Source organism: Novipirellula aureliae, assembly GCF_007860185.1.
GTDB lineage: Bacteria > Planctomycetota > Planctomycetia > Pirellulales > Pirellulaceae > Novipirellula_A > Novipirellula_A aureliae.
The window spans coordinates 468,713-584,055 of the sequence record NZ_SJPY01000005.1 but is presented as its reverse complement, the minus strand read 5'-3'; the positions used below and the strand labels follow the sequence as shown (position 1 = coordinate 584,055).

80 protein-coding genes and 3 tRNA genes (1 of these 83 cut by a window edge) are annotated in these 115,343 nt (G+C 52.9%); 38 read left to right on the top strand and 45 right to left on the bottom strand.

Going from position 1 to position 115,343, the window contains the following annotated elements:
* Nucleotides 1-2,886, bottom strand: the 5' portion of a protein-coding gene (locus tag Q31b_RS17455) for a RecQ family ATP-dependent DNA helicase (protein WP_146600917.1). Its footprint begins 9 nt before the window's first position; only the first 2,886 of its 2,895 coding nucleotides appear in the window; the start codon lies at nt 2,884-2,886; its stop codon lies beyond the left edge, outside the window.
* A 148-nt stretch (nt 2,887-3,034) separates the two neighbouring features.
* Between Q31b_RS17455 and Q31b_RS17450 the strand changes: the two genes are divergently transcribed.
* Together Q31b_RS17450 and Q31b_RS17445 are read left to right on the top strand one after the other, a co-directional pair.
* Complete coding sequence (locus Q31b_RS17450; RefSeq protein WP_146600916.1) at nt 3,035-3,226, top strand: CPXCG motif-containing cysteine-rich protein; 192 nt, start codon at nt 3,035-3,037, stop codon at nt 3,224-3,226.
* A gap of 11 nt (nt 3,227-3,237) precedes the next feature.
* Nucleotides 3,238-3,978 (top strand): 2-phosphosulfolactate phosphatase, encoded by a 741-nt coding sequence (locus Q31b_RS17445; protein WP_197171722.1) that lies wholly within the window; start codon nt 3,238-3,240, stop codon nt 3,976-3,978.
* 190 nt (nt 3,979-4,168) lie between these two features.
* Here the strand turns inward: Q31b_RS17445 and Q31b_RS17440 are convergent, their stop codons facing one another.
* From Q31b_RS17440 to Q31b_RS17415, 6 genes are all read right to left on the bottom strand, one after another.
* Nucleotides 4,169-5,191, bottom strand: a complete 1,023-nt coding sequence (locus Q31b_RS17440) for an AAA family ATPase (RefSeq protein WP_231617647.1) — start codon at nt 5,189-5,191, stop codon at nt 4,169-4,171.
* A 113-nt stretch (nt 5,192-5,304) separates the two neighbouring features.
* Complete coding sequence (locus Q31b_RS17435) at nt 5,305-6,660, bottom strand: hypothetical protein (RefSeq protein ID WP_146600914.1); 1,356 nt, start codon at nt 6,658-6,660, stop codon at nt 5,305-5,307.
* The gene (locus Q31b_RS17430; RefSeq protein ID WP_146600913.1) at nt 6,657-8,444 is read right to left on the bottom strand and encodes a hypothetical protein; all 1,788 of its coding nucleotides are present in this window, start codon (nt 8,442-8,444) and stop codon (nt 6,657-6,659) included. The genes Q31b_RS17435 and Q31b_RS17430 overlap by 4 nt, the downstream gene beginning before the upstream one ends.
* A complete protein-coding gene (locus Q31b_RS17425; protein ID WP_146600912.1) occupies nt 8,434-9,576 on the bottom strand; it encodes a stage II sporulation protein M in 1,143 nt (380 codons plus the stop codon). The genes Q31b_RS17430 and Q31b_RS17425 overlap by 11 nt, the downstream gene beginning before the upstream one ends.
* Nucleotides 9,573-10,562, bottom strand: a complete 990-nt coding sequence (locus tag Q31b_RS17420) for an RDD family protein (RefSeq protein ID WP_146600911.1) — start codon at nt 10,560-10,562, stop codon at nt 9,573-9,575. Before Q31b_RS17420 ends, Q31b_RS17425 begins: the two co-directional genes overlap by 4 nt.
* 222 nt (nt 10,563-10,784) lie before the next feature.
* A complete protein-coding gene (locus tag Q31b_RS17415; RefSeq protein ID WP_146600910.1) occupies nt 10,785-13,772 on the bottom strand; it encodes a serine/threonine-protein kinase in 2,988 nt (995 codons plus the stop codon).
* Nucleotides 13,773-13,904: 132 nt separating this feature from the next.
* On the opposite strand from Q31b_RS17415, the gene Q31b_RS17410 reads away from it, so the two are divergent.
* Entirely contained in the window at nt 13,905-18,668 is a 4,764-nt protein-coding gene (locus Q31b_RS17410; protein ID WP_146600909.1) for a WD40 repeat domain-containing protein, read from the top strand.
* Nucleotides 18,669-19,102: 434 nt separating this feature from the next.
* Here the strand turns inward: Q31b_RS17410 and Q31b_RS28395 are convergent, their stop codons facing one another.
* Nucleotides 19,103-20,467, bottom strand: coding sequence for a hypothetical protein (locus tag Q31b_RS28395; protein WP_197171720.1), 1,365 nt, complete (start codon nt 20,465-20,467; stop codon nt 19,103-19,105).
* 312 nt (nt 20,468-20,779) lie between these two features.
* Here Q31b_RS28395 and Q31b_RS17400 point away from each other — a divergent pair, with 312 nt between their 5' ends.
* The 9 genes from Q31b_RS17400 (at nt 20,780) to Q31b_RS17360 (ending at nt 34,209) form a co-directional block, all read left to right on the top strand.
* Nucleotides 20,780-22,039, top strand: coding sequence for a hypothetical protein (locus Q31b_RS17400; protein WP_146600908.1), 1,260 nt, complete (start codon nt 20,780-20,782; stop codon nt 22,037-22,039).
* A gap of 164 nt (nt 22,040-22,203) precedes the next feature.
* Nucleotides 22,204-23,394 (top strand): Gfo/Idh/MocA family protein, encoded by a 1,191-nt coding sequence (locus tag Q31b_RS17395; RefSeq protein ID WP_146600907.1) that lies wholly within the window; start codon nt 22,204-22,206, stop codon nt 23,392-23,394.
* A gap of 109 nt (nt 23,395-23,503) precedes the next feature.
* A complete protein-coding gene (locus Q31b_RS17390; protein ID WP_146600906.1) occupies nt 23,504-25,198 on the top strand; it encodes an alpha/beta hydrolase in 1,695 nt (564 codons plus the stop codon).
* A gap of 395 nt (nt 25,199-25,593) precedes the next feature.
* Nucleotides 25,594-26,568: an AAA family ATPase gene (locus Q31b_RS17385; protein WP_146600905.1), complete on the top strand. Its 975-nt coding sequence runs from the start codon at nt 25,594-25,596 to the stop codon at nt 26,566-26,568.
* Complete coding sequence (locus Q31b_RS17380; RefSeq protein ID WP_231617646.1) at nt 26,565-27,434, top strand: DUF58 domain-containing protein; 870 nt, start codon at nt 26,565-26,567, stop codon at nt 27,432-27,434. Before Q31b_RS17385 ends, Q31b_RS17380 begins: the two co-directional genes overlap by 4 nt.
* Before the next feature lie 229 nt (nt 27,435-27,663).
* The gene (locus tag Q31b_RS17375; RefSeq protein ID WP_146600903.1) at nt 27,664-28,512 is read left to right on the top strand and encodes a hypothetical protein; all 849 of its coding nucleotides are present in this window, start codon (nt 27,664-27,666) and stop codon (nt 28,510-28,512) included.
* On the top strand, nt 28,509-29,540 hold the full coding sequence (locus Q31b_RS17370) for a vWA domain-containing protein (protein ID WP_146600902.1): 1,032 nt from the start codon (nt 28,509-28,511) through the stop codon (nt 29,538-29,540). The genes Q31b_RS17375 and Q31b_RS17370 overlap by 4 nt, the downstream gene beginning before the upstream one ends.
* Nucleotides 29,537-31,660, top strand: a complete 2,124-nt coding sequence (locus Q31b_RS17365) for a vWA domain-containing protein (RefSeq protein WP_146600901.1) — start codon at nt 29,537-29,539, stop codon at nt 31,658-31,660. Before Q31b_RS17370 ends, Q31b_RS17365 begins: the two co-directional genes overlap by 4 nt.
* A complete protein-coding gene (locus Q31b_RS17360; RefSeq protein WP_146600900.1) occupies nt 31,657-34,209 on the top strand; it encodes a BatD family protein in 2,553 nt (850 codons plus the stop codon). The genes Q31b_RS17365 and Q31b_RS17360 overlap by 4 nt, the downstream gene beginning before the upstream one ends.
* A 1,648-nt stretch (nt 34,210-35,857) precedes the next feature.
* On the opposite strand, the gene Q31b_RS17355 is transcribed toward Q31b_RS17360, so the two are convergent.
* Nucleotides 35,858-37,057 carry a hypothetical protein gene (locus tag Q31b_RS17355; RefSeq protein WP_146600899.1) on the bottom strand — a complete coding sequence of 400 codons (1,200 nt, stop codon included), beginning with the start codon at nt 37,055-37,057 and terminating at the stop codon, nt 35,858-35,860.
* A gap of 200 nt (nt 37,058-37,257) precedes the next feature.
* Between Q31b_RS17355 and Q31b_RS17350 the strand changes: the two genes are divergently transcribed.
* The 5 genes from Q31b_RS17350 (at nt 37,258) to Q31b_RS17330 (ending at nt 43,976) form a co-directional block, all read left to right on the top strand.
* Nucleotides 37,258-38,130: a WecB/TagA/CpsF family glycosyltransferase gene (locus Q31b_RS17350; RefSeq protein WP_146600898.1), complete on the top strand. Its 873-nt coding sequence runs from the start codon at nt 37,258-37,260 to the stop codon at nt 38,128-38,130.
* Nucleotides 38,131-38,461: 331 nt separating this feature from the next.
* Nucleotides 38,462-38,908 carry a GntR family transcriptional regulator gene (locus Q31b_RS17345; RefSeq protein ID WP_146600897.1) on the top strand — a complete coding sequence of 149 codons (447 nt, stop codon included), beginning with the start codon at nt 38,462-38,464 and terminating at the stop codon, nt 38,906-38,908.
* Nucleotides 38,909-38,958: 50 nt separating this feature from the next.
* Nucleotides 38,959-39,879, top strand: coding sequence for an ABC transporter ATP-binding protein (locus Q31b_RS17340; protein ID WP_146600998.1), 921 nt, complete (start codon nt 38,959-38,961; stop codon nt 39,877-39,879).
* Nucleotides 39,798-42,293, top strand: coding sequence for a UbiA family prenyltransferase (locus Q31b_RS17335; RefSeq protein WP_197171718.1), 2,496 nt, complete (start codon nt 39,798-39,800; stop codon nt 42,291-42,293). Before Q31b_RS17340 ends, Q31b_RS17335 begins: the two co-directional genes overlap by 82 nt.
* Nucleotides 42,294-42,515: 222 nt before the next feature.
* The gene (locus Q31b_RS17330; RefSeq protein ID WP_146600895.1) at nt 42,516-43,976 is read left to right on the top strand and encodes a hypothetical protein; all 1,461 of its coding nucleotides are present in this window, start codon (nt 42,516-42,518) and stop codon (nt 43,974-43,976) included.
* Nucleotides 43,977-44,063: 87 nt separating this feature from the next.
* On the opposite strand, the gene Q31b_RS17325 is transcribed toward Q31b_RS17330, so the two are convergent.
* Nucleotides 44,064-44,654, bottom strand: coding sequence for a HupE/UreJ family protein (locus Q31b_RS17325; protein ID WP_197171716.1), 591 nt, complete (start codon nt 44,652-44,654; stop codon nt 44,064-44,066).
* A 447-nt stretch (nt 44,655-45,101) separates the two neighbouring features.
* On the opposite strand from Q31b_RS17325, the gene Q31b_RS17320 reads away from it, so the two are divergent.
* Nucleotides 45,102-46,742 (top strand): GGDEF domain-containing protein, encoded by a 1,641-nt coding sequence (locus Q31b_RS17320; RefSeq protein ID WP_146600893.1) that lies wholly within the window; start codon nt 45,102-45,104, stop codon nt 46,740-46,742.
* A gap of 1,312 nt (nt 46,743-48,054) precedes the next feature.
* On the opposite strand, the gene Q31b_RS17315 is transcribed toward Q31b_RS17320, so the two are convergent.
* Nucleotides 48,055-48,999 (bottom strand): L-lactate dehydrogenase, encoded by a 945-nt coding sequence (locus tag Q31b_RS17315; RefSeq protein WP_146600892.1) that lies wholly within the window; start codon nt 48,997-48,999, stop codon nt 48,055-48,057.
* A 167-nt stretch (nt 49,000-49,166) separates the two neighbouring features.
* Here Q31b_RS17315 and Q31b_RS17310 point away from each other — a divergent pair, with 167 nt between their 5' ends.
* The 3 genes from Q31b_RS17310 to Q31b_RS17300 are packed head-to-tail and all read left to right on the top strand — an operon-like array spanning nt 49,167 to nt 55,147.
* Nucleotides 49,167-49,925 (top strand): ABC transporter ATP-binding protein, encoded by a 759-nt coding sequence (locus Q31b_RS17310; RefSeq protein WP_146600891.1) that lies wholly within the window; start codon nt 49,167-49,169, stop codon nt 49,923-49,925.
* Between the two features lie 56 nt (nt 49,926-49,981).
* The gene (locus Q31b_RS17305) at nt 49,982-52,909 is read left to right on the top strand and encodes a Gldg family protein (protein ID WP_146600890.1); all 2,928 of its coding nucleotides are present in this window, start codon (nt 49,982-49,984) and stop codon (nt 52,907-52,909) included.
* A gap of 18 nt (nt 52,910-52,927) precedes the next feature.
* Nucleotides 52,928-55,147 carry a DUF4340 domain-containing protein gene (locus Q31b_RS17300; RefSeq protein ID WP_146600889.1) on the top strand — a complete coding sequence of 740 codons (2,220 nt, stop codon included), beginning with the start codon at nt 52,928-52,930 and terminating at the stop codon, nt 55,145-55,147.
* Nucleotides 55,148-55,157: 10 nt separating this feature from the next.
* Here the strand turns inward: Q31b_RS17300 and surE are convergent, their stop codons facing one another.
* Nucleotides 55,158-55,919 carry a 5'/3'-nucleotidase SurE gene (surE, locus tag Q31b_RS17295; RefSeq protein WP_146600888.1) on the bottom strand — a complete coding sequence of 254 codons (762 nt, stop codon included), beginning with the start codon at nt 55,917-55,919 and terminating at the stop codon, nt 55,158-55,160.
* Between the two features lie 206 nt (nt 55,920-56,125).
* On the opposite strand from surE, the gene guaA reads away from it, so the two are divergent.
* Together guaA and ettA are read left to right on the top strand one after the other, a co-directional pair.
* Entirely contained in the window at nt 56,126-57,694 is a 1,569-nt protein-coding gene (gene guaA, locus Q31b_RS17290) for a glutamine-hydrolyzing GMP synthase (protein WP_146600887.1), read from the top strand.
* 86 nt (nt 57,695-57,780) lie between these two features.
* On the top strand, nt 57,781-59,454 hold the full coding sequence (gene ettA, locus Q31b_RS17285) for an energy-dependent translational throttle protein EttA (protein ID WP_146600886.1): 1,674 nt from the start codon (nt 57,781-57,783) through the stop codon (nt 59,452-59,454).
* Between the two features lie 26 nt (nt 59,455-59,480).
* Here the strand turns inward: ettA and Q31b_RS28390 are convergent, their stop codons facing one another.
* Nucleotides 59,481-59,825, bottom strand: a complete 345-nt coding sequence (locus Q31b_RS28390; protein ID WP_197171713.1) for a hypothetical protein — start codon at nt 59,823-59,825, stop codon at nt 59,481-59,483.
* 190 nt (nt 59,826-60,015) lie between these two features.
* Here Q31b_RS28390 and Q31b_RS17275 point away from each other — a divergent pair, with 190 nt between their 5' ends.
* Entirely contained in the window at nt 60,016-64,128 is a 4,113-nt protein-coding gene (locus Q31b_RS17275) for a hypothetical protein (RefSeq protein ID WP_146600884.1), read from the top strand.
* Nucleotides 64,129-64,463: 335 nt separating this feature from the next.
* Here the strand turns inward: Q31b_RS17275 and lpdA are convergent, their stop codons facing one another.
* The 3 genes from lpdA to Q31b_RS17260 all read right to left on the bottom strand — a co-directional run bounded on the left by lpdA (nt 64,464) and on the right by Q31b_RS17260 (nt 68,631).
* The gene (lpdA, locus tag Q31b_RS17270) at nt 64,464-65,906 is read right to left on the bottom strand and encodes a dihydrolipoyl dehydrogenase (protein ID WP_146600883.1); all 1,443 of its coding nucleotides are present in this window, start codon (nt 65,904-65,906) and stop codon (nt 64,464-64,466) included.
* 222 nt (nt 65,907-66,128) lie between these two features.
* The gene (gene rpsD / locus Q31b_RS17265) at nt 66,129-66,737 is read right to left on the bottom strand and encodes a 30S ribosomal protein S4 (RefSeq protein ID WP_146600882.1); all 609 of its coding nucleotides are present in this window, start codon (nt 66,735-66,737) and stop codon (nt 66,129-66,131) included.
* A 700-nt stretch (nt 66,738-67,437) separates the two neighbouring features.
* Nucleotides 67,438-68,631, bottom strand: a complete 1,194-nt coding sequence (locus Q31b_RS17260) for a DUF1559 domain-containing protein (RefSeq protein ID WP_146600881.1) — start codon at nt 68,629-68,631, stop codon at nt 67,438-67,440.
* 447 nt (nt 68,632-69,078) lie between these two features.
* Here Q31b_RS17260 and Q31b_RS17255 point away from each other — a divergent pair, with 447 nt between their 5' ends.
* Nucleotides 69,079-72,474 carry a protein kinase domain-containing protein gene (locus Q31b_RS17255; RefSeq protein WP_146600880.1) on the top strand — a complete coding sequence of 1,132 codons (3,396 nt, stop codon included), beginning with the start codon at nt 69,079-69,081 and terminating at the stop codon, nt 72,472-72,474.
* A complete protein-coding gene (locus Q31b_RS17250; protein ID WP_146600879.1) occupies nt 72,446-73,489 on the top strand; it encodes a DUF1559 domain-containing protein in 1,044 nt (347 codons plus the stop codon). Before Q31b_RS17255 ends, Q31b_RS17250 begins: the two co-directional genes overlap by 29 nt.
* Nucleotides 73,490-73,627: 138 nt before the next feature.
* On the opposite strand, the gene Q31b_RS17245 is transcribed toward Q31b_RS17250, so the two are convergent.
* A complete protein-coding gene (locus Q31b_RS17245; protein WP_146600878.1) occupies nt 73,628-74,278 on the bottom strand; it encodes a hypothetical protein in 651 nt (216 codons plus the stop codon).
* Nucleotides 74,279-74,557: 279 nt separating this feature from the next.
* On the opposite strand from Q31b_RS17245, the gene Q31b_RS17240 reads away from it, so the two are divergent.
* Nucleotides 74,558-76,069: an oxaloacetate decarboxylase subunit alpha gene (locus Q31b_RS17240; protein WP_146600877.1), complete on the top strand. Its 1,512-nt coding sequence runs from the start codon at nt 74,558-74,560 to the stop codon at nt 76,067-76,069.
* Nucleotides 76,070-76,397: 328 nt separating this feature from the next.
* A tRNA-His gene (locus Q31b_RS17235) sits at nt 76,398-76,471 on the top strand.
* Between the two features lie 716 nt (nt 76,472-77,187).
* Here Q31b_RS17235 and Q31b_RS17230 read toward each other — a convergent pair.
* From Q31b_RS17230 to Q31b_RS17210, 5 genes are all read right to left on the bottom strand, one after another.
* The gene (locus Q31b_RS17230; RefSeq protein WP_197171711.1) at nt 77,188-77,487 is read right to left on the bottom strand and encodes a hypothetical protein; all 300 of its coding nucleotides are present in this window, start codon (nt 77,485-77,487) and stop codon (nt 77,188-77,190) included.
* Nucleotides 77,488-78,635: 1,148 nt separating this feature from the next.
* Complete coding sequence (locus Q31b_RS17225) at nt 78,636-79,352, bottom strand: TlpA family protein disulfide reductase (protein ID WP_146600875.1); 717 nt, start codon at nt 79,350-79,352, stop codon at nt 78,636-78,638.
* Nucleotides 79,353-79,391: 39 nt separating this feature from the next.
* On the bottom strand, nt 79,392-80,171 hold the full coding sequence (locus tag Q31b_RS17220) for a hypothetical protein (RefSeq protein WP_146600874.1): 780 nt from the start codon (nt 80,169-80,171) through the stop codon (nt 79,392-79,394).
* A gap of 117 nt (nt 80,172-80,288) precedes the next feature.
* A complete protein-coding gene (locus tag Q31b_RS17215; protein WP_146600873.1) occupies nt 80,289-80,876 on the bottom strand; it encodes a hypothetical protein in 588 nt (195 codons plus the stop codon).
* A 236-nt stretch (nt 80,877-81,112) separates the two neighbouring features.
* On the bottom strand, nt 81,113-81,658 hold the full coding sequence (locus Q31b_RS17210; protein WP_146600872.1) for a DUF4303 domain-containing protein: 546 nt from the start codon (nt 81,656-81,658) through the stop codon (nt 81,113-81,115).
* A gap of 321 nt (nt 81,659-81,979) precedes the next feature.
* On the opposite strand from Q31b_RS17210, the gene Q31b_RS17205 reads away from it, so the two are divergent.
* Nucleotides 81,980-83,026 (top strand): transposase, encoded by a 1,047-nt coding sequence (locus Q31b_RS17205; protein WP_146600871.1) that lies wholly within the window; start codon nt 81,980-81,982, stop codon nt 83,024-83,026.
* Nucleotides 83,027-83,470: 444 nt separating this feature from the next.
* Here the strand turns inward: Q31b_RS17205 and Q31b_RS17200 are convergent, their stop codons facing one another.
* Nucleotides 83,471-83,860, bottom strand: coding sequence for a hypothetical protein (locus tag Q31b_RS17200; protein ID WP_146600870.1), 390 nt, complete (start codon nt 83,858-83,860; stop codon nt 83,471-83,473).
* A gap of 105 nt (nt 83,861-83,965) precedes the next feature.
* Nucleotides 83,966-84,352 (bottom strand): hypothetical protein, encoded by a 387-nt coding sequence (locus Q31b_RS17195; protein WP_146600869.1) that lies wholly within the window; start codon nt 84,350-84,352, stop codon nt 83,966-83,968.
* Between the two features lie 16 nt (nt 84,353-84,368).
* Here Q31b_RS17195 and Q31b_RS17190 point away from each other — a divergent pair, with 16 nt between their 5' ends.
* Nucleotides 84,369-84,584, top strand: a complete 216-nt coding sequence (locus Q31b_RS17190) for a hypothetical protein (protein ID WP_146600868.1) — start codon at nt 84,369-84,371, stop codon at nt 84,582-84,584.
* Between the two features lies 1 nt (nt 84,585).
* On the opposite strand, the gene Q31b_RS17185 is transcribed toward Q31b_RS17190, so the two are convergent.
* The 6 genes from Q31b_RS17185 to Q31b_RS17155 all read right to left on the bottom strand — a co-directional run bounded on the left by Q31b_RS17185 (nt 84,586) and on the right by Q31b_RS17155 (nt 88,775).
* The gene (locus tag Q31b_RS17185; RefSeq protein WP_146600867.1) at nt 84,586-84,906 is read right to left on the bottom strand and encodes a hypothetical protein; all 321 of its coding nucleotides are present in this window, start codon (nt 84,904-84,906) and stop codon (nt 84,586-84,588) included.
* 900 nt (nt 84,907-85,806) lie between these two features.
* Nucleotides 85,807-86,340 carry a hypothetical protein gene (locus Q31b_RS17175; protein ID WP_146600865.1) on the bottom strand — a complete coding sequence of 178 codons (534 nt, stop codon included), beginning with the start codon at nt 86,338-86,340 and terminating at the stop codon, nt 85,807-85,809.
* A gap of 405 nt (nt 86,341-86,745) precedes the next feature.
* Nucleotides 86,746-87,000 carry a translation initiation factor IF-1 gene (locus tag Q31b_RS17170; protein WP_146600864.1) on the bottom strand — a complete coding sequence of 85 codons (255 nt, stop codon included), beginning with the start codon at nt 86,998-87,000 and terminating at the stop codon, nt 86,746-86,748.
* A 139-nt stretch (nt 87,001-87,139) separates the two neighbouring features.
* On the bottom strand, nt 87,140-87,625 hold the full coding sequence (locus Q31b_RS17165) for a hypothetical protein (protein WP_146600863.1): 486 nt from the start codon (nt 87,623-87,625) through the stop codon (nt 87,140-87,142).
* Complete coding sequence (locus tag Q31b_RS17160) at nt 87,603-88,151, bottom strand: HEAT repeat domain-containing protein (protein WP_146600862.1); 549 nt, start codon at nt 88,149-88,151, stop codon at nt 87,603-87,605. The genes Q31b_RS17165 and Q31b_RS17160 overlap by 23 nt, the downstream gene beginning before the upstream one ends.
* 120 nt (nt 88,152-88,271) lie before the next feature.
* The gene (locus Q31b_RS17155; RefSeq protein WP_146600861.1) at nt 88,272-88,775 is read right to left on the bottom strand and encodes a hypothetical protein; all 504 of its coding nucleotides are present in this window, start codon (nt 88,773-88,775) and stop codon (nt 88,272-88,274) included.
* A gap of 572 nt (nt 88,776-89,347) precedes the next feature.
* Here Q31b_RS17155 and Q31b_RS29085 point away from each other — a divergent pair.
* Both Q31b_RS29085 and Q31b_RS17145 read left to right on the top strand, forming a co-directional pair.
* The gene (locus Q31b_RS29085; protein ID WP_146600997.1) at nt 89,348-89,989 is read left to right on the top strand and encodes a tyrosine-type recombinase/integrase; all 642 of its coding nucleotides are present in this window, start codon (nt 89,348-89,350) and stop codon (nt 89,987-89,989) included.
* Complete coding sequence (locus Q31b_RS17145) at nt 89,896-91,407, top strand: IS91 family transposase (protein WP_261343867.1); 1,512 nt, start codon at nt 89,896-89,898, stop codon at nt 91,405-91,407. Before Q31b_RS29085 ends, Q31b_RS17145 begins: the two co-directional genes overlap by 94 nt.
* A gap of 1,295 nt (nt 91,408-92,702) precedes the next feature.
* On the opposite strand, the gene Q31b_RS17140 is transcribed toward Q31b_RS17145, so the two are convergent.
* On the bottom strand, nt 92,703-93,701 hold the full coding sequence (locus Q31b_RS17140; protein WP_231617643.1) for an IS110 family transposase: 999 nt from the start codon (nt 93,699-93,701) through the stop codon (nt 92,703-92,705).
* Nucleotides 93,702-94,098: 397 nt separating this feature from the next.
* Between Q31b_RS17140 and Q31b_RS17135 the strand changes: the two genes are divergently transcribed.
* Nucleotides 94,099-94,437 (top strand): hypothetical protein, encoded by a 339-nt coding sequence (locus tag Q31b_RS17135; RefSeq protein WP_146600859.1) that lies wholly within the window; start codon nt 94,099-94,101, stop codon nt 94,435-94,437.
* 90 nt (nt 94,438-94,527) lie between these two features.
* Here Q31b_RS17135 and Q31b_RS17130 read toward each other — a convergent pair whose 3' ends face one another.
* From Q31b_RS17130 to Q31b_RS17110, 5 genes are all read right to left on the bottom strand, one after another.
* Complete coding sequence (locus Q31b_RS17130) at nt 94,528-94,854, bottom strand: type II toxin-antitoxin system RelE/ParE family toxin (RefSeq protein WP_197171708.1); 327 nt, start codon at nt 94,852-94,854, stop codon at nt 94,528-94,530.
* On the bottom strand, nt 94,851-95,099 hold the full coding sequence (locus tag Q31b_RS17125) for a hypothetical protein (RefSeq protein WP_146600857.1): 249 nt from the start codon (nt 95,097-95,099) through the stop codon (nt 94,851-94,853). The genes Q31b_RS17130 and Q31b_RS17125 overlap by 4 nt, the downstream gene beginning before the upstream one ends.
* 986 nt (nt 95,100-96,085) lie before the next feature.
* Nucleotides 96,086-96,712 (bottom strand): transposase, encoded by a 627-nt coding sequence (locus tag Q31b_RS17120; RefSeq protein ID WP_146600996.1) that lies wholly within the window; start codon nt 96,710-96,712, stop codon nt 96,086-96,088.
* A gap of 218 nt (nt 96,713-96,930) precedes the next feature.
* On the bottom strand, nt 96,931-97,347 hold the full coding sequence (locus Q31b_RS17115; RefSeq protein ID WP_197171706.1) for an HNH endonuclease: 417 nt from the start codon (nt 97,345-97,347) through the stop codon (nt 96,931-96,933).
* 66 nt (nt 97,348-97,413) lie between these two features.
* Nucleotides 97,414-97,758 carry a hypothetical protein gene (locus tag Q31b_RS17110; RefSeq protein ID WP_146600855.1) on the bottom strand — a complete coding sequence of 115 codons (345 nt, stop codon included), beginning with the start codon at nt 97,756-97,758 and terminating at the stop codon, nt 97,414-97,416.
* Nucleotides 97,759-98,189: 431 nt separating this feature from the next.
* Here Q31b_RS17110 and Q31b_RS17105 point away from each other — a divergent pair, with 431 nt between their 5' ends.
* Entirely contained in the window at nt 98,190-98,483 is a 294-nt protein-coding gene (locus tag Q31b_RS17105; protein ID WP_231617642.1) for a hypothetical protein, read from the top strand.
* Between the two features lie 108 nt (nt 98,484-98,591).
* On the opposite strand, the gene Q31b_RS17100 is transcribed toward Q31b_RS17105, so the two are convergent.
* The 5 genes from Q31b_RS17100 to Q31b_RS17080 form a co-directional block, all read right to left on the bottom strand.
* Nucleotides 98,592-98,665: transfer RNA gene (locus Q31b_RS17100), tRNA-Asp, on the bottom strand.
* Nucleotides 98,666-99,245: 580 nt separating this feature from the next.
* Nucleotides 99,246-100,685: a transcription termination factor NusA gene (gene nusA, locus Q31b_RS17095; protein WP_146600853.1), complete on the bottom strand. Its 1,440-nt coding sequence runs from the start codon at nt 100,683-100,685 to the stop codon at nt 99,246-99,248.
* Nucleotides 100,686-100,951: 266 nt separating this feature from the next.
* The gene (locus tag Q31b_RS17090) at nt 100,952-101,212 is read right to left on the bottom strand and encodes a hypothetical protein (protein ID WP_146600852.1); all 261 of its coding nucleotides are present in this window, start codon (nt 101,210-101,212) and stop codon (nt 100,952-100,954) included.
* Between the two features lie 111 nt (nt 101,213-101,323).
* On the bottom strand, nt 101,324-101,659 hold the full coding sequence (locus Q31b_RS17085) for a hypothetical protein (RefSeq protein WP_146600851.1): 336 nt from the start codon (nt 101,657-101,659) through the stop codon (nt 101,324-101,326).
* Nucleotides 101,660-101,844: 185 nt separating this feature from the next.
* Nucleotides 101,845-102,432: an NUDIX hydrolase gene (locus Q31b_RS17080; protein WP_146600850.1), complete on the bottom strand. Its 588-nt coding sequence runs from the start codon at nt 102,430-102,432 to the stop codon at nt 101,845-101,847.
* A 585-nt stretch (nt 102,433-103,017) separates the two neighbouring features.
* Here Q31b_RS17080 and csrA point away from each other — a divergent pair.
* Together csrA and Q31b_RS17070 are read left to right on the top strand one after the other, a co-directional pair.
* A complete protein-coding gene (csrA, locus tag Q31b_RS17075) occupies nt 103,018-103,221 on the top strand; it encodes a carbon storage regulator CsrA (RefSeq protein ID WP_146600849.1) in 204 nt (67 codons plus the stop codon).
* A gap of 312 nt (nt 103,222-103,533) precedes the next feature.
* Nucleotides 103,534-103,606: transfer RNA gene (locus tag Q31b_RS17070), tRNA-Glu, on the top strand.
* Between the two features lie 392 nt (nt 103,607-103,998).
* Here Q31b_RS17070 and Q31b_RS17065 read toward each other — a convergent pair.
* Genes Q31b_RS17065 through Q31b_RS17055 form a run of 3 tightly spaced genes read right to left on the bottom strand, consistent with a single transcriptional unit; the run spans nt 103,999 to nt 107,422 of the window.
* Entirely contained in the window at nt 103,999-105,627 is a 1,629-nt protein-coding gene (locus Q31b_RS17065) for a glycoside hydrolase family 5 protein (protein ID WP_146600848.1), read from the bottom strand.
* 29 nt (nt 105,628-105,656) lie between these two features.
* Nucleotides 105,657-106,076 (bottom strand): gamma-glutamylcyclotransferase family protein, encoded by a 420-nt coding sequence (locus tag Q31b_RS17060; RefSeq protein WP_146600847.1) that lies wholly within the window; start codon nt 106,074-106,076, stop codon nt 105,657-105,659.
* The gene (locus tag Q31b_RS17055) at nt 106,073-107,422 is read right to left on the bottom strand and encodes an asparagine synthase-related protein (protein ID WP_146600846.1); all 1,350 of its coding nucleotides are present in this window, start codon (nt 107,420-107,422) and stop codon (nt 106,073-106,075) included. Before Q31b_RS17055 ends, Q31b_RS17060 begins: the two co-directional genes overlap by 4 nt.
* A 247-nt stretch (nt 107,423-107,669) precedes the next feature.
* On the opposite strand from Q31b_RS17055, the gene Q31b_RS17050 reads away from it, so the two are divergent.
* Nucleotides 107,670-109,109 (top strand): DEAD/DEAH box helicase, encoded by a 1,440-nt coding sequence (locus tag Q31b_RS17050; RefSeq protein ID WP_146600845.1) that lies wholly within the window; start codon nt 107,670-107,672, stop codon nt 109,107-109,109.
* Nucleotides 109,103-110,308 (top strand): DUF790 family protein, encoded by a 1,206-nt coding sequence (locus tag Q31b_RS17045; protein ID WP_146600844.1) that lies wholly within the window; start codon nt 109,103-109,105, stop codon nt 110,306-110,308. The genes Q31b_RS17050 and Q31b_RS17045 overlap by 7 nt, the downstream gene beginning before the upstream one ends.
* Nucleotides 110,309-110,328: 20 nt before the next feature.
* Here Q31b_RS17045 and Q31b_RS17040 read toward each other — a convergent pair whose 3' ends face one another.
* Nucleotides 110,329-115,290 (bottom strand): beta strand repeat-containing protein, encoded by a 4,962-nt coding sequence (locus Q31b_RS17040; protein WP_146600843.1) that lies wholly within the window; start codon nt 115,288-115,290, stop codon nt 110,329-110,331.
* Nucleotides 115,291-115,343: the final 53 nt, after the last annotated feature.

The following is a 115,343-nucleotide window of genomic DNA, read 5'->3' as shown; positions in this document are numbered from 1 at the left end:
CCACTTCGCATCGATTGGATGCCCCGCTTCGGCCGCTACTTTCAGCTCTTCCTTCAACCGCTTTGGATGACATCGACGAATAAGGGCAATCTGGCTCATCGTGTAGCCATCGCGAAAGAGTCGCCACGTCCAATAAGCGGACTCCGCTTGGTTCGGTTCTGCTTCGCTCGTTGGTGTGTCGATTGCCGGAATCTCGGCAACCGTTTTCTCGACTGGCAACGTAGGCTCGGGCGCCCTCGCCGCCTTCGTTGGTTCCGGATCCGGATCCGGTTCCAGAGTTGGCGTTGGCGTCAGAACGGGTTCGAGTTCGATGGGCGTCTCCTCTCCCGACTCACGCAAGAACGATTTGACGAGCTCGGTTAAGTCGTAGCCAAACTGTTCGATCGTCGCCGTACCGACACCAGGGATCGCTTCGAGTTCGGTTGTCGTTTGCGGAGCTGCTTCGGCAATTCGAATCAATGTTGCGTTGGTTAACACACGATAGGCAGGGATGCCGAGTGCTGCGGAGTACTTTTGACGCCAACGTTTCAGTACCGATGTCAATTCTTCCTGATTATGTTCGGTCGTCGAAGCCGGTAATTCGACGTCCTGAGTCGCAGGCTTGGCATCATTGGCGGCATTTCTATCGGTTGATTCGCTTGCTGACACTGGATCCGGTGCATTGGGGTTTGACTTTGCTTCATCATTCACGTCGCCCGATTCAATATTTTTCGCAGCCGCAGCGAGCCGTTTGATGAGTGGAAATTTCAAGCCAAGTGCATCTTCGAGCGGATCGATTGCGTGCATCACGCGGCTGCCCGGATCACTCAGATGAATGGTTGGCCTTCGTTCTTCGACCTCCTTTTGCACCAACAACCCACGCTCGATTAATGCATCCATCACGGCAACGACTTCACTTTGCTTCAATAGCGACAACATGCCGTAGGTGCTCAACCGGTTCAGTTTCCACTGCGATAGTTTTTTGCTTTTGGATCCACACAGCATCTGGGCTACCAAAATCTTGCCAAATCGACCATGCATACGCGTGACACCACTGAGAACAACCCGAACGCCGCGAATGAAGCTATCTCTGTCCACGCCTTTAAATGGATCACCGATCCGCTTTGGTTTGACGACGGTCGTCGATCGGGCGCCGGTCGGATCACAGCGGTCACATCGATCACAGTTCTTACTTTGCGGGTCGCCAAAGTAATCCAGGATGACTCGTTGCCGACAACCATTTGCGCGAGCAAAATTGATCACAGCATCTAGCTTGAGGAATTCGGCATCACGCCGCCGAGCAAGTTCGTCGAAATCGATATTCAAACTGTCGAAGGGGATGTCATGCTCCACCAAATGGACCGCGCGGCCACGAAATGGCGGTATGTAATCGAACGTCTTTAGCCGTCTCAATTCTCGAAGGGTGCGTGATAATTGTTCGCGATCGACCTTTGCGAGTTCGCACAATCGACGCGGGGTCACATACACATCTTCACCCCTTTGGCGGCCAACGATTTTTTCCACAGCCATCATCACTCGCCGCCGCACCTTTGCTTCTTTGGGCAAGAAATCGAGCAAGGTTGGCGCATCGCTATCGATACGAACGATGGCGCTGTTCATCGAATTATCCAGTCGTTTTAGGACGCCTGCTTTGGCCAGCAAAGTTTCGGACGTTCCAATCGATTCGGCACCCTCCTTCACATTAATCGCTTGTCGCACTTGTTCGAGTGTAAGTTCAATTGGGTCTTCTTCACGCCGCAACAGAAACTCGTAAACCTTTTGAACGGTTTCGCGTGACGGGTAGCGGTTTTCGATAAAGAACTCTTGAATGTAACGATCGCTGTAGGAGAACAGCAGCAAGCACTCACTGTCTTTTCCGTCTCGCCCGGCGCGTCCGGCTTCTTGATAGTAAGCTTCCAAACTACCAGGCATATTGTAGTGAACGACAAAGCGAATATCGGCCTTATCGATTCCCATTCCAAATGCATTGGTGGCGACGATTGCTGATAATTTCCCAGACATAAAGTCGTCTTGCACTTTGCGTCGCTGTGCCGGTTCGAGTCCAGCATGATAGACGCCGATAGGACGTCTGGTTTTCTCCGGCAACCAACTCGCCAACTCTTCGCATCGTTTTCGAGTCGCCGCATAGATGATTCCCGCTCCTTCGCGACCTGTTAAATAGTCTTGCAGCTGCTCGTTCTTTTCTTTTTCGCTTTTGGAATGCTGAACACAAAACCTCAAGTTTTCTCGGGTAAATCCGGTGACAAACGTTCGCGGATTTCGTAGTCTTAACAAATCCACAATGTCTTGGCGAACCGTCGGTGTGGCGGTTGCCGTTAACGCAATGGTTTGCACATTCTTCAAATAGCGGTCGCGAAATCGTCCCAAACGGGAATAGTCGGGGCGAAAATCGTGACCCCATTCACTCACACAGTGTGCTTCATCGACCGCCAATAGACTGACGTTCGCGGTGGAAACCGCCTCTAAAAACCGAGCATTGCGAAGTCGCTCTGGGGCGACGTAGACCAAATCCAAAATCCCCTGCGACATCTCTTGCATCACGCTCGTTTGCTCGGCTTGACTCAGACTACTATTGAGCAACTTCGCGTTGATGCCGAGTGCCTTCATCGAATCGACTTGATCTTTCATTAACGCGATCAGGGGGGATACGACGATAGTCGTTCCAGCCCGTCCGAGACTTGGCAATTGATAGCACAAGCTTTTTCCCCCGCCGGTGGGCATCACGCACATCACGTCGGCCCCCGCATCGACTGCATCGACAACATCGCGTTGACCAGCCCGAAACTCAGATAAACCGAACCGAGCCAGCAGGATGGTCGGATCAACGGTGCTGGAAACGCCAGCCTTTTGCGCAAGTGGCGTTCCTGGATTTGCGGTTCCGGACATGGATGTTCTAGACGTTTAGGTTGGCGAGATGTGCTAATATTGAGCTGATTATAGGGTATTGGTCTGATTGCATCGAGAACGAATCGCGACCAAAATAACAACATGCAAAGAACTTAGAGTCGCTAAATACATTCAAGGAAATAATGCAATGGACACCGAAGCGAGCTATGTTTGTGACAGTTGTGGGGAAGAGATTGTGATTCCACTCGATCCATCGGCTGGAAGCCATCAACAATATGTAGAAGATTGTCCCGTTTGCTGTAACCCCAGCGTTATCCATGTCGATTGGGTCGACGACGAAGCTCGCACTTGGGCAGAACCGGAACAGGATCGGTTTTAGTTACAATGCAAATGGATACTTCCTTTCTATCCGCTTCCGCGAGCACCGATGCGGATGTGGCCATCGTGATCGATGTTCTACGTGCTTCTTCGGTGATGGTAGCGGCGTTGGCCGCCGGTGCTCGTCGAGTGATCACGACTCGCGAAGTCGACGACGCTCGTGATCTGGCGGAAGAATATACATCGGATCGCGACTTAACACCGCTGCTTTGCGGAGAACGACAATGCACTCGAATCGAAGGCTTCGATCTCGGTAACTCGCCTGCATCTTATACAGCGAGTCGAGTGAAAAACCGTGACCTGATTTTAACGACAACCAACGGCACCCAAGCGATCGCGGCTGCAGCCTCGGCAAAAGAGGTTTGGATTGGCTGCTTTTTAAACCTGTCCGCAATCGCTAGATCGTTGCCGGCCGATTCAAACGTTGATTTGATCTGCGCTGGGACCAATGGATCGATCACAATGGAAGACGTCTTATTCGCCGGTGCCGTCCTATCGATCTGCGATCAGCGGTTCGAGCTGGAATTGAATGATGAATCGATCATTGCTCGACAATTATGGAGATCGTCGTTTGGACGAGAGACAATGCCTTCACCAGAGGAACTAAGCGAAGTTCTGAAACGATCCCAGGGAGGCCGAAACTTGGTTCGTGTTGGCTACGAATCGGATATTGGTTTGTGTGCGAATGTGGATGCTTATTGCCTGATCCCAAAGCGGGTACACGAAGAACCGGCTGTGTTTGCAGTGGAATAGATTTTCGAAGAGACGATCGTTGCGATTGCGACGGCCGGATGGGAGTGGAACTTGTTAAAGATCCTGCCGCAATGGGATCTTTAACAAGATCCACTACGGCTGTGGGTGCTCGAAGAACCGGCTGTGTTTGCTGCAATGGGATCTTTAACAAGATCCACTACGGCTGTGGGTGCTCGTTTTGGGATCGGCTTCAATCTCTTGGGACCTCGATGCCGCGGATGAGCGACTCGAGCTCTTCGTCAGCGGTGCGGCCTTCAATTTCTGCTTCCGCTGTCAATTGTACGCGGTGCCGCAGCGCTGGCAGAGCGATTTCGACGACATCGTCGGGAACCGCATAGTCGCGGCCTGAAAATGCAGCCAGCGCCCGAGCGGCCTGCATCAATGCTAACCCCGCTCGCGGTGATGCACCAATATGAAACGCAGGCCAAGTCCGTGTTGCCCGGACAATCTTGTTGATGTAATCCACCAAGCTGTCTTCGACAAGTACCTGACCACACATCCTCATCGCCTTTTGAAGCTGTTCTGGTGTTGTGACCTTTTGGACCTCCTCACGAAGTCGTTGGTTCAAGTCGATTTGTAGGCTGTGCATTTTTAGAATTTCGGCTTCTTGATCGGATGTCGGATAATCGACTCGCAGTTTAAACATAAACCGGTCAAGTTGTGCTTCCGGTAAATTGTAAGTACCTTCGCTCTCGAGCGGGTTTTGCGTCGCCAAGACCAGGAATGGACGCGGCACCCGGTGGCTCGTTCCATCCACCGTAACTCGGTATTCTTGCATGATTTCCAACAATGCTGCATGCGTTTTCGCGGGCGATCGATTGATTTCATCGGCCAAAAGAAGCTGGGTAAAAACGGGCCCAGGCCGAAAACGAAATTCACTCTTTTGCATATCGAATACTGGTGCACCGGTGATGTCCGATGGCATCAGGTCGGCAGTAAATTGGATTCGCCCAAATTCACATCCCAACGTTTGGCCGAGCGCTCTAACGAATAGTGTCTTGCCCAGGCCTGGTACCGATTCGATCAGCACATGGCCGCCTGCGAAAAGCGCGGTTAACGTGCCCAGCACTAACTCGTCTTGACCGACAAACAGTTTGCCCACTTCCGTCGATATGCGGGCAAACAGTTTTTGAATAGGGACCATCTTTGTCGATGCAACGGGTGTTGGTTGAGCTGTTGTCGGTTCGGTTGGCTCGGTATCAGAAGGATTCAAAGGTATCGCCCGGTGGTAAGTTAAATTTCAGTATGTGGAGTTGCCACGTTGGAGTCCAGGCTTCAGCCGATTCACGCGGATCGGAAATCGCTTAAGGGTATGACTCCAGCTGTTCATTGTGGTGACTCGTTCGCTTCTTGTTCTTTCGGTTCGACCTCTTGGGATGTCGGCTCTTCGATGATCCATTGGCCAGTCGTTTCACCGTGGACGCGGCGGAAATAATCGCTGATTCGGCTTCTCGCGAATGTCTCACCTTTCGCACGATTCATCAACTCAGCTACCGCATCCAAATGGGCGCCAAAGTGACTCGTTGCATGGTAACGAACTCGTTTGGGTCGACCAAGTGAGGGAATCAGCATCAGGCAAACGACGATTCCAAGTAAGACGGCATGAATCGTGATCAAACTGACCGGCCAAACCGTCAATAATTCCATCCCGGTCGCCTTTGGTACCCCCGGTTTTGATGAACTGACCGACATATACGCGGGCGGAATGCTTGTAAATCCGACCTTGGGTGGGGAGGTATCGGCTAACAGCGATTCATGAACAATCTTGTCGGCCAATCTAACCGAGGTTGGATGGGTGAAGGCGTAGTTGGTCAGTAGTGAACCGCCACCGACAACGATGATTTGTGAATCACGCCATTTTTTTGAGGTGATGCGAGCGATCACTGTTTTGCCAGCATCATCCATTAGTACTGGCATAAACATCACTTCGGTACCGGTCGGCGTTGCCGTCCCCGTGTTATTCCAATTGGGTGACCCAGGAGCGGTGGGGCCGACGGGTCCGATTGGTGTTGCCGAGCCTTGGTTCGCGGCGTTGGCCGGCTGATTCTGCGGTACGGAACGATCGGTATCGCGGTAGGGCTCGATTCCGTATTCCGATTGAAGTGGGGTCGCTCTCGGATCATCGGTTTCGTCCACAGCCTCTAACTGCTTGGCCCAGCGACCTCGGAACGTGTCGAATTGTCGTCGTTCGACCAACGGTTCCAATTCAAACCATCCGTTACTAGCGATGGGTACCCGGTTGAGCCGCCACTGAATCCGCTCGTTGGTACTGCGGGCTGCCCGGCGACGGTATTCCAAACGCTGGTCGGGCAATGCAAACTCGATTGCCTGCGACCAATAATCCGCTTCGCTTCCCGAGTCGGGAACGATGTACACTAACGTTCGTTTGTCACGGCGAAGCCAAGAATCAAACCAAAAGGTCACTTCGGTTCCGATCGCAGTCGAATACGTCGGCGTCCAGACGATCGTATCGAGCCGCTGTACTCGATCGGTTAATCGTCGCACGTCGAGATCATCCGCACCGGCATTGATGTAGGTCTGCCGCAAGGCTCCGAACCCATTCAAGCTTTGCGAGGCCATGTAGCCAGCGGATTGTCCGTAGTCGGTCGACAACCGGTTGCAACCGACGAGACCAACGCAACACAGGATCACGATAAAATAACGATGTCGTCGCCGAATCATGCCGCCACCTCACTTCGCTGGTGCACAATCTTTTCTAACTTCGCATTGTCTGCCCAAAGCGGAGCGAAGGATTCAACGGAAAGCGAATGCCGTCCAAAGTAGGAGCTCTCGAAGGCATCGGTTGTCTGGCGAAGGATACGCCCCAATTCAAAATCGGCTGACTTTGTCTCGCGAACGTATCGGCCATTGGTCTTGCCGCGGTTGAGCCGCAAAATGGCTGCTCGATCGAGTAGCAATAGTTGGTGAGCAAACAGTAGGATGACCGCTTGATCGAGTTGTCCCGCGGTCATCAATCGTTCCGCCTCGCTCCTCAGATTGACATCGCTGCGACGAAGTTCGGCTGGTAAATGCTTCATCCGCTCCACCGTTTGCTGATCGGGCAAGTCCGATTCACGGGTCGTCTTTTTGGAGGTCGCAGAACCAAGATCGAGTTCCGTTTTGGACAGCGCGTAAAGCAACAATGAGACGGCGCCGACAATGATTCCGACAAGTAACAGCCACCCGAACAAGTTGCCAAGTGTCAGATCGGTGCCGAGCCATCCGCCCCAACCACCACCGCCTGTGCCCGTCGTAGCAGGTGCTGCGGCAGCCGGCTTTTGTTTCTTAGGTGTTGGCGGTTTGGGAAGCCATCGACTCGAACGGTTCGCCGAGTCATCGACGGTCGTTTCGACTTGAACGGGCACAATCGTTCCAGTCGATTTGTCGAACCAACTCGTATTGCCAAGTGCATCACTCGCCGGAGACAGAGGTTCCGAAGATTCGGCCGCCGAGACGCTCGTGCACGACAGGACGATGCCCATTAGAACGGTCGAAACGATCGTCGCCGCTGCTTTTTTCTGCTGCCTCGTTACCGATGTCTTCTTCGGTTTTATGAGTCCAGCTTCTTCACCGAATTGACGCATCGTTTCTGCTCGGATCGCCAACTCGACCTCCCATCCTTCGAGCCGAATTCGGGTATCGAGGTAATTCAATAGCCTCACGATGACGCTAACGCCAGCGATGGTCCAAATGGCTGCGGGAAAAAGGAATAGCAGGAAAAACAGGTCCCAATCCCAAACACCTGTCGTGAATCCGCGCAGGGCGACCAGTGTGTAAAGGATACTTAAAAACAACCAAAGCAACATAAATCCAATCGCCAAAAAACGCCCCCCCAAATCACTGACCATCGGTTGGTGTAGCGATTTACTCCGTCGGCCTGCGGTGATGACGGCATCGGAGGAACTTCGTAGCGGACATTGTTCGAGGACTAGAATCTCGGGCAGAAACGGTCGATTGCTACGGAAAACGGCCATGGCAATCAGGATGCCAATGGGGATAACGATATCGAAAAAGCCATGTGCGGGTTGGCCGATGCGAAACGACAGAAAAACCAGTGTGGGTATAGCCAAGCGGACGACACCCAACTTCCAAAACCAACGCCAAAAATGCCGACGCGTTTCCGCAAACACGCTTGCCCACGTCGGTTGGCTCTCGAAAACCGCCTGACCCAAAAACAAGGTCGTCGCGATTCCTGCGGCAGGTGTTTCCAAGATTACCAACAGTGTCATCCATGCCAGATAACGCCAGATTTCGGCCAACGCTTGTTCATCGGATAGGTCGTGCTGCCATTCCAAGATCGGAATCCAATACAAAACCGCCGCGTTGGCAATGATCCATGGAACCGCGCCCGCGAAAAAGCCGATCAGAATCGCTGACGGGTAACGCCGCATCATGACCAATGACAAATCACCAATCTCGCTCAACGCGCGCCGGCGGATGACAACATGAGTTCGATCAAGTTGCATCGATCACTCCCTTTGTCGGGCCGGTAGCGAGTGGTCCGGTAGCGAGTGGGTCGGTGGCGAGCGGGTCGGTAGCGAGTGGGTCGGGGACGCCCTCCGTATCGGAATCCCAATCAATCGTCTGTTTCGAGAAGTAACCGACCGATCGAGTTTGCGATGGGAAGCCCAGCACCACAAAGTAAAAACTGATCATCCCCGACGACATGATCGCCCATCCCGCTTTGAAAAGATAAGGAGCAGGGCTCGGGGATAAAAATCCTTCCGTAAAGGCAGCCAGGACGAACAAGACAACGGATGCTGCCATGATCGGTATCGCCTTCTGCGCACTCAGACGTATCGAATCGGAACGAGTCAAACCACCCGTTCGAAACAAGCCGATGCCAAGACGCAGGCCAGCGGCAGCCGATAGTGCGATGGCGGTCAATTCGAACGGGCCGTGAGCAGTCACAAAATGAAAGAAATTGTCGCTGCCGGTCACGTCTTCGCGAGCCATGTAACCAAAGATCGTTCCGAGTGAAATCGCATTGTAAGCCAAAATGAAAACACACGGCAAAATCAGAATGCCGTAGGCGAAACACTTTAGTCCAATCCCGGTATTGTGATTGATGTAGAACCCTGCCATTTGTACGTAATGATCCAGCGATCCTGACAACGGCTCCTCATACATTTCTTCGACCGCATCCAATTGTTCGCTGCCGACCATCGCCGACGCGAACCCGGGAAACATCGTTTCGTTGTACCCCAAATACATCGATAGGGAGAACAGCCCAAAGAAGATCAACGTAGCAACACGGACACAGGGGTCCGCAAAAATCTGTTGAGGTGCTTCTCGAAAGACGACATCGACCCAACTCGATGGATTGAATTTCTTTGCTCGATAAAGTTGGTTGTGCGCGCGAGCGACCAATTGGTGTAGGTAGGCAACGGTGGCCGGAGGCAATTGATAGGCATCCGCCAATGCCAAATCAGCACACGCCGATCGATACAGACTCGAAAATCTGGCAATCCCCCGCGCACCGCGATGCTCGGGCGGTCCCGACCCGTCGGTCCGACCGCGATTTTCCATCGCGCCGCAAAGCCGTTCCAGCTCATTCCACTGGGCACGTCGTCTATCGAGAAGGGAAGCAACTTTCATATTTGCGGTTCAGCGGCGACGGTTGTGGAGGGGGTGGTCGGGTCGATGTTCGTTGTCTCGTTCGTGGGAGTGAAACCTGTCGGTTTATTGGCATCTTTAGCCAAGGGGCTGTAGCCGGCCAAAGGCCCCATATCGGGCAACTCCGCGGATGGCTCGGCAAGGAACGCTTGATAGTATAAAGCGTACATCAACAGATCGGGGTCCACATCGCGGCGAAATTCGAAGCGATCCAATAATGGATTGGTCAAATGCTTGGCGACTTCGCGTCGACGAGCGGGCGTCAAAAAGTGCCGTCGTTCGGTATAGATTGCCAATGTCCGTGCCATACTGCGAGAAATCCGATAATCACCGGGAATGAACGAAGCGAGGGCGGGAACCCGTGGATCGTCCACTTTGGCGACCGGCAATTGCCAACCTCGCTCATCGACGATCACCATCGTCCCCGCGGCTAAGTCACCGAGACGTTGCATTCGCCGCGTAAACAAAATGGTCGTAAGTCCAATCATGGCGGTTGGAATGAACAGCATCGGTGGAACGTCATCCGCCCCAAACGTGCTCGGGGCAGCCATCGGAGCTAAGTCGGCGACTCGAAGCAGATTGCGGATCAGTGCCCTTTTCCCATCAATCGGTCGGCCATCGACATCGATGACGCGAATGCCTGTGGCCCATTTGCCGATCGTTCGGCCATTGAAATAGGTCTCAAACAGCGTTCCGTAAAACCAACTGACGACAAAATTCAAGATGAATCCGGCCGCCACAATGAACGGTGACATGAAACGAATGTCGACCATCGAGCCAGTGAACATCATGACGACAATAAACAGGATCATGACGATCCAACGAACGGCAACATCGATCAAGTAGGCTGGTAAACGACGAAATGGACCAGCCAATTGGTACTTGAAGGCAATGTTTTCAGGCGTCACTACCGCGATCGTCGTATCGAGTGGCTCGTTGGATGTTGCAGGAGGCGACGATGAAGACATGACGTAACGGTTGTCTTATTGGTGAGGCGGATGAATATCGAGGGAGTCGCAACGACGTCTACTCCGTAGATCTTAGCAAAATTTGTTAGCCGTACCCACGAGGTTAGGTTATTCGCCGTTTCACTGCGCAGCCGACGCCCCGCGTGATTCGCAGGGCTTAGCGTGCAGCCGACGCCCCGCGTGATTCGCAGGGCTCAGCGCTCGGCCCGCTGGGCACGTGGTTTAACGAGGTTGCAACACGACTCGGAAACTGACTTCTTCAGACGGTTCGTTGACAGGTCGTGATCCGAAAAATAAATTATCGGGCAATCCCGACTCTTCCCAACTTTTTAAACGAAGCGGTCCCTCTTCGCTAAACTGGGACCAGCCACGCAGTTGTAGCGAATCGGTAGGTTCCGAGTGAGGCACGATTCTACGCCAACGTGTGTCGTAACGCGTCAACTCGAGACCTCCACTTCCCATCTCCAGACACCCCCACGGATTCTGGCCGGTCGATTCCTGTGTCTGTTTCGCCGACCGTCGATACGACTCGGGTGCAACAATCGAATCCTCCAACTTTTGCAAATCAAGGCCTCGTCCAAACGCAACATCCCATTGCTCAGGAGTCGGTAACATGCCACCGCACACTAAATCGGCGAACTCGATCGCCTCGATGCCGGTTACATGATAGATAGGTGACTGCGGATCAGCATCCCGTTCGTCGCTCGCTCGAACGTCCAAAGCGTCTGGATTCAACCGTTCAGGGTACGCCTTTTCAAAACGCTTGAACAGCGATAGCGGCACTTTCGTTTGCATCATGTAGAAGCTTGGTGGACTTTGGCTATCGGTTTGTGGGATCAATACAAACGGTATCATGGGAGTCGATCCGTTCCCGTTCGGATCGTCATCGCCTGTGCCGTCACCCTCCCCAAAGTTCGGTTGCAAAAGAACTTTCGAATACAAGCGTTGGGGTATTCCAAACACCTCGATCGTCACCAGCGTGGCATCGGGCGCAGCTTGGCAACGCGGCGGAATCCAAGTGGGTTCATCGGGGGAAGGCGATTCTGTCAGCAAAGGTTCGGGGAGAATTTTATCGGTGGTTTTGATAGCAACGTTTTTTGCATCCGATGTCTTGTCCCAAGATCCATCGCCCCAAAATCCTTCGCCCCAAAATCCATCGCCCCAAAATCCATGAGCAACGATCAATAGAATCGACAAACAGCCTACGCCGCTCAGGCGATTGAGAAACGTGGTTTTGATGAGCCACGAAGCTCCATAGCGTGACAATTCTTCTTCATCGCGAGCGTTGCCGCTACGGGTAATCGATCGGCGGGTTATTTCAAATCCGCACACGAAGACGAACAAGATCAGAGCGATCATCACCAACAGCGATGCGGCGATTCCTAGCGACGCAAGGAACGAAAGCCGCAATTCGAATGCTGATCGAATCGAATTGGGAGAGAATACAGCTTGCCAATAGTTGGAATGCAACAGCACAATGGCTGCAAAGGTGGCAGCCAAAATCCGTCCCGATTCGTCGCGTAGTTCGCTGCCAAAGCGATGCAAGTTCTCAGCCATTCGACGTGCGAAAGCGGTTTCGGCTTGCTTGATTCGCAGCGCTGAAAAATGTTGCCCCAATTTTGATAGGTCGCTAAACAAAAACCACAGAATTGGAAATGCAATGGCTAAGGTAGGCAGCACCGCGTGTGTCACGATTGTGTAGCCAAAGTACCAACGACTCGACGCGAGCTGGGCCGAAGCATCCTCGGTGATCGCATGCTTTGCAGCCCAATTCGAAAGCTGGGTCGGAAAATGATCCACGAGCCAATACGTCTGATAAACCGACCATGACAAGAGGCCTAGCAGGACAATCAATGTCACTCGAACAAGAATGACGCCTGCGGACCATCGACGCGGGCTCAGCGTCCATCTCGCTTCGCGTGAGTAGTACCTCGTCAAAGCATACATGACGAGCGGCACCGTGATCACGATGCGAGCCACATCCAAAGCGAATCCCAGCCATGACTTGTTATCAACGTTTCCAAGTTTTCCGAATGCGAATTTCCACGCCTCCGTTGCTTGGTTGCCAAAGTAGGCCATGCTTAAACAGAGGAGTGCGATGGCCACCATGGTGAGTGTCAATAGGATATTGATGCCACCGATCGCATCGGTGATAAAGGAGGTCAGCGAGGTTTGTCCTGGCGAAGGCGATGTTTGCGATTTGGGTATGCTTTGAACGCGCGGACGAGTCACTCTGTCATCGGAAACGAATGGAGTCTGCGCACTCGTTAGTGGTTCACAGTACGGCTGGAGTTGTTCGGCAAATTCGGCGGCGTCTTGGAATCGTCGATCAGCAAGCTTGTGTAGCGAACGCAAAATGATTTGCGATAACTCGGTCGACACACCACTATTGAGCTGATTCAGCGGCGTCGGATCAGCGCCACAGTGAGCTGCCATGTACTCGGTAATCGATGTATAGTTTTCGCCCGCGAAAGGAGGATCACCGGTAAGCAGGCAATACGTCGTACAACCGATCGCATAGACATCCGATGCAGGCGAAGCGTTTGAAGCATCCTCCCACAATTCGGGGGCCAAGTAGGCTGCGGTTCCCATCAGATCCCCGCCGCTGGTCATGCGAGCGACCTCGGCACCTTGTAAACTGGCGATACCCAGGTCGAGTACCTTGACGGAATCCTCTTCGCTCAAAATCACATTGGCTGGCTTGATATCTCGATGAACGACGCCATGGCTGTGAGCGTGAGCGATGCCCAGACAAATTTGGCGGACGATTTCGATGGCTTGACCAACCCGAAACGGCCCGTGTTTGTCAATTAACACCTGCAGATCTTGCCCACGAACATACTCCATCACGAGATAGAGCCGATCGTGATCGACGCCCGCATCCGACGCATAAACCAAATTCGGATGGACCAGTCCGCCCATCGCGGTGATTTCACGTTCAAATCGCTGCCGAGCCGCATCGGTCGAAATTTCGCGACGGATCAGCTTGATTGCATACTCGCGTTGAGCAAACCGGCGATGGCGAGCCAAATAGACGTCGCCCATTGCTCCGCTGCCGATCAGCTCGGCGAGTTGATAGTTGCCGATGTACTGCTCGCCGTCTGGTTGGGGCGACTTTTTCGACTGTGCAGGTGTTTCGTTTTTCCCGATCGGGCGCGACCGATCCGATGGTTCCGGATCATCAGGAATCTGCATCGTACCGTCTGGCAAGTGTGACTCCTACTTGGAAGAGGCTGGTTCGAAAGGGGCTGGGGAGAAGCAAAACAAAAAAAATACGCAACGGAAGTGGATAGACTACGATAACAGGGGGCTGCTCATCTACCTCAAACCTATCATATCAAAATGAATCGCTCACGAGTAATCTTATCGTTTATCTCTACCGTTTGGATCGGTTTGGGTTTGGGAGGAAGTGAATTTTTCTTCGCGAACCCGCTTTTTGCTCAGTCCTCGCCGATTTTACAGTTGCGACCCGACGGACCGCTCGCGCCGATCCATGCGTTTGAGTTTTCGGCCGACGGAAAGACACTTTATGCAGCCGGGGACGAGAAATTGGTCCAGGTTTGGGCTCGAACCGGCAATCAACCGTTTGTCCGATCGCACGCCAAATCGCGACGCCAGCGAATCGGCCCCGGACCGCTGGGAACGATCCACACCATGTCGCTGAGTCATCCGGATCGCTACCTCGTCACTGGCGGGGTCGGCACCTTCGAGCAACATGCTGGGTTTTCTGAGAATGGCATCATGATTCCGCCTTTTGGTTGGTCACGCCAAACACTGGACGAAATCGGGTCGGTTACGCTCCATGATCTCGAAAAAGACGAATCGGTTTTGATCAAAACGCATCCTGGTTACGTCCTAGCGACTCAGTTGGTGTCGATCGATGATGCGGGCACCTATTTGGTGACGATCGGAAACGACCAAGACGCCACCGATTGCAAGGTTTTGGCGAAGACACCGCTCAAAAGGTCATTGCGAGTTTTTGATGTTCCAAGTGGCAAACTTCGATTCAAGTGGGACATTCCTGCGACAGCAATCGCCCCCCAGCTTTTGGCTTGGTCGATGGAGAACGCTCGGAGCATCGAAGGGCTCCGCATCGCCGTCAGTTTCGCGAGCGGGAACTCAGGCGATGGGATCGATTTGTTCACTCCCGGTAACGAAACGCCGATACGTATTGCCGAACCGCTTGGCTTGGCTTTTGACCGTTTGGGTGATCCCGATCGGCTTTGCGTCGCATCGAATCGGTCGCTCGCCATCTATCGCACGTCGGATGCATCGCTCCAGCGCCGCATCCATTTGAGTCAACTGCTTCAGCCATCCGAATACATTTTTTCCCTTCGCACGATTGCTGGCCAACCTGGAAGCGTTGCAATAACCACCCGTAATTTGGCCATTGCGGATTCGCCGCATCGTTTGAGGTTGGTGTCACTAGAAACGGGCAACGCTCTCCTGCAGAGTCCGATCGATCTTGGCCGAAGACAAAACCCGCAATTAGCCGTCGATCAACGTGGAACCATCCTGGCAGCCACCGCCGACGTCACCGAGGGCATCCAGCTTTTTGATTTATCGCGGTTAAAAAAAGGTGATCCTCAACCACTGCAAGTCCTGAAACCCGAGTTCGAACCGATCATCGACGCGACTTTGGTGATCGATAAAAATGAAAAGTTGTTGCAGTTTAAACTCGTAGAGCGGCCAACGCCGCAAACACGTGGCCCAGGCTTCCCGCCTGGGACCACATCGCCCCCCGGCGAGAAGCCTGGGCTACGTTCAGAAGAAAGTGAGTTGAAAACCTACCAGTTAGCGGATAACGCGTTGCAGGAAGTCAATGCCACGAATTGGGAAGATTTTGACGTACCACTAGCATTTTTCAGAAAAGAGAACACGAACCAATACGTGGCAAAAGTGACGGTGGGCGGCAATCCGTTTGGCGAAATCCATATTGCCTCCTCCATGCCACCGGTTGCCAAAATCTTGCGTAGCAAAGTACTCGATGGAAAACCGTTGGCGGCAGTCGGTTATCTGCAAAACGCCAATGAAGCCCAATCGACACTGTCGTTGTTCGATCCCGAAACCGGCAACGAACTTCGGCGGCTGAGCGGACATCATCAAACGATTACATCGCTGCGGTTCTCCGAAGATCATCAACATCTTACCAGTGTTTCTGCGGATGGAATGGTCTGCGTTTGGTACCTTGGGGATCTTGTCGATCTGATCGGAAAACGGTCTGCGATTCGCTCGGTCAAATGGTGTTGTGATGGCGAGTCGATCGTTGTCAGTGAGATGGATGAAAATGCGGCATCAAGTAAACTCAAGCCGAGCCAACTCAAACCGGGTGACGTTTTACTCGGCATGGTTGGTCAAGACGGATCGCTTCAACCGTATTCCGATCCAGAAGAGTTTTTTCAGGCGATTTCCTTCCTGAAACCTGGCGATGACGTGAAACTTCGAGTCGAACGGAATCAGCAACAAATCGATGTCGCGGAGGAATTGGGCCAAGCGACAGACGAACGCAAACCGCTGTTTTCGTTTATCAGTAGTCGCCGTGATCGTGTGGGCGACCTCGCCTGGTTGGCTTGGACGCCGTCGGGGCCATTCCAGTCGAGTGGTCCAGAGATTGAAGCGAAAGCGGGGTGGCACTTCAACCCCGAAACACCCGAAGATTCGGTCCGGTTTGCGCCCTTTGCCCAATACCGTGACCAGTTCTCGGGAGATTCTTTGGTCGACGAACTGCTCGCCAATAATCGTATACCCGATGTCTGGCCGCCCTTTGTCGATATTTCGATGGTCGCTCGTGTGATCGATGCCGCTGGCAATACGGTGGATGCCGAAGGCGACCTGTACGAAGTCCTCCAACAACCAGACCAAATTTTGGTTTCCGTTCCCGGTGCCCCGGCCAACTCTATCCGCAAAGTGACCGTATCTCTCGACGAACATCCCGCGGTCTCGCTATCTCGGTCGGAGCAGGACGCGCAGATTTGGACCGGCAAAATTCAGGGCGAATTACAACCTAATTTCTACTCTTCCCTCTATGTGACCGCACATAGTGATCGGCTGCCTGATGGATTGAAACGGCAATCTTGGGTTGTCTCGTTGGCCGCATCGGAGCCCGTGGACGTCGACGTCGACGCACCTGGAATCGATGAACTGCGGCCTCCCGAACGAGAGTTTACGCCACGAAAACTGCGTTTAACGGCACTCAATCCGTTAGCTCCGTCGGACGCAGATCCAGAAACGGATCAGCAATGGTTCGAACTTGAAGCGAGTGTCGATGCCGATGAAATCGAACCGCTTAGCAAGTTTTCGGGCTTGCGGAATCGAGACGCCGTTGATCTTGAGGATGTCACCGTCAATGGCAACCGTGTCACCGCTCGAGTTCGTTTGCCGCTCGGTGAAAGTATCGTTGCTCTTCAAATGAACTCGGGTGATCAAGTGATCGAGTCGCCCGTCGTTCAAGTCAAGGTCAAGGATCCACCGACCATCGAGTCGCTGACCAGTGGTATCAATGATCAGAATCAGGGTTCGATTTCCTTGCTTGTAAAGTCGAACCAAGGCCTAGACAAATCGAACATTCGGCTGCGCGTCAACGGCATCATTACGACGAACTGGGACTTCGAGTCAGCTGCAAATGCGGAAGGTGAGAACGAATGGTTGGTCGTTGTCGATTCGCTTCCTCTTTCGGTTGGCGTCAATCGAATTGATCTCGAGCTTCGAGATGATGAGAATGAAGTCTGCCAGCGAAAGAGTCTCTCGCTGGTCGCGATGCCGCTACCGGAACAACCAAAGATTATCTTAAGTCTAGCGAATGGTGCCACGTTTGATTCGCCCACGATTTCGATTGCTGCAAACATCGAGTGCGCGGATCTCGATCAGGTCCGTTGCAGGATCAACGATAATGAAATACCTGTCGAATTGCCTTCTTCGCCAGAGTCAAAAACACATTTGACCATCATTGAGATTCCATTGACGCTTGGTGTCAACCGTATCTCCGTAACGGCAGAAGCCAAATCGGGGCTGACCGATCGGGTGACGCGGATGGTTTCTCGGATTGAGCGACCGGTAGAATTGGTCGCCGAGCGTTTTGTTGGATCGGAAGCGTCAGCAGTTGAACTGCAATTGTCGGAGCGAAATTCGTTTTCAGCATCGGCGGCGTCGACAACGGCGACCGGAACGATCGAAGGCTACGTGCGTTTGCCCTCCTCATCCGACATCGACAAGGAAACTCCGAAGACCGTTCGTGCTTGGGTGAATGGGTTTCTACAATCGGTCGTAAAGCTTGATGTGAGTGAAGACGCTGACGTGCTTCGCTTTCAAATTCCAGTGCTTTTATCGCTCGAAGAGAACCACGTGTTTCTTGATTTACCCGGTCTCGTCGAGGATGAAAGCTCTTTGGCACATGTCACGCTCGACTGCAATAATCCGTCAAAGGATCAAACCTTGCATCTATTGATGGTGAGTACCCGAGTCCCATGGACGAAGCGGAAGGAGTTTGAAAAACAGGTGCTCAATTTACTTCGTGTGGAAGATGAGAAGATGCCTGCATTCAACCGAGTCATTAGTGGTGCACCGGTTTATCCAGCATTGACGGGCGACATTTGCCGATCGGACAACGTTCGTCAACTCATTCAGCAATGTCGGTTCGAACTAGCCGGGACGCAGGCATCGAACAATACCGTGCTGCTGTTTTTTCACGGAGAGGAACTCCGCTCCGCAGACGGGCAATTGTGCTTGATGACCCGTGATGCTCGGCCCGATCGTGCTTTCACCGACTCGAACTTAATCACAAGTCGCTACCTCGGTGAGCAACTCGAAGGAATCCGCTGTGCCAATTTAATTTTTCTTGACGTCACAGAGCATATCGAGTCGGCATCCGTTGCAACCGCCGGCGATCCATCGCAGCCAAGTTTGGGGATTTTGCGAATGGTTCGCGATGCCAAAGTCGGTAATTTGGATTCGCCAATGCTACTCGATCAAGTTCGCCGGGTGATACCTGAAGTCGGTGAATTGGGGCAACTCACACGTGCACTTCAATCCGAGCAGCTTCGCCGGACGGGCGTCGTCATCAACGACAGTATCCCGATGGCAATCGAACGCATGCGGATTAACGAGTAACGCAAGGCGGCTGGGGACGTGAGAGGTACAACATGCGTAAACGCTTGTAAACGAATATGGTTTTTCCAGGCATGGCATGGCAAAGAGAATCTTCATTTAGGATTCGCAACCCAAGGGGGTGGTTTGTCAGCATGAACTTGATACGCTCCGTCAAACGGAGGTAAGCTCCAATGGCGTGAATTGAAGGAATTCTGGGACGTGGCTATCGGCCTGTCGATTTAATCGTTTAACGCTTAGCCGAAGGCGTCAGCTTTTCCAAAAGCGGTCGCCTATGGCTTGGCGTCAAACAATAAGTCGAGTCAAACCGATTAAATCGACAGGCCGCTATCGCCAAAACGGCTAATGAATCATCCGGGTTAGGGCGTCAAAAAAAAATCTCGGTTGAGAGAAGACTCAACCGAGATTCATTTCATCTTAGGTTTCAACACAAGAACTTAGAAAGTTCGTTGCCATTCGAGTCGGAACAGATCGCTGTACCAACGATCGTTGGTCCAATTGTGGCCATAGCCAACATAGATCGAATTTTGATCTTGGTTGTAACGTAAGCCATACTTTCCGTTGACAATCGTATCACCGGTCGCATCTTCGACCGTATTGACATTCGGATCCAAGCTAGTGGTGACACCGTCAAGTACTGTCCATGCTACGATTTCCGTCAACAGCGTCAACTTCTTCGGTTGGCAACATGAACCGCCGCGGAACAGTTCGTAACCTAAGCCCACGCCTCCACGAAGGATGTTCGCGTCCTGGCTCGCCAAGTTCGGGTTGCTGATCGTGGCTGGATCAAGCGTTACGGCATCGAGTGTTTGCCAATCGTTGATTTCCGAGAAGAACCACAATTTTGAAGTCAGTTGTTGGTCGTACAACAAGCCAAGATCGATCGTTGTGTTACCCGTTCCGATGGCTCTAAGTGGTTCACCCGTGGGAAGAGTCGTTCGAAGTTGGAATGTCAGATGTTCATTGGGACAATCGATAAGCCCCCAGCGGAAGCCGGCGCTAATGTCACCTGCACCGCGCTGTGTGCCATCGGTGAAGCCGGCTTGTCCACCAAAGTTGATAGGGCCGATCCAGCGGATGGGAACGTCGATAAAGATGGACAATCGCTCGCGGAGTGCAACTTCGATGTAAGTCGAAACCTGTTCGAGATCGACATCGGCCGAACCCAAGCCACCGCCGATGCCTACACCGCCGCCGCCGCCGCCGCCACCACCGCCGCCGCCGCCGATACCGCCGTCTGGTGGACCGTCACCACCGAAGGCTCCGAGCGATGGATAGAGGAATTGGCCGCGTGATGGCTTGTTCGCACCCGTCATATTGTCGTAACGAAGACGCACTCGCGTTTGGATCTTTGCGCTCTCGATGTAACCAGGAGTAACGAAGGAATCGGAGAACGCCAGCGATCCTGCTCCGCCCGACCCAAAATTGGTCGCCAAACCAGAGGACAGATTGACATCAGTGATTGGCGGCGAAAAGTCACTCGGTGACAGCAATGACTGCGAAGGAACGGACTGGGAATCCGCGTTGCTAGATGTTTCAGGGATCGCTTGCTGAGGCGCGGGGGTCACGGGAGTCGCCGGGGAAACATGTTGATCGGGAGCCCGGTAGTAGTCTGCACCGGAATATTGTGTATCCGATGGCACACAGGGAATCACCTGTTGTACGGGTGCACAGGGGTCGCAGATCGGCTCACAGCCCGTTTGGGCCTCGACCACACTTCCGCTGAATCCGATGGAGATTGTCCCCATAATGGGAGCGACGAGGAGAGAAATCCACCTGCGTCTTTTGTGTTGAAACTTCATTGGCCTTCCTTGTTCTATTTTGAGACTGCATTCGCAATTGCCGAGCAACCCGTAGGAATGATCCCACTTGGATCGCATCCGATCGATCACTGTTTGAATCGTCCCCCGCGGTGCCGATTGTTTAGTACAAAGTTGGGGGGTGCGGTTTTAGCGAGTTTTCCGGCGAAAGACAGGGCAAATGGGCAAACTTTAATGCCTGTGGCGTTTGGGGCATAAGAGATTTTCAAAGTCGCCATTGAGTCGTCGTTCGATGGTAATGGAAGTCGCTCTCTCTCTCAATTTGGTGTCGTAAATAACGGCTATAGTAAACGAATGAACGAAGACGCATCAAAAACCGTGAACCCCTATCTGCCGCCTTCCGAATTTAGCGAGTCCAAACTTGCTGATCAGGATAAACCGGACGTTCCGCCATCGTCCGTGATGAAGATTTCTGGAACTTCTACCAGAGAAGAGATGATTCACACGCTCGGGAAACCGGTCCAAGTGATGTCGACATTGTTCTTTGGTTCCGTGCTTATTGCCATGCAACTATTTAATCTTTTTAATCTATTCCCAACAAATTGGCACTCTCTAGAAAGTTGGGTCGCATCGGTTTTCTTTCTTTTGGTTACCGCTGGGATCGTCTACGGCACCGTGCTTCGCAACTCGGGGAAACATCGTGCCGAGCGGATGATCCACAGGTCTCCGTGGTTGGGCGATTCGGTTCATGGTAACTACGACGGCACAGCGATCGAACTGCACTACTCCGGAATCCGTTTTTGGGCCGCTTTGATCTCGGGCCGTAGCGAAGTCAATTCGAGTGGCTACAAGGATCAGCTATGGGGCTATCCGATTATCGTGACCGCCAGTCAATTCGAGGATGCACATTGGTGGCGAAGGCTTTCGATTCGGCGTAGTGCTTTGATACAAATTCAACCACCGCTGGTCAGCAACGATGTAGAGGAAGCTACGTTAAACCGCGTGCCCAACGGGCTGCGTGTTGCTGCGGAACGCGGGGCGTTGCCCAAGCGGTTTAACGATGGATACCGAAGCGTGGCGTACCGAATCGGAACCTGGAAACATAGTCTTTTGTCTGGCAATGCCAATCGCTTGGGAATGGCCGTTCGAGTCATCCTGGGGACAATCGCCTTGGTGCCTGGCGTGTGGCTGTTATGGATGGCTTGGGATTTGTACTGCTCGACAACGTGGACTCCTTATTGGACGGCACACTACAACCGTGTCGCCCCACCTCTTTGGGCAGGTGGCGGAATCGCAACGCTTGTCGGATTGATTTTGGTCATGCCTGCGATCGTTGGAATTTGGCTGAACCGTCGCAATGCTCCTTTTGGAGACGCGACATCAAAGGCGACCGCGATGTTGATATGCGATCAATTTGTCTTCCTGCAACAAGACTCCACCGCGGTCCAGTGTGATTGGTCACACATCCGACACGTTCGCGGCAATCGATATGGATTGATATTTCAGTTTAACAACCGGTATCGGTTCTTTGTCCCACGTATTGCTTTTGCAAGTTGTGATGAGTTTTCGAAGGCGTGTCGGCATGTCGAGCAAGTGTTTTCGTCGCCGAATTGAGGGCGTGTGAAGTCGGTTCGGGTGGTTCTTGCGTCGAGTGGTTTGTGGTAAGATTTCCTGCTAATTCTGCTGGATGAAAGGCATCGTCGCTTGGTAATCTTCAGCGCTACCATTGGGGTAGCAAATGAACAATCGAGTCGTAACTTTTTTGGAAGGTTCAATCAATGGCACAAAGACAACTCAACGTGGGACTTATCGGCGGTGGCGGCGGAGCGTTTATTTCTCATCCTCATCAACGGGCGATTCATTTTGACGGGACGCGGCGAGTCACCGCAGCGGCACTGCATCCCGATCCCGAGACGGCGATGAAAGAGGCTGAGAATTGGGCGTATCCACTAAAAGGTTATCGCAGCTATGACGAAATGATCCAAGAAGAATTGAAGAAGCCGGTGGGTGAACGTATCGACTACGCGCTCATCGTTACCCCCAACCATGTCCACTTTGATCCGGCGATGAAGTGCGTCCAAGCCGGCATCCCGGTCATGTGCGAGAAACCTCTAACGGTTTCTCTCGAAGAGTCCGACAAGTTGGTCGCGGCGGTCAAAGAAAACAAGGTACCCTTCGGTGTCGCTCATACTTACCTTGGACACTGGACCACTCGCTTTTCGCGTTTCATTGTCAAGAGCGGATTGTTAGGCGATGTTCGGTGGGTTGATTCACGATACCTGCAAGGATGGATGGCCGATCGAACCGAGGATACCGGCAACGTACAAGCCGAATGGCGCGTCGACCCGAAGAAGTCGGGTGCTAGTAACTGCGGCGGTGACATCGGGACTCACGCTTTGATGCAACTTCGCTTTGTCACCGGATTGGACGTCACTCGAGTGCAAGCCCATGTCGAAACGTTCGTAGAAGGCCGAAAGCTCGATGACCATTTCACGACCTACTGTGAACTTTCCAATGGTTCGAAAGCACTCGTCCGGGCAACTCAAATTGCGATTGGTCACAAGAACAATTTGGGAATCGAGGTCAATGGATCGAAGGGAACCCTGCTTTGGTCGCAAGAGTCCCCTGAGGAATTGACGATTATGCTGGCGGGACAACCCGATCGAACGTATTTCCGCGGCGGGGTATCGCCAAACGATGGATTCCTCGGGGATGTTCCTCAAGATTTGCTCGATGAGCCGCAAGTCCCACCTGGACATCCCGAAGGATTCCACGATGCGTTTGCTCGGCTTCATCGCTGTTTTGAACAAGATGTGCGAGCCTATCTCGATGGCAAACCATTCCATTGTGATGGAAATAAGTATGCCAATGTCGAAGATGGACGGATGGGCATCGCATTCATCGCTGCAGCAATCGAGAGTTCGCAAGCCGATGGTACTTGGACGGATGTCGCATTGACGGCAAATTGACGCCCCATGGGTACCCCATGAGTGTCGGCAATCGCAATTGATCTTGGCCGGTATTTGTTGGTACAAGCGAGTTTTGCTAGATCCGTCTCTCGCGTTAGGCAAAGCTCGCATGAACTATCTCAAACCGAAACGCCCCACAGTCTGTCTCGCTTTTTGCTTCTCGGCTGGAGTTTTTCTGTCGTTATTCGCAGGTTGTTCAGCAGAATCCGAATCAGGCCGATCGGAGCAGGCTCATGCCGAACCGGCATCGGAACGCGATTATGTCGCCGATGATTTCGCGCCATCGATTCCTGTTGAAATGCCTCCACCAGCTGCGGAGGCGATGCCACTCGATTACCCTCCGGCCATGACGGCCCCAAGCATGACGGCCCGTAGCATGACGGCCCCAAGCATGACGGCCCCTGGATCGGCTAGCACGGTGCGTGTTGCTCCCCATCCGTCGGCCCCTAGCGAGAGTGCGTCATCCGTCAGGATGGAAATGTCGGTGCCTCCATCCTTCGAGGTGCAACCCGAAGCCGCCCGCATCGCAGGAGCCCCGAATGCAGGGGCCCCGAACGCAGGGGCTCCGAACGAAAAAGCTCCGAACGAAGACGGCTTCGCGACCGTTCAGGTTTTTTATGCAACCGACCGTGATCGCAGCCCGATCGAACTGTCAAATTATCAGCTCAGCGGACAAACCACCGCATTTGTAGGTTTGACCGGTATGGCACTGCTGCTCTTCGCGTTTGGCGCAATGAGTTGGCTTCGTGGGCGAACGCAGGCGGGCAATCTGTCGATGCTAGCTGGCGGCCTACTGGGATGCTTGGCCGCAGCGATGGTGGTACTTGGGCAATCAAACATTGAAAAGCATGGTGTCACTTACACGTCGGATCGCGGTCAACTGGTTCGCGGCGTTTGTGAGGTGACGGTGCCCGATTCGCATCAGCGTGGCTTGGTGGAACGCCCCAGCTTGCTGCATTTTGAAGTCCGCGAAGATCAGCAAAAACATGTGGTTCTAACCAGTGCGATTGAATTGGGGAAAACCGATTTCCAACAACGGATGTCCAGCATGATCGCGAAGTCACCCGAGCGTGACTTGTTGGTATTCATCCATGGCTACAACGTCGACTTCGAATCCGCCGTATTGCGAACGGCACAGATCGCGGTCGATTTGCCATTTGAAGGGGTTCCGGTTTGTTACAGTTGGCCGAGTCAAGCGTCGTTGATGGGATACACCATCGACGAGAACAATTCGGAATGGACGATCTATCATCTGAAACAGTTCTTACTGGAGTTGGCCGAAGAGAGTGGTGCGGATTCTATCAATGTGGTCGCTCACAGCATGGGCAACCGGGCGATGACGGCCGCGATTGAGCAAATTCGATATGAGCTTGATCCTCGTGATCGCGATTCCGTGCCGATGTTCGACCGCATCGTGCTGGCGGCTCCCGATGTCGATGCGGATCGATTCCGTCGCGATTTGGCTCCGGCTCTATTGGAGGTATCCAACCAAGTGACGCTGTATGCCTCCTCCGACGACCAAGCATTGATCGCATCGAAAACCGTCCACGGCTATCCACGAGCCGGAGAGAGTGGCGCAAACATCGTCGTCGTCCCAGGTGTCGAAACGATCGATGTTAGCGGAATCGACTTGAGCCTCCTCGGGCACAGTTATTACGGCGACAACGAATCGATGCTTCGCGATCTTTACGAACTCGTTCGTAAAGGATTGCCCGCCGCTAAACGAAACATGCTGCTAACCCGCCGCGACGGAGAGCAAATTTATTGGCAATTGGCCCAGCAGCCATCTCGCGTGCTTCGATAGGCCGTCAAAATCAATAACGTTTACGCTTGCTGTACCGCCCTCGGCGCAGTCGGGGGAGCGACCGTTGCCCTTAAGGCGTTCGCGAGGGAGGGGGCCCGTAGAGCCTTGCACGAAGTACATCGTGGCACCCCCTCCCGAACGGCGGCTTGACGCCGCGTTCGACCTCCCCCAAACGAAGTTTGGGAGAGGGGGTTAAGTTGTGGACTCAGATCAACGTAAGAACGGAATGATCCGTTTATTAGGTGAGTTAAATGTAAACGCTATTTTTCATGACGTCCTTAGTCAACAGCCTACTCACTGCATTTTACATTCTCTGCTTGGCGGATTTTCAAATCAACGCTGAGCCAATAGACTGTCCAGCAAACACAACATTGGACACACGTTAAAGAAGCCTCATGGGAACCCAAACGATCAACTGCAGTGAGAAACTGAAACAGGTGCGGGGCGAGATTGGTCAATTGGTCGTAGGTCAGCAGAGCCTGATTGATCGCTTGTTGTTGGCGCTTCTTTGCGACGGTCATGTGCTACTCGAAGGCGTTCCTGGAATCGCCAAAACATTGACCGTGAACTGTCTCGCCCAGGCGATTCATGCTGATTTCAGCCGAATCCAATTCACTCCCGACTTGTTGCCGAGCGACTTGACCGGCACGTTAGTCTATGATCCTCGCAATCATACGTTCAGCCCCGAGAAAGGGCCGGTGTTCGCAAATCTGCTGTTGGCAGACGAAGTCAACCGCGCTCCCGCGAAGGTCCAGTCCGCGTTACTCGAAGCGATGCAAGAGAAGCAGGTGACGTTGGGCAAGGAAACCTTCAATCTTCCTTTGCCGTTTCTTGTGCTTGCCACGCAAAACCCGATCGAACAGGAGGGCACCTACGCGCTGCCTGAGGCGCAGGTGGACCGATTTATGTTCAAATTGAAGATCGGCTACCCGTCGATGGACGAAGAATTGCAAATCATGCAGAGGATGGCGACGACCAAGGCTGCCTACAAGATTCAACCCGTTCTCACGATCGATGAACTGATGCGAATGCGTGAGTCCCTGGAGGCGACCTTCTTGGATGAGAAAATCGAGCGTTATATCGTCCGTCTGGTCGACTGTACGCGGCATCCTCGTCAATATGGAATGGACATTGATCGCTATCTTCGTTTCGGTGCGTCCCCGCGAGCGTCCATTTACCTTTCGCTCGCGGCGCGAGGCAACGCATTGATGCAGCAGCGGGATTACACGGTTCCCCAAGATGTCAAGGACGTTGCGCATGATGTGCTGCGTCATCGATTGGCAATCTCCTATCGCGCCGAAGCCGAATCGATCACGTCGGATGACCTGCTCGACCAAATGTTGTCGACCGTTCCTGTGACGACATCATGATCCAAAACACCGCTACTCAATTGTCTCTACTCGAACTTCGCTGTCGCCGACCGGTCGAGCACCTGTTGGCGGGGGAATACCGCAGCGTTTTTCGCGGCCAGGGGATTGAGTTTGAGGATGTGCGTCAATATCAACCAGGCGATGACGTTCGTGCGATGGATTGGAAGGTGACCGCGCGGACGGGTGAGCCTCATATCCGCAGGTACATCGAACAGCGTGAGCAGTTTCTTTACTTGCTCGTCGATGTCTCCTCGTCGATCCTGACGGCATCAGGTGGACAAAAACGAGCCATGATCGCGGAACTCGGTTCGATGTTGACGATGGCAGCACTACGCAACAACGATCGAGTCAGTTTGATTCTGTTTTCCGATCATGTTGAGTTGATGGTGCCGCCTGGCAAAGGTTCGTCGCATGCCTTACGCATTATGGATGCGCTGCTGAGTTTTCAACCGGAGGGTCGCCAGACACAATTCGCAGACGTGTTATCCCACTTTGGCCACATTGCTCGTAAACGTTCGATCGCGTTTGTGATTTCTGACTTCTTTGCCGATGACTATCTCGAAGAGCTCCGAGCACTTTCGATCCGGCACGATGTCAATGCTGTGAATGTGCTCGATCCGGTGAGCCAATTGTCGTCATGCACCGAGTTGGTTCAATTGCAGGATGCCGAATCGGGAACCAGCCGGTATATCGATTTGCGAAGCCGCCATCAACAGGGCAGCAAACACCACGTGACACTGCAAGAGGAGATGCTTCAAAGTGGCGTTGATTTGATGGAAATCGCGGTCGGAGAGGATTGCGTGACCGCCCTGACAAGCTTTTTTCGTTCCCGACAACGACGCGTGGCTAACGAAACGGGTGGATAACGGTCGTTGGTCAGGTGTTTTGGTCGCTGTGGCCAGCAATCGATGTGACCATGCGATCAGAATCAAACACCAAGGCTCTATACCATCATGAATCGTTGTTGCTAGAATGGCTGTATGACAGCCAAACCATTAAGCGAAATTGAGAGTGGAGTGGAGACTTATCGGGAAGATCATCCGTAGAAAAATGCCGCTAAGAAATGAGGGCACGTCCGTACAACCTACTGCGCGGATGACTTCATCCTCGCAACCGGCGATGCGATTAAAAGGCAAATCCGTTGGGGTTGCTTTTAGTGTGTTCGCACTGCAGCTATGCCTATTGACAACATCCGCCGAGGCTGCGGATCTTTCTGGGGTTTCGGTTTCTGGGGTTTCGGTTTCTGGGGTTTCGGTTTCTGGGGTTTCGGTGCGGTTTGATCCGGCTCGAGTCCAGCCAGGGGACGTTTGCGCGTTGATCGTGGAAATGGACCGTGAGACGTTTGGGGGGTTCGAGTTGCACGTTCCCTCGCACCCGAACCTTCATCTTGTGTCTATCGAGCGGTTTCCGGTGTCGTTGAAGGACGGTCGGTATCAACAACGCCAATGTTGGTGGTTGCAGCCACTCGCGTCTGGGACCGTGGTAATCAGCGACGTCCAGGTCGAGCTGACCGATTCCAATGGAACCGAGACCATTGCCTTGCCCTCGGTGACACTTGACGTGGTTCCGCTTGAGTCGATGGACCTTAGCGATGCCCCCGAGCCATTACCCCCTGCGGTTGATGACCACGATGCGACCTCTTTGGGAATTCGCTATTTGACGGTTTTCCTGACGGGGCTTCTCCTCTTGGTCGCGGCTGCCCTCTACCGAAAGCGTCCGCGAACCTCGATGGCGAGTGGCGATGTGCAATGGGACCCGATGGTCGATGCTGTTGAACAGTTGCAATCCGGTTCGGTTCCGTTGCATTTATTGGAACAGATTTTGGCGCATCGTGGTGGTGACTTATCGCCGCAACTACGCTGCGAAATCGAGCAATCCGTCTATGGGAAACGGCGGGAACCAGCGGTGCTTCTTGATTTATTGCGTGAGGAGACGATGCAATGAGCTTTGCGTATGCTTGGCTATTGCTACTCACGCCGATTCCTATCGCGTTGACTTTGCTGTGGCGTCATCAGCGTGGAAGTCTATCGGTGCCGTCACTAAAGCAGTGGGACGATAGCAACCGGGGTCGCGCTCGCTACCTTTGGATTCCGCCGACACTTCGCGTCGTTGGTTTTACTTTACTGCTCATTGCATTGGCACGCCCGCAGGCTGGTTCGACGCATTCCATGCAAGTTTCCGAAGGCATCGCCATCGAACTATTGGTCGATGTGTCGAGCAGTATGAGTATGGAGATGAGGTTCGCTGAAGGTGCGTCGCGTAGCCGCATTGACGTAGCCAAGGAACTGGTTGAACGATTTATCGCAGGGGATGGAAACGAATTGCACGGACGCGAAGGGGATTTGTTGGGGCTGATCACATTCGCGCGGTATGCCGATACGCGAAGCCCGCTCACTTTTGGTCATGACGCACTGTTGGAGCTGGTCCGCGATCTCGAAATCCAGGACCGTCCGAATGAAGACGGAACCGGCTACGGCGACGCATTGGCGATCGCGGCGGCGCGATTAAAGCAACTTGATGATCCCGAGATCCGCCAGATGCAATCGTTGGAGGGCGAGATCGCCAGCCGCGTCATCATTCTGCTGACCGATGGCGAAAACAATTCAGGCCAACACATGCCGGTGGAGGCGGCGGGTCTCGCAAAGGAGTGGGGATGCCGTGTCTACTGTATCAGTCTTGGCGAGCGACCACGTGACTTTTCCGGCCAATCGGTGGAATCCTCGCAGCTCTCGGAAGCCGAACGGGTACTTGAGCATATCAGTCAGGAAACAGGCGGAGTGTTTCGAACAGCCTTCGATTATGATTCGCTATTGGCCGTTTATGCCGAGATCGATCAACTCGAACGGTCCCGAATTGCGACTCGTGAGTATTCTCAAATTGCCGAGTGGTTTTGGTTTCCCTTGGCCGCTGCCTTGCTAATACTCTTGCCTGCACTATTGATCGAAGCGACTTGGTTGAGGACAGTGCCATGAGCCCGATCACGTTCCAAAACCCGGTTCTGCTATCACTGCTGTTGCTGCTGGTCCCGTTGGCGATTCTGATGAAACGTGCGCGGCAACGTCGTGATGGGGTGTTGACGCAAATGGGGGCTGACGACTCGCTGCGGCGAAGTGTTTGGCCAGATCGCATTCGGCTCTTTTCGGTCGCGCTACTGATCCTTGCACTTGCTCGTCCCGGCTACAGTCCACAGCGGTTTTCGATTTCGAAACGAGGACGCGATGTTGTGTTTGTCCTTGATGTCTCACGCAGCATGTTGGCTGAAGATGCCTATCCGTCTCGCTTAGAAGCGGCGAAGAATGGCATTCGCGATGCATTGGCTCATTTTCAATCCGAGCGAGCGGGGTTGGTTATCTATGCCGGCAGCGCAAATATCCTCTGTCCACTGACGTATGACTATGACTTCGTTCGTTTCATGTTGGACCAAGCGACCACGCGAGCGGTTGATTTCGGCGGTACCACACTGTTGTCAGCCGTCGAAAAATCGACTGGCAGCATGTTGTCGGATGATCGACAGGGGATGCAAGATCTCGTCGTTCTTACCGATGGTGAAGATCATGACGCCGACAATCGTCGGGTGGCTCAAATTCTCGGTGAGCACGAATTGGGATTGCTGGTGATCGGCCTCGGTGATGCCAACTCAGGCTCTCGAATTCCAATCAAAGACGACGAGGGGAAGACGGTTTATGTGAAGCATGCGGATCGAATTGTGACAACTCGATTGAATGATGAAGGTTTACGAGAGTTGGCATCACTTTCTAGCGATGCCGTGTATCACCCCGTTGGAACCGCCGCGTTTGACTTGGCTGACATGTATGCCGAGTACGTTGTCGACAAACCGGTTTCGGGAACCTCAGGTACCGATACTTACACGGTTTATCGTGAAGCTGGATTTGCATTGATCGTCTTCGCATTGGTCCTCTTGATGTATGCCGAGCGAATGATTGCCAAGGCACGCCTCGTGGCGATGGTCGTGATCGTCCTACTTTCCACAACGCTTGGGGCAACTTTGCAAGCAGCCGATCCGCGGACGCAGCAGCAATTCGGTGTGGCGATGCAGTTGCAACAGCAAGGTCAGTATGAGGAGGCGTTGGAAGCCTACTCCGCTTTCGAGGCCGAATTGCCGAGCGGTCAGTTGTCGCTTTCCGAATGTGCGTCTTTGGAGTTTAATCGAGGAATGTGTCACTTGGCCCAGGCGGAAGCCGTTGCCGAGTCAGAGCCGCGAACGGCACTTTTGATGGCACGCCAGGCTCAGTTGGCGTTCCTGGCCGCTCGCCGAATGCGTCCTTCCTTTCAACGGTCCGCGTTGAGATTGGATTCCACGGCACAATTGATTACGGGCTACGAGGCCCGCATCGAGGAAGAGGATACTCGTAATCAGGAATTACAAGACCAAGTGCAACAGCTTGTCGATCGACTGCGGGAATTGCAGCGTACACAGGTCCAGCTGCGAAGCGAAGTCCCGCCGCGGAGGACGCCACCGAGGTCACGACAACGGGGGCGAGCGAATCCTGCCCCGCCAACAAGCGAACCGGAAACGGCTCCCGAGGACTCCCAGCGATTCGCTGACACACAGAGACTTCTGCGACAGGAAGGAGTTGCGATTGAAGAGCAAATGAAATCGCTTGACCAAGCGATGAGGCCAGCGGGGATGGAAACCCAAGCCGCTCCAGCCAGCTTCCTGGAACAGCCTCTCCGTTTGATGGCCGAGGTGGTCTCGGCGCAAGAGCGTGCGGAGAAGATGCTTGCACGATGGGACACCTGGGACGACGCACGCGATCAACAGCAAGTGGCGGTACAGAAAATCCAAGAGATTCTTGATTTGATGGCCAGTGATGAATCGGAGGATTCCGACGAAAGTGATTGGGAGGACGAGGAAGAGGATTGGGACATGATGGAACCGAGCGATTCCGATGAGTCCACGTCGGCATCGATGCAAGGCCAAGGAGACTATGCCAGTGATGCTGCGATGCAGCCATTGCCGTTACCCAACTACTCCGTGGACGATATTTTGCAACAAGAACAAGGCAGCCTACAGTTTCGTCAACAGCAGCGAGCTCAAAGCAACCAAAAAAGCGTGGAGAAAGACTGGTGAGACTCTGCCTCTATACCGCTCTGATGCTTGCGGTTGTGTTTACGGGCCATGCCTGCGCCAATGAAATCGAAGCTGCTGCGGTTGATGCTGCGCCCATTGAGCTAGAGATGAAGGAGCAGTCTTGGTTTACGGACGTGGTGGCAACAGCGATCGCGAGATTTCCAACCGTGGTTCAGCAACCAGACGAATTGCCCAACGACAGGATGAGTGGTGGTGAAGATATCTCACTATTGAGTGTGGACGTTACCACCGTGAAGCAAGATGGGGCCGATGTTTCGGTGGCAGTGATCCGTTTTGTTCCACGTCATTCGGGTTTAGCGGTTTTTCCTTCGTTGACATTCTCCTCGGAGTCGACCTCGTTTCAGACCCAGGCCACTCAGATCATGGTTAGCCAGCCGCAGCGAAGCTCGGAGATGAGCTTTGAGCTTCGTCCAGAGAAACGGGTCGTGTACGTGGGGCAACCGCTACGAGTGGAGGTCACGTGGAAAAGTCAGCTTTCGACCAATCGAATCCGTTCGTTGCGATGTTTTCCCGATTTCTTTAATACCGCTTCGATCGAAACGGTTGTGCCACGCACAACCGCTCCGGAAACGGAACAAATGGGAATGCCATTTGGAGGCCGGCGAATCATTGCCCGGCGCGTCGCTCCGCAGGATTCTCCGCTGCAGCTTGGTGTTGTCACCTGTTCCTTGTTCTTGCGGTTCTCCGAACCTGGGACAGTATCGTTGCCGGCGACGCGGTTGGAGTGTGCTTACCTAAAAGGGGATGGCAGTCACTTCTCTCCCTATGCAGCATATTTTAACAACGGTTTGTTTGAACCGATGTCCTCTTTGAATGCCTTTGATCGGATTTACGCTGAATCACAGCCGATTACATTGGAAGTCCTACCGTTGCCGACCGAGGGACGTTCGGAGAGTTTCAGTGGTTTGTTCGCGCCTTGCGAAGTCGAGGTAACGCTCCGTACCGATAACATTGAAGTGGGGCAAGTGATGGAAGTGGACTTGCGGGTGCGATCCGATTCGCCCCACGGTATGCTGGAACTTCCACCGCTCGATCGACAGCGGAGTCTTCGTGGACGATTTTCAGTGGCGAGTGAATTGGGCCGCAAGTGGTATCCCGACGGAACCGGTTTTCGTGCTCGAGCGAGGCCGTTGACGACCAAGGTAACGGCGTTTCCGTCGCTACAGATTCAGTTGTTTGACCCTGACTCCGGTAGCTACCGTTTCTTGCAGACATCGGCGGTGCCACTGCACGTGCGGGCACGCGATGGACGTGATTATTTTGATATTCGAACCTTGCAAGCTGATGCGACACTGACGGATCAGCCTGCGGGGATCTGGCACAACCGGGAACCGACTAGGATGAATGATACTCTTAACATGATCGTTGGACTCCTTGCCGAGAACGTTTGGATGCTGTTGTTGGCTGGCCCGATTTTATTCGCATTACTTCTCCCTTGGGTAAGAGAGCGGCGAAGGCGAGCGGTTGACGATGCCTACCGCGATTGTGCCAATGCCTATCGGGAACTGCGGAAACGGCCTGACGGAACGGTCGAAAAGTGGAATGCGTTTCAGCATTTCTTGGCGACCCGTTTTTCCGTTCCAGCGGGTGCTTGGACTTCGGGCGATGCCGAGAAGTATCTTCATTCAGTTGGAGTGCCCGAGCAAGAGATCCGTCAAATTCTCGACGCGCACGCTGCCAGCGATGCCGCTGATTTTTCAGCAGAAAAACCGTTGCCCAAGGTTCCTAATCTCGATTCGCTCTCACGCCGTTTGTATGATCGACTCCGCCGCACGGTTCCCCTTCTTGCCGCGGTCATCGCACTTACGCCTGGGGCACTGCAAGCATCGGATTGGTCGGAGGCGCAGTCGCTGTTCGACACGGCAGTCGAATTGCCAACGGGGATGCCAGAAACGGAATCGCTATTTTGTCAGGCTGCGTTGAAGTACGAAGCATCCGCTCGGCAACGCGTCCGCATCGGTGAATCCTGGTTCAACGCTGGAAACGCTTGGTTCCAAGCGGGCGAACTGGGGCGAGCGATCGGCTGTTACCGTCAAGCCGAGATCTATCGTCCCTTTGACGAAGTGATTGAAGAGAACCTGAAAGCAGCTCGCGCATTGACACTCGATGTGGTCGAGCAAGATGGTTCACTCAAGATTTCCTCGATACCGGTTCGCTGGGTCTGCGCCGCAAGCGTTGTCGTATCGATGCTGTTTTGGGGATTGCTGCTAGTTCACGTTCGCTATCGAACGCGAGCCAGTTTGGTCGCGTCGCTGCTGCCGTTGATCGTGACAATCGCCCTCTTTGGAATCTGGTTTGTCACCACTCGTCATGCAGGCAAAGAAGGGGTCGTGGTTGTCAGTGAAATCTACGGACGAAAAGGTCCGGCGTACAGCTACAGCACCGCGTTCCATGAACCGCTCCATGATGGACTGGAGTTCGAAATTGTCGAGCAACGATCTGACTGGTTGCTCGTCGAGTTAGCCGACGGCCGAGAATGTTGGATACCGTCATCGGAGACCCAAGTGATTGAAAACTCTCGTCTCTGAAGTAGCCAGCATTATGTTTGAGCCACGAATCTTCACTAATCCGCACTAATAAAAAAAACAGGACTCGATTAGTGAAGATTAGTGCCGATTTGTGTTCCCAATAAACAATAAGCAGCTTTGACTTCTTGACCTCCGAGTGGAAAAATATCCACGAAGCATCCAGCATTAAGTTTGAGCCACGAATCTTCACTAATCCGCACTCATGAAAAAAACAGGACTCGATTAGTGAAGACTAGTGCCGATTTGTGTTCCCAATAAACAATAAGCAGCTTTGACTTCTTGACCTCCGAGTGGAAAAATATCCACGAAGCAGCCAGCATTAAGTTTGAGCCACGAATCTTCACTAATCCGCACTAATAAAAAAAACAAGACTCGATTAGTGAAGATTAGTGCCGATTAGTGTTCCCAATAAACAATAAGCAGCTTTGTCTTCTTGACCTCCGAGTGGAAAAATATCCACGACGCAGCCAGCATTAAGTTTGAGCCACGAATCTTCACTAATCCGCACTAATAAAAAAAAACAGGACTCGATTAGTGAAGATTAGTGCCGATTGGTGTTCCCAATAAACGATAGGCAGCTTTGACTTCTTGACCTCCGAGTGGAAAAATTTCCACGAAGCGGCCAGCATTAAGTTTGAGCCACGAATCTTCACTAATCCGCACTAATAAAAAAACAGGACTCGATTAGTAAAGATTAGTGCCGATTAGTGTTCCCAATAAACGATAGGCAGCTTTGACTTCTTGACCTCCGAGTGGAAAAATTTCCACGAAGCGGCCAGCATTATGTTTGAGCCACGAATCTTCACTAATCCGCACTCATGAAAAAAACAGGACTCGATTAGTGAAGATTAGTGCCGATTAGTGTTCCCAATAAACGATAAGCAGCTTTGACTTCTTGACCTCCGAGTGGAAAAATATCCACGAAGCGGCCAGCATTCAGTTTGAGCCACGAATCTTCACTAATCCGCACTCATGAAAAAAAACAGGACTCGATTAGTGAAGATCAGTGTTCCCCCAAGCAGCCAAAAATAAAAGCAGGTGAAAGGCATGTGAAAACAAGAAGGTTACGACCTGAGCCGCCTTGTCAATTCGTCCCGAATTGGAGGGCCAAAACGTCCGCTGTCCGAAATGCAAGGCGCTCTCAACGGCCCCTGGAGTGGCCACGCCAACACAAGCCCCAGCGGGCAATGGCCTCAGCGACCTATGGGACCCAAGTAGCAACAACCGCTCTTCAGAGTGCCTCAATTGGAAGCTTCACGCCAGTGATCCTGCAGACTAGATCGGCTTATCGCTCTCCTGCACCGAACCAGAAGCAAAATTCGTCGAGACGGGAAAACGAGACTTCCGTTGCGCGTGGCTGCGGGTTTGGCTGTCTATTTTTTTGGTTGTTGCCTTTATTGGATTTGGCGTTATTGGTGCATTCGTTGCACCACTATTCAATCCGCGGAATCCCCAAGCCGTCGGGCAATTCATGGGGGCAATTGGTATGTTTCTGATTGCACCAATAGCTGGCGTATTGGGATTCCTAATGAATCTCCGACGCAACGGTTGACAGAGTTCAGGTGGGTTGTCAATCAGAGCCATCATGAAACGAACATCCTTCCATTGAGCTTGTCTCGGCGAAGGAAACAACGGGTGGCTACCGAGTTTACAGACTTTCTTCCAAGCGTTCGACGATGTCGTTGCGAATTCGAGCGACGTTGTTGTGGTCCTGGATATCATCAGGCTTAAAGAACAACGGTGTCTCGCCATCGGATTGACGGACCATGTACCAATGCGGAGTCGTGATCGCAACTTCACCTTCCTCCCCAGCGGTGACGATCTGGGGCTCGAATTCACTTTGTGATTGCCCCCAAGCCGATGGCGAAATCAGAGCGTTGTCACTTTCCGCTAATTCAATCAATAGCCGATTCAGCTCGCTCGATACGGTCGCTTGGCTGGTTCGCATCGGGCCATGGCAACTCGACTCCACTCGTGTCGATGCTGCACGACGAATGATAAGCGGCAGGTGGTGATGGCAAGTTCTCAGTGGACCGGCCCGGTGACCGACCCAACCGTTTTGCCCTAACGAAAAACCACTCGCTCCGACGACAACGATAGTTGCCCCGTTTTCTTCCGTAGCCTCTGCGAGCAGATCGATCATCCGATCGATCAATTGGATTTGACACGCGTAGGTTCGCATCCACGAAACCACTTGATCGGGGTGGTCGTTCTTTGTAATTGCGTAAAACGGAGGTGTCGCTTCGTCAAAACACCAAGCTGGAGCTGCAGGGCCAGCATCGGTTAGCTCATCGCAGTCGTCGCCGAGGAGATCAGGGGTGTCCGATGGAGGTTCGAGTTCATATCCGTCCTCGTCTTGGGGGACAAGCCATCGTGGCGCGTCCCAGGCCAGCGCTAAAGCCTGAGAGTGCATCCAAGTCACGCTGGCATCCGAACTGCTTTCCAGATGGTCGAGAAGGGCTGCAAACAACTTCGCCAAATGAGTTTCCTCGATCTCCTCGCACGCTCGATCCTGAACGCTAGGTGGCGTCAACCCTACCAGCACGGTTTTGTCAAAATTGACGTCCAATTGAAGTTTTGGAATCTCTGGTTTGTCGGTGATCAGATCGACGCTTCCCATGGTTTGCCACGCTTCGATCCAAGATCGACTGCCGCTTTCGGTGAACCATTGACGCAAGACTTCGTTGGGATTGCTGTGATTTGCAATCATTCGGTCCCAAACGCTGCCGGTTGCGGCCAGTGAGTCAATCCCAGGTGTTTGGTTCCACGATGACCCGAAGCATCCTAGAGAGGCGGTTGCCAGCCCTTCAAAGGAGAGGACGATTAGTTTTCGATGAGGATTTTTCATGAATCGGATCCTAGCACAACCGAGTCCGGTTGACTGCAGTAGGACGCATAATCGGTGCAACCCCCAAAATGGAGCCCTCGCCGATTCGACGCAGCCCAAACTCAATCTCTGCCTGATCGTTCTAACGCGAACCGTTCAAGTTGTGAGCTAGGTTTTCATCGTCCACGTACGCTTTTGACCATTTCTAACGAGTTCATTCGATGTCCGCATCCGCTCTGCAAACTGTGCCGAAGTCAAATCAAGTCAGTGTTCCGCAGACCAAAAAACTCACTCCTTTGGAGCGATGTGTGGTTTGGGATGTGCCGTTTGACCGAGTCAAATTCGACGAATCGATCGACCGCATTGAACAGTTGGTCGATCATGCAATTGAAAACGATTCGCCAAGTTACGTGATCACCGCAAATTTGAACTATTGCATGTTGCATCATCGAGACCCCAGCATGGCTGCGATCACCCGAGATGCCGATTTGATTGTTGCCGATGGCCAACCGATTGTTCTGCGCAGTCGCCTCGACAAAGTGTCGCTGCCCGAGCGCATCGCTGGAAGTGAAATGATCTATGACTTGGCCGAACGCTGCAGTCAACGAGGTTGGGGGATCTATTTTTTGGGTGGCGAGCCAGACGTTGCGCAAAAGTGTGCCGATAAGTTGGCAGCCATGTATCCCGGACTACGAATCGCTGGCGTCGAATCTCCGCCGTTTCGAGCACTCGATGAGCAAGAGCAACGCGAGCAGGATGCCAGGATCAAAGGTTCCGGCGCCCAGGTGCTGCTAGTGGCTTTCGGACAACCGAAGGGGGAAAAGTGGATTCACGAGCACTACAAATGGTTGAACGTGCCCGTCAGTATTCAGCTCGGTGCCTCGTTTGATTTCATTGCGGGAACGTCTCAACGCGCATCGATCACTTGGCAAAACCTCGGCATGGAGTGGTTGCACCGAATGCTCAGCGATCCCCGTCGTTTGGTACCGCGTTACGCCGCCAACGCCGCGTTTCTCTGCGGCCGATTGATCGAAGATTGGAAGCGATTGGTGACCAGTTGGGGCATGGGGGATTGGAGCAGCAAACCACGCTAGCCTTGGCAGTGATGTCGTCCTGACCAGGCAACTCTGTGACGTATCGGTAGCGGCGGGGCGTAAACCGGGGTTGCCAAAAGCCGAGGTAGTCAAAAACGTGGCTTTGACATGCCCTCTTGTTTCGTTGGTTTGGTCCATTTTGGGTTTTGAATTTTGCCGTAATCAGTCGCGAAGCGACTTTTCGACAAAACCAAAAAGCTGGGCATACGCCCCCCCCGCGTTATCAAATTGGGTTAAAACAAAAAATCCCAGCCATCGCTTGACTTCCTCGCTCGCCAACTGTACTATCACGCTATCACACTAGTACGAAGCACTTGCGTGCGGAGCTATCATGTTTTTCTCCATCGATCCAGCGGGCGGGGTCGCGATTTACGAACAAATCGTTCGTCAGGTTAAGTTTGCGATCGCCGAACAAACGCTGAGGCCCGGCCAGCTATTGCCGAGTGTACGCGCCCTGAGTCTGCAATTGGCGATCAATCCCAACACGATCGCTCGTGCTTACCAGCAACTGCAAAGCGACGGTGTGCTCGAATCGCTTCGCGGTCGCGGGATGGCTGTATGTGATACCGCGCCCGATCAGTGCCGCGACTTTCGGATGAAGCTTCTCGGCGAAAGGATTTCGATGGTGCTCAGCGAAGCTCTCCACGGCGGGCTGACGGCTGACGAAATCAACGTGATCGTGGCCGAAAAATTAAAACTTCTTCAAGGCAACGTGACCACGATCAGCCAACAACCTCTCTCGGACCATTCGTCATCCAAATCGGAGAATCGCAAGTGAGCCAACAAGACCACGATCGAAACGAAGTGATTGTCGCAACGGATTTGGAGATGCGGTTTCCGAGGTGCGATGTTTTGAATGGTTTGGACATGCATGTCCGCAGCGGTTCGGTGTTTGCGCTATTGGGTGAAAACGGAGCGGGCAAAACGACGATGATTCGGATTCTGACCGGATTTCTCAAGCCGACATCGGGCAACGTCCGCGTTTGTGGTCTCAACCCCATCGACGATGCTCTGGAAATTCGGCGACGGATCGGCTACGTCTCCGATGCCCCCGCCCTGTACGACTGGATGACCGTCGCGGAGATCGGTTGGTTCACCGCATCGTTTTACCCCAAAGGTTTTGTGGAGACGTATCAAGCATTGATTTCCGATTACGAGATTCCCGAGCACCGAAAGATGAAGGTGCTTAGCAAAGGGCAACGAGCGAAGGTGGCCCTCTCTCTTGCTCTGGCCCATGACCCCGAACTGCTGATTCTCGACGAGCCAACGTCAGGCTTAGACCCGCTCGTTCGTCGACAATTTCTGGAAAGCATGGTCGATCGGGCATCGGCGGGGCGAACGGTCTTCTTGTCGAGCCATCAAATTTCCGAAGTCGAACGAGTAGCCGATACGGTGGCGATCATGCACGAAGGCAAGTTTCGACTATGCGGTGAATTGGCCGACTTGAAGGATTCGATTAGCGAGGTGACGATCAACCTTGACGATCCACTGGTGTCCATCCCGTCGCTACCGAGACCTGCGGAAGTACTCAGCGAAGAGACGGAAGGCCGCCAACGGCGCATGATCGTGAAGGGTTTTTCGCCAGAGATTTGCAATGAAATCGTCGCCAGAAACGGAGTCAACGGCGTCCGCGACCGTGCGGCATCGCTGGAGGAATTGTTCGTTGCATGCACGCGCGGCATCGCCGCACTTCGCTCGGAACCATCACCGGAACAATCCTTAGCAGCGGAGGTCGTGGAACCATCATGATCAACGTCGTCCATCTACGGAAAGAGCTTCGCCAGCTAACGCCGCTGCTCATCGTCGTCGCCGTGCTCGGTTTGCTATGTTTTGCCTTGATCGAAATGCGACCGATGAGCTGGGGCATGGAAATGATGTCGTCTGGCTACGTTTTGATCGGCATCCCGGCATTGTTCGCAGTCGGGGCGGGTCCGATTTCTATCAGTCAAGAAAAGGAAACGCGATCGCTGGCGTGGCTCTGCTCCCTGCCGCTCGCCAAAGACAGGCTTGTTAAGACGAAATTCATCGCTGCTTTCTTGGGTTGGATCGGTCTTTGGGTGTTTACGCTGTTGTGTTCATTTTTCTTCGAATCGATGGGGTGGCGTCTTTTTCCGAGTTACGCTCCCGATTCCAATCCTCTGAAAACCACCTGGCTGGTTTACTGGGTACTCAATTCCTTTTACCTGCTCGTGATCGGATTTCTAACCGCTTGGAAATTCGAAAATTCGATGACCTCGCTATTGGCATTTGTCCCACTGGCGGTGATTCCCGCATTCCTTCGGTTTGGAATCGCATACCTACAAGATCCTTACTACAACTATGGCAACTCCCGTTACGACGAGACATTGCCCCAGTGTCTTGTTTCGGTAGGCGTCTCGTTGTCGGTTGCAATTTTGGCAATGAACCGCGTTGCCCGGCAAACGCTTGCACCGGAAAGCTCACGGCTAAGCCCGAATCCGTACCACATTTTTGAAGGGGCGTCCGACGCGTCGATTCAAACGAGCCAATCGGTACTGCGTCCAAGTTCCGCCATGCTTTGGCAGTTCTTCCATCAAAACAAGAAAGCCTATTTGAGTCTGCTGTCCGCCAGCGTCCTGGTCGGGCTGCTCGCTTTGTACTCAGCCGGTTGGCACGGTTCGAGCGGAAACTTCGTTTTTCCGATTCTTGTGGTAACGCTGGCAACGTCGTGGATCGGCGTGCTCGTTTTTCAGAGCGACAATCACCGTGATCGCATTCGCTATTTTGCGGAACACGGCGTCTCGCCACGAACGACTTGGCTGACCAGGCAACTGCTTCCGTTCGGTTTTGTTTGCCTGGCAAATTTGTTTTACTTGTTCGTTTTAGCTCGCTACATCAATGCAAACCCAAGCGAAGATCAGCTACCGCTGTGGTTAGCGTTTTGGTTTCTGGCGTTCATCTATGGATATTCCCAGTGGTTTGCTCAACTAGTCCGCAATCCAGTGCTGAGCGTGATCGGCAGTCCGATCGTGGCCTACATGGCACTGGGGTACGTGTTTTTCACGCTGTTTTCGGTTTCGTCACGGATCCTTTACATCGTCATTCTTACAGTCGTACCGTTCATCGCGACATGGTGGATGATGAGACGTTGGATGGACCGGCGTTTCGGAAGGCGGTTTTGGTGTTTCCATGCAGCCCTTCTGCTGTTTGCTATCACGCTTCCGATCGGAGATTTAACATGGTTCGTCTTGAACTCGCCCGACATGCCAGATGATGTCAAAGTGGCACTGCGTAAAGAAGGGTCTCAAATTGGTGAGTCACCCAATCACTACGATCCGTTCCGTTTCAATCGGAGTCTTGATGAGCCAAACACGGTCGTCAACCCGACCGTAGAGCGGCGATTGGAACTTGCTGAACAACAGTCCGATACTCAAGACAAAATCGATCGTTTGCAGCAAATCATGTCGGGTTCTGGCTACCAAGGCATCAGGCTTGGTGAATATGAAGTCCAGCAACTTATCGGCAATTTGTATCTATCGCGGACACGACTAGAAATGAATCCACTCGATCAATCAGCGTTGGACGACTATCAAAGCAAACTGCAGCTGATGTGGCTCGCTGCCCGCGCCGCTCGCCGCAGTGTCAACTTGAAGTCGCAAGAGGCAGCGGATTTTGTCGAGATTGCGATAATCGCCGAGCTGCAGCGTCCTGAAACCAAGAAGAGCCTCAACGAGAATGATTTCGATCAATACGTCAACTTTGTCGCCGACACCGAATCGAGAAACAAGTCTCGGCGACGTGCCATCGTGGCGACTTGGTGTCAGTTTGACCGAAGAGCTGAAGACGATCGATCTTTGGATTCGATTGGTGATTATTACATTGAGAATCCTCTTGAGACAACTTTAAAAAGGTTGTTTACCAATAGAAGTCGAGTGAATCACTTGGCTTGGGTACTTCTACAGTTCTTAGAGCTTGGTCCCGAATTGTCAGAAGATCAAAAGGTGGAATTGCTAAGAGATCGGTTGCCTTACTTCCCCGACAGTGTGCTGAAGAACTACTTCGGTTTCCTACCCAGAATCGATGATCCATCCGAGACGGTCCTTTATTCGTTTGGCTCAGGATTACCAGGGAATCAATGGTTTGCAGGATGGGAGCAAGCGGGTGTTGATCTAAAACAGTTATCAACTCGTTCGATGTCACCATGACGTAGCAGAACAACCTCCCCCGGCGCAGCCCGGGGGAGGTCGAGCGATGCCCTTAAGGCATTCGCGAGGGAGGGGGCCTGTACGGCACTTGCACGAAGCGCATCGTGTAGGCCCCCTCCCGAACGACGGCTTAACGCCGCGTTCGACCTCCCCCAAGCTTCGCTCGGGAGAGGTGTAAAGACGTTTGCCAAAATACACTTAGAAACTGATGGGATACGACATATGAATCGAAAAACTGTCGGACTTTGGACGATCGCGTTGTGCCCGTTGGTCCTCGTGCTATCGGCGATCAGCTACGGGTTTGCCCGAGAGTATCAGGCATGGGCCGAACTCAAGCAAACCTCTTCGACATTGATACAAGAATACAGCGGAGCTAACCCGCTGTTGTCTTCACCAGCGGTTCTGTCATCTTCGCGAAATGCAAACGTTGAGCAGGAAGAACGCCAGTTTCAACGCAAAATGGCCGAGTTTGATTTGATGTCCGACGTCATCTATGGACAAGTACGCGATTTTGATCTCATCGGACCGTCCCATTTGCCAATCGTTCTCAACGCACCGGACACGACGTGGGAGGAGGCCCCGCTCTTCGCAGAGATGGTGCAAGACGTTGAGTTGTTGATGGACAACGCAGAAGAATTATTGGCCGAGCAAGATGGTTTTTCCAATGCGACGTTTGAAACACGAGCTTCGCTAAACGACCGGTTTAGCAGTCTTTTGTTGGTCTATTTTCGCTACGCGTTCTATCATCGCGACAGCGAAAACGCGGCGCGAGCATTGAAGCTGCTAAGTCGAATCACGTTTCACGGCCACGGCTACGGCGATGCCTATTCAATGGGCCCGAGTCAAATGGGCCCGAGTCAATTGGGCTTGAGTTTTGGCGACATTGCACGACTCTACGCTCTCTTGGCGGGTACGCTTAGCTATGACGTTTGGTCGGATGAGCAATTGTCGGAGTTATCGGACGATCTGCTGCGGACGCTGGAAATCGAAGCCAAGCTCGATGCGGCGTACAGGTATCGACCTGCACTGACGGCGCAGAGAGTCGTTGCATCGATTTTACCCTACGGGATGCCCGCTGATTCAAAAAACTTGCAACACAACATGATGGTCGATTCGGTCTATTTGAATCGCTTATTGGAAGCATCGAAGCAAGAGGGGGGAATCAGGACAACGCGTGACTTAGAGAAGAGCTTTCGCATTCTCTTAAAAATGGACGAACCGCAGGCCGGGGTTGACCCCACCGGTGTCTTAGCCGTCAATCTCCCCGCTGGCTCCAAATACTCTCAGGCACGTCAAACGCTATTCGAAAATGCCGAGTTCGCCTATGAACTGGGGGCCTTGGAAGATTTGCGTCGAGCGACGAAGTTAGCCGTTGCGATCAAACGGTTTGTGCGGGCACAGGATCGTTGGCCCAATTCGCTTAAGGAGTTGTCGAGTCACAATCCCGAATTAAAAACGGAAACGGTTCAAGGTCAATCGTTTCGGTATTCAGCATTTGACGGTCCACCATCGCCAGCCGTCACGGATGTCGCAATCATCGATGGTTCGATGAGCGAGTTTTTGACCCCACGATTAACTTATGGCCGTTACTATCCACCTCAGTGGTTGAGGGATTACAAGTTCTCGCCTCTTCGTATCGTCGTTACGAAGAGGCGAGAGCTAGTCGCGCCGTCACCGCGTTAGCACGTTAAACAGCATGTTAACCGGGCCGCGTGGTCAGCAAAGCGAAATGCGTGGGTCGTTGCCCATGCGGTATAACTATAAAATTCACTAGACAAATAACATCAGGATCGCGGCGGCGGCGAAACCCGTTCCGGCAACACGGCAAACGGTGCTCAGCAGTTCTTTGAATTGCAAACGCTCAATCAGCAGTCCGCAGCCAACCGTGATCGCGGTTAGCAAAAGCGATGCGATCAACAGGCCAACCGCATAGGGGGCCAATGAAATCGCAGAGCCCGTTTCCGCGACATGAGCGTAGCCTTGGAAGATTCCGAACAGGGGCACTAACGCAACGACGAGAGGCTTTTCCTGCTGCCTGCGAACCAGCAAGACGCCTGCAACCAACAACGAAGCGGCGATCATTGGTTCGATCATCGGTAGCGTTATTCCTGCGAATGCGATCATGCCACCGACGGCACAGCAACCGATAAAGGCCGCAGGGATCGTCCAAAAGCGATGGCCACCTAAGCGGATCGACAACAGGGCGACTGCGATGATGACCAACACATGGTCGAGTCCGGTCAGAGGATGCAAGACCCCGTGGACGAATCCACCGCCCGTGCCGTGACCGGGATGAGCCATTGCGACCGTCGGAACGGCAGCAGCGAAAATAGCCATCAGAACGTTCTTCTTGGTAAGCATCGTGGATTTCCTACTCGAGTATGGTTTGAACCTATCAGCAAACATCGTAGCGAAAGTCGCCAAGACTTTCGGCGGTTCACGGGGCATCCCGAAACGCTTAGCGTTTTTCCGCTAGCCGATACTTTGCACTTTGCGTTGACGAAACGTTCGCTGAATTAAAATCTTTCTTCGCGTTGAAGTCAACGATGATTGCCAGCGTTCATTGTTAGGATCGGCTTATTCGTTGTAACCGTGTAATCCTTTGGCTGGACCAACAACTTCTTAGACCCAGAAAACCGCTCCTCGGTCTCGTTGCAAGCTATAAGCTCTTAAGCGGGCTTTCCGGCCGCTCGTAGTGGATCTCGTTTGAAATCCCTACCGCATGGGGATCTTTTGCAAGATCCACTACGAAATTCCGCCGCCAGAAACAAATCCCAAATGCCTTCCCGTTCAATTGGATAGATACTCATGTTTTTAGACTTAGCGGTCGCGTTAAGCTGTGCGGGGATCGGATTGTGTTGTGGCTGGGTCGCACACGGGATCGGGTGGCTTGAGTCGTCCGATCAGCTATCGGTTGCCCAATCATCTCAAATTCAGCTCGAGTTGACTCGTGCGCGAGCCGAGCAGGAACGATTGGCGATCGTGGCGGAACGCTTGAAAGACAATGCCGTTCGGATGGCCATCGATGTGGATGATCATCAAGGCAACATCCAAGCCGTTACTGATTCGCTATCGTCCGACGAGGTTGCCTCGACGGATGCTGTGATGGAAGCGGTGAACCGCTTGATTGCAACAAATGAAAAAATGCAATCGAAACTGCAATCGGCCAAAAAGCAGATACACGATCAGGCGGAACAGCTCGAATCGGCTGAACGAAGGGCTCAAACCGATGCACTCACGAGCATCTCAAACCGTGGTGCGTTTGATGAGCATTTGAAACGTCGCCATGCGCTGGGGATGGATCGTGCCGGAACACTTGTGCTACTCGATATCGATCACTTTAAGCCGTTCAACGATAAGTACGGACACCGATGTGGTGATGAAGTCTTGAAAGTGGTCGCACAAATGTTTCATGCTCGCTTGAAATCGTACGGCATCGTTGCCCGCTTTGGCGGCGAGGAGTTTGCGGTGATTATTGACGGCTACACGGTCGAGGAATGCGAAAGTATTGTCGAATCTGCACGAGTTGCGATTTCGCAGCAGGTAATCGACTATGAAGGCAATGATTTGCAGGTAACCGCTAGCATGGGGGTCGCGCAACCGCTCGAAGAGGACACCGTTGCACAATGGATCGAACGGGCTGACGCAGCACTCTACCACGCCAAAAAACACGGCCGAAACTGCGGTTACATGATGGACAACATTACACCGCGCTTGATCTCGCTGAGCCCTGAAGAAGCATCGAAGTCGAGACCGCTGCCTAAACCACGGCGACGTACCAAGTCGGAGTCCGATGCCGAGGCTGCAACGGGCGAGACGCAGGAGATGGAAAATGACGCTCGATCAGAGTTGATCGAGAAGGATGATTCAGATGCTCCGCAAGCAATCGACACCGCGGGACGGGACGAACCAGCAAACGTTGACACAACAAGCGAACAACCTTCGCCAACGGGGACGATGGAGGGGGCACCGGAGGGATATGGAACGATAACCTATGGGCCAGCCGAGGAGCAATCGCCCGCGGACGTGCACGCGAGGCTGCCAGCGCTTGAGACACTTGAGAAGGAGTTTGATGAGCTACAAGCGAGATCCAAGGCACTCAAAAAGAAAACTCAAATGATCTCGCTGCATGTGACGGGGCGCCCAGCAACCGGTAGTATCCGAGCATTGCTGCAAGTCGTTCGTGCATCCCTGCGAAGTGTCGATCGGATTGTCGCCCAAGACGCGGCCACCTTTATCGTCTGTATCCCAAACAGCGATCCACAAATGATGCAAGAAAGAGCGGAGCAGATCAGGACGTCAGCCGAATCGATCCGGTTTGGTGATCAACGGGATGAACACGCCGAATCACTCGAAATGAAATATATTGAGCTTGAATCCTACGAGTCATTTGAGCGAGCGATGGAGCGTTTGGAGCAGGTGGGACCGTTTGCCGCAGTCGGGGCGTGACCCGCTTTTCATCCCTAAAGAACAGCCGTTTAGTAGCGTGAACGCGGGCGTTTTGAAAAAATTTGAAATCACCTTTGAATTCGCCTTGACCGAGGCAAGCCGTTGCCTCTATTCTCCGCCCATCGCTGAGCAACCCTCACGGAACTGCAAAGCGAGCCACATGGCAAATTTGATAAGATCCAGCATCGGCAGCGATTTTGACTTAGCAATAATTCACTCGCGGCTGCGGAACAAATCTCGGCGAAATCACACGGAAGTGGGCTTGCTAAGGTGACTTCAATTTTGCGATGTTATGTGTTCGATCAGTCAACACAAGGATGTGATTGACCTGGTCGGACCACAATCCACCGGCTCCCGGAAATGAAGCGCGTTGTCCTCCGCCCCCCTAGGATTTCGTACTTTCCGGGAGCTTTTTTTTTGATCTCTTGGCATTGGTCCCTTGGCATTGGTCCCTCGGCATTGGTCCTTTGGGGGGCTTGTCGCCTGCTTGGACATTTGTAGCTTGCTTTGCGGATAGGTCCGAGAATTGGTCTCGCTGCAAATAATTTTGATTTCGTCCGAATTCTCTCGGAAAATCTCCCCCCTCCTGCTTATGTCTCCTATTTGGCCAAAAAATGGTTTTTATGGCACTGCAGGCGGCAATAGCTGTCGCAAATGACAAATGGCTAATGTGCAGCAACCAACGAGCAGAAAAAACTGGCTCCTTGACGTAAAGCTTGCAATCCGTAAACTTCGCCTAGGTTTCCCACATTGGTAAGCCAATATCTCCACATTTTCGAGAGGAAATACCCATGGTACGTTCGATTTTGGCTTTGACCCTGTTTGCGGTTGCTGGCAGTGTTTTGGCTCCTCAAGCTGACGCCGGTCTGTTTGATTGTTTTAAAAAGAATCGTGGCTCGAGCTGCTGCGAAGCTGCACCTACTTGCTGCGCCCCAGAGCCAACCTGCTGTGCTCCAGAGCCAACTTGCTGTGCTCCAGAGCCAGTTTGCTGTGCTCCAGAACCAGTTTGCTGTGCTCCAGAGCCAGTTTGCTGTGCCCCAGAACCAGTGTGCTGTGCTCCAGAACCAGTTTGCTGTGCCCCAGAGCCAGTATGCTGCGAGCCAGCTCCACGTTGTGGTTTGTTCGCTAGATTGAAGGCACGTTGTGCCGCTCGTCGTTGCTGCAACTAGTCAGCAGCACAAAGCGTGTGACCAGAATTCAATAACGGGCTTTGCTTAGGCAAAGTCCGTTTTTTCGTTTAACCGCGTGTCCTACGGGCTGGGCGTGTCCTACGGTTAACCGCGTGAGGCGTTGGCCACGTGGGGTTAACGGGCTAGTCGATATGGATCGAATCAATCGCATTGCGAATGACGGCTGCACTCACCTCGAGCGCCTTCATTTCTTGTTCATTTAGCGTCTGGGGAATTAAGTCGACCAATCCGTTTCCGTCGATTAGATGGGGCAGTGCGATGGTCACATCGGAGACGCCGCCGATCTTTTCGACACGTCCGCAGACGGTGAGTATGGCGCGTTGATCGTTCAAGATTGCCGATACGATTCTAGCCAATGCGCTTCCAATGCCGTAATAGGTTGCCCCTTTTCCTTGGATAATCTGGTAGGCAGCTTGGCGTACGTTCTGTTCGATCTTTCTACGATCTTGCGTGGACAAGTTCAGGTTCCTCACCTCGCAAAACTCCTCGAGTGACAAACCGGCGATCGTAACCGACGACCAACTGAGGACTTCGGAATCGCCGTGTTCTCCGACGACGTAGGCATGAACATGTTGGGCGTCAACATCCAAATGGCGTCCAAGCAGGGCGCGAAAGCGTGCGGTATCGAGCGTCGTTCCGGAGCCGAGCACGCGGTTGGCCGAGACGCCCATTTGCCCAGCGAAATGGCTGGCCATATGAGTCATTATGTCGACCGGATTGGTCGCGACAACGATGACGGCATCCTTCGCAGCCTCGAGTACCTTAGGGACGACCTGGCGAAAGACGTCGGCGTTCCGCTGTAGTAGTTCAAGTCTCGATTCGCCAGGTTTTTGTGAAACGCCTGCGGCGATGATGACAACGCGGCATTTCGCCAGATCGCTGTAATCGCCTGAAAAAATGTCGAGTGGGTGAGCAAATGGGATGGCGTGCAAAATATCGTTCGCTTCTGCCGAGGAACGCGATTTGTTTTGGTCGACCAGGACAATTTCGCTGCCGATTCCTCGCATCACAAGTGCATAAGCGGCCGTCGATCCGACCATTCCTGTACCAACGATCCCTATTTTCATTTTCTATCCATACGATCAGAGTGTCTCTTTTCGATCATTCTAAGCCTATTATCGTCCAAAACTAGGTGAACCGCTCTGAGTTTCATCACGTAGCGGTGTTGAGAAGAAACCGTTGAGCGGTATATTTCTCCCTTTCACTCCATGTTATTCCTAGCAAAGATTGCCGTATGACGATTGAAACCGAATCTCGCAAGCCGATGATCGAGGCGATTGGGCTTAGCAAGTTTTATGGTCCGTTCGCCGCCGCCCGAGAGGTGACTTTTTCGGTGGGCGAAGGAGAGCTTGTTGCTTTTCTTGGTCCAAACGGAGCCGGAAAAAGCACGACGATGAAAATGTTGACCGGTTACATCGCCCCGAGCGAAGGCCTGGCTCGAATCGCGGGTCATAATATGATGGAAGACCGGATCGAAGGCAGCCGACATCTTGGTTACCTGCCCGAAAATGGCCCCCTCTATCCTGAGATGACACCTTCGGGAATGCTCAGTTTCTTTGCCGATGCACGTGGCATGTCGTCGGCTCAAAAGAAAGATAGGATCGATGCCGTTGTCGACATTTGTGATCTGTCGAGTGTGATCTACAAACCGATCAGCAAACTGTCCAAGGGCTTTAAACAACGGGTCGGGATGAGCCAAGCGTTGCTGCATGAACCAGACGTATTGATCATGGACGAACCGACCGCTGGTTTGGATCCGAATCAAGTTCGTGGCGTGCGGAAAACGATGCGTCGGCTGAGCGAAACCAAAACGATCTTGCTAAGTACCCACATCTTGCAAGAAGTGGAAGCGATGGCTAGTCGCGTGGTTATGATTAACGAAGGCCGTTTGGTCTACGACGGCGACGTTGCTGGACTACGACAGCATGGCGAAGCTGAAAATGGCGAAAACGGTCTTGATGATGCCTTCTACGCATTGACCCGTGAAGCATAAGCTTTTTGGAAATCCAACCCTTCTTCTTACTTCTTACTTACAACAAATTCAAAACCATGACGCTCAATAACGTCACCTCCGCGATCCTCAGTCTCGTCGTCCGCGATTTGATACTGCTATTGGTCTTGCTTGCCGTCGTCACACTGTTGGCCGGAACCAAGAAGGTTGCCTACGCGGTCCTCAAACGCAACTTTGTCGGCTATTTCGGCAACCCGACGGGATACGTGTTTTTGTGTATCTTTGTGTTTCTGACTTCGGTTGCTGCGTTTTGGCCCTACGAGTTCTTTAACCAAAACCTGGCCACACTTGATCAACTCAACTATTGGTTCCCGTTGATCATGCTGGTCTTCATCCCTGCGATCACGATGAGTATTTGGGCGGAGGAAAAACGGCAAGGCACCGACGAATTGCTACTCACGCTGCCCGCGGATGACTTCGACATTGTGATCGGCAAATACATGGCCGCCGCCTCGATCTTCACCGCTTCGTTGCTGTTTAGCCAACTCAGTACGTTTGTAACCTTGGCAATTTTGACGGAAGGTGCGGTTGACACAGGGCTGATTTTCACGACTTACCTCGGTTACTGGTTCGTTGGTTTGGCAATGATCGCAATCGGCATGATCGCGTCGTTCTTGACGGGAAACTTGACGGTCGGATTTATTCTTGGAGCCCTTTTCAATGCACCGCTCGCGTTCGCATCGCTGGCCGATTCGATCAGCCCCAACCAAAAAATTGCACAATGGCTGGCCGCCAGCGGGATTGCTCGCCCGTTTGACGATTTTGGTCGCGGCGTGATTAGTTTGTCATCGGTCGGCTATTTTTTGCTTGTTGCGGGTGTTGCTTTGTACGCGTCAATGGTGCTGATCGGACGCCGGCATTGGACGGGTGGCAAGGATGGAAACACGATGGCTTGGCACTACATTGCTCGAGTGCTAGCACTTGTCGCCATTACCGCAGGTGCCGTGACGCTATTTCGCAATAAAGATGTGGTCCGCTACGACGCGACCGAAGGCAAGGTCAGTTCGCTCGCCGATGCGACGAAAAGTTTGATCCGCAATCTGGATTCCGACCGTCCGATTGTGATCGACGCGTTCATCAGTTCCGATGTGCCGGAGTTGTATGCACGGACTCGCTACGAATTGGTCAACCTATTGAAGGAGTTCCGCAGCGAGGCGGCAAAGCAAGAGCGAACGATCAAGGTCAATCTTTACGACAACATTGAACTGTTTAGTGAAGAAGCCGCGTTGGCAGCCGAGCGATTTGGTATCGAACCGGTCGAACGGATGGTGCGTGAAAAGGGGTCGTTTCAACGCAAACGGTTGATTATGGGGGCCGCATTCCGATCAGGACTCGAAAAGGTGACGGTGCCGATCTTCGAATACGGCATTCCCGTCGAATACGAGCTGGTTCGCTCGATCAATACGGTTGCCGAAGGGTCGCGGAAACGGGTCGGCATTGTTGCTACCGACGCTCGATTGATGGGCGGAACCGTGATGCAGATGATGTCGATGCAGCAGGTCGAAAAGCATCCGTTAATTGACGAATTGGCAAAACAGTATGACGTCGAGGAAGTCGACCTGAGCGGCCCCGTCGCACCGGGTATGTACGATGCACTGCTAGCCGTCCAGCCTTCGTCACTAGCGCCCGATCAGTTCGGTCGACTCGTCGATGCTGTCAAAGCAGGCGTTCCAGTCGCTATCTTCGAAGATCCCATTCCGTTTGTGAACGCTTATGTAACACCAACGGGACAACCCAAACAATCGCCTGGCTCAATGTTCGGCGGTGGTGGTCCGCAACCCAAAGGCGACATTCGCGAATTATGGGAAGCTTTGGAAATCGAGTCGCCTGGAAGAGCAGCGATGCAAGGCATGTATTCGCCTGACTTGGTTTGGCAACAATACAATCCCTATCCGAACTTGGAAATGAACATCAACGATTTGTGGGTGTTCGTGAAAGACGATGCACCAGGCGTCAAAAAAGGGGAAGCGCTTAGCGACCAACACCCGATCACGTCCAAACTTCGAGAGGTCTTGGCACTTTATACCGGTGCCGTTCGGGCGACTGGATCCACCACGCTCAAGCACACTCCGCTGCTGAAAACGGGTTCGATGAGCGGGTTGATCTCGATGGACAAAGTCACTCGGATTCTTCAGGGCCAATCGACACTGGAACGAGAAATCGACTCGGTTAGTCCTGGTTTGACGATAGCGATGGCGATTGAAGGTGAATCGCTGAGCGGCAGCAAGGCATTAGCCGAAGACGAGGAGAAGGACGACGCGACTGCGGAATCCGATGATGCAGGCGACGGCAAAGAGTCGGCCATGGCACCTGTCAAAGCGGTCTATGTCGCTGACATGGATATGATGCTCCCTGTTTTCTTGCAGATTCGAGCGGACCCTGAACAGGCTGCGGAAATGCGGTTCCAATTCCAAAACGTGACGTTCCTGCTCAATGCGATCGATTGGTTAACGGGTGAAACGGAATTCATTGAGGTTCGCAAGCATGAACCGATCTTTGCCAGTCTGAAGATGATCGATGCGGTCAAGGAAGAAGCGAGTAGCGAGGTTCGCAAGAAGAGCAAAGCGTTCCAAGATGAATCCGATGCGACCGTTCGCGAAGCCCAAGAAAAAATGGATGCGGGACTCAAATCGCTACGTGAAGAACTCGAGAAGCTCCAGAAGGAAGGAGCCGATGGCCGGATATCCCGAGCGGAGATTCAAGCCAAGGTTCAAGAGTTCCAAACCAGGCAAGAACGGGAACAGCGAATGCTTGATGTCAAGCAAACCAAGACGGAACGCGAGATGCAAAAGAACATTCGCGAAATCCAACGTGTTGCGGATCAGAAAGTGACCGCGATTCAAAACCAAGTGAAAGCCGCAGCCGTTGTGCTGCCGTGTATTCCGCCACTGATCGTCGGTGTGATTGTCTTCGCCAGCCGTCGGCTGCGTGAACGTGAAAATATCAGCAAGAGCCGTTTGAAATAATTTACGAGAGAAAAGACTGTGACTGAAGGATTGAAAACCGGATTGTTCTGGGCCGCTGCTGTCGTGGTGCTTGGCATCGCAACCATTGTCGCATGGCCTGCTGCAAACGAAAGTGAAACCACACCCATTATCGGCAAGCCATTGTTTGCCGAGTTCAAAGACCCGTTATCGGCCGCCAGTTTGAAGATCGTCACGTTTGACGAACTTCAAGGGACATTGGCCTCGTTCGAAGTCCGCAAGGACCGGCAAACCGGGGCCTGGACCATTCCATCACGCAAGGGCTACCCAGCCGACGCAGTGGACCAGATGAAGGGTGCCGCCAACGCATTGGTTGATCTGAAAGTTTTGGATATTCAAACCGAAAATGCGGAGGATCATGACGAACTCGGTGTCGTCGAACCGGCCCTGGAAGCTCTGCAGATCGGTGACGAAGGTGTCGGTCGCTTGGTGACACTCAAAGACGAGTCGCAAAACGATTTAGCCTCGATCATCATCGGTGACAAAGTCAAGGACGATCCGTCGAAAGTGTATGTTCGGCGACCTGGGCAAGATCCCGTGTATGTCGTCTCGCTCGATGAAACACCATTGACAACTCGGTTCCAAGATTGGATCGAAGAGGACCTGCTAAAACTTAGCAGCATCGAAGTCGACAGTATGGAAATCAAGGACTACAGCGCCATCCTGGGACAAGGTGGACAAATTGCCTTGAATCGTAATTACACGGCCGATGTCGAAATGGACGGATCGCAATGGAAGCTGAAACAGCTAAGCGAGTTTGATCCAAACAATCCGTTGGCCGACCCGACAACGGTGCAACTCGGTTTAGATGAAGAACTTAATTCCGATAAACTGAACGAAATCAAAGATGCGCTCGATGATCTGAAGATCGTCGATGTGCTCCGCAAACCCGAAGGGATGAGCGCAAACCTACGCGCCGACAAAGAGCTGACCTCCGATAACGACGCCGTTGAATCGCTGATGCGACGCGGATTCTATCCCGTGCAAACATCCGAAAACGGTGATGTCGAAGTCTTGTCGGCGAATGGTGAATTAACCGTTTCCCTCAAGGATGGCGTAAAATACGTCTTGCGTTTCGGAAACATCGAAGGGGTCACCAATGAGGATGAAAATGCGGATCAGGATGATGATGAAGAGTCAACGGTCGGAGGCGTGAATCGTTTCTTGTTGGTCACCACGCAAGTCGACCAGTCAAAATTTCCTGTGCCCGACTTGATGGAAGTCCCGCAAACCCTCGAAGACCTCGAAGCACTGCTTGGCGAAGGCGAAGCGGAAAAGGAAGGCGAAGCGGAAAAGGAAGGCGAAGCGGAAAAGACAGAGCAATCGGAAACGTCTGAGCAAGAGGGACCCGCTAGTGAAGAATCGACCAGCGAAGAATCGACCAGTGAAGAGTCGACCAGTGAAGAGTCGACCAGCGAAGAGAATGCTGAAGAGAGTATGGAATTCGTCGAAGACGCACCCGTCGTAGCTACACCCGAAGAGGTAGAGGCCACACCTGAAGCAGAATCTGCGGTGGCGCCCGAATCAGGAGAATCCGAGCTTGAAGGAAGTGGCGAAATGACCGGCCAAGGCCAAGCTCAAGTGGATACGGACGAAGTGGAAACGGAAGCCGCCGGTACGGACGAAGTGGAAACGGAAGCCGTTGATACGGACGAGGTTGATACGGAAGCCGCTGGTACGGACGAAGTGGAAACAGAAGCCGTTGATACGGAAGTCGTTGATACGGAAGTCGTTGATACGGATGAGGTGACGGAGGTCGACGGGCAGGTTGCCGATTCCGAACCGATGGACGCTGCCGAGCAAGAATTGGGCTCCGAATCCGCATCCGAGTTGGAATCGGAAGCCGCCCCCGAAGGCGAGCCCGAGTTGAATGCGGCCGACGATTCAGCGTCAGCTGACGACGAACCGTTGACGGAGGAAGAAAAGCTTGAGCGTTTGCAGAGCGAGCAGGAGAAGATCACGAAGGAGAATCAGCGGAAATTGGACCAGCGGAACGACAATTTAGAAGCTGCCCGCCGTAAGGTTCGTGAATTGAATGCTCGGTTTGCTGATTGGTATTATGTCATTCCCGAGGACACGTACCGCAAACTTCGTATTCGTCGTGAAGAGTTGATCCGCCCGGCAGGCAGCGAAGAAGCGGGGCAGCCTGGAATGCCGCCCGGAATGCAAGGCGGGGGAGCGATGCCGCAATTCAACTTCGGCCCTCCCCCCGGCCCGTAGAGACGGTAGGCTATACCTCTAATTCCCAATCTTCCATGATTTCGACGAGCGATTCGTCCGTGAGGTCAAAATGGAGAGGGGATAGGGTGACGTTACCGCGGCGAAGTTCGGTAATGTCGCTACGTCCGGCGGGCGCTTTTTCGGGTTCGGCCCACAGCGCCCAATAATAGGGGCGTCCGCCGGGGTCTTCGCGTTTTTCGTATTTCCGTCCGTACTGAGCCAGCGCCATTGGCACGATCGATAATTTCGCTGGCGACAGGGTGGCGGCGGTAGGAACGTTCAAATTAAACAGCTTGCCTCTCGCTTGCGGTTTCTTGATCAGACCGCCGATCACGTTGCGAGCGATCACCGCAGCGGATTGGAAGTCGGCGGCAGGATCGTATTCGAGCGACACCGCAACGCTAGTGACTCCAAAGAAGGCGCCTTCGATTGCTGCGGCGACGGTACCGCTATAAAGCACATTGATGCCGGCATTCAGCCCGCTGTTGATGCCGCTAACGACCAGATCGATCGGATCATCTTTAAACAATTCTGCGATCGCCAATTTCACCGAATCGGCTGGCGACCCGGCGACGGCCCAAGCCCAATGCCGTCCATCGCGACGGATCGATTTGCAAGTCAGCGGCGAAAGATAGGTAATCGAATGGCCTACACCGCTCTGTTCGGTTGCTGGAGCGACCACAAAGACTTCGCCCAGATGCCGAAGCTGATGCTCGAGTGCCGCCAATCCAGGTGCGAAAACGCCGTCGTCGTTGGATAACAGTATTCTCATCGTTCGCTTTCCGTTTGAAATTTTCGGTTGGAGGGTGCTCCAAATGAGTTATTCAGAATCACAACCCCTTGGGGAATAATCGGTCATTTTCTACACTTCACCATTCAATCCTGCGACACCACGAACGTTTTTTTATTTTAAACAGCAATGTTTCGCGTCGAAGGTGTTCTTAACAGGCGGCAACTTGCCCATTTTTAGACAAAGCTATGGCCGAATCAATCGTTACCGAAAACCTGACCGATCAACGCATTGTCGTCCTGGACTTTGGGTCGCAGTATGCCCAATTGATTGCCCGGCGAGTTCGTGAACAGAACGTTTACTGTCAAATTTTACGCCACGACTTGTCGGCTGACCGCATCGCCGAACTGAATCCAAAGGGGATTATTTTGTCGGGCGGGCCGTCGAGCGTTTACGAAGAGGGTGCGCCGCGTTGTGATCCGGAGCTGTTCCGCTTAGGCATTCCCGTCCTGGGGATTTGTTATGGGATGCAGTTAGCTTGCGAAGCCCTGGGAGGCAAGGTCGACAATACGCCGAGTCGCGAATATGGTCCAGCAAAGTGCACGATCAGCGACAACGACGTGCTGTTTCGCGGGCTGCCCGAGAACATTGACGTATGGATGAGTCACGGTGACCAAGTCTCATCGGTATCGGATGTGTTCAAGCCGTTGGCGTCGACCAAGACGTGTCCCTTCGCTGCGATCTCGCACCGCGAATTGCCGATCTATGCGATGCAGTTCCATCCCGAAGTGACTCATACACCGCTAGGCGGTCAAATTCTTCGCAACTTTGTTTTGGAGGTCTGCGGCTGCGAGGGGACTTGGCAGCTCGGCGATTTTGCTCAAGCTGCGATCGAGCAGATCCGCGAACGGGTCGGTAAATCGCGTGTCATTTGTGGGCTCAGCGGCGGTGTTGATTCCTCCGTCGTCGCCGCACTGCTCTACAAAGCAATCGGGCCGCAATTGTCATGTATCCTGGTGGACAATGGATTGCTTCGAAAGGACGAACAGGTAACGGTCATCCAGGAATTTAGCAGCCACTTCAAAACCGATTTGCATGTCGTTCAAGCGGAGGACCGGTTCCTTGATACACTCGAAGGCATTAGCGAACCGCAAGAGAAGCGGCGACGGATCGGCCACGCGTTCATCGAGTGTTTTAAGCAGGAAGCCCTCAAAATTGAAGACGCTCGCTTTCTCGCTCAAGGCACTTTGTACCCGGATGTGATCGAAAGTGGGGCCGACCCGGACGGTCCCGCAGCAACGATCAAGTTGCACCACAACGTTGGCGGTTTGCCGGAGGAACTCGGGTTTGAACTAATCGAGCCGCTACGCGATCTGTTTAAAGACGAAGTCCGACGCCTGGGACTCGAATTGGGACTGCCCGAATCGCTGGTTTGGCGGCACCCGTTCCCAGGTCCCGGTTTGGCGGTTCGTTGTTTGGGCGAAGTGACCCGAGAAAAATTGAAGGTGCTGCGAGAAGCGGATTCGATCGTGGTCAGTGAGATCGTTGCTGCTGGTTTGTATCGTGAAACCAGTCAATCGTTCGCTGTTCTGTTACCCGTCCAAAGTGTTGGTGTGATGGGCGATGCTCGAACCTACGACAATGCGATTGCCATCCGCAGCGTCAAGACGGATGACTTCATGACAGCCGATTGGAGCCGTTTGCCGTACGACTTGTTGGCGCGAATCAGCACACGAATCATCAACGAAGTAGCGGGGATCAACCGCGTTTGTTACGACATCAGCAGCAAGCCACCGGCAACGATTGAGTGGGAATGAGCGGGAGCAAGCTTTGCGTTTCTCCAGCCTCCATCGATCAACGATTTCACTTTTACAACTCACCCTTCCAACTTTACTCTTCCTAAATGTCGCGACAGTATATCTACCAAGTTGAGAATCTGACCAAAAAGCATGGCCAAAAGGTCATTCTTGAAGACGTTTGTTTGGCGTTTTATCCAGGTGCCAAAATCGGTGTGCTTGGCCCCAATGGTGCTGGTAAATCGACGCTTCTGCGAATTATGGCGGGCACCGACAAAGAGTTCGACGGAACCGCTCGATTGTCGAACGGTTTTTCGGTGGGCTATTTAGAACAAGAACCACCGCTCGATCCAACAAAAACGGTTTTTGAAAACGTACAAGAAGCGGTTTCCGAGCGGCGACAGGTAGTCGACCGCTACAACGAAATCAGTATGAAGCTTGGCGATGTCACCGATGAGGAGGAAATGACCAAGCTATGCGATGAGATGGCGAGGTTGCAAGATGTTATCGATGCCGCCGATTTGTGGGAACTCGATCGTCAGGTGGAGGTTTCAATGGCGGTTATGAATCTGCCGCCGGGCGATGCTGATGTCACCAAGTTGTCAGGTGGTGAACGTCGCCGCGTCGCGCTTTGCCAATTGCTGATCCGGCAACCCGATCTGCTATTGCTCGACGAACCGACCAACCACTTGGATGCGGAGTCGGTTTCATGGCTCGAACAGCATTTGGCTCGCTACGCCGGGACCGTTGTCGCCGTCACGCACGACCGCTATTTCCTCGACAATGTCGCCCAGTGGATCTTGGAAATCGATCGAGGCAAAGGAATTCCGTTCGAAGGAAACTATACCGCTTGGCTTGAGGCACGCGAGAAGCGGATCCATATCGAACAACGCCAAGCCAAGGCGCGTGAACGAACGTTGGCTCGCGAATTGGAATGGATTCGCATGAGTCCGAAGGCTCGTCAAGCAAAGAGCAAAGCTCGTATCAAATCGTACGAAGAAATGTCCGCTCAGTCGTTTGAAGATCGGCCTGATGAGTTGGAAATACAGATTCCATCGGGTCGGCACCTTGGTGACTTGGTCATTGAAGGCAAGAATATCCATAAAGCGTTCGGTGACAATGTGTTGATGGATGATTTGTCGTTTCGATTGCCGGCTGGTGGCATCATCGGTGTGATCGGACCGAACGGTGCGGGCAAAACGACGCTGTTCCGAATGATTACCGGCCAAGACAAACCGGATTCGGGGACGATTCGGATCGGTGACACTGTTGACTTGGGGTACGTCGATCAAAGCCGCGATTCGCTCGACCCAGAAAAAACGGTCTTTCAGGAGATCAGCGGCGGTACCGAAACGATCGTGATGGGCGGACGCAACATTGCCGCTCGCGCTTACGTCGCCCGCTTCAACTTCAAGGGACCCGATCAAGAAAAGAAGGTTGGCAAATTGTCAGGCGGTGAACGCAATCGGGTCCACCTAGCCAAACTGCTTCGCCAAGGGTGTAATGTTTTGCTCCTTGACGAACCGACCAATGACTTGGACGTTGATACGCTGCGGGCGCTCGAAGAAGCGATCGCGAACTTCGCAGGTTGTGTCGTCGTGACCAGCCATGACCGTTGGTTCCTCGATCGCTTGGCGACACACATTTTAGCATTCGAAGGCGATGGAAAACTCGTTTGGTGCGAAGGCAACTTCGATACCTACGATCGCAACCTTCGCGAGCGAATGGGCGATGATCCCGACGAAGCAAAACGAACGCGATACAAGAGCATTCATGCCTAGGAGAACGGATGGAAATTCGTCCTAGCTCAAACTTTACTCCACTTTTTACTTAAACTCAATTCAAGAAGATTTGAAGGAAAAATCATGACGACAATACGAACGGGTGCCACCGAGAAGTACGCCGATAATTTTGACCGGATTTTTGGCAGCAAGACAGCAAAAAAGAAGACCTCAAAAAAGTCCGTAAAGAAAGCGGCAAAGAAGTCAGCGAAGAAAGCTAAGGCCAAGAGGCCTGCGGAAAAAAAGAAAGTCTCGAAAAAGGCGGCTACAAAGAAGGTCGCCGCAAAGAAAGCCGTTAAAAAATCGGTGAAGAAAGCCGTCAAGAAAGCCGTCAAGAAATCCGTCAAGAAAGCGGTCAAAAAATCGAGCAAGAAAAAAGCCTCTGGCGTGAAAGGGAAGAAGAAAAAATCCTAGGATCGTTTTAAATAACGCCAGCGTGTTGTTAGCGTTGCGGATCTTGTTAAAGATCCTTTGACATGGGGGCCTTGAACAAGACCCTCTACCGCCTTGCCATTTGGGCACCAACCCTCACCCCACCACCTTGTACCAATTTACCGTTTGATGTCATACGCTATGCCTCCCGATAACATCAGCGATTCGCTGCGACGATTGGCAGGTTATCTGAACTTTTCGTCGGGAAGTGGCGGGCCGTTGGTCTTCGCTGCTTGGAACGAGATCTTCGACAAAGCGGCGGGGGGGGACCCGCTGGCTGGCCCAGCGGCATGGTTGGTATTGAAGGATTGGATGATCGAAACGCTGGAGCGTCTTCACCGCGAACAAGACGCGTTTAGTGACATCGGGCAAGCGACTCGAATGGTCAAGTTGCTGTGGAGTGATCTGCTACCCGCCTATCTTGATTACCACCGTGACCTCCTGTTTCATCAAGCTCCTGAAGTTCTCTTCAACGGCTTTTTTCTTGGAAGGGCTGCTGAAACCATCTTGGAAATTGGGTTTTCTGGTTCAGATGACTCCATTGTCCAAGAGTCGATCCTGCGGTTGAACGACTATGTAGGCTATCGTCCGGTTGCCGTTTTAGAGAACCGCCGCTGTCAGCCCTATCCGCACGAATTCGTTCGTCCCATTCCGCTTTATATTCCTGGTGCCGGTGTATCGAGCGGTCGATACCGCAAAATGATCGAACTAGCGATTGAGGTTCTTGGGCAAACCGACCCCGATATTCTGCGGGCTGCATCGTTCAATCTCGATCGAATGCAGGAACTGTCGCTCGATCCGCGTGCCTTTGACTTCGATCATCCGGTCAACCGTCGGCCTAATTACCACTTTGGTGGTTGGGATACACGTTCGATCGACGATGACGGCTACTATGATCGTTTCGTGCTTCGCCAAGTCACGCTCGATGCACTGCTAAGCCGTGTGGAGGAACCGAGCGAACACCCGGTCAGCGAGTTGTTGACCGAAGCGGCCACCGTGTTGGCAGGCACCATTTTGATGGCGTCGGGGATCAGTGGTTGGGGGCCGAACGCGTACACTAGCGACGTGACGCTGGGCACTCTGATGAAGCCAATTGCAATCTACCGAGATGCATTCTACGAAGACCAGATGACTGGTTTGTCCGGGGCTCATGCGGAGCGATTGGAAAAAGAGCAACAGATGCGGCGGCAACCGTTTGGGGCCGTTCGGCAACACTTGAATGCCGCTTTGGCGGAGCGTCGAGCCGCACAGGTGCAGCACGTTCAATTGGCTCGCTTGTATGCGCGAATGGGTTACCCCGACGCGGCGACTCGACAAGTCGATGCGGTGCCAGCAACCTCCGCACGGATGTTGTGCCGAATCGATTGTGAAATCACACTTGGCCTTCGCGATCTTCGCAGCGGCAACCCTGAAGCGGCACTGAAAGTGCCCGCGGAGGTTTTTGACCTGATCAAACGATCGATCCAATGCGGAGCATTGATCGATCCTTGGGACATCCTCGGCTTTGGCGGCAATTTCAGTCTCTACCCTAGCCCCGATTGCTCGGTCCATGACGGTCGCGTCGACGATTTGCTTTACTTGATCGAACAATTGTTCGGTTACATGGCCAAGGCCTGGAGCGAAGCGGCGGCTCGCGACGATGAGGCTGCTTATAGGCAAATGGAACATCAGTACAGCGAAATCGCCGAGTGGTGGCGTCAATTTGCGGCTCACACCATCGATTCAATCGATGCCGTTGATCCACTCGAATCGTATGATTCCGCCAAATTGGTGGCTCGTGCTTTGCGGTTATGGCACGAAGGAGGTGCCGCAGCGGGCGATGTCGCGTTTTGGGCACCGCACGCCGATCTGTTCGATTCGCCGCGAGCCTACGCGCTGGTCATATCGGCATTGCTAGACCGTAACGACTTTACCCCAGCGATGGCACTGCTTGTCCATTGGCTCGGCAATGCCAACGAAATCGGGCTTCGGTCGGGTGGCAGTTCGCTACCGAGGCTTGCCGAACGATGGCTGCTTCGACTTCGCGCCACCCTCGATCATGGCGACGAGGAAACCTACACGCAACCAGCCATGCAGCAGACCGTTGGCAGGGACACCCAAAGGATCTGGCCGCTTGTCCGTAAATTTTTTGACTTTCTCGAAGCCAATGCGGAAGAGTTTTGGTCGGCTCCCGATTTCAATTTGGATCAAGCTCCTCACTCCAAAAAGAAACGCGATTGGGATCGGGAATTGACACTCGCCGATGAAGGCGGCGACGATGATGACGAGGGTCTGTTCGATGCAGCCTATGAGGACATGACCTACCGCGATACGACCGACGATGGTAACGAAGGCGCGGTTTTCGAGTTTGGTGACGACGCGAGCCACGATGAATTGGAAACCGAGTCAAAACGACTTGTCGATCATTTAAGTTTTCTGCAGTCGCTTTCGCGGATGTGGGCTGTGGCTGCCGATATCGCGGAGATGGACGAATCCACCGATGACTTAGACGGTCGGTTGCAGGCCCTCGAAGGTTGGGCAGGCCGGGCCCGCGAAAACCGTATCGGGCTATTGGAACTGCTCGATGCCGTCCGCCGCTACAAGATTTCTCCAGCCGGTAGCGACAAGGATTCCATGCGAAGCTACGATCGCCGTCGTGTGTTGCGTGATTCGCTCATGGAACGCATCATTGGCACGGCGGTCGAAATGTCGGATTCGCGGCGTTTGATTTGTGGAACGCTATTGGCGCTTCCGACCAGCACGTGGAATTTGATCGATGCGAACGAAGAAATGGCAGAGGACGATGTCCAAGCCGTGAAAATGTTTGCCGCACTGATCTCCGGCAACACGAAAAAGGTACGGCAACAGTTTCCGCCATTCTTAGACGCACTGAGTGACAAAAGTCTGCTCTACATTCCGTTGTCACGCGGCGGCGATCCGGTCAAAATCTATGTCGCGCGACTGCGGCAACGCGTGCTACGTCACTTACTACTTTGGCTACCCCGTCGTGGGCTCGTTGCCGAAGCGTGCCGGCTTATGGAAACCGCGCGGTTGATGGAACAGAATAATCCGATCGGAATCGGCGCCGTTACCGAGTTCGATGGTCTGTTCCAAGTCGGTTTTCGCTCTCTCGTTGCATCGATCGTCGAATCAACTCGTAAGAGCGTCGAAGAATCGACCAGTGGATTGCTCGACGAAAAATCGTTCGCTGAAGTGCTGATCCCGCTACTCGAACGAGTTACCGAGACAATGCTGGGCAGTTGGTTAGCGCATAGCCAAACGCTGCGTCTTTCGCCTCTCGAAACCGTTTCGGACCCGAAAAAGTGGACCCAGTTGGTCGGCTTTATCAAACAGTATGGCGACCCGATATTCACTCAGGTGTTTTTGCAACTCGGCAACGTCCGAGCAATACTGCACCAGGGGGTCGCTCCCTGGTTAGAGCGAGTGCTGCAGGAAGGCGACGACCAATTTTCAAAAACCCGATTGTACGAGGATTTGGAGATTGGAAAACTTGACATCAATGAAGCTCAGCGTTGGATCACGTTGGTTTATGAAGCTTTGATCGATCATCACAGCGAATACCAAGATTACAACAGTACGACCACTCAAAGTGATCGCGGCGATTTGGTCTACATGTTTCTGGATTTCCTGCGGTTGCGAGTTCGTTATGAACGAATTGCCTGGAACTTGAAGCCCGTGATGTGGGCACACGAGGTGCTGGTGCGAAGTGGTTTCGAAGCAGCAGCGTTGATGTGGCGGCGAAGTTTGAGCGAACGGATCGGTGCCGAAGCCGATTTGTATGTCGAGAAAGTTCGCAAGATGCAAAAGGACTATGCAATGCGAATGCCGACGGTAGCCGACCGGATCTTGGAACGCTTTGTGCAGCCGATGACAATCGATCGAATGCGCGCACTGGTCGGACCCGCGATGCGAGATGCTGAAATCAATCCCGTGGCTCCAGAATCGCAATCCGTGTCCAAGACAATGACGAAGCCAAACTCGAAAGCATCGAAACCGTTTCAATTGCTTGAAGCAGAGGCCGAGCTTTTGACGCGGCACCCCAGTGGTGTGGGACTCGACGTGCCCGCTTGGCTTGATGCTCTTGAGGAAGAGGTCGAACAATTAGCGAAGCGACGAGCGAGTAGCGAGATCGATCCGCAGTCATTGATCACCATTCCGATTGTTGCATTGTCAGTCGATGAATTGAACAATCAATTGACGCTCGCCAGAAGCCAAGGTCGTCGCCTGCCCCACATGCGTTAGGCTCTCCGTATCCCCTCGGCGTCATCGAGTCCATAATGCAGCAAGTCAAAATACGCTGAAGGCGTTACAGCCATTAGCCGGTGGTCGAGCGCAGCGAAAACCACCGGAAAACGGAGGGATTGATGAATCAACCCACTGATTCCTCGGAGGAGCCGGAGAATTAGAGCCATGCGGGGAAAATGGCCACCAATTCGCTCGGCTGCTTGCACTGAATTGTCGCTCTGCTATCCGAGCGGAAAGCGTATTCGCATGGGGGGGGTGGCAAAAGTTGAACCAAGCCAATCGCTGGACGCGTTCCGCTCGGCGAGCCGAACGACACTCGCGGCGAAGCCGCCTTAAGATCCCTTACCCACTTTTTTTCGCGGTTTGTAGATTTCAGTGGCCGTTCCAAAGTAGACTTCACCCGCATTCATCAAGGTTTCGCTGAGCGTTGGGTGCGGGTGAATCGAATCGGTAATGTCGTGCATTTCACAACCCATTTCAATCGCTAGAACCGCCTCGGCAATCAACTCACCTGCGCCTGTGCCAACGATGCCGCACCCAATCACTCGGTGAGATTCAGGGTCCACCAACCATTTCGTCAAACCATCGGTGATGCCAAGTGCTTGTGCTCGACCGCTGGCAGCCCAAGGATATGCTTCGACCTGATAGGCACGACCGGCCTTCTTAGCCTCTTCCTCGGTGAAACCTGCCCAGGCGATTTCGGGGTCGGTAAACACAACCGCTGGGATGGCGACCTTATCAAATTGGCTCGATTTGCCTGAGATCACTTCCGCTGCTACGCGACCTTCGTGGGTCGCTTTGTGGGCCAACATGGGATCGCCCGCGACATCGCCAATCACAAAGATATGAGGATCAGCCGTTCGCTGCTGGCTATCGCACTCGACGAAGCCGCGATCGGTTATGACGACGGAGGTGTTTTCCAAACCTAACCCCCGCGTCACAGGCCGGCGCCCGATACTTACCAACACGCGGTCATAGCGATCGTGACCAAAATGGTTCGGTCCTTCGAACGTCACTTCAATCTGGTCGTCCACTTCGGTGAGTGAGCCGACCTTGGTTCCTGTCAACACTCGGCCTTCGCACAGTTTATCAATTCGTTTTGCCAACGGTTTGACGAGGTCGGCATCGGCACCCGGGAGCAAACGATCTGCCATTTCGACGACCGTACACTTTGATCCGAAACCGGCGTACACGTTTAGCATTTCCAAACCGATGTAGCCGCCGCCAATAATCAGCAGCGATTTGGGAACGTCGGGTAGCGCAAGCGCCCCGGTGCTGTCCATCACTCGGTCGCTACCGATGTTGAAAGCAGGCGGGATCGCTGGAACACTTCCGGTGGCTAAGATGCAGTGATCAAAGGTGATCTGTCCACCTTCGGGAATCGATTCGTGGTCGCCTTCCAGTTTAAGCGTGGTCGAATCGATGAACGAACCACGGGCCTGGATGATGGTCACATTGCGGCGTTTGGCCAATTGCCCGAGACCGCCGGTTAGCGTCGTGATGACTTGATCTTTTCGTTCACGAACCTTGTCGATGCTGATGTTGGGACGATCACCGTAATCAACTCCCCAATCTTGCCGCAGCTCTTCAACCTCGCTGATGATCTTCGAGACGTGAAGCAACGCTTTACTTGGAATACAACCACGAAGCAGACAGGTACCGCCAAGTCTCGGCTCGGCTTCAACGATCGTGACGTCGAGACCTTCATCGGCTGCCAAAAACGCTGCGGCGTAGCCACCTGGGCCGCCGCCAAGAACAACAAGTGGAGAATGCATCGTGAGGCTATTCTAGTTGGAAAGGGGACGTAGACGAGTCTCTCCGAGACTCGGAAAACTTAGCGTCATGAAGAGACGCTGATACGTGAGACTCGGGGAACTCAACGTCTTGGAAAGACGCTGCTACTAAACTCAACGTCTTGGAAAGACGCTGCTACTAAACTCAGCGTCTTGGAAAGACGCTGCTACTATACTTAGCGTCTTGGAAAGACGCTGCTACTTTTAGCGAGACAAGAATTCGACAACGCTGTTTCCGTCGACTGGCAAACTGATGTCGCTCGGAGCGGGCAGCCCCAAAACGGTTGCCTTCAAGTTTTCGCTGTCAAAGGTGACCCAGTCGAGCGAATCGGGGGAGGCATTGGCAATCACGCCGCGATACAAATTTTTCAAATTTTCGCGTCCGCGAACTTCGACGATGTCGCCAGCCCGAAGAAGAAAACTTGGCTTCGTGACTTTCACGCCATTGACGCGGAAATGACCGTGCGCGATGCCTTGACGAGCTTGCGGGCGAGTTTTCGTAAACCCTGCACGGCGAACCACATTGTCCAAACGACGCTCACACATCAAAAGAAGTAGCTCTGCGGTATTACCTTGCTTGCGGCCAACCGCGTCAAAGTAACGGCGTAGTTGTCGTTCCCCCAAGCCGTAATAGTGCTTGATTTTTTGCTTCTCCATCAACGCCAACCCGTAATTACTTGGGCGACGACCACGGACGTGCATTCCGGGTGGTGTCGGGCGACGGTCAAGCGCTCGCGCCGCACCCGCCGTCTCGTAAATCAAAGTCCCTAAACGGCGGTTAATGCGAGCTTTCGGTCCAGTATAACGGGCCATATCTGTTTTTCCTTTTCCGCAGCATGAAGGCTACGAACAAGAGCTACTAGTCGTGTGATCCACAAAAACAACCAAGTTTCGATAATTGGTAGGTCTACCTGTCGGCTACATTGCCGACCGATTGGTCACACATCGAATTTTTGAGAGCACAGAGTGTCGTATTAAAAGCGTTTTTTTGCAAGAGGGTTAAGCTGTTTTCAGAAATCCAGCTGATGGCAAGTGGCTGCGTGCCCCTAGCTGGCAAACTAGTAAACTTATTGCTCCATTGCTAGGAAAGACACCGCTAGTAAAGACACCGCCCCGCCCCCCTCCTTGCACGCACACCACGAGTCTCCGAGGGTCCGACCATTTTCGCAGCCCTCCGGTTGGGAACAATCCTTTCAATCCCGACCATTCCATCTCGATGAAATTCGTCGCTGACTCCACTCGGGTGGCATGACTGCCGCCATTCCCAGCTCTGCCGTTTCCGTTTCCGTTTCCGTTTCTGAAGCAGACCTCGTTATCAGTCCGCCGGGGAGGAGGCGTCAGGTCTGCGTCGTAAAGATGCCTCGACCCAGCCTACGCGTGCTCCCGCATTCGTCACCCAACCTATCGCCGTCTCGTGAATTGCCCTTTTGTATTACTGGGATGCGCGCAAAAAAAAGCGGTCGAGCAACAGAGTTGTTCGACCGCTCGTAGCAGTTTTACCAAGAGGCAATGACTAGAATTCTTCGCTGATCGTTTCTTTCGATGCTCTCGTTCCTAGCGAACCCCACAACCCGTAAGGGCTGCGTGAACCAGGAGCCGAAGTCAAAGTTCCACCCGTACGCACCATTGCGCTGGTCGTGCTGTCGGCTGTTCGAGAAGTCCCCGCTTCGATCGAATCGGTAATGAACTTGACCGCTCCGTCACCCATCAGGATATGGCATCCACCCTGGTGACGACTACTTGCGGTTGCGACCACTTCTTTCGCTTGGTCGGGAGCCCCAAGCGTGGAAGAATCACCATTACAGAGTTCTGAATTAGGTGGCAGGATTGTCATCACACCCGTATACATTGGACCGGAATCGGCCCAGCGGAAACCGCGGGCAAACCCCGAACCACCTTGGGGGGTCACACCCCAAAAACGAGGACGTGTCGGATCTGCGTTAGGAAGGCAAGCACTCGGATTCAAATACACGGTCTCATCGGCAACTTCAACACTTCGCGTTGAGACGCTGTTGTCGCCAAGATCGGTCGCGATTTCGCCGACACAAATCGTGTTGGCAAGACCGTCAAGAATATCGCGAAAACGGCTGGTTTCGCGAGGCGTGAAAAAGCCGCGACATGCTGCACGAGCCTGTTGTGCATCCGTCGTCGTCCTAACAAGCAGCTCGTTCTTTGTTCCCAACCACGATCGAACGATCGAATCGCCGAGCGAAGCGGCAATGTTGGTTCGCCCGAGAGCGGGCAAGCCATCCCCCGGATCGCTCGGGCAACGCAGCGCCGGAATGTTAGCTCCCCAAGGGCCATAGTTGGTGTTTTCAGGGGTTGGCCCCATCGCTGGAAAACCGTTGTTGACCTGAGGGTTACTGATTTGCTCCCACAACGCTTGTTGTTCGAAGAACGGCAACAAACCAACCAACATGCTGAGACGTTGGTTGTTTCCAAGAGCGGTATCTTCCCAAGCGGCGGTTGCCCCGACGGCTAAGCCAGTACCGCCACCTTGAACGGGAAGCTGGCTATAAGCGGAATGGTAATTGTGGATCGCCAGCCCAATTTGCTTGAAATTGTTACTGCAACTCATTCGGCGGGCAGCCTCGCGTGCCGCTTGGACGGCTGGCAAAAGCAAGCCCACCAATACACCGATAATGGCGATCACGACGAGTAACTCAACAAGGGTGAAAGCTCGACGTACAGACGGATTTCTATTCATAGAAGGGTTCCAAGTGGGGGGAAATGATTGACCAGCACGCGAAACGGTGCAGGTCAAAAATTTAGAAACGACTTATTGCGTTCAACGAATACGCAAGGCTCTTTGAATTCTAGTTTCAGATGCGTTTAAACGGTCGATTGAACCGACAAATCATGGCCGTTTAACGGTAGATCTGCAAGGCACTGGAGGCTCGTTCATCAAGCAGCATCATTCTAAGAAGCACGTTCGATGCAAGGTAGTGGGAAAACAAAAGATTTGGAGAGAAAAGGAAAAGTAGGATAGCGTCGCTCGGATTGACCAATCCTTAAATCGTTGAAACATACTAAAGACTTTCCCAAATCCGAAAAGGATTTCCCCTTTTTCGTCCGTGCGTTATACTAGGCTGCGACGAAATGCCATACGCGCTTGCATTGAATTGCGTCGCTTCCACTTTTATGTCAGGTTCTCATGAGTGATGACTACAACGCATCCAAACATGAATTGCGGCCGGGGGGTTCGTTCCTACTGCCCGTCGACGATTGTTCTGCGTCGGTCACTTTGAAATCGACACATCGGAACAACCAGAGAACGCACATCGAGTCGACTCGCTTTGCAGCTCCTGCTTTCGAGCCGGTTGCCGATCGTTGCATTGATCAATTCCGATTGATTCGCGAACTCGGATGCGGGGGATTTGGACGCGTATGGTTGGCGCTTGATGAACGGCTTGGGCGACAAGTTGCGATTAAGTTTCCTCATCAACGATTGGGGCTCGATTCCAAAGGTACGCGTCGATTCAAGCGAGAAGCGAAAATCACTGCGAAGTTGAATCATCCCAATTTGATTCCCATTCTCGACGCGGTGTTAGATGCCAATAAAGCCTACATCGTCAGTGAGTATTGCCCTGGCCCGACGTTATCTCAGTGGTCTCGAGGACGCGGTTATTTTATGGAAGCGGCACACGCGATCTGCATTGTGTCACAAATTGCCAAGGGGCTTCAAGCGGCTCACCATCTAGGTCTGATCCATCGTGACATCAAACCATCGAACATCATCATCAGCGATCCTGAAAGCGAGTACCCAACAGCCCGACTCATCGATTTTGGAATGGCGCGTTGGATGAGCGACGTCAGCGACTTTACGGACACCCAAAGCGGTACGTTAGTTGGTAGCGTTCCCTACATGTCACCTGAACAAGCAGCAGGGCGAATCAACGACCATGGCCCGCATTCCGATGTCTATTCGTTAGGGGTTGTTTTGTATGAACTCCTAACCGGCGTCTCTCCCTTTTCGGCTTCCTGCCAGGTGCAATCCTTGCATCGAGTTCTCAATCATCAACCACCATCGGCCGCAAGTTTACGCCCTCAGTTGACGAAAGATCTCAGTGCCGTTTGCCAACGGTGCTTAGAAAAAGAACCACGCCGTCGGTATCGAGACGCAGGTGAATTGTTGAATGAGCTTGAGCGTGTGCGACGGAAGCAACCAACCATTGCGCGGCCTGTGGGGTGTGTGGGGCGGACCCTTCGGTGGAGTCAGCGGAATCCGTTTGTTGCGGGTCTAGGTTTGCTTGCCACCATCGCGATGATTTTCGGCTGTGTTAGCTTGACACTCTATGCCGTCACTCAAGGGCGTTATGCACGTACGAGTGAACTGCAAGCGGCGCGTCTGCGATCCGTTCTCGGTGAAGCGGAATTAGCACGACAACGCCGGAGGCAAACAAGTTACGAAACCGATGTTTCCCTTGCATTCTTGATGTTTAACTCGGGTCGCTATGCGGACGCCCGACGCTTGCTCGACCGCCAAATCCCAGCCGCCCCGCACACGGATCCACTAGCGGACCTCCGACGTTTAGAGTGGGCACTCCTCGATAGGCAAGTCCGAACTCGCTACGAACGCTGGGGACGACACGATGGACCCGCCCGCGAAATTACGGTATTAGCGGACCGTGAACGGGCGGCCAGTATCGGAGACGACGGAGCGATTCGCTTCTGGGATATCCAAAATGGCTGCTGTGTTTCCCGGCTTGACCAATTTGATGACCAAGCTTCCGCTATCGCTTCGATGCCCGATGGACGATTGGCTGTCCCCGGACCGCTGTGGCCGTTCGGATCCCGAAGCACGATTTTGATCGATGCTCAATCGGGTGCCACCACCCATGCCTTGCACATGCATCCGACAACGATCGAAACGATACGTGTCAGCAAGGATGGAAAAATCATCGCATCGGGGTGCCGATATGACGGCATCAAGGTTTGGTCCACCGAGAAAAAACGAGCTGTCTACGTTCCGACGGTCCATCGCTGCGAAAGCTTTGGCTTGACCCCAGACGGTCGCTACCTGATCACCGGGAATTTGAACACCCAAACATTGGCCGTCTACGACACGGATTCAGGCAATGTCGTTGATAAAGCAGACCTGCCAAATATCGTCCCGATCGTTCAATGTGCCAATTCACACAACTGGGCTGCCTACACCATCCGAAATCGCAAGGGTTTCGGACTGGTCGGTATAGAGCGGGCGGTAAGCGAGTCCAGCAGAGCACAGTCAAGCAGAGCACAGTCCAGCAGAAACAAGTCAGAAAAGCTAGTCATGTCCGACTGGATCGATACCGACTGCGAGCCGATTGCATTTGCGTTTTCACCGCAAGATGAATGCATGGCGGTCGCCGATTCTCGTGTTGGCATACGGTGGTATCGCTTGCAAGAGAACCAAGACTCGCCTCTCTCGTGTGTTCATTCAACGGGGGCCGTTGCCGTTTCGCAAAGCCGGTTAACGAATGTCGCATTCTTGAACAGCGATGATGTTGTAACAACGTCTCTTGACGGATCGGTCGAACGATTTTCGCCAGGCCTTTCGCAGAGGATGCCGCGAGGACAAGACTACTTTGACATCTTTCCGCAACCACCGTCCATTGTCGGCGGAGTACTCTTGAATGAGTGCCAAAGCGAGGTGTTCGTGCTAGGGACCGACCGGAACTTATGGCATGCAAAATTCCCCTCCAATTCGACGCGACATGCATCTTCGTCAATGACAACTAAACTCGGCTACCGGTCGGTTTGGAAAAGCGATGCGCCACTGGCTACCGCAGCGATTTCCCCCGACGACTCCACCCTTGCCATCGTCGACCGGGACGAACGATTGCACTGGCTATCCGATTGGCGAACCGGAACTCCCAAGGTCCAAGTACTGCAATTGCCTGTCTGCGGTGGGGATTCCCAATTTGATATGTGTGAGTTCTCTGCTTCAGGTCGCTATCTGGGAATGGCAGGCTCCTCCGATCACACGCTTGTCTTCGATCAGTTGCGTTCGCATTTGGAACCGATAATTGTGCGAACGCCAAGTTCAAAGGTAAAGTGCATTGCATTTTCTAGGGATGAACGCTACTTCGCATCAGCAGGTGGGCACGGGATTGAGATCGTCGATCTTGAATCAAACGAGCCATTGTATTGGAACGAAAAACTGGGGATGCCCCTTTGTCTAGAATTCACCCCCGATGGCAATACGTTGGCCGTCGGATGGGAAGACGGGTCCGTCTCGCTGCTGACATTAAGTAATCGCGAACATCAATTTCTTTACAATCCGATGATACCGCAGCACTACGAGCCCGGACGTCCAGTCAAAATTGAGTTTGTCAATTCCGATCGAATGCTGATGATTAGCGATAATGGATTGATCCAGTTTTGGGATTGCAATACCCGTCTCGCGATTGGATGCCTTCCACTTTCGGACCAACCGAGTAGCGAATGCAATCAGGTTAGCATTCGCGACCATGGCAACCGAGTTGTTTTTGCGGGTCAACAGGATGGCCATTCGTTTATTCTTCGATGGTCCCTTTCCGATGAGAAATTCAATGTCGAATATCAATAGTGCCTCGAAGCGACGACCGAATTCCAATCCTAACTCAACCCGCTTAGCATTTACGTTGGTCGAATTGTTAGTGGTCATCGCGATCATTGGCGTGTTGGTGGGCTTGCTATTGCCAGCCGTTCAAGCCGCGCGAGATTCAGCTCGTCGCATGAGTTGCAGCAACCAGATGCACCAAATGGGTCTGGGGATTTCAAATTACCATTCTGCCTTCAACGAACTGCCTTTGGCGTGGTGGTTCGAAACGCCACCCGATGCTTTCAATGGGAAACCATGGAGCGTTGCGCTATTGCCATTCATCGAACAACAATCGTTGTACGAACGCTACGACCATAGCACTTTGGCGATGGATCAAACCAGTGCTGATAATGTGGAACTCATCGGCCACACGATCGCTACCTATCAATGCCCCTCATCGCCGGGGGCACCCGAAAGCAGACGCTACATGTTTGATGCGAGGCCGATCGGATTGCCGTTTACCGCGACCTCGATTGCGGCAAGCGACTACTGCCCGACGACGGGCGTCAAAGGAGTCTATGCGACCTACGCGTATGGTCCAATCATGCACAACGATCGAACAGGAGCCATGCAGGTCAAAAGTGAGATGTTTGGCGGCAACCAAAAAGGGACCTTCGCGGGGATTCTCGATGGATTGTCGCACACGCTATTGATCGGTGAACGAACGGGCGGCCCCGATGTCTATAACGCAGGCCGCCTCGACCCTGTCGCAACCACATTTTTGAGAGGAACCGAAGGGGGCGGTTGGGGAGATCCGATCAACGGTGAGCATTGGTTGCAAGGATCGCTGCGAACGGGTGCGACTTGGCCGCCGCAAGGAGGCCCTTGTGCGATCAACTGTACGAATGCGAGAGGTTTTGGATTCCACAGTTTTCACGCTGGAGGCTCACACTTCTTGTTTGCCGATGGGGCGGTGCGTTTCTTTACGCCAAGTGTGTCCCCGATCGTGTTGGCAGCACTTATCACCCGAAGAGGCCGCGAGGTGATCGAGGAACATTAGGCAAATTCCGATCATCCTGTTTAACCGTGCAGGTAACGCCTCACGCGTTTTGCAATGCAAAGCGCGCGGCCCGCTGGGTACGCGGCTAACGAAAAAGAAAATGCGTCCCAACGCGCCGGATGAGCTGGCCGATTCCTTTTATCGCTGCGTGCCGTTTACGCTACCACCATTCGCTTGCTGAACATGCGCTGGTTCTGCCTGTTCCGAACCAGCGAGTAGCTTGGCCATTTCGTCGCCATTTTCGAAATCGATCACGATCGGCGGTTGCCCTGGATTCATCTCCATTGCCAAGCCACTGATTCGCCAGCCCGCTTGCTCGCGGTGAACGGCCCAGACCACCTCGTATTGGCCAAGACTCCCGTCGCTGTTCGGTTCCGTCCAAATGCTTTGCACCAGCATCGAGCCAGGTTCGTTGGGGATGGCTGCAGCTTGGCGGACGTCAAAGCGAGCGTCCGGTGTCCCAATCGGCTGGACCGTCCGGCCAATTCGTTTCAGCTCCGCTTGAGCTCGCTGTGTCAACAACTGGCCCGCATCGGTCGTCTCGCCACCCCTTCGGACGCGATCAAGAAATTGCGAGACGACATCCGATGGCGAAGGCGTGTTGGCAACGTCGGCGGATTCAGGCGTTGCCTGAGCCATCGACTTGGCGTCAACACGGGCCGGATTTGGCGTGGTCGAAGGTTCCGAATTGCAGCCAACGAAACAGAGTCCGAAGGCAACGCAAATTGCTGGGAGCCGAAGAAAACGAGGCGATTTCCGAGAAAATACGGACGGTTGAAGCTTTGACATATTCTTATGGAACGTGGTAAAGGGCCTGCTTGGATGAACGCCAGTACGAATGGTTCGTCCTAACGATGTTGCACGTGGAAATAGGAAGTTTTGGACGACCAAGTCAAGATCACTCGAAACAGATGCGGAAATCTGTACCGTGTCGCAAAAAACTAGCCGGTGGTGGATTGACATTCCTTGAAAAAGTGGACAATGGGCTGAAAAACTGCACTTCAACCATCAAGCAAGCACCAACCATCAAGCAAGCAGCCGATTTCGCTTGCGAAGGAATGCCTATTTATGCCCTCTGTCAACCTGATCGACACTTCACTTCGCGACGGCCACCAATCCCTGTTGGCGACGCGAATGAGTACCGAACAATGCATGCGAGTTCTGCCGATGCTAGTCGACTCGGGGTACGACATATTGGAATTGTGGGGCGGAGCAACCCTCGATTCATGCCTTCGTTTTACAGGAGATGATCCCTTCGAAAGGCTTGAAGCGTTTCGTGAAACCTGCGACTCGAGTGGCAGGAAAATCCAAATTCGCTCGTTGTGCCGGGGGCAAAACCTGTTTGGGTACAACCCCTACCCAGACAATTTGGTTTACGAATTCATAAAAGAGGCGTGCCGAACAGGAAATGATCGAGTCCGTATCTTTGATGCCCTCAACGACCATCGCAACCTGATCACTGCGATCATGTCGACCAAAACATTCAACGGGCACGCGGAGGCCGCCCTTAGCTACACAACCAGCCCCGTGCATGACCAAGCGCACTTCGTCAACTTTGCAAAGCGTTGCGTCGACGCAGGTGCTGATTCCTTGGCAATCAAAGATATGGCAGGATTGCTGCACCCAGCTGATGCTTGGACGCTAATAGGAGCTCTGAAAGAAAGTTTTCCTGGCGTTGAAATTACGCTTCATAGCCACGATACCAATGGATTGGCGATTGCCAGCTACGTCGTTGGTTTGATGGCGGGAGTTAGTAACTTAGATACCGCCTATGGACCCATGGCGGGTGCCACCAGTCAACCGCCAGCCGAATTGATTCGCTACTTCGCCGATGCCTTGGGCGTTGAACTAAACGTCAACTTCGACCGCGCCAGTGAAATCGATAACGAACTGCGGCAGATTCGTACCGAACTGAAAGAGGTCGACAAAAACGCGGATTCCTTCGGCAACCCATGGCCGTCCGAACCTACCGACGCAATGAAAGCGGCAATTAACGAAGCAATCGAACTACTCGGCAGCAAGGATCATGATCAATGCACAAAAGCGTGCGATGTGATTGAAGAAAAAATCATGGTCCCACACGGCTATCCAGAAATCGACAAGAGCCAACTTGAGTCGCAAATCCCAGGTGGGATGCTGAGCAATTTGTATAACCAGTTGAAAGACCAAGGTAAGCTCGAATTGATGCCCAAGGTCCAAGAGGAGATCCCTCGCGTGCGTGCAGCCGCAGGCTACCTACCCCTGGTTACCCCCACCAGTCAAATTGTTGGGACTCAGGCCGTTTTTAATGTCATGAAGGACAATCCTTATGAATTGGTGAGTGAACCTTTTCGTGATGTCATAATGGGTAAGTACGGAAAATTACCAGGCCGCCCTGACCCGGAAGTCGTCAAGAAGTGCTCGCGAGGCCAAGCGGTTTACAAGGGACGCCCCGCCGACCTCGTCGACGACCTCGACTTGGAAAAGGTCTACCAGGAAAACGGTAATCTCCTCAAATCACATCGCGACTTGCTCTTACTGCTACTGTTCCAAATGCCTGCGAAGCAATTCCTGCAGAAGCGGGAAGCGGAGTCAGCCTGAGCATCCTGCTTCTTGACCAGACGCAAATGAGCTCGTTCCGTTATTCCGCTGTCGCGACAAAACAAGCGATCACGGTTTTATCCAATTCGTTTGGATATCTGTAGCAATTCTATCACGCTGTCCGTTACGAATCGCGTTTGAGCGATGGTAGGATAAGAAATCGGATGGTTTTGGGTGGCAATCGATGAGTCCGATACGAAAGTTATTGTTTTTGACGCTCTTCGTATCGAACTCACCAAAATGCCCGTTGACCTGAAGCGTCTGTCAAGATAAATTCTGGGCTCAAAGGCAATGCGGGTGTCCCAATCACCCTGTTTGTCGTTTCCCGGTGGGTGTAGCTCAGTTGGTTAGAGCGTCGGATTGTGGTTCCGAATGTCGGGGGTTCAAATCCCCTCACTCACCCCTTACTTTTCTTGTCGAATTACCCGCAAACTGCGGTCTATCGTAAATCGGGGCGTTCTGCCCGGGCGGCGTTTTCCCAATTGCCCAAAACGGTACATACCGTTTTAGAGATTTTTCGGTGCGTCGCACCCAAGGGAGTTTGATACTTGCCAGTTCCGTCGACGAATTCTCTGCGCTTACGGATCCAATGGTACGGCCCGTCCTCGTTCGTCGATGGTCAACTCGAGAATTCGTCTGCTAATCAGGTTATTCAGATTGCTCAGGGACCCAACGAATAGGACAGCGCAGCAGAAGCTAAGCGACATCCAATGTCCTCAACAAAAGACTGCCCCAAAAGTTCTGCTAAGCATTTCTTGCCGCTCTTGGACAATGATGTATTCCCGATCTGAAAGAGCGGAATGCCATTGAGCCCGCGGAGGCTCGGCAGATTGCGGTCACATATGCCAAGTCCACAAAGTTCAGCCCGTGTAATTTCTCGACCTGAAAAATTGGACTCACTTAACTTTTCGCCGGACTGCTTTTGCCCGGACTGCTTTTCGCCGGACTGCTTTTCGCCCGGAACCTTTGCCCGGACTGCTTTTGCCCGGCACAGGAGCTATCAACTCGATCCCGTTTCGCTCGCCCTCGCTGGCAGGCGACGTTTGTCGTCTCTGTCATGAGTAGACTAGGTCATCACTCGGCGAACGTTAGAGATCGGCGTGGGCGAGTCATCGAGGTCACTTCACGCTTGGAGGTTCCGAGCCTTTCGTAACATCCGCTTGTGCGTCTTTCTTTGTCGAGCGTCGGAAAAGAATGATGTTTTCGGTCATCGACACAACCTCCCAGCCAGCGGATGCTTTCGCATTAATGTAGTAGTCCAACAACGCGATCTGCGGATCTGCGATAGCCGCATTCAATTCCGAAAGAATCGAGAATAAACCTTGGTCTTTCTTCTCTGCTTCCTTTGCTTCATCGTTCCGCTCTCCGAAAAGCCGCTCAAACTGCTTGGGGCGATTCGTGGATAGCCAGTCTTTCACTGGTTGCTCATATTTATCTTTGCCTAGCTCTCGAATGACGCCGGATAAACTTTCGACGGAATACGTGGGCTCTGCAGCCGAAACACTGATAGTGGAGACGATTAGTGAAAAAGCTATCTTAAGTGCTAATGGTTTCATGGATGGCCTGTTCTGGGGAAATCGTTAAGGGTTATTTTGGCCAGGCCGAATACCGTTGAGATGGTCAGAAACGGTCGTGGCCAACGGCGGTTTATCACGTTGATACTCATCATGGCGTCCTTGGGTGTGTGAGTCTTTCCATGACGGCAAAGCCGTCTAATTCGTCGTCTGCAAGCTACGCTTGCAGTGCGAAAAACGTCACCCGAAGGGTGCGTTACGACATCTGGCTAAAACCCAATCATCACCCAAGGAGATGCGAACGGCAAGTTTCGCTCCCGACGCCTGTACGTCGGCGGTCACCATCTCGCGTACGGTGATGAGGTGGAGTGTGTCCATTTGCTTTTAGGGCGTTGTCTAAGGCACGTTACGTTATCGATCAGCCGAGGGCGACGGTTGATCATCCACTTCAAAACGCCCGACTTCGTCACTCGGTTGCATCGGATGGTTCGTCGCGCATCATGATCAGCCTGACGTCAGAAGCGATTTGAGATTCGTTTGATCCACAGGTCGGACAGTTTGTTTTGAGAAATCCATTGTATCGTTCGCCGCATTTTCGGCATAGGCGAGGCTGCCTCGCATACGAGAGGAACCGTGGGGTGCCGGTAGTTCTTTCGTATTCCGCAATCTCCAAACACACGTGGCAACGGATCGAGGCACCATTTAGAGAAGATTCTGAAAACGTTATCCAGCGAGTCGCGATGTCCGCTAAGCGATATTGAGTGTCGCAGGAGGGACAAGCCAATTGGGCAGTCGTCCAATACTCATCATCGGATCTTCGAACCCGTGACTGGGACCAGTCTCCTAGCCACGCCCATAGTACGACGATCGAAACTGCAATCCCGAATACAAACGCTAGTGAAGCAATCATTTCCAATGCTGTGCGAACGTCAGTTCATTTCCGACGGACGCCACGGATCACCAAGTCGCCGGAGTTATCTCTCCATTGTCAAAACGCACCGTTCGGCGACTTTGGTGCATCCGATTGTTCGTCGGTAATTTGTGAAAGGGAGCTATCTGAGATTGGCGAGTTGCTTTTCAAGAACCGCATTCAGCTCGCCAAGGTCTTCTTCCATGAAGCCAGCCTTTGAGTAAATAATTTGTCCATCGGGCGAAACGACCAGTGTGCGCGGAATCGTTTCATTTGCGAAGAGCGAATAGACGGAACGATCGGGGTCGGCAGCAATCGGAAACGAAAAGTCGTTCTTTTTGCGATAATCCCGGACCGCTTCCATCGTTTCCTCGCGACCGATTACCAATATTCGAAAGCGTGTATTGTTTCTATTTGCTGTCCAGATTTGCTCGAGATGAGGAAGCTCGATCTGGCAAGGTCCGCACCATGTCGCAAAGAAATTTATCAGAATGACACTGCCATGATCCGGAAGCGAGAATTCATCTCCATTGACGGTTGTCAGAGTGAAGGGTGGAGCAGTGTCGCCTACCTGTACAACGGACGTCTCGGCGAGCTTTTCAGCACGGGCTGCGTTGATCTCCGCCATTTGCTCACGGCCAAGCGCCGGCAGGAAAACCAACCAGAGTATGCCCTGTTGTATTCCAATCAAACACGGAATCGCAATGAGCGAGACCAACAATCGAACCCCGTGCCCACGGCGTTTCGGCGTTTTCCACCGCACGATCATGGCGATCAACGAGATGACCATCACGACAAAGGCAATCAGAACTCCAATTGCTAGCAAGGCGGCGATCGTGTTGTAAGTAGACGTGCTCATAATTTGGTCGACGAATGCTGGGGTAACCGGGCCAGCCGATTAACGCTTAGATGGCCGAAAAACCGTTGTGGCCGGCTCCGGTTCAACCCTTGGTTCGCCTTTGCGCTTGTCAGCGGCCCAATTACGAAATCCTAACTCAAATTCACCTACGCTGTTGAAACCCAAATGTTTCTTAATGGCGGATGAAAGATCGATGCGTTTAGAATCCGATACGAACCTTATCAGAGTTTCACGATCCCAAGTTTCTGCAACATACTGGGCCACGACCATGGATTGCGAATACATTTTTATAACGTCGCTAACGTCTTTTGGATACTCGGTATACGTGAGTAGCTCGTTAAAAGGCATGAGCATTCCGCCGTCTCTTGCCTCACGAAACACTTTCCAGTGTCTATCCCGAGAGTTTCTTGATTCGCTGAGCAAACCAATTCCCATCTCCGCCCATCGCGGTGCCTTCTCGATTCGCTCAGCAAGCACCAAGTGGCTCAGTTGCCTTGGCAATGCATTGCTCAGAATCCCCTCAAAGTCTCCACCAACTTCAATTTTGAGATTTTTTAGTCCTGGATAGTAAGTTGACACACCCCACGCCTTGTCATTACTTCGAGATATTTCAATTGTCACAGGATAAGCAAGGATCGGGATGGCTTCGTCCCCCCAATCTTTTCGGAGTGAGGCCAACGTCGCTTGGGCGTAACACTCGACTCGTTCTTGGTCTTCCCCACTGCCTGCAGTAACAACCAGATTGTAATCCTGTGCTGTGACTGTCGAACATATGCATACCATCAAAGGGAAGCAAGCGGCGTAGATATTTGATCGCATTGTTAGTACTCGGTTATAAGTTGCAGACTTGATTTGGCGAACGCCGCCGATCACGGCACGGCGAATTGGTTATCTATTGGGAAAACGTCAGATGCCGTGCTCCAGTGCATGGTTTGGTTACCCGCCGTCTGGTATTCGGGTCATCGAGTTTGCGTGGCGGGCCGCAATCATTGCATGTAGGTTGTGCGAAGGAGGGTCAGGCGATTTAGATGGCCACGGTAAAACGTACACGTCTGGAGCGTTGCGCGGGATTGAACACATGAATGAACCGATCAGCAAATCCCCGTGGAGTTCGATTTTGAGTGTATCGTCCTCAAATGTCAACGAAGTGATGCGGGTTCCGGCTGGCCCAGACCAGGCTGAGGAGCCAACCACCCCACCGATTCCGCAAAGGTTGTATCCATCTCCGGACCCACGTGTATAGTCATGGCAATCAGGAATAAGTTGCGCGAATCGCACGCCACCGTCGAATACAAAGTTGGGGTTTTGCTTTGACGCGTCCGCAATTCGACCAACGACGAATTCTCTGCCGAGTATTTGAGTGGCCCCTCCAAGATTCAATGCATCGTTGCGCTCGACACAACGTTCAAAATGTTCGATCGCATGCTGTCGCTCTTTACGAGCAACAGCGGAATGCCAAGTTGCTATTAGGGCAGCCAATAGCGGCGCAATGATGACGAGTTGGCGAAGCGAAAAGCGTTTCATTTCAGTCGAGTAACGTCACGCGTCACCCGGTACGCGCGAAAGGTTTACCATTTCAAAACGGCCGATTCGCGTACTCGGGTGCACACAAAGTTGCGTGCAAAAAGGGAAGCAGTCAACTCCAAGTTCAAGCATGGTCCGAGCTTCAGCGGCATAACGCGAGCTCGAAGGATCGGCTCGCTTGCCGCTAGGACGCTTGACAAGCAAGCGTAAAGCGATCGCATGGTGATTCGCCACAACTATTCGCCGAACAATTTGAGGGCGTTCTTTGCGACACTAGGGTCATTAAGTCGTCGTATCGACTCTGCGATGATAGGGTAATTGCAATCCGAAATCCAGATGCAGCGATACGAAATGTTACCGTATTCGCCTTCCTTCGCGCAGTCCATCGCGGCACCGAGATACATGCAGCAGACATCTATGATGTAGGCCTGCTCTTCCTTGCTGTACGAGTAATCGTCTTCCCGTTCAGGGTGACGTTCGCGAAATAGGCCATAGACAGCGTCAAGAGCGTCGTTGAAGCCCGAGAATGCCTTCTGATGCCAATGCTGCCATTCGTCGGGCATGTACCGGTATTGGTCAGCGAAAGACGGGTCATCCAATGCCGTGATGTCATCTTCAGTGTTCGTGACAGCGATTGCGTTGAGTTGGTGGATGTCCTCGCCAATCAATATTGCATGGCCGCAGGATTGCGAGTTGGCGTTGAGATCACTCAGGTGCGAAGCCAGAGCGTCACGAAAAACCGAACAAAGCTCTTCGAGTTCAGAATAGACTAACGACTTCATGTGTGTAGGTCTCGATGTCGGATAACGACCAAGATCACGCGGTTGCCGCCATGTGATCAGCTATTCAATTCCCGCGCGATCGGCAACTCGCGTGCATCGCCTGGTTCGTCGGGCTTTCCTGGCGAGAATTGTACCCTGCGTGCCGCCCTTTGGAAACGGCTCCGCGGAACTCACTTAATGCTATTGACATGCCTAGTAGGAGAACACCAAGGGAGAGAACACCAAGGGACAGAGCATGATTCTGGTGGATTTGCCTTTTCCCTAACCGAGGTATACGATTCCTGGTGATTCTGCTGACGATTTTCTCTCGGGAGGTGTGTGATGGTTCGGTTGGCACGTAGCGAGGTGTTTGATCCGCATGAGGTCGTTATCGCCCATCTCTACAATCGGACCTGCCGACGCTGTTTCCTGATGGGAAATGACCAAGTGTCCGGCAAAAACTTCGACCACCGGAAAATCTGGATCGAAAAGTATCTGCAACAGTTTGCGGAATTTTTCTCAGTAGATTTGCTAGCATTTGCAATACTAGACAACCACATCCACTTGATCCTAAGATCGCGGCCCGATCTGGTGGCGACCTGGAGCGATAGGGAGGTGGCTCGGCGCTGGTTGATGCTCTGTCCACACCGCCGGAAATCCGACGGGTCGCCTTTGCCGCCAAGCGAGCCAGAACTCAAATCGATCGCTGGTTGTCCAATCAAATGCCAAGAAATCCGCGAGCGGCTGAGCAGTTTCAGTTGGTGGATGCGGCTGTTGTGCCAACGCGTTGCGATGCGAGCGAATCGCGAGGAACAGGAGTCGGGCCGGTTCTTCCAAGATCGCTACCGTGCAACTCGATTGACGGACGAAGCATCCCTGTTGGCCTGTGCCGCTTACGTGGATTTGAACCTGATTCGTGCCGCGATGGCGGAAACGCTGGAGCAGAGCGAGCATACGTCGGTGCAAAAACGAATCAAGGCGATGAAAAGTGAGTCACCAAGCGAAGACAAGCCGGATGCTTTCTTGGCACCTCTGTCGATCGATGAGCAGCTTGATCCCGTAGGTCCCTGTGCTAGCGACAGCGGCAAGCGTTGTAGTGATAAAGGCTTCTTACCGATTTCGCTCGTGGATTACTTGAAGCTACTCGATTGGACAGCTCGGCAAGTGGCGCCGGGCAAACGCGGTGTGACGCCTTCGGCTGCACCACCGATTTTGGTTCGGTTGGGACTCGAGCAAGCGACTTGGTGCGAACTGGTGAAGGACTTTGGGAAATTGTTCTGCAGCATTGCTGGACGCCCCGAGAGTGTCGATTCGATGCGTTGTCACCGCACGCACCGCCGCTACCATCTCCGCCGCCGCGCCCGCGAGCTATTGACGCTCCCGGACTGAGTGCCCCTTCTTCGATTCCCCTCCTTTTCGTGACGCTCTTTGAGCTGCCCCAGGATGAAGGTACGCACCCAATACGGCCATTCCGAGGAAAAAAGCCTATCTCACTGGCTTGCACACACGCTATTTGACGATCCGGTGCAATAGCAAAGCAAAAATCCCGACAGCGTCCGTCCGGGGTGTTGCTGTATCACCTGAAATGATGCTCTGTCCCTAAGATTGCTGTCCCTAAGATTGTGTTGCGACGAGTCACGTTCGTTTCAGACTTGAAATTCGGGGCGGCGTAAGGATTGACTTGAGTCATCGAACAGACTTCATCGGCGAACGCCACCGATCACGGGGCGGCGACGAGGAATGTTCAATTGTCGAGAAACGTGACTTCGCCGCTCCCGTGCATCGGAATGGTTCCCCGTTTTTCATTGTTTGGCCGACGCGCAGGTCGCAGGTTCAGGGGAAACCGATCCCGACGTCGTTCGCAACACCGTGTATTTTCCCGTCACCGAGATCAACCGTAATCGTACCGGAATACCCACGGCGCTCAAAGTAACAGTCTACAACGAGATGGTGTTGCGATCCGTCATATTCCGTAAGGTCAAGTTCAACGTGAGTCTCGCCGGTCGGCGATACGTTGGTCGTCAGTGTGGCATCAACAGGTAGCGTTCCAAGGTCGTACGAACGTCCGGTCACGTTGACCACACAGGATTCGTAGTCGATCGAACCGACGTTGTTGATGGCGACAACGACACCGTTAAACGGCCAGATACCGCATGAGCGAGTGACGAACGCGAGTGTTCCCAGCAGCACAACAATTGCTAGAACGGCGAGTCGCGTTTTCATGCTTCAGTCGGGGAACGACCGGGATAACGGGGGGCGAGGAGAGGACTCTAACTTCAAGACCGACCGCGCCGAGCCCTCCCGTTCATCCTATTGTTCTGTCGCGTTTCATTGTGTGGATGCAGGTGGCCTCAGCAATGACGACACGCAGCACGGATCGTCTACGCCAAGTTGTTGAGCAAACGCTACGGCGATCGGGATCACCCAAAACGGTGAATCATCATCGAATGGTGCAGGGTAGCCCGATAGATTGTATAAGGTTTTCGCGCAGATTTCTTCGAAGCTGTATTGGTGCTGAAGCATTCGGTCATTGGTCTTGTCGGCACAGAGCGTTTTGTTGCGGATACGATCGAATAGGTCGTGTGCTTTCCGCCATTTCGTGCTGTCTGCGGCCATGGACTTCAATTCGTACAGCGTCGATAGATCCTCGCAGTGCGGAATGAAGAAGCTGACCATTTCGCCAATCGATGAGGCGACAGATTCTTCAGACGACATAGTTCAGGGATCATTCTTGAGTGACAGAACGTTACCGATCAGCCGGCGGCGACGGAAGATCAACCACCTCGAAAACGCCCGACTTCGCCGCTCGGTTGCATCGGATGGTTCCCCGCCCGGCAGCGGAGCAAACGTCAGCCAATACGATCGACGTAAAGCGATCATACCGAGTGAGACGACCGCCAGCAAATCCGTCGCAATCGACTACCGACGTGCAGACGCAATTGATTGAGCTAGTGTTCGTGGAAGTGTTCAAACGCCGCTGCTTCGAGTTCACCATCGCCCGAAATTGCCTCTCCAGTTTGGTCACGGAGGTCATACGGTTGTTGAACGCCGCCGAGCGAGGCACCACCATCGATTGCTACGAGCAACGTGTACATTGCATCGGTCAGCACTCCGTCTATCGTTGTGCGGAGGTCGGCCGTTTGTTTCGGTTCAAGGCCCATGGCCGCGATCATTCGTGCGACCGCAGTGTCAGACGTCGCGTCAAAGTAGGAGCTGAGAATCGCATTTTTCTCGGTTTTGCAGAGCATCGCGAAGTCGTCAGCATTCATGTTTGCGGCAGTGCAAAATTGATTGTGTCGGGGAACGCCGACGATAACCGCGTCGGCTAGATTAACGCTGACCACAGAGTAAACGCTCGTGGCCGACTGCGGTTCATCGATTGGTTATCGGACAGTATGGGGATCGACGAGATGTTGGCGACGCAGAATTTCAAGGATGAACTAAGCGGCGGCATTGGATCAGAGTCGGTCCAGTCTTCGACCCCTTCGGTGACACATTCGCCCCGATTCGGTATCGCGATCATTGTAGCAGATAGAAGCGAGACATATCAACAATCGAACGAGTAAACATTGCAGACGGGACATCAGCGCATCAATCGACCGAGCAACAACATCGCACCAATTGCAGCATGAACGCCAGCGCATCAATCCGATAACGTCGGTGTTCACGCGGTGGCGACCCGCGATGCTGTTTTCACGAAAACGTGTTGCCGCCACTCGCGTGCAACACATGGTTCTTGCGCTGGGCTTGTACGGCCGACGACCCGCCAATTGAATCGATTCTGTAAACCCTCAAGATACCGACCGAAGTAAGGCCGAGCAACAATCGACCGAGCAAATCAGCAAGCCGACGATAATCAGCTGGCGCATCGACAGCGTTGGGACTCGGCCATTGGCAAGACCGCGAATCGATTAGTGTGTGATTAATGGCGATTAGTGTTCCAGAAAGAGAGAACACTAATCTTCACTAATCGAACACTAATCACTTTGCCGTGAAGGTTCGGCCAGCGCTCATTGGCACGGCACGCGAGATCGAGCGTCCGAGAACCACCATGACAATCGACTAGGAATCGACGGACCGCAAGAACGTTACCGATCAGCCGGCGGCGACGGTTGATCATCCACTTCAAAACTCCCGACTTCGCCGCTCGGTTGCATCGGATGGTTCGCCTATTGCGGGGGCCATGGCTTGTCGACACCGTAAAGTTTCCGTTGCTCTGGGTCGGCTAGCACGCCCGCCCGTGAGATCGTTATGTAGCCAAGTTTCATTCCGTCCGGAAACTCGTACTGAACTTCGACATTACCATCTTGGTACTCGTAAAACAGGATCGCCTCACCGTCTTCCCGATCAGTCCAGTAGGGATCGCCAATTCGTTCGCGAATGTCTTGTTCGGATGTCGCGGTGTGCAACTCCATAGGCTTTCCCTCCGCAAAAAATGTTCCGTCAAATTCACCTAGCGTTACAAAGACGCGGTCGAGCAAACCGCCATTAGTCCCTAGCTCGAGCCCCTTCCCCCGCGGAGCGTACACACTGGAGTCTGCCAATTCGCTGGCAAACGGCGAATCCGCGGCGACCGGCTTTCCAACCTTGTTCCCGGCAACGGAAAAGTTCAACAGGTCGATGGTTACAGCAGGAATTGCTTTTTCCGGATGATTGCAGCCGAAAATGAACGACAATAATCCCATGACAGCTATGGTGCGCATTTGGTGGTTCAGGATAGTAATGTGAAGATAAATCTGGCAGAAAAAATCAGCAGATACAAGTTGGGCGAACGGTAGAAATCACGGGGGACGGGCGAATGACTTGCAAGCAGACGAGAAAACGGACCACCCGTCCTCCCGTGCATTTCATGGTTCGCCGCAATTTCCGGCTCGGTTGGCAGCGAGGTCTGGTTTCCAATTACTGACAAATTCAGACCGGGCAATCAAGAACGGAGCGTATTCACGAGCGTCCAACTGGACGGTCGATCGGCCACCGAATTCGTCCTCATCGCACGTTTCATCGTAAAGAATCAGCTCGCCATTGTCGAATGCTTGGAGCTGCCGAGCGACCCATCCGTCGGGATGGACTTCGAAAAAGAAGTGTGATCCGCCCCAGCCGGAACAATGTCAGCCAGAGTTCTCATCCCAGTAGCGTTTGTAGTACAGGCATGGCGAAAAGCCGACGATCCGATTCAATCGTGGTGGTGATGATTGTCGAATAGCAACAGGATCGCCGGGGATAATCCGGAAGGCTTCGCGAGCGACAGGTCTTGGAACAGATGCATCGCACTCGCCTCCAATGTTCAGCGCAACGGCAAATACATTGTTGTTGCGGTGCGCGATCACGTTGCCGAAAAGTTCACTCGATTGCTCTTGTGTCATGATGCGGTGAGCGGCTTAGCAATCTCATGTCGGCGAACGCCAACGATAACCGCGTCGGCCAAATTAACGCTGACCACAGAGTAAACGGTCGTGGCCGGCTGCGGTTCATCGGATGGTTCGTCCGTCTATCGTCTTCCAGTTACCGGGTTGTCTTAGCTGAAAGATGATTCTGGCTACGGCGACGCTCCCAAAGTCTTGCTGTGAGCATTGACACGATCAATTGTAGTGCCGCGGATAAAACCATAACAGCAACGACCACATACGCAGCGGAAAGTTCTCGCAAGCTCAAGCACGCACAATAGAACAGTCCAAGCGAAAGTGGAATACCAAGCAAGATGTACGGGAAGCGTTTCGCGGTTTGAATCTCGAGTACGCTTCCGAAATAGGATTGAATCATGCCGAACGAAAACAGCGTGCCACCTAATGAGAATAAAAATCCCGTATGATCCAGATAGAGTCCAAGGCATGTAAGCAAGCAACCTGTCCAAACCACTGCTTGGCTGGTCACAGAGTTCTTGGTCATTGAGGGCATGCGAATCTCTTCATAGGACGAACGGTACGGATCACGTGGTCGCCGCGAACGACTTTCCACTTCAATAAACTCAACTCGGCGACTCACGTGCATCCGATGGTTCCCCGTCGTTTTCGATCAGTTCGATGGCCGTCAACGCGGCGGTCACAGTACCGGGAGAATGGGTCTGCTGAAATCGTGAAGCCGCAATTTTACGGAGTTGGGGCAACGCAGACAACGGACGTAGCCGTTTCATTGCGGTTACGGCGACACCCTTCACGAGACTTGAACGATCTCGCAGCGCGTTCACAAGCAAATCGGTAGATTCCGGCGTGTCACATTTCGCTAAAGCTTCTGACGCGGCCCATCGGTTGTATTTGTCAGGGTCCGCGATTCCGCGGGACATGACGGTGATCGCATCAGATGAAGTGACGCCAATTAAGGACCAAAGCACAGCAAAGCGTGGGAAGTCAACGTTGTCGAACGATTCCACTATGGCGTCGAGGTGCGCCACGACCAACGGTCTAAGTTCGCCGAGCAACTCGTGGTAATGGTCACGTGACGTCGCAGTTCCGAGTGAATTAAGTGCATCGTCAAGTTCAGCGATGCCTGAAGAACCTTGCGGCTTGCTTGTCATCATCGATCTTCGCAAGTCGGGGAACGGTACGCGTCACCCGGCACGCGCGAAAGATTCTCAATTTCAAAACCGCCCGACTCGCGTGCTCGGGTGCACGCGATGGTTCCCCGCGATCGAACGACGTTAGCGGTCAAGAGTTTGGGCAGTTTTGATAGCGGTGGATAGGCAATGCTTCCAACGTTCACGCGATAGACTGAAGTCCATTGTGACCATGCTGCCATCCGTAGAACTTACAAATCGCATGAGTGTCAAATTATCGGATGGCGCTTTGTCAACGACGATCCATTTCGTCGGATATTTAAAGATGCCAAGCTCTCCTTCTTTCAGTATCCGTTTTGGATCCAGATCGTTTTTCAGTTGCGCTATCGCATCAGCAACATTCGCCCGTCCTTCCGTCGGCTCTGTTCGAACTACAAGCTTGTGCATTCCGTTGGCCTTCTCGTAGCCGTGCGGTGTGACGACCAAATCACCATTGGCGTTGTTCGTCGATGTCCATTCGTTCAATACACGCAGCGTGTGATCGGCGAAGTTAATTTTGGTCGATTGTGAATACGCCGCGCCGGAAAAGCTCGTCGTGAAGACCATGCCAACTAGCAGCGTCAAAGCAATCTTTCGCGGTACGGCCATGAGAAATAATTCATTCGGGGAACGCCGACGATAACCGCGTCGGCCAGATTAACGCTGACCACAGAGTAAACGCTCGTGGCCGACTGCGGTTCATCGGATTGTTATCGGATCAGTATGGGAATCGCCGATAAAGTTGTCTAAATCGACGAACGTTAAAACATCATTGTAGCCGACCGAAGCGAGACCGAGCAACCATCGACCGAGCAACCATTGCAGTCGGGGTTTCCGACAACAGTCGACCGAGCAAGTTTTGGTAGTTGGGGTTTCGGGGCAGGATTCAACCAAGCAAGTACAGCGGTTTGGATGCGAGCATCCGCATCGACCGAACAACTACAGCGCACCAATTGCGGCATCAACTACCACGCACCAATTGCGGCAACGACTACAGCGCATCAATCCGATAACGTCAGACATCACGGGGCACGGAAGGTTGACTATCCATTGCGAAAAACGCCGCAAGCCGTGCTCCCGTGCACATACTCTTAGGTGGACTCATTAGATTTTTAAACGAAAATGGCTTCTCTCGATGTAATAAACGAGCTGAATCACGAGGATTCGCTCACTTGGTGTTAATGGTCGTAACCAACAATTTGGACATCGTGGTTCGACAATACATGCGAAAGAAGCCTCATGAATTCTACTGCAATCTCAATGAACAACGAACCTTCATCACGACCCTCTATGCGACCGGGATGAGGTTCTCCGAAGCAGCCAACTTGAGGATCGAGGACATCGATTCGAAGCGGATGCAGATCCACATTACCCACGGCAAGGGAGCCAAACAACGACAAGTTCCGCTCTCGCCAAGGTTGCTCAAAGAGTTGCGAGAGTACTGGATACAGTACAAGCCGCCGTCGCTTCTATTTCCCGGCAAGAAACCGGGGTCGACCTACTGCGACACGTCGATCCTCAAGGCGATCAAGGTATCGGCGAAGCTGGCGAAGATCAAGAAAAATGTCACGCCGCACACTTTTCGACATTCCTACGCGACCGGACTTCTCGAAGCGGGCGTGGACTTGTTGACGATCAGCCGCCTGCTTGGTCACGCCAGCTTCACGACGACGATGATCTATCTGCATTGTCGCCGCGAACACCTGATCAGCGTCCCCAGCCCGCTGGACTGGTTGCCGGTGAAGCAGTTGCCGACCTACAAACCAGCCGAAGAGAACGGGAGCGGGGAGACGGGAGACAAGACGAACTCCTCGCAAAGCTAACGGTTGCTCAACTATTACGCAAAGGATCGGCTGCGTACGTCCGTCAGTTCGCCGGCTCCGGCGCGTGCCCTCAAGTGCAAAGTACGTTGGCAAAGTTATCGCTTTGCCGTACACGGGCTCTCGGCGGTAAACAGTATCAGTGTGACGGGTGTGGCGACGAGAGCGAAGTTTATCACTCTTGCGGCGACCGCAACTGTCCCCAGTGTAGCGGCCGCAAACGTTACGACTTCGCCGCTCGTGCCGAGCAACTGATCCTTGACAAAGTCACGTATTACCAGGTCGTTTTCACCCTGCCAAGTAACTTATCGGAGCTGGCACTTGCTAATCGAGAACCGATCGCGGACTTGCTCTTCGCGTCGGCTTGGAAAAGTCTTCGCAAAACGATTCGCGGCCAGCAGGATTATGACCCCGCGTCGATGATGGTGTTGCACACTTGGAACCAACGGCTTGATTCCCACTGGCACGTTCACGCTTTGGTTCCTGGTGCCGGGCCGAGTTTATCGAGTGACGATTGGAAAGAAGCCGAAGCTCCTCCGGAGACGGCCAACAGTGATGGGTATTACCTCGTGAAAGCCGAAGCGTTGCGTGAAAGCTTTCGCAAGTTTGCGATCGCCCATTTGAAACGCCTTTACAAAAAGGGCGAATTGAAGCTCAGCGGCAAATTCGCCCCGCTGCAAGATCCGCAAGTATTTAAAGAGTTCTGTGACAAACTAGAATCAGTCGATTGGGTCAGCTTCATCCAACCGCCGCCGACCAAAAGCAGCAGTGCCGAACAAGTGGTCCGCTATCTGACGCGTTACCTGACCGGTGGTCCGATCAGCGATTCAAGGATCACCGCTGCCGATTCGAAGCAGGTAACGTTTCTGGCCCGCGAAGGGGTTCGGACGGGAGGCGAGCGGGAGCAGGTCCCTGTAACGCTTCAAACGACGGAGTTCATTCGACGCTGGTGTCTGCATATTCAACCGGAGCAATTGACGAAAACACGTTACTTTGGTGGTTGGTCCAATAACAAAAGGACAAAGTATTTGGACCGTTGTCGTCGCTCACTTGAGGCGATCGGAGTCACTCATCACCGCGAGAGCGAAGACGGCTCGATTGGCGAACGCTGCGAGGAGGAGTCTACGATCCCTTGTTCAAAGTGTGACCATCCGTCGCTTCGGTTGATCGGTGAAATCCCGAAGCCGTCTTGGGACAAGCTACTCAATCATCTGCACGATGATTGTCCCGACTGGTACGCCGAGAGTGACTACAAGGAGCTGTGTGAGTACTTAGACCGCGAGTATGGCATCGGTTATGAGGACTGGTATGCGGAATGTGCGGTAGAAAGTGCAATGAAGCGTCCACCCGTGCCCCCTGCTGAGCAGTTGTACTTTGCGGGAATGTGTCCGAACACCGACTTTATGTTAGAATCGTTTTAAGCGGATTGCCAACGTAAGCGGTCTGCACGACAAAGTTCAACGCACATTCTATCCGTGGACCAGGCGAAAAACGTCAACCATTGATCAAGACCTTTCCACGCCTGGTCCCCGGATAGAATGCAATTCGTTTTCCTATACCACCATCTTCACTGTTGTGTGGCACCTGGTTTCCGGCGGGTTCGGTTCAATGCTCACTTGGCTGGATCCAGAGCCAGCGTTTCTCGCTTTTCGCCTATTCAGTGTAGCGGTTTACTCGATTCCTCTTTTTCTCGTTAGCCATCTGCTTCTCAGGTCCAGTTCATCTACTGAGTCTGCATTGCGGGCGGTTGTCGCCGGTTCTGTTTTCGGGACTTTCCCGAGCGAATTCCTCTGTCCAAGAGAATTGATCTACTGGTTGCGTGATAACATCACCGATTCTGCTAATGCGCTGCTTGACCTTGTGACATACTACGCTTTCGATCTTCTAGTTGCACTTTTAGTTGAAATCGTTTTGGTGTCGTTGTTCCGTCTCGCGTATCGAAGACTTGCTAACTCAAAGTATCTACCTCACCTTGGACGCGATAGGATACCGGATAACCAAACGATGAACCGCAGTCGGCCACGACGGTTTGCGGTCATCTAAGCGTTAATCTGGCCGACGCGGTTATCGTCGGCGACTATGAAGTCCGTGGTTTGTCCAGTGGCGACTGGCCGCTTTTTTGAAAGATTTCTTACATTGGATGTTTTGTGTTCATTTCTTTGTGGTGAATCGGTGGTAGCGAGCTTCGGCGAGCGATCTGCTATTGATGACTTGGCTTGATTCGATTGGGTACTAAACGACTATTCGAGATGTCGATGCCTTGACCCAAGAGGGTCGGTCCTTGACAGCATCGTCTCAGCATTCCTTACAGGATTTCAATCGGTGGTCTCTTGAGTTCTGTTGGATGGCCCGACACTTCGATCGATCTGTCAATCTTTATGCCGGGTTCATCACCTCTCACATTCTTTAGGACGCCATGACCGGAATCGTTTACGTTGCTCCCGGTGGCAGCTGGTGTCAGTGATGTAGGCGAAGTGGAGTCCTTGTCGAGTTTCAAACTTGGTCTTCAATCAGTTTTTCGTTCTCCGTGTTTCACTCCAGTGTTTGCAGTTGTTTCAATGGGTTCAAGGTGGATGGAAAAGGTTTCCCTGTGAAGCGCCACATTCGTTATCTCAGGGTTATCAAGCCGCGTTTCAAACGCGGTTTGTCGCCCTTGCCGACGATTCGTGGTCACTACCAGGGAAGCGCGGCCCCAACGAAGGGCCTTGGATCGGAGTCAGGTTTTCAAAGGCGCGCGGCGTGCACTGCCACGGCGGCGAGTTGGTTTACTACCTCGACCGCTGCGTTGCTTCGGTTCGTCGCTGATCACTGGCCCTGGAGCATGTGGTTTTGCTCGTATAAGCTTGGCTTTCCTTTTTGGTTTTGATTCTTGGGTCTCTGTATCTTCCGTCGTCAGTTCTTGAATTTCAGGCTCCGCTGCAGACTCTTGCAATGCCCGGTTCGGATCCCAAGCCTTTTGGTCGCGCATCATTGCCCAAGCGACCACTGCGATCTTGCGGGCCAATGCGATGCCGGCTTTCTTGCGTCGTGTTTTCGATCCGCCGTGAATCCGTTCAAAAGTTTTCTTGCTCCAATCATTGTATCGAAGACTTACCCAAGCACATTCCAAAAGCATCGTGCGAGCCAGTTTCGGCCCGCGTTTACTTATCCTTCCATTGCCATCGGTTTCACCCGATTGATATTGCTTTGGCGTCAGGCCAAGGTAACTTGAAAGATGCCGAGCACTTTTGAAGCGGTGCGGGGCATCGATAATGGCAACAAGAAGCTCAGCCGTTTTGCGTCCCACGCCAGGGATCGTCATCACCAACTGAATCATAGCGTTGTCGGCAGCGAACAATTCCAACCGATCTTCGACCGCTTGCATTTCTGCGGTCAACGCATCGAGTTGTGTCAGTTCCAAATCGAGTTGTCCTTTCCAGAGATCGTCAGCATTACAGAGGGTGATCGGTGTTCGAAACGAGTCGATATGGACGCGTCCGGTATGCCAAGCTCTCGCGCCAGAGTCGATTTCGATGCCGCGGTTGGCGAAGCTGGATCGAATGCCGTTTTTGATTCGATTGATTCGGCCGTCGAGGTTCTTTCGATACTTGATAATGGCTCGTTGTTCACGGATCTCTGGTTTTGGCACGTGGACCGGCGTGAGCACTCCCATGACAGCCATTTTAGCCAGCTTGAGGGCATCGTCACGATCGGTTTTGTGTTTGGTTTTGTCCACAACCATGCTTCGTCGTTGGTGCTGCAAACGAGCGTTTTGACTTTTCTTTGGTGAGAGACATCGCTAATCCACCCCGAGGGTCCGCATGCCTCCATGACCAGCAGGTCGATTTCGTTATCGTCCAAGAGCTTGTCGATATGCGAACGCTTGGTGAGGATGGTTTCGAAAGCATACTTGCGAGTTTTGCAATCATAGAAGCAGGCGACCAACTTGAACTTGCCAAGATCGAGAGAACAGATCATCATAGAGAGGTTCCGTGGTTTGAGGTGTGAACGAAGTAAGAAGCGTTTCATTGTGACCGATCGAGAGATCGAGATCACGGCCTGGTCAGCAGGATTCTCCAGCCGACTCGCCTCAAACCACGGACTTCATGGATTCTTTATCCGGCTGAAGTAGCATGAAAACGATCATATCGTCTATCGGTTTCGTTGCACTGCTTTGGATTCAGGGCTGTAGTGACGCTAGGCCGATTCCAGCGTATGACATGGTAGACCCCGTTCCATCTGGCTGGCGAATGACGCCTGACGAAGCGGTACTGGCTGCGACAAGTTACTGCGAACAATCTGAAATGACCAGCCATATCCGCCTCGGACCGCCCTCCATTGTTGTTGACGAATTCGACGGCGAACGCCTTTGGTACCTTGGGTACCACCAAAATTCGACAATGCCCGGCGATCATTTCGGCTTGCTGATAAACGACTCTACTGGAGAGATACAATACGAGCCTGGCGAGTAACACTTGCGATTGCTTCGGATACAATGCCCTTGCCTGCGCGACACATGCCGACGGATAACGATCCGATGAATCGCAGTCGGCCACGACCGTTTACTCTGTGGTCAGCGTTAATCTGGCCGACGCGGTTATCGTTGGTGTTATCCGACTGAAGCCCCATAACAAGCCCGACGGTTTCACCTTGACGACCCGCACGATCTTGTCGTCGCTCAACACCTCGAAGATTGCTCGCAACGGGCCATGTTCGATCGCGTACAACCCCTCGCAAAGCTCAACGCCTTCGCCAATTGCATCACGCTTCAATGCTTGGTCGATCTCGTGGGCTGCTTTGCTGATCTTGTTTCGATCTGGCAGGGCCAACCAGATACTAGCTAATTCCTGTTCCACGCTCTCCACCCAAACTACCGTTGGCCCTTTCATGCGGAGTCCAGTTTCGATAGTCGCTCGAGTACTTCTTTCGTTGTTCGCCCAATCGGCTCATTCGCTGCCCGATATTTTGCTTCCTCGATCTCCGCATCTGAAAATGGCTTTGTAAAAAAACCGATTCGCTTCCCGCTATCATCAACTATTTCGATGGCCTCACCGGATGACTCGATCTTCAACGCTTGCTCTGCTGTGACTACGATCTGTACCATGTCGTCCCCTTGGATATAAGTTGATTTCATTGTATCTCGACTGGTTTGGCCCGACAACTGGCGCAAATCCCTGTACAATGCCCCATTCCGGCGAATAACATCTACATGGCCCTCCTTGTCAACCGGTACGTACCTTCCCCCAGGGTAAAAGTCTGAATTTTTTCACAGCTTGTTTTGGGGAGTTCCCTTTCGCCTTCGCGGTGTCGCTCGCCATGCACTGGCGACACCGCGAAGGCGAAAGGGAACGGACCAACACGTTTGAGTTCGATACCTCAAAAGAAGCTCGATCAAGGCGTCGAAGCCCTTATTTCCTTTTGTCGAGGCCCGAGCTCACCGCCCTGGATTCCCCCGACACGTTTTACTGCTATCGGTTGACTTTTCCTATTGAGCTTGCATTCGATCTTAGTAACGACAGCGGTTCGCTTTTGCGTTTCTCTACTACGAAGTCATCCCAAACGGTTCATCCGAATTCGTTAATTCGTCATACCGCGTGGCCGCTTCAAACATCTACCGTGGCTCTGGCAAGTCAAACCCGTAAGCTTGACTCACTACCAGTGCGAAACCTTAGTCGTTAAACCAACGCTTCACACCAGTGGCGCAGAAACTCATTCTGACCGATCCGTTCCTATTCAAAGGGGTTGGTTTGCTGCCTCTGTCCCACTCGGTATCCCGAAAGATCCGAGTAGCGGGAAAGCTCCAGTTATTGTGGCGGGTAACGGTTCGGTGCGGACTTGCACACTCTGATCGAGGCTTACTCCTGTACGTTGTTTAAGTTGTGATTTGGCGTTGTTGTTCAATAAGTCCACCCAGCTAAGTTTCCAATCAATCCGCGTGAGATCAGAACAGCTGCCGCAGTTAAGCTTCGTGGGTTCGTGTGACGAATCACCGTCCCAACACTTCAATATCGTTTCAGCTCAATCGGTTGCGATCGTTCTTTGGCGTCTCAGTTATCCGAACGGATGACCCGGCCGGGTGGATGTGTCTATTTTGCGTTACGAGTTTGTATCGGTTCCTTATCACCCAATCATTCGATCGAGGTCGAATACTTCGCCGCGACACAGCATGAAGTAGACCGCTCGACCGAGTTTGACTGCGAGTAAACTGTTGGCTCTCGCTTTACCATGTTTCTTTTCAATTCGATCACAAAATGCTTTGGCGCGAGCGTCTTGTCGCTTGAGCAGTGGGATCGCTTCGCTGAACGCCCACTTCAAGTAAGCGTTACCGATCTTTTTGCCAGGCGAACCGTACTTTTTGCCGTTGGATTGATGTTCGCCTCGAACGAGTCGACAGTACGACAGAAAGTCGCCAACGGTAGGAAACCGCCGAATGTCGTGGATCTCGTAAAGCATCGTCATTGCGATGATCGGACCAACACCTGGGATTGTTTGTAAACGAAAGAAGCTGTTCGCATCGTGAACCTTGGCCGACTTGGTAAGAAACGTTTCGAGCTTCCGAATCGTCCGGTCGTCATCGGCGAGTCTCTCCAGGTCGGCTAACCAGTACCCGTTGAATGTGCATTCGCACCCGACCACAAGATCGGGCAGAAAGGGTTTGATTTTCGCAAGAAAATCGGGAATGTTGTTAGTTGAGAAGTGTTGGTGGAGTCGTTTGTTACCGTCTTGGTCAACGACGCAGGCGTACATCGCTCCGGCGTGCAAATCGATTCCACCGTAGAAAGGAAGCCAGTGTAGAATACAAATTCATTGTGGTTCTCCTTGGGTGATGATTGGGTTTTAGCCAGATGTCGTAACGCACCCTTCGGGTGACGTTTTTCGCACTGCAAGCGTAGCTTGCAGAAGACGAATTAGACGGCTTTGCCGTCATGGAAAAGCTCACACACCCAAGGAGGCCATGATGAATATCACATCAATGAAGCGAAGAGTTCAGGGTCATTCTTATGGCAAATGTCGATGATCCGCATCCAAGTGAGCCGCCGTCGAACTAGATTCGCCGAATTCAATCCCATCACCGCGATGACGCGGCGTGCTTCGTCGTTCAAACCTGAAAGTCGTCCACCGAGATGAACTCGAAGCGCCGATTCCAAAAGAGCTTGTGTTGGATCTGGCACCAGCCGTTTTCCTTTGCGGAGATTACAGGCGCGACACGAATAGACGAGATTGTCGTATTCCAGACTCGCCTCTGGCGAACGAGCCACCGGCTCAAAATGGTCGAGGTCAAATTCGCCCAGTCGCTTTCCCCACTGTTCGCGAACCAAGCAGTACACACAGCGAAACGAAAACTCGTCACGCAGCCATGGCCGGACCGATTGAATGTGCAAATAACCACTCGGTTCTGACGAGGAACGAGCGGTCCGTCTGAATATGTGAAGGCAAGCGGCGGCACACTACGCATCCGGTTGAGAGAGTAGCCGCTTGTGTGGCTTAAGTGCTTCTTCCAATGGCGGCGATGCTATTTCATCGAAGTGCCGCTCTGCCATCTTTTGTAGGCCCGCGAGCTCTGCGCGTTCAGGCACACCGATAGTGCCAGCAATTTCACGGTCGATCAACACACAGCGACGGTCGTCTTTCTCAGGCGTCCACTGAGAATCACTTCCGTTCGCACCCACTTCCTCGGAAACAAACCGCGTCACAGCTAGTTGGATCAAATCCACAACGTCTTGCCCGGTCTCGTTAGCATGAGCGGAAAGACCATGTTGGATTTCGGCAGGAAGATCGATTACGTACTTCATGCCCCCCCGTTGTATCACAGGAAACGGCCAAAAAGCTAGTGATTACTAGGATATCCACGAACGCTGAGTGGACCTCGCGGTTTGCAATTGGTATGGCGTTTGATTGCGATACCGATCAGAATTGCGTTTTTCGCATTGAACTTCGGTAAACCAGGAGGGCTAGCCCGGATGATTCATGGGCTTGCAAATTGTTTTGCTAACGTCTACGCCTTCAAGCGTTTACGTTCATTGCTCGAAAAACAGTCTGCGTATTAGCCGTTTTGGCGTTAGCGGCCTGTCGATTTAATCGTTTAACGCTTAGCCGAAGGCGTCAGCTTTTCCATAAGCGGTCGCCTACGGCTTGGCGTTAAACGATAAGTCGAGTCAAACCGATTAAATCAGCAGGCCGCTATGGCCAAAACGGCTAATGAATCATCCGGGCTAGGATGGCCATGTCAGCTAAAGCAAGTGCTCGAGCACTCGAACTCGCTAAGGAATTAAATGAATTCAATGGCGGTCGTTACCACGATGACGGCACGCCCAAGACGTTCGATGAGCTAGAGATCGAAACCAATGCCTTGACCGATCTGCTCAGCTCCATGGCACTCAACGAGTCGGCCAAGGATCTACCTGGTGAAGAAAAACCCGTTCGTTGCCCAAAGTGCAAAGCCGTGCCCGAGCCGCATGACCCGGACGACGACGAGCCGATGGTCATTCAGTCCGCTCGTGGCGAGGTCGAGTACTAAATGGGTGTCAAACGGTACGAAGAGTGGTATGCCGAGTATTTTTAACCAACCACGAGCATGAAAAAACCCCGCCGTAGCTTGTTGTTACGACGGGGTCTTTCTTTATAGCGACGCGGACGGGACTCGAACCCGCAACCTCCGGATCGACAGTCCGGGGCTCTAACCAATTGAGCTACCGCGCCTCACGAATCTGTCGAAAAAGACAGATCCGTTATACGCTCATCACTTACTTGTTGATTTCACAAACGTTGCGAAAACTTTGTTTCGCCGATCCGCTGAACTAGCCAGCGTTGTTGTGAGTGAGAATTATATCGACCTCGTCAGTCGCTGCAAGTCGCCTTTGCCAAGAAGTTTGTAAAACTGGAAATTTTTTGGTTCGCTTTATGACGGTTGTAATGAAATCGCGAAAGCCAATCACTCACCCTGGCCAATATTCACGCTTATCTGGCGGTAATTCGCCGCAGAGAAACCTAGAGTCTTATGCAGAGTCGCCCTGAATGGAACGAAAAGAATTCGTTCAGGAGCACTCGGTCGATTTGTTTCCGACTCTCACGAAAACACCCATGCCACGACGCGTATTATGATCTACGACCTATTGCTCGCGTTCTCCATGTCCGAATGGTATCATGATGGAGTTCAAGAATTGATCTATGGATTTAAGCACATGGGAATGACCCAGTGGGGCATCGCTTCGGCTTGCGCCGTGGCTTTTAGTTTTCTTTGCCTCAAGGGCAACATGATAAAATAACGTCGGCCGACGCCTTACTCGCCCTCTTTTGGCGTTTCAGTCTTTGTGTCCGCACTTGAGTCCATCTCAACTTCCGCTTCGGGCTTAGCTTCCGCTTCGGGCTTGGCTACCGCTTCGGGCTTGGCTACCGCTTCGGGCTCAACTTCCGCTTCGGGCTTGGCTTCCGCTTCGGTTGCCGGAGCAGCCGGTTCTGGGTTACCAGCGGCTACATCGGAGCTTGGTTCGGGTTCTGTAATTCCGGCAGCTTCCGCTTCTCGCATCAAGCGTTCGTTCTCTTTGCGATTTCGTCGTTCTTCGGCGGCAGCGACTTCAGCTTCCTCCGCTCTCGCCTCAGCGGTTTCGACGATATAATCGACTTGTTGTTCCGTTAACCCGCTCATTTCCATAAACAAATCGGGTTCGATAACGGACAAGTCGTCATAGGACAAGTAGCCTTGTTCAACCAGTGATTGGGCGATTTCGTCGGTGATACCTTCGATCGTGCTATAACCAGCGACGGCTCGTTCGATTTGTTCTTCCAATTCACCGCCGGTCATGATTTCGATATCCCAGCCGCACAGTTTACTGGCGAGTCGAACATTTTGGCCACGTCGGCCGATTGCCAACGACAACTGGTCCTCTTGAACCAACACAATTGCGCGGCCGATCATATCGCACAACAAAACTTGCTCGACGGTTGCCGGTTGCAAGGCATTGGGGATCATCACTTCGGGATCATCACTCCATCTCACGACGTCGATATGTTCACCAGCGAGTTCTTCACGAACGGCCTTGATTCGGCTGCCCCGATAACCAACGCAAACCGCGATCGGATCCACTTGAGAATCCACGCTACTGACGGCCACTTTGCTTCGATATCCAGGCTCGCGGCTTATCGATTTGATTGAGATCACTTCTTCGGCGAGTTCAGGTATTTCTTGCTCGAACAACGCTTGGACCAATTGTGGACGCGTTCGGCTGAGCACGACCCGCACCCGGTTTCCTGCCGCTTTGACTTCGAAGACGACAGCGCGGACTCTTTCACCGGCATGCAATGTCTCGCCAGGAATTTGTTCGCTGCGCGGCAAAATGGCTTCAACATTGCCTAAGTTAACCGTTGCCACGCCGCCATCGGCTCTTCCGATAATCCCGGCGACAATTTGACCGACTTGTTCGCGATACTCGTTCATCAGAGTATCACGTTCAGCCTCTTTGACCTTTTGGATAATGACTTGTTTGGCGGTTTGAGCCCCGATTCGACCAATTTGGTCATCGCCAAGCGGTTCGCCTTCATAGATCGCTGAAATGCGTCCGTTTTCCCGGTTGAGCTGAACCGCGATGTTGGCATCTTCGCCATACTGCCGCTTTGCGGCCGTCTGGAGAGCCGACTCAATCGCAGAAAACACGATCTCCGTATCAATATTCTTCTCACGGTGAAGCGAATCGACGTATCGAAGGATGTCTTGCGGATTCATAATGATTTGGTTTGATGAGGTGCTAATAAAAAAAAGGCCCGGACCTTTTCAGGATCGGGCACGTCGAAAAATGCTCGCTTGTTTCCATTCACGATATCGATTTGATCAGCGGATGTCAACCAAGATAGCGAGCGGAATTTGGGCGTGAACTCGACCCTCAAACGTCCCCTTACGGGCTGTCGATTTAATCGGTTTGACTCGACTTATTGTTTAGCGCCAAGCCATAGGTGACCGCTGATGGAAAAGCTGACGCCTTCGGCTAAGCGTTAAACGATTAAATCGACAGCCCGCTTACCGGGCACCGTCAAGCGGGCAAATCGGTCACCCGTCGACGGGCCATGGTGCCGAGAAACAGGTACACCGCTGGCGTGGTAAACCGTTCGGCTCGCCTGTGGACGGTCATCGTCGTTTCGAAAAGCGTCGATGTGAGATTTCGAGATTGGTAGTCGGATACGCGTCATGCCGTCGATCGGCTTCGTCTTCATCGCCCATCGAATCGGTGCGCGGTGAACGGAACTCGGGTTCATTGTCTGGCTTCTATTACGGAAGCCGATTGCAGGGAGCACTCACTCGAATGGAGCCAAGCCTGTTTCCCAACTTGGTTGGTCATGCTTGTCGAGCAACAGTCGCTCGACTGGCTAACCATCCATGTCCGCATCCGAATCGAGATTGGCGGGTGCAGCAAACATCTGCAACGAATAGGGACGAGTGGAGTCGTCGGTCGAGGTTAGCGTATCAACCGGATTGGCTGGCTGCCAAAATTCGCTCATTCCGTCATCGGCAAGCGGAAAACAACATTGCCCCGAAGCGGGCCGAATCGCCCCAAGATTGCTTATCAAGAACAGGACAACTGCGAACAATACGATCCAAACAGGCCGCGGCAAATCGACGATTTTGGGTCGATCCTGAGCGGGCTTGTTGGTTATTTGAAGACCGTTCGTTGAACGATTGGAGGGTAGACGATATCGCTGCATTTCTTGGCCTCGGCTCGTGAAGTTATTGCCGTCCCGCTAGCAAGTTACGCGATGGCATTCAAACGAAATCAAGCCCATGCAAACGAGGGACCAGACCGGAACGTCACCTTGAATTCGCGGGCATCGCCGGCAAGAGGCCAGGCCGGGCGAGCGAAATGTTTCAGCAACGCCACACCACTTGGTGATTATTCGCAACAAGGGTTGAAAAGAAACGCATAGAGACCTACCAACGTTTTTGCATCCTTGATCCGGTTTTCCGAAATCAAGCTTCTAACCTGTTCGCGAGAAACGATTCGGTTGACGATTTCCTCCGTCGCTTCCCGTGCAGCTTTGCCCTCGGAAAGCCCTCTCGCGATAAATAGCGACATTCGCTCATCACAAATTCCTGGTGCGGAGTAGAAATCGTGCAGCAGCGTCATCGATTGGGCCGTGTATCCGGTTTCCTCGGCTAATTCTCTTGCCGCGGTGGTTTCGGCCGATTCGCCGACTTCACGCGTTCCCGCAGGCAGCTCCAATAAGGTTTCACCGACGGTCGGACGGCGGTTCTCGATAAGCACAACGGTATCGCGATCAAGTAGCGGCAATAAAACGACCGCCCCAGGATGTCGGACCACCTGGCGTTGGTAGGTCTTGCCGTCATTTCCGGTAAGCATCATTTCATAAACGTCGAAACGAGAACCTGTTAATAGGAGACGCTCAGGATGAGAGCGATCCTGCTTGTTCAAAGGGTTCTCGCCGGCAAGATCGGCTTGGCCCGTTTTATTGGAACTCATAAGTATTCTTTCCGTTCATCGGCTCTAAATCCGAAGTCGTTCCCGATTGATTCGCATTTCGAAGAGCTGGCACTCGAAATCAATGGAGAGGCCTTCAATTGTAGAGGGGGTTTGGCGAGTTTAGCGAGGAAGTGTAGCGAGCGAAAAAGCCTCGGCATGGTAGTTGGTGTGGTGGTAGGTGTCCAACCCAACGTACTACGAAAACAATCGAGATCAGGTTTCTCTCGATTTAACGAAAAAACCGTTTCCAATTGGGTTTCGTGGTCGAGATCGAAAAACAACGTTGATTTCCCCGTGTTTTTACGGTTTCTGTGTTTGGAGATTTGCGACGATCCTGGTTTTCAAGGCTCCAATCGTTTGCAATTCCTAAAAAAGTGAGTTTGTCAAGGGTAATTTCCTTGACGTTTGCAAAAATTGACTTAGAGTTCATGGTGTCAGGAAAGTGGGACACCACGGAGCGCTCCTGCGGACGAGAGCCGGCCTACGGCGGTGATTGCGGGAATGGATCTTCCAACAAAAAAACCCGGGCTGTAGGCAACTGAGAAACGTTTGACATTTACGGCCGGTTAGAAAAGGAATTGAGAGATGTTAGTATTATCGAGAAAAAAGAACGAAAGTATCATCATCAACAACGACATCAAAATTGTCGTCGTTGAGATTCGAGGCGATAAGGTTCGCCTTGGCGTCGAAGCACCTCGCGAGGTGCCGGTGCATCGTCAAGAAGTCTATGACGCCATCCAGCGTAGCATAGAGACTGGCGATGTTTCGATTGAATCCCAAGACGCTTAGTCCGTGCTTCGGCCGGACTTTGGAAGGAATGCGTTGTATGGGAAACCTCAGTACGCGATCGATTCTTGCAAAGTTTCTCCCGTGCTCTCGTTGTCTTCGCCATCAACCTTCGTCCAGCGCATTGCTATGACGCGATAAGGGGTGAATCCTCTGCGTAAATTTAGTGCGTTGAGATTTTTTTGAATTGGCACGAAATCTTGACCAGTAAAGCCTTGACGGCACTAGGTAGTCTTCGATACAACCTGTGCCATCACAGTTGAGAAACGTTGGTGACGGCGAAAGCCGGCAAGGCATTCTCACAAGCAGTTAGACGGCCCCTTCGTCTAGCGGTCTAGGACACCGCCCTTTCACGGCGGCGACACGGGTTCGAGTCCCGTAGGGGTCACTGAGTGACGAGTCACTCCCAATTCACAACCCGCAAAACCAATTGTTTTGCGGTTTTTTTCGTGTCCGATCCGATCGCCTAAAGCGTCCAGGTCGACAACGATGGGGCCGCTAGAGAGACCGCCGGTCATATGCTTGAATCACGATTGGTTCTCAATGAGGATCCCCTCGCCCAGTGATCGGGCGTCACTTGCAGGTAATGGGATTCTGCTGTCTCGGTTGAATGACCCGGACACGCATCGACCACATGGTAGCTGCCACCTGTTGTTCCGCCCGGACGGCCGGACAAGCCGGACGGAAGCAGGAAACGGTGTCGCAACTCGGTTGGTATAACTTCGGTTGTGTAGGCATCGGCGCGATAGCCCCATTGTTGATCGTTCTCGCAGGCCGCCTTCAATACTTCTGTAACAGTTGCAACATCTTGCGATCGAGCTTGTGGGTTTTGTAATTCTCGTACTCGACATCCGATCGCTGGCTATCCAGGACACCGAACGGGCCTCGGAAATTCCATAACGCCCACCCCATCTCCGCTTTCTGCCAGTTGCTTAAGCAATCTTCCATCCAGCGAAGCGTATCGGCGTGCGGCGTATACTTGTAGCAGCCAAATTCGCCAACGATCACGCCACAGCCTCGTTGCTTCATCTCCAACCACGGGGCAATCGTTTTGTCCCAAAGCCATTGGCCGTCTTCCATGTTGGGTCCGATGAACGGAGGAGCAGCATTCGGACCTCGAAAGATTGCCTGCGCTGGTTTCTTTCCCCATTCGCTCCCCAGTCGGAGTACTTGCTCAGGATTATCGCCCATTCGCCGCAGAGCAATCTCATCGATCAACAACCAATCCCCACCCGTCAAAGCAATGACAATCTCGCTAGTGCCAGCTGGGATACCGACTTCATAACTGCGGTCGTAGAAATTTTCATAGATATTCCACTGAGCCTTGTAGACCGACCTTTTCCATTCGTCTTCACTGGTTCTTTCAGGGCGACACACAAAGGCCTTTCTCCAGACAATTTCACCGTCCATCTTGACGACAAGATCCGCACGGTCCGAGACTTTGTTGAGATGGATTCGGAGGCTGTCGCATTCACTAAAAACACCTCGGATTTTCATCGGCATTCGCGCTTCCGCTGACAATCCTTTCTTTTGGGGTGCGTACAGGAATCCGTTTGCCGATACTCGCGGCCAACTTGGCGGCGAACCGACCGCGTCCTCATTGACCCACTCCGCTCGATAGTGCGTCAAGTCGAAAGGCATGTAACCGCGGGTCGATTGAGCGACGTCCAAATCGACAAACGCGGGCACGCTCTCCATCCCCCAATTCACTCCATCGGCAACGATGAGTCGATCGGGATCCTCGTTTCGGATCACATTGGCCATTTTGCTGACGACGGCGACATAGTTTTCGACCGCAACCCCCGACGGCTCGTTAAACAAATTGAAACTAAGATTGCGGCTTGGCACATCGCGGTATCGTTTGGCGAACATCGCCCAATGTTTCGCACAAGCCCGCTGAGTTTCCAGGTCTGTCCACACCGACGTTGGTTCGGCTGGCGAGGCCACCGTGTAACCCGGTGCGCGGTGAAAATTGATCATTACATGTATGTTGTAACGCTTCCCCCACTCGACCGCTTGATCAATCTCTTTGAGTTGTTGTTCGTTGATTCGATTCCAATCGCCACCTTCGATCCAAACTCGATAATCGAGAGGTAAGCGAACAAAATTGAACCCTAGCTCATGGATCATTTTGAAATCGTCTTCGAAGAATGGACCATTCTTAGCGAGTCGCGAATTGCCATCGGATTTCAAATAAAACTTTTCAAGCAAGTTGAAACCACGCCAGCGCGGCAAATTTTTGGCAGATGCCTCGGGTAGCGACGTTGTGCCAGGAGACGTTGTGCCAGGAGACGGTTGTCCCGTTTCATGCGCGGAGGCGCTCGGATAAGAAACGAGCCAGACAGCAGCCCAGACAGCAGCAAGGAGCAAAAGAATGTTGCAGCGGGGAGAGGGAAGGGAAGGTTTCAAGAGACGAGCTTCCTTTTCGAAGGATTGGATCAAAACGCCAACCACTCGACGTCGGTTTGGTCACCGCGTGGCATCATCCGACTGAACCCGTCGGCAGCGGGATCAATCGCATAGTGATAGGTGTACGCTTTTCCGATCCGTGTCATGTCTTCTGCAAAAACATCCACGACGACGCGGTGGTACAAATCGGGTACACCATATTGATTCGTTCCTTCGATAGCGTCAATCGCTTCGAGCACTTCCGGTAGCTCCGATTCGCGAAACAGCCGGTATTCACCTTTGACGCGGGTCTGACCTGGCATCATTGCGGGATAGTCTGCACGATCGTAGAGCGTGCCATAGGTCCAAGCCGATGTGATTTTCAGTGGGACACATGGCCATAACGAATCGCGGCAGCCACCTTGTTTTAGCGTTCCGTAGACGAAAAAAGCATGGACGGGATCCCTCATGCCTGAAGCCTGTCGAACTCATTCCGATAATCTCTAGCGGTCGACGGAAATATCTGCTCAAACGTTTGTGATGAAACGGCTCCACGTTGAAATCGCCGCTTTGGATAAATTGGCATTTCGAAGCCAGTGATCTGCTTGACGCCTCGGCGTACCACTTCACCTTTGAGTGCATAAAGTTTCTCTGGCTTGCGTTCGGTCAGTTCGGCAAACGGAATACCTTCAGCGATGTCAATCATGTTCGGTAACGCGTAGGGGCTGAATCCAGAGAACCCGAGCAGTCGTCCCGGCGCCCACGTCCGGACGTGCCCTCGACTTTGACCACCCGAATAGGTTTTGGAGTGCTTAACCGCATCGATTCCCCAGCCCTCTTGATAGAGCAGCGTATGACCGAGGACGTGGTCGATCGTCAAGCCCGGATTATCTTCGATCGGATAGTCTTTCAAGTTTTCATCGCCGCCATCGCCATCGACCAACCATCGCCAATCGGGATATCGCTCGCGGATCGCTTCGCAGATCGCGTAACCAGCGGTCGCGGACTGAATATCGAGAGGTTTGTAATCCTCGACCGCAGCGATCGCTTTTCGAAAATCGACTTGAGACAACGGAACGTCGACCTCTTCGACAAAGGATGTCAGGTTCAATGTGTTGAGAAAATCGATCGCTTGCTTACGGTCGTCGCCTTCACCGCCAATCGACAGCGTAAATGCACGCAATCGGTCGAGTGAATCAGATCGTTCGCTCAGCAAATGATGCAGTAAAAGCAACACGGAACCACTGTCAATGCCTCCCGAGAACATCACTCCAATCGGTTCGTCATCGGGCAGCACATCGAGCCAACGATTTAGCTCCTGCGTCAATTGACCGATATAGGTCTTGCCAATCAAATCCAAATCGACGGGTAAACGGTTCCTCTCTGGCCTCAGGAACCGTTCATATCGCGGCGAGACATCCGAAGACTCTGTTAAATCGATCTCACACAAATAGTGGGCCGGAACCATCCGAGTCAGTGCCGAGTCAAACGATGCTGCACATCCCTGGGCTACCAAAAACTCATAAATTTCGTCGATACGTTCTGCCACAACCAGGAAGGACTTGTCCTCGAAATCAGCGTAATAGTACCGCATCGGTCGAGCGATCGTGCGAGCCATCCGCAGCAAAGGGCCGGTCGGTTGCAGCACTGCGTACTGGCCATTGATTCGTCGAATCTGCTCTACATCGCCGCTTTGTATCGCTTCATCCGCCTGGGATTGCGAGCAACTGAGAAACAGGTTCGCCGCAGGATCGACCAAGTCGACAAATTGCCGAAGAGGTTTTGGATTGGTTGCTTGGGAATTTGGGTTCGTCATAGAGATTGCTAACGATAGATGATGGCTACGAGGTTTCGGAAAATTTCACGTTGGTTCATCAAGGAAAATCCTTGTTGGGAACGCCGACCGTGCCGCCTAAGTTCATTCTATATTATTGAAAACGTCGACGAAATCACACTCAGGTGAATGAAATCGAGCCTATTGGAGACAAGGCCTCCAATGAGTACCCTTAACGGTGGCCAGCGAATCGTTAGTCAAAACACACTCAAGTCATATTCCAAAAAACATGTTTGATCCTCATTTATCCGACGACGATCAACCTCGGGATCACTCGCCGGTTCGCTTATCGTTTGAGCAGGGAACGTTGACGTTGTGCGGTGTCTCGAATGACTTGATCAAGAAGGTTTTCGAACCGGCTCAATGGGTGTTTGATGTTCGCAGCCAATCCTACCGTACCGACGCCTACCAATATCGAGAGGTTGTCGACCGTATGAAAAACCGAATCGCCGGTACCTTTCAAGACGAAGTTCCCGATTGGAAACCGATTTCGATTCGCCAACCCAACCTTCACCATTTGCGTGCCGACCAGACCGAGGCGGTCGATGCTTGGATGAAAACACGGCGTGGCGTCGTCGTGATGCCAACCGGAACAGGGAAAACGGAAGTTGCTTTGCAGATCATTTGCCGGCTCGGGTGCAGCGTTTTGGTCGTCGCTCCCGTTCGCGATTTGATGTATCAATGGCATGAGCGAATCATCAAAGCGACGGGGATTGATGCTGGAATCATTGGAGATGGCGTCCATCGAGTGAGTCCGATCAGCGTAACGACCTACGACAGTGCTTCGATTCACATGGCTCGAATTGGCAATCGATTCGAGTTGATCATCTTCGATGAGTGCCACCATTTGCCAAGTCCGATGCGGCAGGACGCAGCTTTGATGTGCGCGGCACCGTATCGGTTGGGACTTACGGCAACCCCACAGCGCGGACGTGGCAAGGTCGAGAACAATGATGCTTACGACGAGTTTCTCGGCCCTCGCGTCTACACTCAAGCGATCGAGGCCGCACGAGGGAAAACGCTGGCGGCTTACGACGTGATCCGAATCGCGGTCCATTTGTCGGACGAAGAACGCAGCCGCTACACCCGTCTCGGCAAGATTGTCGCAAAATACATTTCGGACCGTCGGGCGGACACTCCCGACTATGATTGGAAAGCATTGTGTCGTGACAGCGGTCACAGCCCGGAAGCTCGTCGCGCGTTGGTTGCATTTCATGCCAAACGATCAATCGAAGATCGTGCGGCGGACAAACTTCGGATTATCGAGGATCTTTTTCGGCTTCATGCCGGCGAGCCAGTCATCGTCTTTTGCGGATCCAATGCGATGGCTCGTGACGTGTCGCTGCGTTTTCTCATTCCTTGTCTCCTAAGCCATTGTCGAAAACGAGAACGGCAGGAGATCCTTTCCGGCCTACGTGAGGGACGTTATCCAGCGATCGTTGCCAACCGTGTTTTGGACGAGGGGGTCGATTTGCCAGAGGTTAACGTGGCAATTGTCGTCGGTGGGGGAGCGGGGACTCGTCAAGCTCTTCAACGGCTCGGCCGTGTTCTTCGCAAAAACCAATTTGGTGGCGCGGTCTTTTATGAAATTGTTACCGCGGGAACTCGCGACGAACTGCGGTCTCGTTCGAGACGAAGCAGTGATGCTTTTCGGGTCAAGTCATGTTGACGAATGAACAATCCATCCTCCATTTCGATTTCCACAGTCAAGTCGTCAAACCCGATCGGTTGGTCCGAACTTCACACGCACACTACTTGGAATTATCGAGGCGATTGATTCATGTCTACCAAAGCAGTGTCGGGGAACCGCGTAAGGTCTTGCACAGACGAGTGCAACAAATCCTACAGCCGATTGAAGATTGCCCGACTCGTCGAATCGCAGCATTTTGCAAATTGCTTGATGATGAGAGTGTCTATGCGAAAGACAAAGCTGGTGCGGCTGCAAAACTTCGCAGCCGCGTGTTTGGGCTAGCTGCGAAACGCCATCCACTCGTGCAGAGCGCTGATCAATTGTTCGACCACTGTGAAAGCATTGTCAAAGCAGAGATTGCCGCAGAATTCGGAAGACCTTGGGATGAGATTGCTGGCCAGCTTTTCAATGATGTGATTGAATTTCATCCGCTGAAAACTCCTCCACTTGATTTACAGCCGAGTGATCTACTGAGCCGTTACAACGTTGCACAAACACAAACGGCTTTGTATGGTGCCGTGTCGATGACGGTTTGGGCCAAACAAGATTTCAAGAACATATTACGCTATGCGAAACTAGCCCGATTGATGCATAGCATTCGTCGACAAGACGACACGTATGTATTCCGTTTTAATGGCCCCGCTTCGGTGGTTCGCAGCACCAAAAGATACGGAGTCAACTTTGCCCGCTTCTTGCCTAGCCTACTCGCTGCGGATGATTGGCGGATGCAAGCAACCGTCGTGGGACCAATGAAACGTCGATTCGCTTTACAGCTATCGAGCCACGACGGTTTAAAGGGCCGAATCGAAGACGCTGATTTCGATAGCCGAATCGAAGAAATGTTCTTCACCGAGTGGCATGGGAAAGAGCGATGTGGTTGGGAGTTAACACGCGAGTCGGCGATATTGCATCAAGCACAAACCGTTTTCATGCCCGATTTTACGCTACGTCATCCACAGCATGGCGAGGTTTTACTGGAGATTGTCGGATTTTGGACTCCAGAATACTTGCGAAAAAAAGCGGCGACGTTGGAACGATTTCGTCGTTCAGGTCGGATTCTCTTGGCAATTGCCGAAAGTGTCAATGAATCGATTCCGGACCTTGGGATTGAGCGAATTGTGTACAAGTCGAAGCTCTTACCCAAAACCGTGTTGGCTGCTCTGAATGAGATGGTCTGATTCTCGCACTGTTCTCGGAGTTAGTCCAAGAACGTTTCGACGCCGCTGCCGCCCTTCTTATTCGCACTACGATGTGCGGTTAGTAGTGCCGAGGGGTCGATCAGCCGCCAAGTCGGCAAACTTCCGAAAATCGTCGTCAGTAGCACTCCGCCACGCAGTGCCCACAAGACATAACCGACCGTAGCGATGCCGGCAGTCGCTCCGACCACGCCGACGTTTTCGGTACCAAACGAGATCGATTCCTCGCCTGGACCATTCGCATCCTCAAGCGGATGCCAGCCCACACTATGTGTCAAATCCAACAACAGCATCTGATCGAGTGAATCCACTGCGTTCGCATGGACCCGGCTAAGGTTCAATTGCGATGCGCTGTTCCACTGCATCCCATTCTCACGCGTTACCGAAAAACCTGAATTGCCAAACCCATCGTTCATTGGATTCCCATCGGCACCGCCGAGTGAATCGACTACGATTCCTGGCGCAATCTGACTACCATTGTCATTTGACCCCGAATTGTTCGAACTCGATGTCGCGTTAGCGGGGACTTGCCCGACAAGCATGTCATTGTTGTCGAGCGCGTCGGTAGCAGAAGGGTCGTCGGATCCATTATCATCCGTGTCGCCGAGTTCCTCCGTATTGCCATCGCCATCCTCTCCGTCTCCGTCTCCGCTGCCCGCGTCGATCGCATTGATCGTCATCGTCACGGTGACTGGGTTACTGTCTAATTCCCCATCATTCGCAACATAGGTAAATGTATCGATCCCGAAGTAGCCGCCGCTAGGTGTGTAGACGAAGTTACCATTCATGAGCGTCGTTAAAACGCCATGCTCGGGACCGTGCACAATTTTCACAGTCAATACACTTGAGTCGACATCGCTATCGTTATCGAGCAAACCAGGATGGACGATGATGGCATTACCCATATTCAATGTAAAATTCTCGCCGACTGCGATCGGGGCTTCGTTCACATCGATAATTTGAATGGTCGTGTCCATCGTTGCCATCGATCCATCACTGCTAGTCGCTTGGACCGTGACCACATGACTCTGTATTGCCTCATAGTCAAACACTGCCGCCGTCGTCACAACGCCTGTTGTTGCATCAATCGTAAAGGGGCAATCAACGCAGTTGATGATCTCGTAGGTGATGGCGTTATTGGTTCCGTCTGCATCGACTGCAAACGCGGTGAAGCCGACGATCGTCCCAATCGCTGAGTTTTCATTGACCGCATTGACGGAAAGGTTAGCGTCGACAGGTGTCGAGATGTTGAATTCGTTTACATCATCGAGTGAAACCGTAAAATCCTCTTCGTAAGAACCGCCTGTTGAATCGGTAACGCGAACAGTGATCGAATGCTGAGTAATGGATTCGTAATCCAAGCGGCCACTGTCCGTAACACGGATGTTCCCAGCAGCGTCAATCGCGAACCGTCCATCGGCGTCGTCGGTCAACGAGTAGGCATAGACGTCACCCGTATCAACATCGCTCGGCGTGACTGTACCGACAATTTCATTGTTTGCCAGGTTCTCATCGATCGTCATATCGGTCGCGTCAAGATCGTGAGGATTATCGTTCGAACCTTCCACGGTGATGCGAATTTGGGTCGTGGAGGCGATTCCGTGATTGTCGATGATCGTGTAAGTAAACACATCCTCGAGTGTGTCCGAAGACGTAAGCAGTGCCTCCACATTCGGGTTGGAATTGTCGATTTGGTAGACGTAGTTACCACTTGCGTCGATGACAATCGATCCATAGGTGCCGCTAACACTACTACCGACTGACCCGACCGCTACGATTTGATTGCCAGCGACGACGCCCGAGACAGTATGAGTGTCAATCGTATCAATATCGGAGTCATTCGCTAGGACATTGCCGACGGCGTCCAATCCGGCCGTCGAATTGCTAATCCCTCCCGCTTCGACCGAGGTTGCCGTGTCCGCATTAGCAATGGGGCCGTCATTGCTTCCCGTCACCGTGATCGTGACATCCGCTTGACTCGTCGCACCGTGGTTGTCGGTCACTTCGTATGTGAAGGTCACAACACGTGTTTCGCCGAGTGCCAGATCCTGGAAGTCGGCTCCGGGTTCGAAGGTGTAGTCTCCGTTGGATTGGACCGTGACACTGCCTTCGGCTGTGTTGGTGATTAACGAATAGGTGTGCGTGTCGTTAGCATCGACGTCCGTTTCCGAAAGCGTTCCGTTGACGACTGCGCCGTCTTCGATCGCCGTGTTCGTTCCCGCTTGAGCAACCGGCCCATCGTTCGTTCCGGTAACCGTGATCACGACGTTGGCTTGACTGGTTGCACCGTTGTTGTCTTCCACCTCGTACGTGAAGGTCACGTCGCGTGTTTCACCGATGGAGAGATCTTGGAAGTCCGCGCCCGGATCGAAGGTGTAGTCACCGTTCGATTGCACCGTAACGCTACCCTCGCTGGTATTCGTGACTAGCGAGTACGTATGCGTGTCGCTGGTGTCTACATCGTTTTCACTCAGCGTTCCGTTGACGACAGCGCCGTCTTCCGTCGCCGTGTTCGTTCCCGCTTGAGCCACAGGTCCGTCGTTCGTTCCGGTGACCGTGATCACGACGTTGGCTTGGCTAGTTCCGCCGTTGCCGTCGTCAACTTCGTAGGCAAAGGTCACATCGCGTGTTTCGCCGAGTGCCAGATCCTGGAAGTCGGCTCCGGGTTCGAAGGTGTAGTCTCCGTTGGATTGAACCGTGACGTTTCCTTCGCTGGTGTTGGAGACCAACGAATAGGTGTGCGTGTCGTTGGCGTCGACGTCCGTTTCCGAAAGTGTTCCGTTGACGACTGCGCCGTCTTCGGTCGCCGTGTTGGTTCCCGCTTGAGCAACCGGCCCATCATTCGTTCCGGTAACCGTGATCACGACGTTGGCTTGACTGATTGCGCCGTTGTTGTCTTCCACCTCGTACGTGAAGGTGACCTCGCGGGTTTCACCGAGAGAGAGATCTTGGAAGTCCGCGCCCGGATCGAAGGTGTAGTCACCGTTCGATTGTACCGTAACGCTACCCTCGCTGGTATTTGTGACTAGCGAGTACGTATGCGTGTCGCTGGTGTCTGCATCGGTTTCACTCAGCGTTCCGTTGACGACTGCGCCGTCTTCCGTTGCGGTATTCACTCCCGTTTGCGCCACGGGTCCGTCGTTCGTTCCAGTAACGGTGATCACGACGTTGGCTTGGCTAGTTCCGCCGTTGCCGTCGTCCACTTCGTAGGTAAAGGTCACATCGCGTGTTTCGCCGAGTGCCAGATCCTGGAAGTCGGCTCCGGGATCAAATGCATAGTCTCCGTTGGATTGAACCGTGACACTGCCTTCGGCTGTGTTGGTGACTAACGAATAGGTGTGCGTGTCGTTGGCGTCGACATCCGTTTCCGAAAGCGTTCCGTTGATGACCGCGCCGTCTTCGATCGCCGTATTCGTTCCCGCTTGAGCAACCGGCCCATCGTTCGTTCCGGTAACCGTGATCACGACGCTGGCTTGACTGGTTGCTCCGTTGTTGTCTTCCACCTCGTAGGTGAAGGTCACCTCGCGGGTTTCACCGAGAGAGAGATCTTGGAAGTCGGCTCCGGGTTCGAAAGTGTAGTCACCGTTCGATTGAACCGTAACGCTACCCTCGCTGGTATTTGTGACTAGCGAGTACGTATGCGTATCGCTAGTGTCTACATCGTTTTCACTCAGCGTTCCGTTGACAACTGCGCCATCTTCGGTCGCGGTATTCACTCCCGTTTGCGCCACAGGTCCGTCGTTCGTTCCGGTGACCGTGATCACGACGTTGGCTTGGCTAGTTCCGCCGTTGCCGTCGTCCACTTCGTAGGCAAAGGTCACATCGCGTGTTTCGCCGAGTGCCAGATCCTGGAAGTCGGCTCCGGGATCAAATGCATAGTCACCGTTGGATTGAACCGTGACGTTTCCTTCGGTCGTATTGGAGACCAACGAATAGGTGTGCGTGTCGTTGGCGTCGACATCCGTTTCCGAAAGTGTCCCGTTGACGACCGCGCCGTCTTCGATCGCCGTGTTGGTTCCCGCTTGAGCAACCGGCCCATCGTTCGTTCCGGTGACCGTGATCACGACGTTGGCTTGACTGGTTGCACCGTTGTTGTCTTCCACCTCGTACGTGAAGGTGACCTCGCGGGTTTCACCGAGAGAGAGATTTTGGAAGTCCGCGCCCGGATCGAAAGTGTAGTCACCGTTCGATTGTACCGTAACGCTACCCTCGCTGGTATTTGTGACTAGCGAGTACGTATGCGTGTCGCTGGTGTCTACATCGTTTTCACTCAGCGTTCCGTTGACGACTGCGCCGTCTTCCGTCGCCGTGTTCGTTCCCGCTTGAGCCACAGGTCCGTCGTTCGTTCCGGTGACCGTGATCACGACGTTGGCTTGGCTGGTTCCGCCGTTGCCGTCGTCCACTTCGTAGGTAAAGGTCACATCGCGTGTTTCGCCGAGTGCCAGATCCTGGAAGTCGGCTCCGGGTTCGAAGGTGTAGTCTCCGTTGGATTGAACCGTGACACTGCCTTCGGCTGTGTTGGTGACTAACGAATAGGTGTGCGTGTCGTTGGCATCGACGTCCGTTTCCGAAAGCGTTCCGTTGACGACTGCGCCGTCTTCGATCGCCGTATTCGTTCCCGCTTGAGCAACCGGTCCGTCGTTCGTTCCGGTGACCGTGATCACGAAGTTGGCTTGACTGGTTGCACCGTTGTTGTCCTCCACCTCGTACGTGAAGGTGACCTCGCGGGTTTCACCGAGAGAGAGATCTTGGAAGTCCGCGCCCGGATCGAAGGTGTAGTCACCGTTGGATTGAACCGTAACGCTACCCTCGCTGGTATTTGTGACTAGCGAGTACGTGTGCTTGTCGCTGGTGTCTACATCGTTTTCACTCAGCGTTCCGTTGACGACCGCGCCATCTTCGGTCGCGGTATTCACTCCCGACTGTGCCACGGGTCCGTCGTTCGTTCCAGTAACGGTGATCACGACGTTGGCTTGGCTAGTTCCGCCGTTGCCGTCGTCAACTTCGTAGGCAAAGG

Coding starts and splice junctions, on each gene's coding strand:
- Q31b_RS17395 (WP_146600907.1), top strand. CDS start 22,204: ATGGCACAAAGACAACTCAACGTGGGACTTATCGGCGGTGGCGGCGGA.
- Q31b_RS17320 (WP_146600893.1), top strand. CDS start 45,102: ATGTTTTTAGACTTAGCGGTCGCGTTAAGCTGTGCGGGGATCGGATTG.
- Q31b_RS17205 (WP_146600871.1), top strand. CDS start 81,980: ATGGTTCGGTTGGCACGTAGCGAGGTGTTTGATCCGCATGAGGTCGTT.
- Q31b_RS17420 (WP_146600911.1), bottom strand. CDS start 10,562: ATGTCTTCATCGTCGCCTCCTGCAACATCCAACGAGCCACTCGATACG.
- Q31b_RS17375 (WP_146600903.1), top strand. CDS start 27,664: ATGACTTCATCCTCGCAACCGGCGATGCGATTAAAAGGCAAATCCGTT.
- Q31b_RS17085 (WP_146600851.1), bottom strand. CDS start 101,659: ATGCAGCGATATCGTCTACCCTCCAATCGTTCAACGAACGGTCTTCAA.
- Q31b_RS17315 (WP_146600892.1), bottom strand. CDS start 48,999: ATGAAAATAGGGATCGTTGGTACAGGAATGGTCGGATCGACGGCCGCT.
- Q31b_RS17080 (WP_146600850.1), bottom strand. CDS start 102,432: ATGAGTTCCAATAAAACGGGCCAAGCCGATCTTGCCGGCGAGAACCCT.
- Q31b_RS17250 (WP_146600879.1), top strand. CDS start 72,446: ATGAGAAATTCAATGTCGAATATCAATAGTGCCTCGAAGCGACGACCG.
- Q31b_RS17240 (WP_146600877.1), top strand. CDS start 74,558: ATGCCCTCTGTCAACCTGATCGACACTTCACTTCGCGACGGCCACCAA.
- Q31b_RS17365 (WP_146600901.1), top strand. CDS start 29,537: ATGAGCCCGATCACGTTCCAAAACCCGGTTCTGCTATCACTGCTGTTG.
- Q31b_RS17400 (WP_146600908.1), top strand. CDS start 20,780: ATGAACGAAGACGCATCAAAAACCGTGAACCCCTATCTGCCGCCTTCC.
- guaA (WP_146600887.1), top strand. CDS start 56,126: ATGGCCGAATCAATCGTTACCGAAAACCTGACCGATCAACGCATTGTC.
- Q31b_RS17045 (WP_146600844.1), top strand. CDS start 109,103: ATGTTGACGAATGAACAATCCATCCTCCATTTCGATTTCCACAGTCAA.
- Q31b_RS17330 (WP_146600895.1), top strand. CDS start 42,516: ATGAATCGAAAAACTGTCGGACTTTGGACGATCGCGTTGTGCCCGTTG.
- Q31b_RS17410 (WP_146600909.1), top strand. CDS start 13,905: ATGAATCGCTCACGAGTAATCTTATCGTTTATCTCTACCGTTTGGATC.
- Q31b_RS17450 (WP_146600916.1), top strand. CDS start 3,035: ATGGACACCGAAGCGAGCTATGTTTGTGACAGTTGTGGGGAAGAGATT.
- Q31b_RS17125 (WP_146600857.1), bottom strand. CDS start 95,099: ATGAAATCAACTTATATCCAAGGGGACGACATGGTACAGATCGTAGTC.
- Q31b_RS17275 (WP_146600884.1), top strand. CDS start 60,016: ATGTCATACGCTATGCCTCCCGATAACATCAGCGATTCGCTGCGACGA.
- Q31b_RS17220 (WP_146600874.1), bottom strand. CDS start 80,171: ATGCGATCAAATATCTACGCCGCTTGCTTCCCTTTGATGGTATGCATA.
- csrA (WP_146600849.1), top strand. CDS start 103,018: ATGTTAGTATTATCGAGAAAAAAGAACGAAAGTATCATCATCAACAAC.
- Q31b_RS17325 (WP_197171716.1), bottom strand. CDS start 44,654: ATGCTTACCAAGAAGAACGTTCTGATGGCTATTTTCGCTGCTGCCGTT.
- Q31b_RS17305 (WP_146600890.1), top strand. CDS start 49,982: ATGACGCTCAATAACGTCACCTCCGCGATCCTCAGTCTCGTCGTCCGC.
- Q31b_RS17200 (WP_146600870.1), bottom strand. CDS start 83,860: ATGAAAACGCGACTCGCCGTTCTAGCAATTGTTGTGCTGCTGGGAACA.
- Q31b_RS17245 (WP_146600878.1), bottom strand. CDS start 74,278: ATGTCAAAGCTTCAACCGTCCGTATTTTCTCGGAAATCGCCTCGTTTT.
- Q31b_RS17210 (WP_146600872.1), bottom strand. CDS start 81,658: ATGAAGTCGTTAGTCTATTCTGAACTCGAAGAGCTTTGTTCGGTTTTT.
- Q31b_RS17370 (WP_146600902.1), top strand. CDS start 28,509: ATGAGCTTTGCGTATGCTTGGCTATTGCTACTCACGCCGATTCCTATC.
- Q31b_RS17385 (WP_146600905.1), top strand. CDS start 25,594: ATGGGAACCCAAACGATCAACTGCAGTGAGAAACTGAAACAGGTGCGG.
- Q31b_RS29085 (WP_146600997.1), top strand. CDS start 89,348: ATGGTCGTAACCAACAATTTGGACATCGTGGTTCGACAATACATGCGA.
- Q31b_RS17160 (WP_146600862.1), bottom strand. CDS start 88,151: ATGATGACAAGCAAGCCGCAAGGTTCTTCAGGCATCGCTGAACTTGAC.
- Q31b_RS17350 (WP_146600898.1), top strand. CDS start 37,258: ATGTCCGCATCCGCTCTGCAAACTGTGCCGAAGTCAAATCAAGTCAGT.
- Q31b_RS17225 (WP_146600875.1), bottom strand. CDS start 79,352: ATGAGCACGTCTACTTACAACACGATCGCCGCCTTGCTAGCAATTGGA.
- Q31b_RS28395 (WP_197171720.1), bottom strand. CDS start 20,467: ATGAAGTTTCAACACAAAAGACGCAGGTGGATTTCTCTCCTCGTCGCT.
- Q31b_RS17335 (WP_197171718.1), top strand. CDS start 39,798: ATGCACGCGCGGCATCGCCGCACTTCGCTCGGAACCATCACCGGAACA.
- Q31b_RS17390 (WP_146600906.1), top strand. CDS start 23,504: ATGAACTATCTCAAACCGAAACGCCCCACAGTCTGTCTCGCTTTTTGC.
- surE (WP_146600888.1), bottom strand. CDS start 55,919: ATGAGAATACTGTTATCCAACGACGACGGCGTTTTCGCACCTGGATTG.
- Q31b_RS17165 (WP_146600863.1), bottom strand. CDS start 87,625: ATGCACGTGAGTCGCCGAGTTGAGTTTATTGAAGTGGAAAGTCGTTCG.
- Q31b_RS17380 (WP_231617646.1), top strand. CDS start 26,565: ATGATCCAAAACACCGCTACTCAATTGTCTCTACTCGAACTTCGCTGT.
- Q31b_RS17130 (WP_197171708.1), bottom strand. CDS start 94,854: ATGAAAGGGCCAACGGTAGTTTGGGTGGAGAGCGTGGAACAGGAATTA.
- Q31b_RS17425 (WP_146600912.1), bottom strand. CDS start 9,576: ATGAAAGTTGCTTCCCTTCTCGATAGACGACGTGCCCAGTGGAATGAG.
- Q31b_RS17340 (WP_146600998.1), top strand. CDS start 38,959: ATGCGGTTTCCGAGGTGCGATGTTTTGAATGGTTTGGACATGCATGTC.
- Q31b_RS17110 (WP_146600855.1), bottom strand. CDS start 97,758: ATGAAGTACGTAATCGATCTTCCTGCCGAAATCCAACATGGTCTTTCC.
- Q31b_RS17155 (WP_146600861.1), bottom strand. CDS start 88,775: ATGGCCGTACCGCGAAAGATTGCTTTGACGCTGCTAGTTGGCATGGTC.
- lpdA (WP_146600883.1), bottom strand. CDS start 65,906: ATGCATTCTCCACTTGTTGTTCTTGGCGGCGGCCCAGGTGGCTACGCC.
- Q31b_RS17310 (WP_146600891.1), top strand. CDS start 49,167: ATGACGATTGAAACCGAATCTCGCAAGCCGATGATCGAGGCGATTGGG.
- Q31b_RS17430 (WP_146600913.1), bottom strand. CDS start 8,444: ATGCAACTTGATCGAACTCATGTTGTCATCCGCCGGCGCGCGTTGAGC.
- Q31b_RS17170 (WP_146600864.1), bottom strand. CDS start 87,000: ATGACACAAGAGCAATCGAGTGAACTTTTCGGCAACGTGATCGCGCAC.
- rpsD (WP_146600882.1), bottom strand. CDS start 66,737: ATGGCCCGTTATACTGGACCGAAAGCTCGCATTAACCGCCGTTTAGGG.
- Q31b_RS17090 (WP_146600852.1), bottom strand. CDS start 101,212: ATGAACCCGAGTTCCGTTCACCGCGCACCGATTCGATGGGCGATGAAG.
- ettA (WP_146600886.1), top strand. CDS start 57,781: ATGTCGCGACAGTATATCTACCAAGTTGAGAATCTGACCAAAAAGCAT.
- Q31b_RS17175 (WP_146600865.1), bottom strand. CDS start 86,340: ATGCGCACCATAGCTGTCATGGGATTATTGTCGTTCATTTTCGGCTGC.
- Q31b_RS17435 (WP_146600914.1), bottom strand. CDS start 6,660: ATGATTCGGCGACGACATCGTTATTTTATCGTGATCCTGTGTTGCGTT.
- Q31b_RS17135 (WP_146600859.1), top strand. CDS start 94,099: ATGAAAACGATCATATCGTCTATCGGTTTCGTTGCACTGCTTTGGATT.
- Q31b_RS17105 (WP_231617642.1), top strand. CDS start 98,190: ATGTCAGCTAAAGCAAGTGCTCGAGCACTCGAACTCGCTAAGGAATTA.
- Q31b_RS17120 (WP_146600996.1), bottom strand. CDS start 96,712: ATGTACGCCTGCGTCGTTGACCAAGACGGTAACAAACGACTCCACCAA.
- Q31b_RS17445 (WP_197171722.1), top strand. CDS start 3,238: ATGGATACTTCCTTTCTATCCGCTTCCGCGAGCACCGATGCGGATGTG.
- Q31b_RS17055 (WP_146600846.1), bottom strand. CDS start 107,422: ATGACGAACCCAAATTCCCAAGCAACCAATCCAAAACCTCTTCGGCAA.
- Q31b_RS17260 (WP_146600881.1), bottom strand. CDS start 68,631: ATGAATAGAAATCCGTCTGTACGTCGAGCTTTCACCCTTGTTGAGTTA.
- Q31b_RS17255 (WP_146600880.1), top strand. CDS start 69,079: ATGAGTGATGACTACAACGCATCCAAACATGAATTGCGGCCGGGGGGT.
- Q31b_RS17050 (WP_146600845.1), top strand. CDS start 107,670: ATGTTTGATCCTCATTTATCCGACGACGATCAACCTCGGGATCACTCG.
- Q31b_RS17355 (WP_146600899.1), bottom strand. CDS start 37,057: ATGAAAAATCCTCATCGAAAACTAATCGTCCTCTCCTTTGAAGGGCTG.
- Q31b_RS17060 (WP_146600847.1), bottom strand. CDS start 106,076: ATGAGGGATCCCGTCCATGCTTTTTTCGTCTACGGAACGCTAAAACAA.
- Q31b_RS17215 (WP_146600873.1), bottom strand. CDS start 80,876: ATGAAACGCTTTTCGCTTCGCCAACTCGTCATCATTGCGCCGCTATTG.
- Q31b_RS17195 (WP_146600869.1), bottom strand. CDS start 84,352: ATGTCGTCTGAAGAATCTGTCGCCTCATCGATTGGCGAAATGGTCAGC.
- Q31b_RS17345 (WP_146600897.1), top strand. CDS start 38,462: ATGTTTTTCTCCATCGATCCAGCGGGCGGGGTCGCGATTTACGAACAA.
- nusA (WP_146600853.1), bottom strand. CDS start 100,685: ATGAATCCGCAAGACATCCTTCGATACGTCGATTCGCTTCACCGTGAG.
- Q31b_RS17185 (WP_146600867.1), bottom strand. CDS start 84,906: ATGAATGCTGACGACTTCGCGATGCTCTGCAAAACCGAGAAAAATGCG.